This window comes from Vibrio sp. 811 (assembly GCF_033339195.1).
In genome coordinates this window covers 115343-230685 of record NZ_JAWOUB010000004.1, presented here as the reverse complement: position 1 = coordinate 230685, position 115343 = coordinate 115343, and the positions used below count along the sequence as shown (strand labels likewise).

Annotated in this window: 99 protein-coding genes, 1 tRNA gene and 1 other RNA gene (2 of these 101 running past the window's edge); 65 read left to right on the top strand and 36 right to left on the bottom strand. The window is 44.8% G+C overall.

Annotated features, from left to right (window positions below; genetic code table 11):
* The 3 genes from leuC to leuA all read right to left on the bottom strand — a co-directional run.
* On the bottom strand, positions 1–1396 hold the 5' portion of the coding sequence (leuC, locus tag R7Q46_RS09510; RefSeq protein WP_005379681.1) for a 3-isopropylmalate dehydratase large subunit. It extends 5 nt beyond the left edge of the window; 1396 of the gene's 1401 nt are visible here — the first part of the coding sequence; it begins with the start codon at positions 1394–1396; its stop codon lies off the left edge, out of view.
* Positions 1397–1590: 194 nt separating this feature from the next.
* Positions 1591–2682 carry a 3-isopropylmalate dehydrogenase gene (gene leuB, locus R7Q46_RS09505; RefSeq protein ID WP_017820268.1) on the bottom strand — a complete coding sequence of 364 codons (1092 nt, stop codon included), beginning with the start codon at positions 2680–2682 and terminating at the stop codon, positions 1591–1593.
* 82 nt (positions 2683–2764) lie between these two features.
* Entirely contained in the window at positions 2765–4312 is a 1548-nt protein-coding gene (leuA, locus tag R7Q46_RS09500; RefSeq protein ID WP_005379685.1) for a 2-isopropylmalate synthase, read from the bottom strand.
* Positions 4313–4831: 519 nt separating this feature from the next.
* On the opposite strand from leuA, the gene R7Q46_RS09495 reads away from it, so the two are divergent.
* The 8 genes from R7Q46_RS09495 (at position 4832) to R7Q46_RS09460 (ending at position 15658) form a co-directional block, all read left to right on the top strand.
* Complete coding sequence (locus R7Q46_RS09495) at positions 4832–5629, top strand: SH3 domain-containing protein (protein ID WP_137281685.1); 798 nt, start codon at positions 4832–4834, stop codon at positions 5627–5629.
* Positions 5630–5781: 152 nt separating this feature from the next.
* Positions 5782–6330 (top strand): phosphatase PAP2 family protein, encoded by a 549-nt coding sequence (locus tag R7Q46_RS09490; RefSeq protein ID WP_005379690.1) that lies wholly within the window; start codon positions 5782–5784, stop codon positions 6328–6330.
* Positions 6331–6333: 3 nt separating this feature from the next.
* Positions 6334–7380, top strand: a complete 1047-nt coding sequence (locus R7Q46_RS09485; RefSeq protein WP_005379691.1) for an MJ1255/VC2487 family glycosyltransferase — start codon at positions 6334–6336, stop codon at positions 7378–7380.
* A 555-nt stretch (positions 7381–7935) separates the two neighbouring features.
* Complete coding sequence (gene calR / locus R7Q46_RS09480; protein WP_005379693.1) at positions 7936–8895, top strand: LysR family transcriptional regulator CalR; 960 nt, start codon at positions 7936–7938, stop codon at positions 8893–8895.
* 293 nt (positions 8896–9188) lie between these two features.
* Positions 9189–10997 carry an AMP-dependent synthetase/ligase gene (locus tag R7Q46_RS09475; protein WP_238958929.1) on the top strand — a complete coding sequence of 603 codons (1809 nt, stop codon included), beginning with the start codon at positions 9189–9191 and terminating at the stop codon, positions 10995–10997.
* A 449-nt stretch (positions 10998–11446) separates the two neighbouring features.
* Positions 11447–13171, top strand: coding sequence for an acetolactate synthase 3 large subunit (locus R7Q46_RS09470; protein WP_005379695.1), 1725 nt, complete (start codon positions 11447–11449; stop codon positions 13169–13171).
* Between the two features lies 1 nt (position 13172).
* Positions 13173–13667 (top strand): acetolactate synthase small subunit, encoded by a 495-nt coding sequence (ilvN, locus tag R7Q46_RS09465; RefSeq protein ID WP_005379697.1) that lies wholly within the window; start codon positions 13173–13175, stop codon positions 13665–13667.
* A 110-nt stretch (positions 13668–13777) separates the two neighbouring features.
* Entirely contained in the window at positions 13778–15658 is a 1881-nt protein-coding gene (locus tag R7Q46_RS09460) for a GGDEF domain-containing protein (protein WP_206953635.1), read from the top strand.
* A gap of 54 nt (positions 15659–15712) precedes the next feature.
* Here R7Q46_RS09460 and R7Q46_RS09455 read toward each other — a convergent pair whose 3' ends face one another.
* Both R7Q46_RS09455 and pykF read right to left on the bottom strand, forming a co-directional pair.
* The gene (locus R7Q46_RS09455) at positions 15713–16399 is read right to left on the bottom strand and encodes a GntR family transcriptional regulator (protein WP_080659233.1); all 687 of its coding nucleotides are present in this window, start codon (positions 16397–16399) and stop codon (positions 15713–15715) included.
* A 157-nt stretch (positions 16400–16556) separates the two neighbouring features.
* On the bottom strand, positions 16557–17969 hold the full coding sequence (pykF, locus tag R7Q46_RS09450; RefSeq protein WP_005392243.1) for a pyruvate kinase PykF: 1413 nt from the start codon (positions 17967–17969) through the stop codon (positions 16557–16559).
* Positions 17970–18402: 433 nt separating this feature from the next.
* On the opposite strand from pykF, the gene R7Q46_RS09445 reads away from it, so the two are divergent.
* Together R7Q46_RS09445 and glmS are read left to right on the top strand one after the other, a co-directional pair.
* Positions 18403–19164: a DeoR/GlpR family DNA-binding transcription regulator gene (locus R7Q46_RS09445; protein ID WP_005379701.1), complete on the top strand. Its 762-nt coding sequence runs from the start codon at positions 18403–18405 to the stop codon at positions 19162–19164.
* A gap of 110 nt (positions 19165–19274) precedes the next feature.
* Positions 19275–21107, top strand: a complete 1833-nt coding sequence (glmS, locus tag R7Q46_RS09440) for a glutamine--fructose-6-phosphate transaminase (isomerizing) (RefSeq protein WP_033906046.1) — start codon at positions 19275–19277, stop codon at positions 21105–21107.
* A 90-nt stretch (positions 21108–21197) separates the two neighbouring features.
* Here glmS and R7Q46_RS09435 read toward each other — a convergent pair whose 3' ends face one another.
* Positions 21198–22280, bottom strand: a complete 1083-nt coding sequence (locus R7Q46_RS09435; protein WP_005379703.1) for a glycerol dehydrogenase — start codon at positions 22278–22280, stop codon at positions 21198–21200.
* A gap of 353 nt (positions 22281–22633) precedes the next feature.
* On the opposite strand from R7Q46_RS09435, the gene dhaK reads away from it, so the two are divergent.
* The 3 genes from dhaK to ptsP are packed head-to-tail and all read left to right on the top strand — an operon-like array spanning position 22634 to position 26744.
* Positions 22634–23692, top strand: a complete 1059-nt coding sequence (gene dhaK, locus R7Q46_RS09430) for a dihydroxyacetone kinase subunit DhaK (protein WP_020904270.1) — start codon at positions 22634–22636, stop codon at positions 23690–23692.
* 15 nt (positions 23693–23707) lie between these two features.
* On the top strand, positions 23708–24343 hold the full coding sequence (gene dhaL / locus R7Q46_RS09425) for a dihydroxyacetone kinase subunit DhaL (protein ID WP_318077465.1): 636 nt from the start codon (positions 23708–23710) through the stop codon (positions 24341–24343).
* 1 nt (position 24344) lies between these two features.
* On the top strand, positions 24345–26744 hold the full coding sequence (ptsP, locus tag R7Q46_RS09420) for a phosphoenolpyruvate--protein phosphotransferase (protein WP_318077464.1): 2400 nt from the start codon (positions 24345–24347) through the stop codon (positions 26742–26744).
* A gap of 77 nt (positions 26745–26821) precedes the next feature.
* Here ptsP and dhaR read toward each other — a convergent pair whose 3' ends face one another.
* The 5 genes from dhaR to R7Q46_RS09395 form a co-directional block, all read right to left on the bottom strand.
* The gene (gene dhaR / locus R7Q46_RS09415) at positions 26822–28747 is read right to left on the bottom strand and encodes a dihydroxyacetone kinase operon transcriptional regulator DhaR (RefSeq protein ID WP_318077463.1); all 1926 of its coding nucleotides are present in this window, start codon (positions 28745–28747) and stop codon (positions 26822–26824) included.
* Positions 28748–28892: 145 nt separating this feature from the next.
* Complete coding sequence (locus tag R7Q46_RS09410; protein WP_005379708.1) at positions 28893–29423, bottom strand: MltR family transcriptional regulator; 531 nt, start codon at positions 29421–29423, stop codon at positions 28893–28895.
* 86 nt (positions 29424–29509) lie between these two features.
* Complete coding sequence (locus tag R7Q46_RS09405; RefSeq protein WP_318077462.1) at positions 29510–30658, bottom strand: mannitol-1-phosphate 5-dehydrogenase; 1149 nt, start codon at positions 30656–30658, stop codon at positions 29510–29512.
* Between the two features lie 111 nt (positions 30659–30769).
* On the bottom strand, positions 30770–32722 hold the full coding sequence (locus R7Q46_RS09400) for a PTS mannitol transporter subunit IICBA (RefSeq protein ID WP_005379710.1): 1953 nt from the start codon (positions 32720–32722) through the stop codon (positions 30770–30772).
* A 595-nt stretch (positions 32723–33317) separates the two neighbouring features.
* Positions 33318–35081, bottom strand: coding sequence for a lysophospholipid acyltransferase family protein (locus R7Q46_RS09395; RefSeq protein ID WP_318077461.1), 1764 nt, complete (start codon positions 35079–35081; stop codon positions 33318–33320).
* A 233-nt stretch (positions 35082–35314) separates the two neighbouring features.
* Between R7Q46_RS09395 and R7Q46_RS09390 the strand changes: the two genes are divergently transcribed.
* Positions 35315–36034, top strand: coding sequence for an SIMPL domain-containing protein (locus R7Q46_RS09390; RefSeq protein ID WP_005379714.1), 720 nt, complete (start codon positions 35315–35317; stop codon positions 36032–36034).
* 223 nt (positions 36035–36257) lie between these two features.
* On the top strand, positions 36258–36533 hold the full coding sequence (locus R7Q46_RS09385; RefSeq protein WP_005379716.1) for a hypothetical protein: 276 nt from the start codon (positions 36258–36260) through the stop codon (positions 36531–36533).
* 95 nt (positions 36534–36628) lie between these two features.
* Here the strand turns inward: R7Q46_RS09385 and R7Q46_RS09380 are convergent, their stop codons facing one another.
* The 4 genes from R7Q46_RS09380 to R7Q46_RS09370 all read right to left on the bottom strand — a co-directional run bounded on the left by R7Q46_RS09380 (position 36629) and on the right by R7Q46_RS09370 (position 39200).
* On the bottom strand, positions 36629–37432 hold the full coding sequence (locus R7Q46_RS09380; protein WP_017633488.1) for a MetQ/NlpA family ABC transporter substrate-binding protein: 804 nt from the start codon (positions 37430–37432) through the stop codon (positions 36629–36631).
* A gap of 325 nt (positions 37433–37757) precedes the next feature.
* Positions 37758–38348: a hypothetical protein gene (locus R7Q46_RS09375; protein ID WP_064377420.1), complete on the bottom strand. Its 591-nt coding sequence runs from the start codon at positions 38346–38348 to the stop codon at positions 37758–37760.
* On the bottom strand, positions 38345–38647 hold the full coding sequence (locus R7Q46_RS30795; RefSeq protein WP_404764861.1) for an AHH domain-containing protein: 303 nt from the start codon (positions 38645–38647) through the stop codon (positions 38345–38347). Before R7Q46_RS30795 ends, R7Q46_RS09375 begins: the two co-directional genes overlap by 4 nt.
* 244 nt (positions 38648–38891) lie before the next feature.
* Positions 38892–39200, bottom strand: a complete 309-nt coding sequence (locus R7Q46_RS09370; RefSeq protein WP_236716964.1) for a hypothetical protein — start codon at positions 39198–39200, stop codon at positions 38892–38894.
* A gap of 330 nt (positions 39201–39530) precedes the next feature.
* Between R7Q46_RS09370 and R7Q46_RS09365 the strand changes: the two genes are divergently transcribed.
* Complete coding sequence (locus tag R7Q46_RS09365; RefSeq protein ID WP_318077460.1) at positions 39531–40823, top strand: tyrosine-type recombinase/integrase; 1293 nt, start codon at positions 39531–39533, stop codon at positions 40821–40823.
* A 297-nt stretch (positions 40824–41120) separates the two neighbouring features.
* On the opposite strand, the gene R7Q46_RS09360 is transcribed toward R7Q46_RS09365, so the two are convergent.
* Positions 41121–42395: a methyl-accepting chemotaxis protein gene (locus R7Q46_RS09360; protein ID WP_318077459.1), complete on the bottom strand. Its 1275-nt coding sequence runs from the start codon at positions 42393–42395 to the stop codon at positions 41121–41123.
* Between the two features lie 377 nt (positions 42396–42772).
* On the opposite strand from R7Q46_RS09360, the gene R7Q46_RS09355 reads away from it, so the two are divergent.
* The 5 genes from R7Q46_RS09355 to R7Q46_RS09335 all read left to right on the top strand — a co-directional run bounded on the left by R7Q46_RS09355 (position 42773) and on the right by R7Q46_RS09335 (position 47328).
* Complete coding sequence (locus tag R7Q46_RS09355; RefSeq protein ID WP_318077458.1) at positions 42773–44329, top strand: EAL domain-containing protein; 1557 nt, start codon at positions 42773–42775, stop codon at positions 44327–44329.
* A gap of 197 nt (positions 44330–44526) precedes the next feature.
* A complete protein-coding gene (locus tag R7Q46_RS09350; RefSeq protein WP_318077457.1) occupies positions 44527–44727 on the top strand; it encodes a helix-turn-helix transcriptional regulator in 201 nt (66 codons plus the stop codon).
* Positions 44711–45964, top strand: coding sequence for a VapE domain-containing protein (locus R7Q46_RS09345; RefSeq protein WP_318077456.1), 1254 nt, complete (start codon positions 44711–44713; stop codon positions 45962–45964). The genes R7Q46_RS09350 and R7Q46_RS09345 overlap by 17 nt, the downstream gene beginning before the upstream one ends.
* A 221-nt stretch (positions 45965–46185) precedes the next feature.
* A complete protein-coding gene (locus R7Q46_RS09340; protein ID WP_017634405.1) occupies positions 46186–46380 on the top strand; it encodes a helix-turn-helix transcriptional regulator in 195 nt (64 codons plus the stop codon).
* A gap of 177 nt (positions 46381–46557) precedes the next feature.
* Positions 46558–47328, top strand: a complete 771-nt coding sequence (locus tag R7Q46_RS09335) for a hypothetical protein (RefSeq protein ID WP_318077455.1) — start codon at positions 46558–46560, stop codon at positions 47326–47328.
* A 60-nt stretch (positions 47329–47388) separates the two neighbouring features.
* On the opposite strand, the gene R7Q46_RS09330 is transcribed toward R7Q46_RS09335, so the two are convergent.
* Complete coding sequence (locus R7Q46_RS09330) at positions 47389–47643, bottom strand: hypothetical protein (RefSeq protein WP_029839156.1); 255 nt, start codon at positions 47641–47643, stop codon at positions 47389–47391.
* A gap of 149 nt (positions 47644–47792) precedes the next feature.
* Here R7Q46_RS09330 and R7Q46_RS09325 point away from each other — a divergent pair, with 149 nt between their 5' ends.
* The 3 genes from R7Q46_RS09325 to R7Q46_RS09315 all read left to right on the top strand — a co-directional run bounded on the left by R7Q46_RS09325 (position 47793) and on the right by R7Q46_RS09315 (position 49638).
* Entirely contained in the window at positions 47793–48080 is a 288-nt protein-coding gene (locus tag R7Q46_RS09325; RefSeq protein ID WP_318077454.1) for a hypothetical protein, read from the top strand.
* Between the two features lie 483 nt (positions 48081–48563).
* A complete protein-coding gene (locus tag R7Q46_RS09320; RefSeq protein WP_029839152.1) occupies positions 48564–49439 on the top strand; it encodes a phage integrase N-terminal domain-containing protein in 876 nt (291 codons plus the stop codon).
* 67 nt (positions 49440–49506) lie between these two features.
* Positions 49507–49638, top strand: a complete 132-nt coding sequence (locus tag R7Q46_RS09315; RefSeq protein WP_318077453.1) for a hypothetical protein — start codon at positions 49507–49509, stop codon at positions 49636–49638.
* A gap of 225 nt (positions 49639–49863) precedes the next feature.
* Here the strand turns inward: R7Q46_RS09315 and R7Q46_RS09310 are convergent.
* The 5 genes from R7Q46_RS09310 to rpsU all read right to left on the bottom strand — a co-directional run bounded on the left by R7Q46_RS09310 (position 49864) and on the right by rpsU (position 54659).
* Positions 49864–49939 (bottom strand) — tRNA-Ile (locus R7Q46_RS09310).
* A gap of 155 nt (positions 49940–50094) precedes the next feature.
* The gene (gene rpoD, locus R7Q46_RS09305; protein WP_005395986.1) at positions 50095–51957 is read right to left on the bottom strand and encodes an RNA polymerase sigma factor RpoD; all 1863 of its coding nucleotides are present in this window, start codon (positions 51955–51957) and stop codon (positions 50095–50097) included.
* Between the two features lie 99 nt (positions 51958–52056).
* Positions 52057–53823 (bottom strand): DNA primase, encoded by a 1767-nt coding sequence (gene dnaG, locus R7Q46_RS09300; protein WP_005379719.1) that lies wholly within the window; start codon positions 53821–53823, stop codon positions 52057–52059.
* Positions 53824–53972: 149 nt separating this feature from the next.
* The gene (locus R7Q46_RS09295; protein WP_005379720.1) at positions 53973–54416 is read right to left on the bottom strand and encodes a GatB/YqeY domain-containing protein; all 444 of its coding nucleotides are present in this window, start codon (positions 54414–54416) and stop codon (positions 53973–53975) included.
* A gap of 27 nt (positions 54417–54443) precedes the next feature.
* On the bottom strand, positions 54444–54659 hold the full coding sequence (rpsU, locus tag R7Q46_RS09290) for a 30S ribosomal protein S21 (RefSeq protein WP_001145625.1): 216 nt from the start codon (positions 54657–54659) through the stop codon (positions 54444–54446).
* A 230-nt stretch (positions 54660–54889) separates the two neighbouring features.
* Between rpsU and tsaD the strand changes: the two genes are divergently transcribed.
* Positions 54890–55906: a tRNA (adenosine(37)-N6)-threonylcarbamoyltransferase complex transferase subunit TsaD gene (gene tsaD / locus R7Q46_RS09285; protein WP_005379854.1), complete on the top strand. Its 1017-nt coding sequence runs from the start codon at positions 54890–54892 to the stop codon at positions 55904–55906.
* 176 nt (positions 55907–56082) lie between these two features.
* Complete coding sequence (locus tag R7Q46_RS09280) at positions 56083–56898, top strand: alpha/beta fold hydrolase (protein ID WP_203346674.1); 816 nt, start codon at positions 56083–56085, stop codon at positions 56896–56898.
* A 34-nt stretch (positions 56899–56932) separates the two neighbouring features.
* Here R7Q46_RS09280 and plsY read toward each other — a convergent pair whose 3' ends face one another.
* Positions 56933–57544, bottom strand: coding sequence for a glycerol-3-phosphate 1-O-acyltransferase PlsY (plsY, locus tag R7Q46_RS09275; RefSeq protein ID WP_005379857.1), 612 nt, complete (start codon positions 57542–57544; stop codon positions 56933–56935).
* 250 nt (positions 57545–57794) lie between these two features.
* Between plsY and folB the strand changes: the two genes are divergently transcribed.
* Genes folB through R7Q46_RS09260 form a run of 3 tightly spaced genes read left to right on the top strand, consistent with a single transcriptional unit; the run spans position 57795 to position 59451 of the window.
* Entirely contained in the window at positions 57795–58154 is a 360-nt protein-coding gene (folB, locus tag R7Q46_RS09270) for a bifunctional dihydroneopterin aldolase/7,8-dihydroneopterin epimerase (protein WP_086046518.1), read from the top strand.
* On the top strand, positions 58151–58633 hold the full coding sequence (gene folK / locus R7Q46_RS09265; RefSeq protein WP_005387457.1) for a 2-amino-4-hydroxy-6-hydroxymethyldihydropteridine diphosphokinase: 483 nt from the start codon (positions 58151–58153) through the stop codon (positions 58631–58633). Before folB ends, folK begins: the two co-directional genes overlap by 4 nt.
* Before the next feature lie 14 nt (positions 58634–58647).
* Positions 58648–59451 (top strand): undecaprenyl-diphosphate phosphatase, encoded by an 804-nt coding sequence (locus R7Q46_RS09260; RefSeq protein WP_137281697.1) that lies wholly within the window; start codon positions 58648–58650, stop codon positions 59449–59451.
* Between the two features lie 52 nt (positions 59452–59503).
* Here R7Q46_RS09260 and R7Q46_RS09255 read toward each other — a convergent pair whose 3' ends face one another.
* Entirely contained in the window at positions 59504–60724 is a 1221-nt protein-coding gene (locus R7Q46_RS09255; RefSeq protein WP_154204852.1) for a multifunctional CCA addition/repair protein, read from the bottom strand.
* Between the two features lie 138 nt (positions 60725–60862).
* Between R7Q46_RS09255 and R7Q46_RS09250 the strand changes: the two genes are divergently transcribed.
* The 3 genes from R7Q46_RS09250 (at position 60863) to ggt (ending at position 65169) form a co-directional block, all read left to right on the top strand.
* Positions 60863–62479 (top strand): ExeA family protein, encoded by a 1617-nt coding sequence (locus R7Q46_RS09250; RefSeq protein ID WP_318077452.1) that lies wholly within the window; start codon positions 60863–60865, stop codon positions 62477–62479.
* The gene (locus R7Q46_RS09245) at positions 62479–63165 is read left to right on the top strand and encodes a general secretion pathway protein GspB (RefSeq protein WP_017820253.1); all 687 of its coding nucleotides are present in this window, start codon (positions 62479–62481) and stop codon (positions 63163–63165) included. The genes R7Q46_RS09250 and R7Q46_RS09245 overlap by 1 nt, the downstream gene beginning before the upstream one ends.
* 273 nt (positions 63166–63438) lie before the next feature.
* Positions 63439–65169, top strand: a complete 1731-nt coding sequence (gene ggt, locus R7Q46_RS09240; RefSeq protein ID WP_167415009.1) for a gamma-glutamyltransferase — start codon at positions 63439–63441, stop codon at positions 65167–65169.
* 88 nt (positions 65170–65257) lie between these two features.
* Here the strand turns inward: ggt and R7Q46_RS09235 are convergent, their stop codons facing one another.
* The 3 genes from R7Q46_RS09235 to R7Q46_RS09225 all read right to left on the bottom strand — a co-directional run bounded on the left by R7Q46_RS09235 (position 65258) and on the right by R7Q46_RS09225 (position 68119).
* Entirely contained in the window at positions 65258–65869 is a 612-nt protein-coding gene (locus R7Q46_RS09235) for a TIGR04211 family SH3 domain-containing protein (protein ID WP_154204849.1), read from the bottom strand.
* A gap of 178 nt (positions 65870–66047) precedes the next feature.
* Positions 66048–67307 carry an inorganic phosphate transporter gene (locus tag R7Q46_RS09230; RefSeq protein ID WP_005379898.1) on the bottom strand — a complete coding sequence of 420 codons (1260 nt, stop codon included), beginning with the start codon at positions 67305–67307 and terminating at the stop codon, positions 66048–66050.
* A 131-nt stretch (positions 67308–67438) separates the two neighbouring features.
* Entirely contained in the window at positions 67439–68119 is a 681-nt protein-coding gene (locus R7Q46_RS09225) for a TIGR00153 family protein (protein ID WP_005379896.1), read from the bottom strand.
* A gap of 212 nt (positions 68120–68331) precedes the next feature.
* Between R7Q46_RS09225 and R7Q46_RS09220 the strand changes: the two genes are divergently transcribed.
* A complete protein-coding gene (locus R7Q46_RS09220) occupies positions 68332–69864 on the top strand; it encodes an inorganic triphosphatase (RefSeq protein WP_005379894.1) in 1533 nt (510 codons plus the stop codon).
* Positions 69865–69905: 41 nt separating this feature from the next.
* Here R7Q46_RS09220 and R7Q46_RS09215 read toward each other — a convergent pair whose 3' ends face one another.
* Positions 69906–70679, bottom strand: coding sequence for a potassium channel family protein (locus tag R7Q46_RS09215; RefSeq protein WP_025768395.1), 774 nt, complete (start codon positions 70677–70679; stop codon positions 69906–69908).
* 105 nt (positions 70680–70784) lie between these two features.
* Between R7Q46_RS09215 and R7Q46_RS09210 the strand changes: the two genes are divergently transcribed.
* The 3 genes from R7Q46_RS09210 to hldE all read left to right on the top strand — a co-directional run bounded on the left by R7Q46_RS09210 (position 70785) and on the right by hldE (position 76496).
* A complete protein-coding gene (locus tag R7Q46_RS09210; RefSeq protein WP_005379890.1) occupies positions 70785–72041 on the top strand; it encodes a methyl-accepting chemotaxis protein in 1257 nt (418 codons plus the stop codon).
* 113 nt (positions 72042–72154) lie between these two features.
* The gene (gene glnE, locus R7Q46_RS09205) at positions 72155–74998 is read left to right on the top strand and encodes a bifunctional [glutamate--ammonia ligase]-adenylyl-L-tyrosine phosphorylase/[glutamate--ammonia-ligase] adenylyltransferase (protein WP_213960829.1); all 2844 of its coding nucleotides are present in this window, start codon (positions 72155–72157) and stop codon (positions 74996–74998) included.
* A 67-nt stretch (positions 74999–75065) separates the two neighbouring features.
* Positions 75066–76496 (top strand): bifunctional D-glycero-beta-D-manno-heptose-7-phosphate kinase/D-glycero-beta-D-manno-heptose 1-phosphate adenylyltransferase HldE, encoded by a 1431-nt coding sequence (hldE, locus tag R7Q46_RS09200; protein WP_017633601.1) that lies wholly within the window; start codon positions 75066–75068, stop codon positions 76494–76496.
* Between the two features lie 177 nt (positions 76497–76673).
* Here the strand turns inward: hldE and tolC are convergent, their stop codons facing one another.
* Positions 76674–78002, bottom strand: coding sequence for an outer membrane channel protein TolC (tolC, locus tag R7Q46_RS09195; protein WP_005379884.1), 1329 nt, complete (start codon positions 78000–78002; stop codon positions 76674–76676).
* A 229-nt stretch (positions 78003–78231) separates the two neighbouring features.
* On the opposite strand from tolC, the gene nudF reads away from it, so the two are divergent.
* The 6 genes from nudF to parC all read left to right on the top strand — a co-directional run bounded on the left by nudF (position 78232) and on the right by parC (position 85244).
* A complete protein-coding gene (gene nudF, locus R7Q46_RS09190; protein WP_171344382.1) occupies positions 78232–78882 on the top strand; it encodes an ADP-ribose diphosphatase in 651 nt (216 codons plus the stop codon).
* Positions 78882–79325 (top strand): DUF1249 family protein, encoded by a 444-nt coding sequence (locus R7Q46_RS09185; RefSeq protein ID WP_017633603.1) that lies wholly within the window; start codon positions 78882–78884, stop codon positions 79323–79325. Before nudF ends, R7Q46_RS09185 begins: the two co-directional genes overlap by 1 nt.
* Positions 79326–79386: 61 nt before the next feature.
* Complete coding sequence (cpdA, locus tag R7Q46_RS09180) at positions 79387–80193, top strand: 3',5'-cyclic-AMP phosphodiesterase (protein ID WP_005387419.1); 807 nt, start codon at positions 79387–79389, stop codon at positions 80191–80193.
* 47 nt (positions 80194–80240) lie between these two features.
* Positions 80241–80825, top strand: coding sequence for an esterase YqiA (yqiA, locus tag R7Q46_RS09175; RefSeq protein ID WP_017820245.1), 585 nt, complete (start codon positions 80241–80243; stop codon positions 80823–80825).
* Positions 80826–81074: 249 nt separating this feature from the next.
* Complete coding sequence (parE, locus tag R7Q46_RS09170) at positions 81075–82955, top strand: DNA topoisomerase IV subunit B (protein WP_005387417.1); 1881 nt, start codon at positions 81075–81077, stop codon at positions 82953–82955.
* Between the two features lie 3 nt (positions 82956–82958).
* Positions 82959–85244 (top strand): DNA topoisomerase IV subunit A, encoded by a 2286-nt coding sequence (gene parC, locus R7Q46_RS09165; protein WP_206959305.1) that lies wholly within the window; start codon positions 82959–82961, stop codon positions 85242–85244.
* Between the two features lie 37 nt (positions 85245–85281).
* Here the strand turns inward: parC and degS are convergent, their stop codons facing one another.
* From degS to zapG, 3 genes are all read right to left on the bottom strand, one after another.
* Positions 85282–86346, bottom strand: a complete 1065-nt coding sequence (degS, locus tag R7Q46_RS09160; protein WP_017633606.1) for an outer membrane-stress sensor serine endopeptidase DegS — start codon at positions 86344–86346, stop codon at positions 85282–85284.
* 190 nt (positions 86347–86536) lie between these two features.
* Complete coding sequence (locus R7Q46_RS09155) at positions 86537–87904, bottom strand: Do family serine endopeptidase (protein WP_033906086.1); 1368 nt, start codon at positions 87902–87904, stop codon at positions 86537–86539.
* A gap of 200 nt (positions 87905–88104) precedes the next feature.
* Positions 88105–88548: a Z-ring associated protein ZapG gene (gene zapG / locus R7Q46_RS09150; protein ID WP_005379861.1), complete on the bottom strand. Its 444-nt coding sequence runs from the start codon at positions 88546–88548 to the stop codon at positions 88105–88107.
* A 195-nt stretch (positions 88549–88743) separates the two neighbouring features.
* Between zapG and zapE the strand changes: the two genes are divergently transcribed.
* The 8 genes from zapE to sspB all read left to right on the top strand — a co-directional run bounded on the left by zapE (position 88744) and on the right by sspB (position 95454).
* Complete coding sequence (gene zapE, locus R7Q46_RS09145) at positions 88744–89847, top strand: cell division protein ZapE (RefSeq protein WP_054578498.1); 1104 nt, start codon at positions 88744–88746, stop codon at positions 89845–89847.
* A 251-nt stretch (positions 89848–90098) separates the two neighbouring features.
* Positions 90099–90527 (top strand): 50S ribosomal protein L13, encoded by a 429-nt coding sequence (rplM, locus tag R7Q46_RS09140; RefSeq protein WP_005372872.1) that lies wholly within the window; start codon positions 90099–90101, stop codon positions 90525–90527.
* 15 nt (positions 90528–90542) lie between these two features.
* Positions 90543–90935: a 30S ribosomal protein S9 gene (gene rpsI, locus R7Q46_RS09135; protein ID WP_005372876.1), complete on the top strand. Its 393-nt coding sequence runs from the start codon at positions 90543–90545 to the stop codon at positions 90933–90935.
* Positions 90936–91629: 694 nt separating this feature from the next.
* Positions 91630–92220 (top strand): ubiquinol-cytochrome c reductase iron-sulfur subunit, encoded by a 591-nt coding sequence (gene petA, locus R7Q46_RS09130; protein WP_005372877.1) that lies wholly within the window; start codon positions 91630–91632, stop codon positions 92218–92220.
* On the top strand, positions 92220–93485 hold the full coding sequence (locus R7Q46_RS09125; RefSeq protein ID WP_318077451.1) for a cytochrome bc complex cytochrome b subunit: 1266 nt from the start codon (positions 92220–92222) through the stop codon (positions 93483–93485). The genes petA and R7Q46_RS09125 overlap by 1 nt, the downstream gene beginning before the upstream one ends.
* Positions 93482–94219 carry a cytochrome c1 gene (locus R7Q46_RS09120; RefSeq protein ID WP_005372881.1) on the top strand — a complete coding sequence of 246 codons (738 nt, stop codon included), beginning with the start codon at positions 93482–93484 and terminating at the stop codon, positions 94217–94219. The genes R7Q46_RS09125 and R7Q46_RS09120 overlap by 4 nt, the downstream gene beginning before the upstream one ends.
* Before the next feature lie 96 nt (positions 94220–94315).
* The gene (gene sspA, locus R7Q46_RS09115; protein WP_005372897.1) at positions 94316–94951 is read left to right on the top strand and encodes a stringent starvation protein SspA; all 636 of its coding nucleotides are present in this window, start codon (positions 94316–94318) and stop codon (positions 94949–94951) included.
* 17 nt (positions 94952–94968) lie between these two features.
* Positions 94969–95454, top strand: a complete 486-nt coding sequence (gene sspB, locus R7Q46_RS09110) for a ClpXP protease specificity-enhancing factor (RefSeq protein WP_005387408.1) — start codon at positions 94969–94971, stop codon at positions 95452–95454.
* Positions 95455–95527: 73 nt separating this feature from the next.
* Here sspB and R7Q46_RS09105 read toward each other — a convergent pair whose 3' ends face one another.
* From R7Q46_RS09105 to R7Q46_RS09090, 4 genes are read right to left on the bottom strand one after another with little or no spacing between them, the layout of a single operon-like run.
* Positions 95528–96196, bottom strand: coding sequence for a BON domain-containing protein (locus R7Q46_RS09105; protein WP_025768401.1), 669 nt, complete (start codon positions 96194–96196; stop codon positions 95528–95530).
* Positions 96197–96217: 21 nt separating this feature from the next.
* Complete coding sequence (locus R7Q46_RS09100; RefSeq protein WP_005372901.1) at positions 96218–96808, bottom strand: phosphoheptose isomerase; 591 nt, start codon at positions 96806–96808, stop codon at positions 96218–96220.
* 3 nt (positions 96809–96811) lie between these two features.
* Positions 96812–97180 carry a YraN family protein gene (locus R7Q46_RS09095; RefSeq protein ID WP_005372903.1) on the bottom strand — a complete coding sequence of 123 codons (369 nt, stop codon included), beginning with the start codon at positions 97178–97180 and terminating at the stop codon, positions 96812–96814.
* Positions 97167–98978 carry a penicillin-binding protein activator gene (locus R7Q46_RS09090; protein ID WP_005372905.1) on the bottom strand — a complete coding sequence of 604 codons (1812 nt, stop codon included), beginning with the start codon at positions 98976–98978 and terminating at the stop codon, positions 97167–97169. Before R7Q46_RS09090 ends, R7Q46_RS09095 begins: the two co-directional genes overlap by 14 nt.
* Positions 98979–99046: 68 nt before the next feature.
* On the opposite strand from R7Q46_RS09090, the gene rsmI reads away from it, so the two are divergent.
* The 15 genes from rsmI to ftsZ form a co-directional block, all read left to right on the top strand.
* The gene (rsmI, locus tag R7Q46_RS09085; protein ID WP_005372907.1) at positions 99047–99910 is read left to right on the top strand and encodes a 16S rRNA (cytidine(1402)-2'-O)-methyltransferase; all 864 of its coding nucleotides are present in this window, start codon (positions 99047–99049) and stop codon (positions 99908–99910) included.
* Positions 99911–100077: 167 nt separating this feature from the next.
* Positions 100078–100508, top strand: an RNA gene (rnpB, locus tag R7Q46_RS09080) — RNase P RNA component class A.
* A gap of 175 nt (positions 100509–100683) precedes the next feature.
* Positions 100684–101634 (top strand): 16S rRNA (cytosine(1402)-N(4))-methyltransferase RsmH, encoded by a 951-nt coding sequence (gene rsmH, locus R7Q46_RS09075; RefSeq protein ID WP_005372918.1) that lies wholly within the window; start codon positions 100684–100686, stop codon positions 101632–101634.
* Between the two features lie 5 nt (positions 101635–101639).
* Positions 101640–101957 carry a cell division protein FtsL gene (gene ftsL / locus R7Q46_RS09070; RefSeq protein WP_005372920.1) on the top strand — a complete coding sequence of 106 codons (318 nt, stop codon included), beginning with the start codon at positions 101640–101642 and terminating at the stop codon, positions 101955–101957.
* Positions 101954–103747 (top strand): penicillin-binding transpeptidase domain-containing protein, encoded by a 1794-nt coding sequence (locus tag R7Q46_RS09065; RefSeq protein WP_086046525.1) that lies wholly within the window; start codon positions 101954–101956, stop codon positions 103745–103747. The genes ftsL and R7Q46_RS09065 overlap by 4 nt, the downstream gene beginning before the upstream one ends.
* Positions 103748–103809: 62 nt before the next feature.
* Positions 103810–105291, top strand: coding sequence for a UDP-N-acetylmuramoyl-L-alanyl-D-glutamate--2,6-diaminopimelate ligase (gene murE, locus R7Q46_RS09060; protein WP_054578500.1), 1482 nt, complete (start codon positions 103810–103812; stop codon positions 105289–105291).
* Positions 105288–106652: a UDP-N-acetylmuramoyl-tripeptide--D-alanyl-D-alanine ligase gene (locus R7Q46_RS09055; protein ID WP_054574276.1), complete on the top strand. Its 1365-nt coding sequence runs from the start codon at positions 105288–105290 to the stop codon at positions 106650–106652. Before murE ends, R7Q46_RS09055 begins: the two co-directional genes overlap by 4 nt.
* A complete protein-coding gene (gene mraY, locus R7Q46_RS09050) occupies positions 106652–107734 on the top strand; it encodes a phospho-N-acetylmuramoyl-pentapeptide-transferase (protein WP_005372931.1) in 1083 nt (360 codons plus the stop codon). Before R7Q46_RS09055 ends, mraY begins: the two co-directional genes overlap by 1 nt.
* Positions 107735–107773: 39 nt before the next feature.
* Entirely contained in the window at positions 107774–109087 is a 1314-nt protein-coding gene (murD, locus tag R7Q46_RS09045; RefSeq protein ID WP_053306876.1) for a UDP-N-acetylmuramoyl-L-alanine--D-glutamate ligase, read from the top strand.
* 18 nt (positions 109088–109105) lie between these two features.
* Positions 109106–110302 (top strand): cell division protein FtsW, encoded by a 1197-nt coding sequence (gene ftsW / locus R7Q46_RS09040; protein ID WP_005372933.1) that lies wholly within the window; start codon positions 109106–109108, stop codon positions 110300–110302.
* Complete coding sequence (gene murG, locus R7Q46_RS09035; protein ID WP_262639827.1) at positions 110289–111356, top strand: undecaprenyldiphospho-muramoylpentapeptide beta-N-acetylglucosaminyltransferase; 1068 nt, start codon at positions 110289–110291, stop codon at positions 111354–111356. The genes ftsW and murG overlap by 14 nt, the downstream gene beginning before the upstream one ends.
* Positions 111357–111379: 23 nt before the next feature.
* Positions 111380–112837, top strand: a complete 1458-nt coding sequence (gene murC / locus R7Q46_RS09030) for a UDP-N-acetylmuramate--L-alanine ligase (RefSeq protein ID WP_005387395.1) — start codon at positions 111380–111382, stop codon at positions 112835–112837.
* A gap of 192 nt (positions 112838–113029) precedes the next feature.
* Complete coding sequence (locus R7Q46_RS09025; RefSeq protein WP_005387393.1) at positions 113030–113812, top strand: cell division protein FtsQ/DivIB; 783 nt, start codon at positions 113030–113032, stop codon at positions 113810–113812.
* A complete protein-coding gene (gene ftsA, locus R7Q46_RS09020) occupies positions 113805–115067 on the top strand; it encodes a cell division protein FtsA (RefSeq protein WP_005372946.1) in 1263 nt (420 codons plus the stop codon). The genes R7Q46_RS09025 and ftsA overlap by 8 nt, the downstream gene beginning before the upstream one ends.
* Positions 115068–115097: 30 nt before the next feature.
* Positions 115098–115343, top strand: partial view of a cell division protein FtsZ gene (gene ftsZ, locus R7Q46_RS09015; protein WP_017633617.1) — the 5' portion only. It continues 993 nt past the right edge of the window; 246 of the gene's 1239 nt are visible here — the first part of the coding sequence; its start codon is at positions 115098–115100; its stop codon lies off the right edge, out of view.

Here is a 115343-nt window from a genome sequence, read left to right as displayed (position 1 = left end):
CTAGTTCACGAATATCTACAAAGTGACCAGCAATTGCTGCTGCCGCTGCCATCGCAGGGCTCACTAGGTGGGTACGGCCATCACGACCTTGGCGGCCTTCAAAGTTACGGTTTGAAGTAGACGCACAACGTTCATGTGGGCCCAAACGGTCATTGTTCATTGCTAGACACATCGAGCAACCTGGTAGGCGCCACTCAAAGCCCGCTTCTTTAAAGATAACGTCCAAGCCTTCCGCTTCTGCTTGCGCTTTTACTTGCTCAGAGCCAGGAACGATCAGCGCTTGAACGTGAGGCGCGACTTTGCGACCTTTCGCTACTTCAGCGGCTGCGCGCATGTCTTCGATACGTGAGTTAGTACAAGAACCAACGAAGACTTTATCGACGTTGTAATCAGACAATGACTTGCCTGCCTCTAGGCCCATGTAAGCCAATGCTTTTTCTGCCGATGCCTTTTCTACTGGGTCGGCAAAGCTTTCTGGTGCTGGGATAGGTTGATCTACCGCGATCACTTGGCCTGGGTTAGTACCCCAAGTGACTTGTGGTTTAATGTCTGCTGCGTTTAGCGTCACGACTGCATCAAACTGAGCATCATCGTCAGTTTTTAATGTCTTCCAGTATTCTACTGCTGCATCAAAGTCGGCACCTTGAGGTGAGAATTTACGGCCTTTGATGTATTCGAACGTGGTTTCATCTGGCGCAATCAAACCGGCTTTCGCACCTAGCTCTATCGCCATGTTACATACGGTCATGCGGCCTTCCATTGAAAGGTCAGTGATCGCTTCACCACAGAATTCAACCACGTAGCCTGTACCGCCAGCTGCTGTAGTTTCACCGATGATTGCTAGCACGATATCTTTCGCCGTGATACCCGGAGCCACTTTGCCTTTTACTTCGATCTTCATCGTTTTGGCGCGCGCTTGTTTTAGCGTTTGAGTTGCTAATACGTGCTCAACTTCTGATGTACCAATACCAAAAGCGAGAGAGCCGAATGCACCGTGTGTAGCCGTGTGCGAGTCACCACAAACAATGGTCATGCCCGGTAGGGTAATACCAAGCTCTGGGCCCATAACGTGCACAATACCTTGGTATTTATGGTTGATGTCGTAAAGCGTAACGCCAAACTCTTCACAGTTTTTCGATAGCGTTTCCATCTGGATACGAGCCATCTCACCCGATGCGTTGATGTCTTTGGTGGTTGTCGAAACGTTGTGGTCCATGGTGGCAAAAGTTTTGCTGACCTGACGCACTTTACGACCTTTTTCACGCAAGCCGTCAAATGCTTGCGGAGACGTCACTTCGTGTACCAAGTGACGGTCGATGTACAAGATTGGGTTTTCCCCTTCTGCTGCGACGGCAACGTGTGCGTCGTAGACTTTTTCGTATAATGTTTTGCCCATTGTTTGCTTCCTTTCCTCATCGCCGTTGCCGCAATAACTGCGTTAGCGACACCCGTTTATCCAGTTATTTAGCTTATTTAGCGAACTAAACGCCTTAATATAAATGGGCTTGCTGCCTTGCTATTGCACCAATGACTTAGAGGAAAGCCATTGGTTGACCGAGGATTTAGTATTTATTATGAATCTGTTTTGTATTAAGAGTTTAAGACGTACTCAGCGATCTTATCGCCCATCTCAGACGTCGAAAGTGCTGGGTTGTCACCAGCAAGGTCACCCGTTAGTTCCCCCGCTGATAGCGCTTTTGAAACTGCCGTTTCGATGTCTTGTGCCGCCGTTTCCTCACCTAGGCTATAACGTAGCATCAGTGCCGCAGACAGGATTTGTGCCACAGGGTTAGCGATGTTCTTACCTGCGATATCTGGTGCACTGCCACCTGCTGGCTCGTACAGACCGAATTTGCTTTCGTTTAGACTTGCTGATGGCAACATACCCATAGAGCCTGTGATCATCGCACATTCATCAGAAATGATGTCGCCGAAGATGTTTGAACACAGCATTACGTCGAACTGAGCAGGGTCTTTGATAAGCTGCATAGTCGCGTTATCAATGTACATGTGTGACAACTCGACATCTGGGTAGTCTTTTGCGATTTCTTCGACTACTTCACGCCATAAGATAGAGCTTTGTAGAACGTTCGCTTTGTCGATAGAGCACACTTTCTTGCGACGTAGACGAGCAGAGTCAAAAGCGATTTTTGCAATACGTTCGATCTCAAAGCGGTGGTACACCTCAGTATCAAATGCTTTTTCTGTTGCGCCTTCACCTTCACGACCTTTCGGTTGGCCGAAGTAGATACCACCCGTCAGTTCACGGACTACCACGATGTCAAAGCCGCGACCCGAGATGTCTGCACGTAGCGGTGAGAAAGCTTCAAGACCTGAGTGAATTTGCGCTGGACGTAAGTTACAGAACAGTTGGAAGTGTTTGCGTAGTGGAAGTAGGGCACCGCGTTCAGGTTGGTCGTTTGGTGGTAAGTGCTCCCACTTAGGGCCGCCAACCGAGCCGAATAGGACTGCATCAGACTCTTCACATGCTTTTATTGTGCTCTCTGGAAGTGGGCAACCGTGATTGTCGATCGCGATACCACCTACATCATGCTCGTCACGCTCAAACGCAATACCATGTTTCTTTTCGATTGCATCCAATACTTTATGTGCCTGCGCCATTACTTCCGGGCCAATGCCGTCACCGGGTAGGACGGCAATTTTGTACGATTTGTCTGTCATGTTAATCCTTTAAGTTTTCTAATTTTGAGCTTAATTATTTCAACGAGCGTGTTCTTTCCTGAGCCGTGTAGCCCGGTTGTTATTACACAGTCGCAATCTTTTTCTGCTTCATTTCTTCGATTTTATCTGCACGATGAATGCTGTTAATAACGTGCAATAATGCTTGGCCGGAAGCCTCAACGATATCGGTAGAAACGCCCGTACCGTGGTATTTGCGACCTTTGTAGTTGGCAATGATGTCTGCTTGACCCAAACCATCTTCACCTTCACCTTTCGCGGTTAGGTCGAATTTATCCAGAACGATGTCGTAGCCTGTCACGCGGTAGATACATTGGTATAGCGCATCAACTGGGCCATTACCGACCGCTGCTTCACACATTTCTTCATCACCGCATTGCATTTTGATGCTGGTGGTAGCCATTACGCTGCCAGACTGCACGCTTAGGTAGCTCAATTTGTAGAAGTCATCTTCTTCACGTAAGTTCGAGAAGTGCATTAGGGCTTCTAGGTCGTAATCGAACACTTGGCCTTTGCGGTCAGCAAGTTTCAAGAAATCCGCATACAGCGCGTCTAGGTTGTACTCATCTTCGTTGTAACCCATGGTGTCCATATGGCTCTTCACGGCAGCGCGACCGCTGCGGCTGGTTAGGTTCAGAGCTTGGTTTTTTAGGCCAATAGACTCAGGGGTCATGATTTCGTAGGTATTCTTATTCTTCAACATGCCATCTTGGTGGATGCCTGAAGAGTGGCTAAACGCATTTGCACCCACAATTGCTTTGTTGCTTTGAATAGGCATATTGCATAGCTGGCTAACCAACTTACTGGTGCGGTGAATTTCATCATGCTTAATGCCAGTGTGAACGCCCAAAAACTCTTGACGCGTCTTGATGATCATTGCGATCTCTTCAAGTGAACAGTTACCCGCTCGCTCTCCAATGCCATTGATCGTGCCTTCTATCTGACGTGCGCCAGCTTGAACTGCGGCAATAGAGTTGGCAACTGACATCCCCAAATCGTCGTGACAGTGAACGGAGATGATCGCTTTATCAATGTTCGGAACGCGGTTAAATAGGGTTTCAATAATCCCACCAAACTCACTTGGTACGGTGTAGCCAACGGTATCTGGAATGTTGATTGTACTCGCACCTGCATTGATGGCGGCTTCTACCATGCGACATAGGTTGTCTATAGGAGTACGACCTGCATCTTCACAAGAAAACTCGACATCATCAGTGTAGTTACGCGCATGTTTAACGGCGTTGACTGCCATTTCTAGTACATCGTCGTAGCTGCGGCGTAGTTTGTCTTCTACGTGAATGGTGGAAGTGGCTAAAAACGTGTGGATACGGAATTGGTCGGCCACTTTTAAGGCTTCAGCGGCAGCATCAATGTCTTTCGCAACGGCACGCGAAAGGGCACAAACTCGACTGTTTTTTATGTTTTTTGCGATGGTTTGTACAGACTCGAAATCACCTGGTGAAGAGATTGGGAAGCCGGCTTCGATAACATCAACGCCGAGTCTTTCCAGCGCATAGGCAATCTGCAGTTTTTCTTTAACCGTCAAGCTTGCTGACAACGCTTGCTCGCCATCACGCAATGTGGTGTCGAATATAATGACCTGATCGTTCATGTTTGCTTCCTTCCTGATTTCTGCACTTTCGCGCAAGTGAATCGTTTACTTCCAGTATTTAGATATAAAAAAACCCGCATTCTCATGCGGGTTCTTAGAAATTGGTGTGGTTATTTTTCTTCCACAGCCTACCCGCGCGAACTGGTCACGATCAGGAGGAGGCTAAGCAGGATAGAAAAATGAGCTGACATAGTTGTTAAGCTTTCCACATAATTAAGTTAACAAATTAGTACCGCACTCCATGAAGCGCGTCAACCCTAAAGTCGATTTTTTATTCATATCGGATGAGTCTTTTCGTTTGCTTGAGAAAAATGATGCACTAAGTGAAACGACATGATGCGATAGAAACGTGCTAGAAGAAGTAAGTTCTCATCAAGTTTGCGACGTTTCATTACCAAAACAAGCATCGGGATTGCGACTTGTCACACAAAGGTCCGAATTGTTTGGCAAAAGTTTTGAATGACCATTTATAGTAGTGCAGTTGCACTAGGTAAAAGAAATATAAGGGTTAGGGAAAGAATGAGGTTAACAAAACAATTTGGACGTTCAGCCATAGTACTTACTCTGGTCAGCTTGTCGGGTTGTCAGCTGTTTCAATCGCAGACCTATGTGGAAGTGGCTTCCCCCGTTGTTATGAATGATCACTCACAGAGCGTCATGGTCATCAATGATCAAATGGATCGATTTTTGAGTTATGAAGGACGCGAATCGTTCTTGAATCAGATGCTTGTTGCCCTTGAGTCTGACAGCCGAAATAAGTTTAAAGGTAAAGATCCGGAAACGTATTCTTGGTGGAAGATCCGTGTCCAGCCTAGTGAGAAACAGCAAGCGGAAGTTTTCCGACCAACCACTGAAGGTGTCGATACCTCAAACCCAGTAGAGTTTATGGATGTCTCTTACCGCTCTAAGACCACATTAAACCTACGCTCCAAACCGAGTCTTGAAGGGGCAAAGCTTGGCGTGTTATCGAAAGGGGAAGTCTTTAATGTGCTAGCAAAAGTGGTTGATCAACCTTGGTTTCTCGTTGAACAGAAAGGAGTGATAAAAGGTTATGTCCATAAGGATTATGCGCGCAGCAATGTGATAAATCGTGACATTTTATCTACTCAGCCTAACCCTCTACTAGAGCCTAACTCGAGTAAAACGGAGCAAACGAGTATAGAGCATGAACTGTCGGGAAACTATACTTGCCGCTCACTGAGCTATGAGCTTACAAAAGATGGCGACATGACGACGGGCTCTTTGCGCGCCTGCCGCAAGAAGAGAAAAGTCTGGTATATAGACACCCCTCAACCGCAACCATCAAACCCTTCTTAATGTTCTATTTTTATGGTTATGCCCAATAGATAAATTGTTGGGCACACCTTAATTTGGCCTTTGTCATTAATTGTCCAAACTCCCGTCATGCTGTTGTCACCTAAACCTCCTACTTTTCACACAAAGGCGTTGTCAAAGTAAGGAAAGGTCACATGCGAACCATAGAGACAATTACACAGCCAATTGCAACCATTGCTAAGTTTGATTTAGCGCTCTCTAGTGTTTGTCTTAAGCACCGTTTTAATCAACAAGTCGCCAATATCAGCAAAGGAGTCTCCCACAGTGGTGACGGGCACCTTTACTTGGTGTTGGGTTTATTAGCTTGGTATTTAGATAAGGAGCAAGGAGTCTGGTTTTTACTGGCGGGTTTACTTGCTTTTGCTATCGAGCTACCAATTTATTGGACGCTGAAAAATAGTTTTAAGCGTCGTCGTCCTGAAGAGCTTAGTGCACTCCTTCCTGCTTTTATTACCCCCTCTGATCGCTATAGTCTTCCTTCAGGACACACTGCCGCTGCGTTTGTCATGGCGACGCTGATTGACCATTTCTATCCGAGCCTAGGCGTTGCTGCATTCTTTTGGGCAAGTTTAATCGGAACCGCGCGAATCTTATTGGGTGTGCACTTTTTTACCGATGTCATCATTGGTGCACTGCTTGGCAGTCTTTGTGGTGGATTAGCGATTGCGATGTTAGGAGGCTAATTGATGAAAATCTTGTACGGTGTTCAAGGGACAGGAAACGGACATATTGCACGCGCAAGGGCGATGAGTCATGCGTTTAAAGAGCACGATGTTGAGGTCGACTTTTTGTTTTCTGGGCGAGCGCCGGAAAAATACTTTTCAATGGAAGCATTTGGCGATTACCAGACTCGCCGAGGCTTCACCTTTATTACCGAAAAAGGCTCTGTAAACTACGCGAAAACAGCATTGAATAACAATTTGGTGCAGTTTTTCAAAGAAGTTAAGCAACTCGATCTATCGTCCTACGATCTTATCATTAATGATTTCGAACCTGTGACTGCGTGGGCAGCGAGACAACAAAATAAGCCTTCTATTGGTATCAGCCACCAAAATGCTTTCCGTTATCCGGTGCCACTAAAGGGAGCAAGTTGGTTAGATAAATCCGTCATTGAATACTTTGCGCCTTCTCAACACCACCTTGGTTTGCATTGGCATCATTTTGATCAACCTTTGTTACCACCGATAGTGCATACCGTCGATAGCCAAGCAGAAAACGACGACTTCGTGTTGGTGTATCTACCGTTCGAATCGATTGAAGATATCTCGGACTTATTGTTCCACTTTAATCAACAAGCGTTTATCTGTTATCACCCGGATGTGATCGAATGTGAGCAGGTAGAAAACATAGAACTGCGCCCTTTATGCCACAGCAACTTCCAGCATCATTTGCATCGCTGTAGTGGTGTCATTGCTAATGGTGGGTTTGAGCTTCCTTCAGAAGCCTTGTCTTTGGGGAAAAAATTGTTACTAAAGCCACTCGCGGGTCAATTCGAGCAGCAGAGCAATGTTGCGACCTTAGAAGATTTAGGGCTTGCGATGTCGATGGAGAGCTTAGACATTTCCGCAGTACGCCAGTGGCTAAAGGAGCAACAAGCCGAAAGTGTGAAATACCCAGATGTTGCTCAGGCTATTGTTCATTGGGTACTGCAAGGTGCATGGGATTCAAAAGCAGAGTTATCCAGACAACTGTGGGAGCAGGTTGATTTTCCAAGTTACGTGTCGAACATTTAAGTACGTTGTTCTAAGTACATTGTTCCTTCCATTTTTGACACGATTTTGTTGCAGCCTTTCTGTTTGGAAGGCTGCATTTTTATTCTTCCTCTCTCATTTCTATTCAGTGTGTATTTGCTGATAATTTGACTGATAAGTGCAAAATTCAATCAGAGATATAGCTGCTATATGTTGTTCTTATCTCAACCAATAACTGAGCTAAATGCATGCTTGTGTTAACCGCCTGTCCTATCAATTTGCTAAATACGTCCTCAAAGAATGCATTTTTACGTGTTTTATAGTTTTTTATATTTTTATCAAGTCTTTGTTATTTAACAAATAAATACCTAATTGGCTAAAATTTACTGATTAAATATCAATCTAGTTGCGAAACCGCAATCGATTAGTTGATAGTACAGTTCGAGCCGGAAGTATCCGGACGATAAATATAATAAAAAGTTAGGTTATCTATTCGTAAAATGATTCGAATCCAGCCGCCGTCTTTTGTGCGAGATGGGATTCTATTCGTTATGAATTTAATGAACAAAGTTGACGATTACAAAAGAGGCGCACTCAATGTTAGAGAAGAAAGACGCGATGAGCGCAATTGCTAGCTACCGTATGGAAAGCACTTTGCGTGGTGTAGATTTAAACCTACTGACTGTATTTGATGCTGTAATGCAAGAGCAAAATATTACTCGTGCAGCACATAACCTAGGCATGTCTCAGCCGGCGGTAAGTAACGCCGTGGCACGCTTAAAAGTGATGTTTAACGACGAGCTATTCATGCGCCAAGGCCGTGGTATTCAGCCTACGCAACGAGCACGTCAACTGTTTGGCCCTATTCGCCAAGCACTACAGCTGATTCGCAATGAACTTCCTAGCTCTGTATTCCAACCAGAATCTTCGACTCGCTTATTCAAGCTTGCGATTTGCAGCCCTTGCGACATGCGTTTTGCTCCGAAGATCATGGCAAAAGTGAATCAACAAGCACCAAACGTTCAGCTTCACCTAGATGCAGAATTTGACCGTTTGTTGTCTGAGCGTATGCGCTACCAAGAAATTGATTTCGTGATCGACTACGCTCGTTTTGATGAGCAAGGTTTCTCAAGTACTGAAATCTTCAAAGATGAATTAGTGGTTATCGCATCAAAAACACACCCACGCATTCAAGGTGGTGTGACGGCTGAGCAACTGCTTAACGAAAAGCATGCGAAGTTATCGAAAGTGCATGGCCAACGTAGTTTCTCAGAGCAAGCGTACCGTGAACTGGATTGCCAAGCGGCGTATGAAGGTTCTAGTTTAAGCAACCTACTATACGTGGTGGGTCAATCTGAGCTTGTGACTATTGCACCACGTTGGATGGCGGAAAATGCGGTAAACAGCGATCAACTGCAAATTCTTGATTTCCCATTTGCGAACAAAGAAATCAGCGGCTTCTTAAGCTGGCATGAATCAAGTGAAAAAGATAAAGGCCACATTTGGCTACGCGATCAACTGATGATCACTTGTGGTGAAGTCGTTGCCGCAAAATAAGATGACGTTTGGTCTTCTCGATTAGACCATATTGGTAATCATCAATTTTTACAATTCATTGGTCCCCGAGCGATTTTTGTCTCTCGGGGCTTTTTGTTTTCGTAATCAACAATCGAAACAGTAAGTTAAATAGAGTAATCATTCAGCAATTTGAGGTACGTTCGCGACGTATAAGTGATAGTTGTCTCTTATTAGTGATAAGTTTGATACTGGTCAGTTGCGTTTTAGCAAGCCGTGAGTACACTTGTTCGCTCAATTAGCTTACGCCTGTAAGCCAAAAGGTAAGTAAAAGAATGGCCAAGTTAGATTTTCATATCGTTAAACGTATTCGTGAACAAATTGCGAACGGTGGTACACGCGTTGCACTCAAGCATAAAGTGGGTGAGGAGTGGCAAGGTATTACGTGGACGCAATTTGGTCAGCAAGTTGATGCTTTATCACTTGCACTTTTGGCTCAGGGATTAGGAGTCCAAGATAAGATCGGCATTTTCTCGAACAACATGCCGCAATGGACGATCGCTGATATCGCAGCACTGCAATTACGCAGCGTGACAGTACCTATTTACCCAACCAATACTGCCGCCCAGTCGGCGTACATCATTAACAATGCAGACGTCAAAGTTCTGTTTGTTGGTGAACAGCCTCAATTTGATGCAGCAGTGAGCATTTTCGACCAGTGCGAACAGTTAGAGCTCATTGTTGCGATGTCTGATGATATAGAACTTGGCGATCATGATTTCGTTATCTCTTGGCAAGCATTTGTTGCCAAAGGCGACGCTACATATCAAGTTGAATTGGACGCGCGTTTAGATCAGGCAAAAGAAGATGATCTACTCACGCTGATCTACACCTCGGGTACAACAGGCCAGCCAAAAGGCGTTATGTTGGACTACGCAAACATTGCGGCGCAATTGGAAGGGCACGATCAGCGCTTGAGCCTTTCTCAAAGTGACGTGTCATTATGTTTCCTTCCGTTGTCACACGTATTTGAGCGCGCTTGGACCTTTTATGTATTGTACAAAGGGGCGACCAACTGCTATTTGCAAGACACCATGCAAGTACGTGATGCACTGAGCCAGGTGCGACCTACCGTGATGTGTGCCGTACCGCGTTTCTATGAGAAGATCTTCTCTGCGATTCATGAGAAAGTGTCTCGCGCGCCGATTCATCGTAAGATCATGTTTACTTGGGCAGTCAACATGGGCGCAAAAATGGCCGCTTGTCATCAAGAAAAACGTCAGCCATCGCTCTTGCTGCGTAAGTCATACGCTTTGGCGGATAAGTTGGTTCTGAGCAAACTGCGTGCGCTACTTGGCGGGCAAATCAACTTTATGCCTTGTGGTGGTGCAAAGCTGGATGAAACCATCGGTCGATTCTTCCATGCGATTGGTATCAACGTTAAGTTGGGCTACGGCATGACTGAAACCACGGCGACAGTATCGTGTTGGGATGATAAATGTTTTAACCCCGACTCTATTGGTATGTCGATGCCTGGCGCACAGGTTAAGATTGGCGAAAACAACGAGATTCTGGTTCGTGGTCCAATGGTGATGCGTGGCTATTACAAAATGCCAGAAGAGACGGAAAAGACCTTTGATGAGCACGGTTTCCTAAAAACGGGCGACGCTGGTTACATTGATGAAAATGGCAACTTGTTCATCACCGATCGTATCAAAGAGTTGATGAAAACTTCAGGTGGTAAATACATCGCTCCACAAATGATTGAAGGTGCGATTGGTAAAGACCACTTCATCGAGCAAATCGCAGTCATTGCGGATACTCGTAAGTTTGTTTCTGCGCTTATCGTGCCTTGTTATGACTCGCTAGAAGAGTACGCGAAAGAGCTGAATATCAAATATCACGATCGCGTTGAGTTGATTAAGCACCACCAGGTGGTCGAAATGATTGAGAAGCGGGTGAACGATCTTCAAAAAGAGTTGGCAAAGTTTGAACAAGTGAAGAAGTTTAAACTGTTACCAAGAGCTTTCTCTATGGATGATGGTGAGTTAACGCCAACTCAAAAACTTCGTCGTAAAGTCATCAATGACAAATACCAAGATGAAATTGAAGAAATGTATAAGGAAAAGTCGGATAAAAAGTAACTTAAGCTGACTTAGATTTTATATTGATGAAAAAATCCCCAGTGATGTGATCGCGCATTGCTGGGGATTTTTGTTTGCATTGATTTTTTCTGCTTTGCTCGTCAAATAACGCTATTTCGCACCCTATAGCTAAAACCTTATGAAATAATGTTCTTTTTTTGAGCGTTAATTTTTTAGGTTGTACTGTGAAATAGGAGATGTGTGGCTGCTATTCCTACTAACATTCTAATTACTAGTATCTTGTTTAAAAAGTAGACCAATCTCTCATTAGACCCTTTGATAATAAAACGTTACATTTGTTGGGTAACCTTGCGGGATGTTATGACGAACGCAAGACATAGCCGAAAACGTGGAAGTATTTCGATTAGGCTACGAATAAGACCTAGACTATGTAAAACCAGACCAATCCGTTGACCTTACGGTGAGGAAACTGGCTAAGGAGAGCAATTATGACAGCAATGTTGTCAGGCGCAGAGATGGTGGTTCAATCTCTGATAGAAGAGCACGTAGAGCAGATCTTTGGCTACCCAGGTGGCTCTGTTTTGGATATCTACGATGCACTGCATGCCAAAACCGATCAAATCAAACACGTACTTGTAAGGCATGAGCAAGCCGCCACTCATATGGCAGATGGTTACGCTCGAGCTACCGGTAAACCGGGTGTCGTACTTGTGTGCTCGGGGCCGGGCGCGACCAATACCATTACGGGTATTGCAACAGCGTATATGGACTCTATCCCAATGATCGTTATCTCGGGTAACGTACCGAATAGCCTAATTGGTAATGATGCTTTCCAAGAGTGTGACATCGTCGGTGTCTCCCGCCCAGTGGTCAAACACAGCTTTTTAGTAAAAAAAGCGGAAGATATTCCTGAAACAATCAAAAAAGCGTTTTATATCGCGACTACAGGTCGACCTGGTCCAGTTGTGATTGATTTGCCAAAAGATGTGATGAACCCGCAAATCAAACTGCCTTATCAATATCCAGAAACGCTTTCAATGCGTTCTTACAAGCCGACAACTTCAGGCCATAAAGGCCAGATTAAAAAAGCGCTTAAATCGCTATTAGAAGCGAAAAAACCAGTGCTTTATATCGGTGGTGGTGCGGTGATTTCTGGCGCTCATGAACATATTTTAGAGCTTTCCGACAAACTGAACCTACCCGTTGTGAGTACTTTGATGGGCTTGGGGGCATTCCCGGGTACACATAAAAACTCACTGGGCATGTTGGGTATGCACGGCACTTACGAAGCTAATATGGCAATGCATGAAGCGGATCTTATTTTTGGTATAGGTGTGCGTTTTGATGACCGTACAACCAACAACCTTGAAAAGTACTGCCCAAACGCAAAAGTGATGCATATTGATATCGATCCGTCATCGATCTCGAAAAACGTGAAAGTGGATTTGCCGATCGTAGGTTCTGCGGAAAAAGTGCTGACAACCATGCTCGGGCTGCTTGCAGAGCAAGGTAGTGGAAATGATCAAGATGCTATCACCGCATGGTGGGATGACATTCAAGTATGGCGTGACCGCAACTGCTTGTCTTATGAAACGTCTCCAGAACGAATCAAGCCACAGCAAGTAATTGAAACGCTGCACAAGCTAACTAATGGCGACGCATATGTGGCGTCTGATGTGGGCCAGCATCAGATGTTTGCGGCGCTGTACTACCCATTCAATAAGCCGCGCCGTTGGATAAACTCTGGTGGTCTTGGCACCATGGGATTTGGTCTTCCGGCTGGCATGGGCGTGAAGTTTGCCATGCCACAAGAAGAGGTCGTGGTTGTGACTGGTGACGGCAGTATTCAGATGAATATTCAAGAATTGTCGACAGCCATGCAATACGACATTCCAGTGAAGATCATCAACCTGAACAACCGATTCTTAGGCATGGTAAAACAGTGGCAAGACATTATTTATCAAGGCCGTCACTCTAATTCTTACATGAGTTCTGTTCCTGACTTTGCAGCGATTGCAGAAGCTTATGGTCACGTCGGTATTCGTATCGAAACGCCTGATCAGCTCGAAGAAGGGCTACAAAAAGCGTTGGATATGAAAGATCGTCTGGTGTTTGTGGACATCAACGTAGACGAAACCGAACACGTATACCCGATGCAAATCAAAGGTGAGGGTATGGATAAAATGTGGCTAAGCAAAACGGAGAGAACTTAATATGAGACACATTATTTCATTGCTATTGGAAAACCAACCGGGTGCGTTGTCTCGTGTTGTTGGTTTGTTCTCTCAACGTGGTTACAACATTGAATCTTTGACGGTATCACCGACTGATGATGAAACCTTGTCGCGAATGAACATTACCACGACATCTGATGAGATGCAGTTGGAACAAATTCAGAAGCAGTTACACAAATTGATCGATGTGCTGAAAGTGCAAGAAGTCACCGAGTATGAGCACATTGAGCGTGAACTGATGATGGTGAAAGTGAAAGCCAGTGGTTTTGCGCGAGCAGAAGTGAAGCGGACGGCAGACATCTTTCGTGGCCAGATCGTGGATGTCACGGCTTCCCAATACACCGTACAACTTGCGGGTACGAGTGAAAAGCTAGATGCCTTCATTCAAGCGATATCCGAAGTGACCGAAGTTGTCGAAGTTGCTCGTAGTGGTGTCGTTGGCATTGCGCGAGGAGAGCGAGCTCTCAAACCTTAACTCTCTGATTGCATATAGAAAAGCCACTTAATCTAAGTGGCTTTTTTGTTTAGAAAATAACAATTAATGATATAATTGTCGTTTTAGTAAGCATGATAGGCATTAGACGTGTGAAAGTACCTAAGCGAGTCGGCACCTTATTGGCGACAGCACTATTTTTTAGTGCACTCACTGCCGCTTACTACTATCAGAAATATCTGACGTTGTTAGAAAACAATGTTGAGAACACCGCTCAAGAAGCGTTACATCAATTGGCCTATACTGGCCGTGAATACAGCAATATTCAGGATCAAATCGAAACGATCAGTGACCTACTTGGTCACAGCCAAAGTCTGTATGAATATCTGCGCCAACCTAACCGGGTGAACCGTTCCATCTTAGAAGACATGTGGATCTCGGTCGCAATCAATCAAAAGTTGTATAAGCAAATTCGCTTTCTTGATGTTTCTGGTCGAGAAAAAGTGAGGATTAATTATGAGATTGAAACAGGCGCTGCGTTGCCCGCGATCAAATTGCAAAATAAGTCAGAGCGAGATTACTTTCAATTCGCTAAGAACTTAGACGATGGCGAAATCGCTTCGTGGGGGATAGGTTTAGAACGAGAGTATGGCGAGTTAGTCTATCCCTATAGCCCGTCACTGCGTATTTTGATGCCTATTTCGCTTAACGGAAAGCGCGAAGGGTATCTTGTGCTTAATGTTGATATTGACTATTTATCCTCTCGACTCAACTATTCGTCAGTGCTTGATTTCCATATTGAGCTGATTAAGAGTGACGGATTTTACATTGATAGCCCTAAATCAGCTCGTTTGTATGGCCATATAATTCCCGCTCGCTCTCAATTTAATTTTGGCCGGATGTACCCAAACATTTGGCGTAGTTTAAATTCAAAAGATTCGGGCTATGCTTACAATGGTTCGAATTTGGTCGCGTATCGCACCATCCAGTTTGTTTCTAGCGAACCTCTTCATCTGGTTATTGATCTTACCAATGAGCAGTTATTATCCCGAGCTCAGAGGGATATTGATGACTTAATCCAAGAAGCGTTTTTTGTTCTAAGTTTGGTGCTCGGCTTCACTTTGCCGACGGCAGCCCTTGCTCTGCATTATCGGCGTCATAGTATGGAATCGAAGTTGGCTCGAGCTGCTCTTGATGGTATGACTGCGGTGATGATCTCGGATGCTTCACATAGAATCATCATGGTTAATCAAGAGTTTGAAAACATGATGGGTTACTCAACCAAGCATGCCCAAGGTTGGAGTGCACATCATTTAATTTTTCTACCTGAAGATCTCGAAGCAAACCTGAGTATCTGGAAAACACTGAAGAGTGAACACGTATGGGAAGGGGAGATTCGTTGTCGAACTAAGTTTAATCAAGTCTTTACTGCAATAATGCGTATTCAGGCGAATTTAACCAAATCAGGTAAAGTGAGTTATTACATTACGTCGCTGGTGGATATCTCTGGGCAAAAAGAGTTAGAAGAAAAATTACGAAACCTAAGCGAAAAAGATGGCTTGACGGGGTTGTGGAACCGCCGAAAATTTGAAGAGCAATTGGCGCAATATGCGGGGATTATTGAACGCTATCCTGATAGCCCTCCTGCTTGTTTGGCGTTGTTTGATATTGACCACTTTAAACGTATTAATGACGAGCTTGGCCACGACGAAGGAGACAAGGTGATTTGTAGTGTCGCAGAAACCCTCCTAGAAGAAGTCCGCAGCACAGACTTTGTATCTCGTGTCGGTGGTGAGGAATTTGCAGTGATTATGCCGCATACAACACTAGAAGAGGCTGAAATTGTATTGAACAGGCTACGTGTCGCGGTTCAAATGCGTAGTGATAGAGGCATTACTGTAAGTGCTGGGTATAGTGATTTAACCTCTGATCGTACAAGAACGTATAAATGTGCTGATATTGCTTTGTATGAGTCAAAAAGTGCAGGGCGTAACTGCGTATCGCTATGTCATAGTTATGATGATATTGCTTAGTGCTTTTACAAAAACGAAAAAACGGGGATAGACCCCCGCTTTTTAGTCTCAGCGTTATTCGCTAGCCAGTATGCGACATTGGTTGTCGATGGCGGCTTCGATACACTGTATTGACTGTCTCAAATAACGCTCTAGATAACCTAAAGCATCCTGACTCTTTTTGTCTAGCGATGCCTTCATCAGTATTTCTTGCTCATCGAGATTACAGTGCCCAGGGTTCCCTGTGCCTAAAATCTGCATCGCGAAGTATTGGTAGCGTTTAATTTGCGTGAGTAGATCGCGGAAAAAACCAAACATATTGACAGAGCCAGCACCTTCAAACAGCGCAGTAAGAAACTGATTTTGGCGCTCTTCCCATTCCCTCCAACAAAAGCTTTCGCCAGGTTTTACTCGGGATAACTTGTGATAAGCAGTTAGTACATCCAGTTCCCATTTTTCATCGCCAATCATAATTGCCTTACTGAGTAAGCATGCGGAGACCATTTGCAGGCTTTCGTACAAGTCATGTAACTCATCTTTACATACAGGTGCAACCCAGCAGCCTTTTTGCGGCTCGAGTTTGACGTATTTGCTCCAAGATAATTGCACCAATGCTTCTCGAATGGGTGACGCTCCTACGTTGTACTTCTCTTTGAGTTCGGCAACCACGAGTTTTTGACCTGGTTTAAGCTCGCCATCGAGAATATCCTGACGGATCATTCTTAATACTTTGTCGGTAAGAGTGGGACTAGACACATACACCTCATAGAAACTTTAATCGTGACGATAAAATTAAACAGTACGAAATTCTGATAGAGGTAAATAATACAATTAGCCTATTATGAGAGCAAGAAAGCCATATAAAAAAGGAGGGCATAAGCCCTCCTTCTCAAGAAACTGAAGTGTTAAAAGTTCAGTCTTATAGCACGTGTACAGAAGCTGTGTTCGTAGTACCTGAAGCAACTAGAGCGCCAGAAACCATAACAACGATATCGCCTTTGTTACCTAGACCTGATTCTAGAGCAAGTTCTTTACCCGCTACGTAGAATGCGTCAGTGCTTTCGATTGAATCAACAACTACAGGAGTAACACCTTTAGTTAGAACTAGCTGTGCAGCAGTTTTCTTGTTAGTTGTTAGCGCTAGAATGTTTGCAGTTGGGAAGTACTTACGTACTGAACGTGCAGACTTACCGCCTTCAGTTGCAACAACGATAAGTGGAGCAGCTAGTTTCTCAGCTGTGTCTACAGCGCCTTTACATACTGCTTCAGTGATGCGAAGACGTGGGCTGTCTAGTCGAGAACCTAGTTCAGCTTTTAGCGCTGAGTCAGTACGGTTCGCGATTTGAGCCATGATAGTTACCGCTTCAACAGGGTATTTACCTTTCGCCGTTTCACCAGAAAGCATTACTGCGTCAGTACCGTCCATTACTGCGTTAGCAACGTCGCCTGCTTCCGCACGAGTAGGACGTGGGTTGTTGATCATAGAATCAAGCATTTGAGTTGCAGTGATAACCATCTTACGTGCACGGTTACACTTCTCGATCATCATTTTCTGAGCGAAGATTACTTCTTCAGCTGGGATTTCAACACCTAGGTCACCACGAGCAACCATGATGCCGTCAGAAAGCTCTAGGATCTCGTCGAAGTTATCAACACCTTCTTGGTTTTCGATCTTAGAGATGATGTGGATGTTCTCGCCGCCGTTTGCAGCAAGTACTTCACGGATTTCTTGAACGTCAGACGCTTTACGGATGAAAGAAGCTGCTACGAAGTCAACGCCTTGCTCACAACCAAACTTAAGGTCGTTCTTATCTTTTTCAGATAGTGCAGGTAGGTTTACGGAAACGCCAGGAAGGTTAACACCTTTGTTTTCGCCTAGTGCACCGTTGTTAAGAACTTTACATTTAACTTCAGTTTCAGTCTTAGAGATAACTTCCATCTCGATTAGACCGTCGTCTACTAGGATAGTGTTACCTACGTTTAGGTCTGCTGCGAAACCAGCGTAAGTTACTGCAACTTTATCTTTGTTACCTACAACTGAAGTGTCAGTTGTGAAAGTGAATTCTTGACCTGCTACTAGATCAACATCGTTACCGCCTTCTAGCTTGATAGTGCGGATTTCTGGACCTTTAGTATCTAGAAGAATTGCTAGTGGTTTGCCAGTAGCTTCCATTACTTTACGGAAGTTCGCGATACGAGTGCCGTGTTCTTCGTAGTCACCGTGAGAGAAGTTAAGGCGCATTACGTTCATGCCTGCGTTAACTAGTTCAGTTAGCTTCTCTACAGATTCTGTTTTAGGGCCAATCGTACATACGATTTTGGTCTTTTTCATGGAAGATACTCTCCGGTAAGTATAGTTACAATTTGAAAGTCGGTTATTTACTCTGAAGTCAGGACGTTTTTGATGACATTTAGTACCTGTCACCCACCGATTTTTCGTCTCATTATTAGAACTTCAGATTCTGAAAGTCTTTCACCAAGTTTAGTCATTTTATGACTAAAAGATCGGCGATTTTGGTTACCTTTTTGTGACTAATCCCACTTTATATGCAGAAAGTTGCAAAAAAATAGCCTTCAATTCTGTAATTTTTTTTCTTTTCGGTGGCGAATTCTACCACTGAATGAATCCAATATCACTGTTTAAGAATTGTCTTAGGACAAGGTTTTATCGAGAAATATTAATTTTTTGGATCGAAATAAATGGACTTAAAAGTTTCGGTTTGACTATAATAAGTTTCACATCGAAACTTAAAATCAAAACTTAAATGTCGAAACGAAATACTCAATTAAGAAGACACGCCATTTCTAACTTGGTTTCTGAACTAGGAGAAGTTAGCGTTGATGAACTTGCTCAGAAATTCGAAACCTCAGAGGTCACGATTAGAAAGGATTTAGCTTCTTTAGAGAAAAACGGCCAACTTCTACGCCGCTATGGCGGTGCGATTGCTATCCCAAAGGAAGTCATTCACGAAGAATTGGGCGCTAATGTTTCGACTCGAAAGTTAAGCTTAGCAAAAGCAGCAGCATCATTGATTCGCGATCATAATCGCATCGTGATCGACAGTGGCAGCACGACGGCTGCGCTGATTCAACAGTTGAATGACAAACGTGGCTTAGTGGTCATGACCAACTCGTTGCATGTTGCTAACGCCCTAAATGAATTAGAGAGCGAACCGACACTGCTGATGACTGGTGGTACTTGGGATACGCACTCAGAGTCCTTTCAAGGCAAAGTGGCCGAATCTGTATTACGAGCTTACGACTTTGACCAACTATTCATCGGTGCGGATGGCATCGATCTCGAGCGTGGAACCACGACATTTAATGAGTTGGTTGGCTTAAGTAAGGTAATGGCAGAAGCGTCACGTGAAGTGATCGTAATGATCGAGTCCGAAAAAATCGGCCGTAAGATCCCAAACTTAGAGCTCGCTTGGCATCAAGTTGATGTGTTGGTGACCGATGCAGATATCCAAGCAGAGCATAAAGTACAGATTGAACAACATGGCGTGAAAGTCATTTGCGCCTAATAATGTAATCAGTTTCATATTTTACTTCCCTCTGGATAAAGGCCTTTGCTTGCTGCCTCTATTTGAAATCATGGCTAGGGAAGAACAAAACTACAAACGGAGATAAACACATGTGTGGAATCGTAGGTGCAGTAGCACAACGAGATGTTGCAGAAATTTTGGTTGAAGGTCTACGCCGCTTAGAGTACCGCGGTTACGACTCTGCTGGCGTTGCGGTTGTTGATGGCGAATCAAACCTAACGCGCGTTCGTCGCTTGGGTAAAGTACAAGAATTGGCTGATGCAGTAGAAGAAGCAAAAGTGATCGGCGGAACTGGTATTGCGCACACTCGTTGGGCGACGCACGGTGAACCTTCTGAAATCAATGCTCACCCACACATGTCTGGTGATATCGCAGTGGTCCATAACGGCATCATCGAAAACCATGAAGAGCTGCGTGAGTTGCTTCAATCTCGTGGCTACGTGTTTGAATCGCAAACGGATACAGAAGTTATCGCACACATGGTTGAGTGGGAACTTCGTACTTCAGAAACGCTATTAGAAGCGGTACAAAAAACAGCAAAACAACTTGAAGGCGCATACGGCACGGTAGCGTTGGATCGCAAAGACCCATCTCGCATCGTAGTAGCACGTTCAGGCAGCCCGATCGTGATCGGTTTTGGTGTAGGTGAAAACTTCCTAGCGTCTGACCAACTTGCATTACTTAACGTTACGCGCCGTTTCATGTACTTAGAAGAAGGTGACGTAGCAGAAATTACTCGCCGTGAAGTCACTGTGTTTGATGCAACGGGTGAGCCAGTTGAGCGTGAAATAGTTGAATCTAATGCAGAGCATGATGCAGGTGATAAAGGTCAATACCGTCACTTCATGCAAAAAGAAATCTATGAGCAACCTAAAGCGTTGATCAACACAATGGAAGGTCGTATCACGGCAGACTCTGTTGTGACAGACGCGATCGGTGTGCACGCGGCAGACATTCTAAGCAAAGTAGAACACGTACAAATCGTGGCGTGTGGTACGTCTTACAACGCAGGTATGACGGCACGTTACTGGTTTGAAGACATTGCAGGCGTTAGCTGTGATGTAGAAATTGCGTCTGAATTCCGTTACCGCAAGTTTGTGACTCGTCCAAACAGCCTATTGATCACGTTGTCTCAGTCTGGTGAAACCGCTGATACGCTAGCAGCACTTCGCCTAGCAAAAGAGAAAGGTTACATGGCGGCGATGACCATCTGTAACGTAGCGGGTTCCTCTTTGGTTCGTGAATCAGATTTTGCATTCATGACTCGCGCTGGTGTTGAAATCGGTGTGGCTTCAACCAAAGCGTTCACGACTCAGCTTTCTGCACTACTTATGCTGGTAACGGCACTGGGTAAAGAGCAAGGTCGCATCAGCAAAGAGAAAGAAAAAGAGATTGTTGAAGCGCTACACGCACTTCCTAAGCAAATCAACGCGGCACTTTCTTTCGAGAAAGAAATTGAAGCACTAGCAACGGATTTTGCAGACAAGCACCACACATTGTTCCTAGGCCGTGGCGAGTTCTACCCAATCGCGATGGAAGCGTCTCTAAAACTGAAAGAGATCTCTTACATCCACGCAGAAGCGTACGCGGCGGGTGAACTAAAACACGGTCCTCTGGCTCTAATTGATGCTGACATGCCAGTTGTTGTGGTTGCACCAAGCAACGACCTACTTGAAAAGCTAAAATCAAACGTTGAAGAAGTGCGTGCGCGTGGCGGCCTTCTATACGTATTCGCAGATGCAGATGCAGGCTTCGAAGGCGATGAGACAATGAAGATCATCACGATGCCTCACGTTAGTGAAATCACGGCGGCGATCTACTACACCATCCCTATGCAGTTGCTGTCTTACTACGTAGCACTGATCAAAGGTACGGACGTAGACCAACCACGTAACCTAGCGAAAGCGGTGACGGTTGAGTAATTACGCTTAACAGCAAAAATCCTGAGCGGCACATGCGAGAGTATGTGCCGCTTTTTTATTTAAGCCCACTTTAAGGGGGGGGGGGGGGAGTTATTGACCCAACTGGTGAGCGGTTAGAATTGCAGAGTAGACATTTTCTGCCGTCACTGGGAATGGCATATTGTGGATGGTTTCTCCCTCGGCCGTTGAGGCTTCGGCGACCTCGCGCAACTTAGCGTGGTTAAGCTCTTTAACGCCCATATCAAATAAGTTGGTTGGTAGACCTACAGAGCGGCAGAATGCAAGAACCGTATTAATCTCTTCCATCGCTGCGTTTTCTAGTACCAGCTGAACAAGTGTGCCGAACGCGACTTTCTCACCATGATAGAGATGATGACACTCTTCAAGCTTAGTTAGGCCGTTATGAATAGCGTGAGCACCCGCTAGACCACTGCTTTCAAAACCGATACCGCTTAGGTATGTATTGGCTTCAATAATGTTTTCTACCGCTTTGGTGCTCACACCATTTTCTACCGCAGCTTTTGCTTTTACACCATCTTCAAGCAAGGTTTCATAGCAAAGTTTCGCAAGCGCTTGTGCTGAACGCGTCGCTAACCCACCAGCCATTGTTGCCTTACCAGAAGTCATATTGGCACGAGCTTCAAAGTAGGTGGAAAGCGCGTCGCCCATCCCCGATACAAGTAAGCGAACTGGGGCTTTGGCGATGACTGACGTATCCATGATGACCATGTCTGGGTTTTTAGGGATCATCAAATATTCTGCAAATTCACCTTCAGGTGTGTATATCACCGCAAGCGCTGAGGTTGGCGCATCAGTCGAGGCAATCGTAGGAACCACCACGACAGGAATTTTGGTGTAAAACGCAACAGCCTTTGCTGTATCTAACGTTTTACCGCCACCAATACCGACAATGACATCATGTTTTTGAGTCGCACAAATGTCCGTGATGCGTTCAATCTCAACGCGCGAACATTCGCCACCAAAAATGTTCATAGTGAGTGGAAGCTTCTCGTCAGCAAAGCTTTGTTTGACGTCATCACCAACCAGGTTAGTCACGAACTCATCAGCAATTACTAACGGACGTTCACCTAATGTTTTCACATAGTGAGCGATAGATGTAAGTACTTGTTCACCTTGGACGTATTTGCTTGGGCTGATAATAATTTTATCCATAATTCAAACCTTTAACCTTTTTTATGTGTGTTTTTGACTGCAATGAAAATCCATTGTAGCGATAAGGTTTATATTAGGTTTGGTGTGGTAAGTGGTTAAGGATATCTCTGATTTTGTTCCATGCTTTTATGACCTCTGTGTCAAACCGACTGTCAGAAGTAATAAGCATCAGCATGCTTTATGGCGACGATCACTATTCAGGAAAATTTGTCGTTTTTTGTTTCATATTGAAACGAGAATGTCGAAGATTTTGTTTCAATATGAAACAGATTGATTTTTGTTGAGTACGCTTTTTCTCTGTTTAAGATGAATTCATACCCTACATAAAAATATAAATGGAATGAGATAGAACGATGAAAAAGTTAATTAACCAAGTCGATGATGTTGTATTGCAGCAAATGGAAGGCCTGGCATTGTCCCGCCCTGAGCTAAAAGCTAACTACGAACCTCGTTACATGTGGCATGAGGAAACGCCGGGGCAAGTGGCATTGGTTTCTGGTGGTGGCTGTGGTCATGAACCTTTACACGCAGGTTTTATTGGTAAAGGCATGCTGACAGGTGCTTGCCCTGGAGAGGTATTTACTTCACCTACGCCAGATCAAATGTACGAATGTGGTAACCAAGTGAATACTGGTGAAGGCGTGCTGTTTATCATTAAAAACTACACCGGTGATGTGTTGAACTTTGAAACGGCCGTGGAGCTGCTTCATACCGATGGTATCAAAGTTGGGGCGGTGTTGGTGGATGACGATGTGGCGGTCAAAGACAGCCTGTACACCGCTGGTCGTCGTGGTGTTGCTGGAACGGTATTAGTTGAGAAGTTAGTTGGTGCTGCCGCGAACAAAGGTTATTCGCTGGAGCAATGTGAAGCACTGGCTCGTCGCGTTAATAATCACTGTCGTTCATTTGGCGTGGCGCTTAATGCTTGTGTTGTGCCAGCTGCGGGTAAACCATCTTTTGTTCTGGAAGATGATGAAGTGGAGTTTGGTGTTGGTATCCATGGTGAACCAGGTATCAAGCGAGTGAAATACACCGACGCCGATACGTTAGTGGATGAGATGTTTGCTGAAGTTGCTGAAAACACGCCTTATCAGCGCACATTGCGTATTTGGAATCGTGACGAAGGTGAATGGGATGAAGTGGAATCCAGCATTGAGCCTTTCGCCGCTGAACACGACTATATTGTGATGGTGAATGGTATGGGCGGAACGCCAATTTCTGAGCTTTACGGAGTGTACCGCCGTCTTGCCCATAACTGCGAGCAAGCGGGGTTCCGTATCGTGCGTAATATGGTCGGTAACTTTTGTACGTCACTTGATATGGAAGGCGTTTCAATTACGTTGCTGAAAGCAGATAAAGAGATGTTGGAGCTGTTTGATGCTCCTGTCGATACGGCTGCGATCAAGTGGTAACAGGGGGGAGCAAACATGCAAATTGAAAAACAACATATCGTTCACTGGTTAGAGTTATGTGCAAAAACGTATCAAGAGAATCAAGATTTTCTGACCGACCTTGATCGTGATATTGGTGACGCAGACCATGGTCTCAATATGAACCGAGGCTTTAAAAAAGTTGCTGAAAAACTGCCGCAATTTGCGGACCAAAATATCGGCAGCATTCTCAAGAATACGGGCATGACCTTGCTTTCTAGTGTCGGTGGGGCAAGTGGCCCGCTGTATGGCACGCTGTTTATTCGCACGGCTGCCGCTGTCGGAACTCGAGAGAAATTAACGTTTGAAGAGTTAGTGGATGCACTAAAAAGCGGTGTGGATGGCGTGGTGTCTCGTGGTAAAGCAGAGCTGGGTGATAAAACCATGTGTGATGTTTGGTTACCCGTCTTAGTTAGCGTGAAGGCGTCGTTAGAAAATGGCATGAGCGCCGATCACTTACTGAATGAAATGGTTGAGCTAGCAGAAACGAACGCGGTTGCCACGATTGAAATGTTGGCGAAAAAAGGGCGAGCAAGCTATCTGGGGGAACGTAGTATTGGTCACCAAGATCCCGGTGCAACCTCTTCTTTGTTAATGATTAAAGGACTCCAGCAGGCAATAGCAGGTAATTAAGATGGTGGGAATTGTAGTTGTATCTCATAGTCGTCGACTTGCAGAAGGGGTGGCAGAACTTGCCACCCAAATGACGCAAGGCAAAGCCAAGCTTGCGATTGCTGCTGGGATTGATGATCCAGAGAACCCGATCGGAACCGATGCCATTGCCGTGATGGAAGCGATTGAGCAGGTACAAGATCAACAAGGGGTTGTTGTGTTGATGGATCTTGGCAGCGCGTTGCTTAGCACGGAAATGGCTCTGGACCTGATTGATGATCATGTGAGGGAAAATGTCACCCTTATCTCGGCACCTATTGTTGAAGGAACCATGGCGGCGTCGGTGGCTGCTGCTGCCGGACTACCTTTATCGACGGTAGTCGAAGAGGCACAGAATGCGTTAAGCGTAAAACAAGAGCATCTTGGTGATCAGCCACTAACATCCGCTGAGATAGCGCCAGTATCAGAAAACTTTGAGCAAGAACGGACATTTGATTGGGTAGTGCAAAATCCGCATGGATTACATGCTCGTCCCGCTGCGGCCATTGTTGGTGCACTCGCGCCTTTCGACTGCCAATTATGGTTGAAAAAAGGCGAGCGCCGTGTGAACGCGAAAAGCTTGAACAGCATTGCGAAACTTGGCGTTCGTAGTCAAGAGACGATCACGCTGTGCGCACTTGGACCTCAATCCAGTGAAGCAATCAAGGCATTTGAAGCCTTAGCTAGTGAGCACTTCGGAGAAAAAGAGGCGGTTGAGCAAGGCATTATCGAATCTGAAGAGAGCACGGATACTTTGCTCGATGACATGGTCCCAAATCAGATTGAAGGTGCTGTTGTTGGTATTCGAGTCAATGACGGTATCGCTACTGCTCCAGTTGTCCTTTTTACTCATGAAATGCCAGCTGTGCCTGAACGTGATTTCCAAAGTGAACAAGATGAAATTGAACGGGTTAAGCATGCGATAGGCGTGGTTGTTCAACATTTGCAGGAGCAAGCGAAGCAGCCGAAAGGGGAAATATTTTCTGCTCATAGCATGATGCTCAGTGACCCAGAGTTATGGGCATCGGTTGAGGCGCGAATTCAAACGGGCATGATAGCCGAGCAAGCTTGGATAGAATCACTGCAAACGTTGGCCGAAGAGTTTCGCCAGGCAGAAAGTCAGTACATGCGGGAGCGTGAAGCAGATGTGCATGATATCGCACGCCAAGTTATGGTCGAAATGACAGGCGTAACGCCTAATGCCATCGACATTCAGGAACCGAGTATTTTGTTGGGCCGCGACCTGATGCCTTCTGATGTGGCCGGGCTTGATAAATCGAAAGTGCTTGGTATCTGTTTGAGTGAGGGAGGGAAAACCTCTCACAGTGCGATTCTTGCTCGTGCGATGGGGATTCCTGCCATCGTTAAAGCTCAGGGCTGCCTTGATGCTGTGCGTGCTGGTCAAGTGGTGACTATTGATGGCTTCCGAGGGCATTTATGGTTCTCTCCTTCAGATGCCGTACAGCAGGAATTAGAAGCTCAGCAAATTGAGTGGCAAAGCATCCGACAACGTGCATTAGCGAGTGCTCAGCAAGCCGCAGTCACCTGTGATGGTGTCCATATTCCAGTATTCGCCAATATTGGTGGACCGAAAGATATTGATGATGCACTAACATCGGGGGCTGAGGGCGTTGGTCTATTTCGGACTGAGTTTCTATTTCAAAACAGTGATGAGTTGCCGACTGAGGAAGCGCAATATCAAGTGTATCGTGATATTGCTGCCGCACTTGGTGATAAGCCACTTACGATTCGTAGTCTAGATGTTGGCGGTGACAAGCCTTTAGCCGCTTATCCTATGCCAGCAGAAGATAATCCATTTTTAGGTTTGAGAGGGGTGCGGTTGTGCCTTCAACATGAGTCATTGTTTACCGCTCAACTTCGAGCCATTCTGAGAGCCTTTCACGAGCAACCGAATATTCAATTGATGATACCGATGGTGGCTCAGGTTGAAGAAGTGAGAAAAGTAACAGCGCTGTTGGCGCATCAAGCAAACCAACTCGGCTTGGATGCGACTCATTTGCCCGTTGGTATTATGATTGAGGTGCCAGCCGCGGTATTAAATGCTGATGCGTTAGCCCAAGAAGTCGACTTTTTCTCTATCGGCACCAATGATTTGACTCAATATGTTATGGCCGCCGATCGAGGTAACGCCGCCGTTGCTGAATTGGTGAACTACTTTGAACCATCGGTACTAAAAGCCATTGAGCTCACGTGTGCAGCAGGCGATCGCGCGGGCATACCGGTTAGTATGTGTGGTGAGATGGCTGGCGATCCAAATGCCACAGAAACATTGCTTCGCTTGGGGTTGCGAAAATTCAGCGCCAGTTCAAGTATGCTCCCGGGACTAAAAGCGCAGATTCGTCAGTTGTCTGTCGATGTTTAGTCGATATCTTATCGTTAGTACATCTGTACCGGCGTGCTTACGCCGGTTTTACTTTCGTAGGAACGCCACTTCTTGGCTTAATACAGCTTCATTTGCTCCTGCAGCCCAAACTTATTAATTTTTCTCCATAAGGTCGTGCGGCCAATTTGCAATGCTTTCGCCATATCATGCATTTTGCCATCACACTGATTCCAAGCCTGAACGATAGCTCTTCTCTCGGCTTCTTCTAACGTGATTACTGGCGTATTTTCTGCGGTATGGCGAGAATTCAGTTTAATGTCTTCAGGAATATCGTTCAGCTTGATTAAGTTGGAACTGCGGTTAAGCAAAATTCGCTCAGTTCGATTTCTTAATTCAGAGTTGTTGCCTGACCAACGAAAATTCATCAACGCTTCCAGTGCGACTGGCTCTATCGAGATCGTCACATTGTGGCGGCGTTCATAATGGCTGATAAGTTGCTGGACGAGAAATTCAATGTCTTCTTTACGCTTTCGTAGTGGTGGAATATGCAGCTCGTTCGAGGAGATTTCATAATAAAGTTGCCGACCAAATGAGCGCTGAGTGACATACTCGCTGATCTCTGAAGAGGTGCTGGTAATAAGTTGAAAATCTACGGGGATCAATCGCAAACTGTCGCTGCGGCTGACGAGCCCAGTTTTTAACAACTTAAGTAGCACGGCTTGTAAATCGGGCGACAGATATTCCACCTTTTCTAAAAAGAGCGTACCGCCATGGGCGAGCTCAAACTTAGAAGGCATGCCTTGCCCTTCGTCGTAGCCTAGGGTTTCTTTGACCAGTTGCTCTGTATTGATGGAGCGACAGTTGAGCGTAATGAATGGCCCTTCTTTGTAGGTGCTTTCGTTATGAATCGCCATGGCGAGAGTGGCTTTTCCTACACCTTCTTCACCCGTAATTAGAATCGGTGATTTGGACTTTATGGCCCGTTTTGCCACGGTAATGACATGCTTCATTTTTCGTGAAATGACGGGCAAAGTGCTGAACGTATAGCGCGCACTGCCACCTATTTGTTGTTGAGCAAGTTCGCGAATTTTATCGATAGGGTGCAAGAACAATAAGTGTGTGCCGTCATTGAGTGGACGCAAGGTGATGATCGCCTCAACAAACTCGCCACGAACCTCTACCGTTGTGAGTTTTCGGTTGATGCTTGCACCCGACTCAATACTATTGAGGACATTTGGCGGGAAGCGTAAAACAGCAAAGACTTCTTTATCCAAGACCTGACTGGCTTCAATGTTTAACAAACGCTCGGACTGGTGATTTACCATGGTTATACGGCTTTCTTCATCCCAGGCCAGAAGGCCGTCATCCATGCATTCTAACGTTGCGTTGTGCGCACAAGTAAGGCGGTTCATGTTTTCTTGTTCCGACTGAATGTGGATTTGCAAGCTGACTTCTTTCGCGCTCGACGCGATGATGACTAAGTCTTCTTTCTTATAGCTTTCCGCTTTTCTGAAAAGGCATGTTGTACCGCGTAATTTGCCAAATTGGTCGAAAACAGGCGCCGCTACAGAGGCATAAGAGTGCAAGTGGCGATTGAAATGTTCGGCAGCAAAAACTTCACACGGGATATGAGTGTTGATACAGAGATTGACTGCATTTGTGCCTATCTTTCCTTCGGAGAGAAAACAGCCTTGTTTTATGCCGAGCGTTTGCATCTCTTGTCGCATAGAGTCGTGCCCGACGGTGGAGAGAATACAGCCGTTGCCATCGGTTACCATCAACACCAGGTCTTCGTCACCAAGCATATCGTACGTATCTTCAAGTACGGTCGTGGCGCATTCGATGAGATGCTCGTTGCGCTTCATTAGAGATGAGAAGGTAAATCCAGAAGCAATATGTGGTTTTGACCAGGTGTAAGGGCTGCATTGCTTTATGCAACGCTCCCACGACTCGAGGACGGGAGTGCGGGAAAATTCTGGAGATACCCAGTGGTGTTTCTGGAAAAACTCCCACTTAGTTTTAGTGTCTTCGATTGAAAGCATGCGATACCGTTTCAATACTAGCGATAGATTGGTCTGATGTTACAGAGACATCGGAATATGGACTGTGATGGCTTTCACGCACGTTGTATAGAAGAATGTGCAAAAAGAGGGGGGAGTTGAGGAGGCTTCCTTGCCAGTTTTTCGATTAAAAAGGGCTGTCTTTGCCGAGCTCATTGCAAATCTCGACAATGGCAAGTGAGAGCCCTGACTTAATGATTTGTTGTTGACGTTGCAGTTGTAGCTGATAAAACTCAAGGTCGATGTCGTCATCTGGTTCGCTGACTTCCAGTTGTACCATACCCATCTTCTTCACCAAGTGCAGTTTCTTAATTGGTTCTAGAATATTCGGGTCAGTGAATTCGTAATCTGAAGCGTCACTATTGAGTTGGTTTTTGAGTTTGATGATGTCTTCGATGTCGTGGTAAATGTCATCGGGGAGCACTCCCAAGCCAAACAATAACTTCAAACGAACAGACAGATCGCCCAGCGGTCCAGAGTCTTGTAACAGCGGACCGACAACCGATTGAACAGCGAAGTTATCTTTACGAAAGATTCTTTGCACCAACCCGTCGATCGAATCGTTAAAAACGTCGACTGCTGCAATGAAAAAGCCTCGTACCGATGGTGCGCTGTTTAATCGCTCAATGATCTCGGTTTCGTTGATGTTATCTGCCATATACTGAATACATTTCTAATTATTAGCTATCCCAACTCTTCAAGCAGAGAAGGACATAGAAGGGGAGCCGAGCTCCCCTAGGTAAATCAAAGTTGGTTGTAAAGTGTCTCGATTTGAGCCACTTCATCACTGTCTTCTGCAAGACCTGTGTATGTCGCTAGCGTCTTCTTCACACCCACTTCTTTTAATGAGGTTTGCAGTTCTACTGCTTGTGGGTCGGTGTCGTTAGTGTACTTCAACGCAGCGGCAATGCCTTTCAAAAGTGTTTTATTTTCAGTGTCATACTCAATTGTACCGAGTAAAGGCTTCACTAATCTATCGTTTGCACCCAATTTTCTAATTGGTTGACGACCTACGCGATCCACCTCATCCACTAAGTATGGGTTGGCAAAGCGTCCTAAAATCTTCTCGATGTAGGCGTTGTGCATGTCACGGTCGAAGCCGTAGCGTTTGATCAGCACTTCACCACTCTCTTGCATCGCCTGTTTTACTTCAGCGTGAATGCTTGGGTCTTCAATTGCTTCACGAATGGTGCGATGGCCTTTCAAGCAACCTAGGTAAGCGGTAATGCAGTGGCCTGTATTGAGAGTGAATAGCTTGCGTTCTACGAATGCCATTAGGTTGTTGGTTCTTTCCATGCCAGCTATGTCAGGGATTTCGCCCTTGAATTGCTGCTCATCCACAATCCATTCGCTAAAACTCTCTACAGTGACTTCTAGTGGGTCATCGTTCGCCGCTTCTGCTGGTGGTACGATGCGGTCCACTGCGGAGTCGACGAAGCCAACTAGCTCGTCTGCTTTCGCGTGTAATGATTCATCCAAATGTTTGTACACTTCACCTTTTAGGTGAGTCGTGCCACGAACCATGTTTTCGCACGCGATGATGTTCAATGGTTTATCGTTACCTGCTGCAAAGCGTTTAGCAATGCCGGTAGCGATGGTTTTTGCAATGATGTCCAGTACGTTAGGGCCAACCGCTGTTGTTACCAAGTCGGTTTTTACAATGCGGTCGATGACATCTTCACTGGCTGAGTTTACCGCGGTGACGTGAGTTACTGTGTCGATTTGGCACTCAGTACCGACCACTTTTACTTTGTATTCTTGCTTGTGACTCAGTTGGTCGACGAGTGGAGCGTCAACGTCTGCAAATGTGACCTCGACTTCTGCATCTGCTAAGAGTTTTCCGATGAAGCCACGACCAATGTTACCTGCGCCAAAATGAACTGCGTTTTTCATAATTCTTACCTACCAATGTCTAAAATGTTGACTTACGAAACTAGGGGGAGGCCAACCGCATAGGGGGTGACAGCTGACCTCATTTGCCTCAGGAGCAAATTAAAGGGGTAATTAAGCCGCTTGTTGACCGCCAAGGATGTTCAGAATCTCTTCCACATCGTTGGTGCTGGTTAGCTTCTCAATTGCCTCCGGCTCATCGAGCGCGTTCGTAATGGTGGTAATCACCTGGATGTGCTCATCGTTCTTAGCGGCAATGCCGATAACCAGTTTCGCTACATCATCGTCGTCTTCAGTAAATTGGATACCCGATGGGTATTGGCAGATTACAATGCCGGTTTTCTTCACGCGGTCTTTCGCTTCTACCGTGCCGTGAGGCACTGCGATAGATTCGCCTAGGTAAGTTGGAACCAATGCTTCACGCTCAAACATCGCGTCTACGTATTCTGGTTCTGCGTAGCCAAGTTCGACCAACTTGTTACCCGCGAAGCGAATCGCTTCTTCTTTGTTGGCAGCTTTCAAACCTAGGTGAATGTTTTCACGCTGGATTTGGAACACCGACGTTTGCTGTGGCTCGAAGTTGTCGTCGTTTGCTGCCACGAGCGAAACTTTTACCATTTGGTCGTCATTGGCTGCGGATTGGTTTTGCGCTGCTAGTAGTTTGGTGACTAGCTGGTTGTACATCTCGCTGTCTAGGAAGTTAGTCAATGAAATGTGGTGTGCGTTTGGAGCATGCTTACGTGCACGATCCGTTAAGTCTTTATGAGTAATCACGATATCTGCACTCTCTGGTAAGCTGTTAATGGCAAGGTTGGTTACGTGGATGTTCAGACCTGCGTCTTGAACCTTTTTGCGTAGCATGCTCGCGCCCATTGCACTCGAGCCCATGCCCGCATCACAAGCGACAATGATGCTTTGTACTGTCGCTAGGTCTACGTCACCTTTGCTTTGGCTGTTTACCACCGCATCGTTTTTAGATGCAGATTTCATGTCTTTCATTTGTGATGTTGCTTTCTCTAGTGCTGCTTCATCACCGTCTTCTTCTGTTGACGTTTGAGTCTTCATTAGCAGTGCTGCTACGGCGAATGACACGCCTGTTGCTGCTGCGATAGACGCTAGAACACCAACGATTGAGCCTTTCTGAGTCATCAACAAGATTGCAAAGATTGAACCTGGTGATGCTGGAGAAACGATACCTGCGTTAAAGATAGTTAGAACGAATACGCCAGTCATACCACCTGCGATAGCCGCAAGGATTAGGCGAGGGTTCATTAGGATGTATGGGAAGTAAATCTCGTGGATACCGCCGAAGAAGTGGATGATTGATGCACCACCTGCCGTTTGACGAGCCGTACCTTTACCAAACACCATGTAAGCTAGCAGGATACCTAGACCAGGACCTGGGTTTGCTTCGATTAGGAAGAAGATCGATTGACCTGTTTCAGACGCTTGTTGGATACCCAGTGGAGAGAAAATACCGTGGTTGATCGCATTGTTTAGGAACAGGATCTTCGCAGGTTCAACGAAGATTGAAGTCAGTGGTAGTAGGTGAGCAGAAACTAGGAAGTTAACGCCAGCCGCCAAGCCACCAGAAAGAATTTTTACGAATGGACCGATAAAGATGAAAGCAAGGATCGCACATAGCATGCCGATGATGCCCGCAGAGAAGTTGTTAACCAACATCTCGAAGCCACTTTTTACTTTACCATCGATGTAGTTATCGAATTTCTTGATAGCCCAGCCGCCCATTGGGCCGACCATCATTGCCCCCATAAACATTGGGATGTCTGTGCCGACAATCACACCCATTGTTGTGATTGCACCGACTACCGCACCACGATCGCCACCAACTAATTTACCACCGGTGTAACCGATAAGTAGTGGCAGCAAGTAGGTAATCATTGGGCCAACCATAGAGGCTAACGTTTCGTTTGGTAGCCATCCAGTTGGGATAAATAGAGCAGTGATAAAGCCCCACGCGATAAACGCGCCGATGTTTGGCATTACCATGTTTGACAGAAAACGACCAAAATTTTGTATCTTGATCTTGGCATCTGGTGATATCATAACAATTCCCCGTTCGATGTTCTGATGTATCTTGTTGTAGTAAACGGTTCGCCAAAACCGTTTGTTTGATTGCTTAGTACCCAATCAATTTACCACACATTTTCCAATTGGAACTGACAACGGGTTTTTTGTGATCTACGCCCGCATTTCTTAGGCTGAGAAACGGTTTTTAAGTGACCAAGTTCAACTTATTAACTTGTAACTTAATAACAAAAAGCAACTTTCAAACCTGTCAATAAAAATCTTAGTGATCAATCCGATCTTCTGACAAATTTAAAATAAAAATACTTTGTGACTTTGATCACTTTTGATTTTTTTTGAAATTCGAATTAAATGCTTGTGATGATCAATATCACGTTTTGTGTTGAGTTGTGGTGGATTTAAAGTGTGACTTGGATCTGTTTTTGTTTTTTGTGAAAGTTTGTGACGGAATTGGTGAGATAAATGCTATCTAGATCTTTCGATAGATTGTATCTATAAGAGTCTTTTCGGCGCACTTCACGGAGCACGCCTAATTAGTTGATGAAAGGGTAAATAAAGAGAGTCGCCACACGGTTCTTCTTGTGATTCCCAACTCTCTACTTAATCACTGTTCTTAATCATCGTTGCTATTAGTATGATAGACGAGGTAGTCATGAGCTTGCTCGCGTCCCATATACCTTGCCAACGTCTTTTCTTGAACATCGCGCAAATCCACCATAATCAATCCATCTAGAGCGTTATTGAATGCAGGGTCGACGTTGAAGCATACCAGCTTGCCATTGAGGCTTAAGTACTGACGCAGCAAAACGGGCACTCCTTTCCCTTCATCGATTCTGGCAATGACACGTGACAATAGCTGTAAATCACCCAGAGCAGTGAGCATGCTGGTGTTCCAGTCACGGTGGTGCTCAGGAAGTGGGTTAGAAGGTGTGACGTACTCTGCGCAATTGTTGTCGTAGTGGTGCAGTGTCATTGATTGAGCCAGTAATTGACGTGCAGTATCGCTATAATCGTTGCTAATGCTTACCGGACCAAATAGGTGAGTGTAATCTGGGTTTTGATGAACGAACGTTGCGATGCCTTTCCACAGTAGCAGTAGCGCGCTCATGCTCTTTTGATATTGCTGTGCAATCACAGAGCGCCCCATCTCAATGGATTTACCCATTTGGTCGATAAAGCGTTGGTCATAGTTAAACAACGTTCGTGAATACAGACCTGCTACGCCGCGCTTTTCAATCAGTTGATCAACCAGACCTAAACGATACGCGCCCACCAAGCATTGGTTCTCTCTGTCCCACACAAACAGATGCAGGTAATCATGATCGAAATGGTCAATGTCTATTGCTAGTCCAGTCCCTTCGCCAACTTGTCGGAAATTGAGCTCACGTAGGCGACCAATTTCATGCAGTAGGGAAGGGATACTCTGCGACTCCGTGCAGTAAACATCGAACTCACCACTTGTTAGCAGCTTGGACTCTTTTGGTAAGTTGTTCAGTTCTTCAAGCAATTCGCCTACGGGTAACCCTGCCGCTATTGGTGAGAGCCGTTCTGATGAGGAAGAGGGCTTCACCGATTGGATTTCACGATTGAGTAAGTAAGTGTTGAGCCGCAAATAGTTCACTACTTGATCATCGTTAAGCGTGTTGATCTCTTTAAATTTTATCGCTTGGCCAAAGGATAAGTTGATGGTTTGCGCCTGTTTGTTCAGCAGTTCTCGCCCAAGCAGTAGGGTGCGCAAAAGTGGATGGATTTTCCCTGCCATATAGAAGCGTTTCGAGTTCTGACCACTGATGAATACTGGAACTGTCGTTGCTTTGTTTTTGCGGATCAGGCTACTTACGCTTCGACTCCACGCTTTGTCTTCCAAGCGTTGCTGTTTGGCATCGACTAACTGGGAAACCTCACCGGCAGGAAAGACAAGCAATAAGCCGCCACTTGCGAGGTGTTTATTAGCCGCTCTGAGGGCCTTCATATTCGATTTGACGGCGTCTCTGCCTTCAAACACATCGACACCAATGAAGAGCTGATCTAACTCTGGTACGGTTTTCAGGTATTGATTGGCTAGAATTTGGATATCGTCTCGTACCATCAACAAGAGTTCGGCCAAGATGACGCCTTCCACACAACCAAGCGGGTGGTTCGCCACAATGACGGTAGCTCCTTGTTTAGGTACTGAGTCGAGTGAACCATGAGCAATGCGATAATCGATACCTAAGATATCCAGCGTGAAGCGGAGAAAAGTTTTGATATCGGCATTAACGGGGCGTTGGGCGTAGAACTTATCAAGTTGGTTTAAACCGGTTGCCCATTCAGCAACGTTTTCACCAATGCCAAACGGCGTTTTACGTGGGAGACGAAAAGGGGTCGAACTATCCATATTTACCTCAGCGTACAAGTTGCTGATTGGATAGTAGAAATTACAGATGACAATTCAGAGGCAAAAGCATGAGCCTTTGGTGACAAACCAATGAAGCTTTATTGACTAAAGAAAACGGTATATCACTGTGCTATGAATCAAAACTCGCGTTATGTCTCCCTCTTAAAACAAGAGATAGGCTATCTTATCTAGAACAAAGATTAAGCTAAGTTGATATTTATCAGGGGGAAATAATGGAACGAGTTTCCAATAAAGCAGCACTTTGGATTGGGCTAAGTTTGATACTTGGTCTTGGCATACTTGGCTATTTTATGCAGCAGACGGCGGTGAAATACCGAGCCTATGAAAGAGTCGTGACAGTAAAAGGTTTGTCGGAGCGTGAGTATCCTGCTGATACGGTGATTTGGCCGATTCAATTTACTCTAGCGAGTAATGATATGGGAGCCATGTTTGATGAAATTGACCAGCAAACTCGTTTGATTTTGGACTTTCTAAGTGCCAAAGGGCTTCCTGAAACCAGCGTTTCCCTTTCTTCCCCAGCGGTCATTGACAGAAAAGCACAGCAATATGGGAGCGAGCAAGACATTGAGTATCGTTATTTGGCCTCGCGAACCGTTACGGTTTATAGCCAGAGTGTTGATGTTGTTCGAGCGGCAATCAATGAAATAGGTGAGCTAGGAAAGCAAGGCGTTTTGCTTAACCAAGATCCTTATGCAAATCGTGTTGAGTACAGCTTTACTAAGCTGAATGATGTGAAGCCAGACATGATCGAAGAAGCGACTAAGAATGCGCGTGAAGTGGCTGAGAAATTTGCGAAAGACTCACAGAGTTCACTGGGTAAGATCAAACGTGCAACTCAAGGGCAGTTCTCGATTTATGACCGAGACAGCAACACGCCTTACATTAAGAAAGTACGAGTGGTATCGACGGTTCAATATTACTTATCTGATTAAAGTTGCGCTCATATAGTCAATAGTTGGTCGTTCCATCACCTTCTATTTGTAGAGGTATCTATGCTCTGTGATAGGGAAATCAGTCTTCGCTGACGCTATATACAAGTACTTTTTTATAAAACTAAGTTTTTAACAGTGATGAGGTGAGTTTGATAATAATCAAGCTCACTTGTTTCTTATGAGCGTAAGTTAGTATGACTTATTGCTAGAAGGAATTAGTATCATGGCATACAAGCACTTTGTTAGAGAACTACTGGGTTTAGCGATTGTTGTCTCTGTCGTCTTTGGCGTATTAGGCGTGATGTTAGAGCTCTTCGCACTGACGGCACTTTGGGAGCATCAGCAAACGATAGCCGATGTTTTTTTCCATGAATCTCTCTACTTCATCGTATTTTTAATCCCACCATACTTCCTCTGGAAGTTGATTAACCGCCCTGAATTGGTTTCTGCTGATCAAGCTTATTTGGCAATGAAGTTAGAGGCTGAAAGTCGACAATGAGTCGATTTAGTGAGTAATGAAAAGAAGAGGCTATGAGAAAACATTAGCCTCTTTTCTATCTGATTCGTGGGGCAAAGTATTCGCTGCTTTATTGATTAAAAAGCTGCTTCGATTGTGCCTTTGAACGTACGATCGAGATAATCACGAATCGCTTGAGATTGATAAATAGAAACGAACTTTTTATACGCTTCATTATTTTTGTCTGCGTCACGAGTGGCGATGACCATGACTGCTAATGGGGCGTCTTTTGCTTCAAGATAGATACTTTGTTTCTTCGGATCTAAACCAGAAGACATTACGTAGTTCATTGTAATCGCAGCCGCGTCCACATCATCTAATGTTCTTGGTAGCTGAGCGGCATCTACCTCGACAAATTCAAATGATTTTGCGTTTTTTGTGATATCAGTTAGGGCGGCTTTATGGCCAACACCCTGTTTCAGCTCAATTAAACCTGCATCGGCGAGTAGCAACAGACCACGACCACCGTTGGTAGGGTCATTTGGAAGCGCTATACGTGCATTGTTTGGAAGCTCTTGCAGTGAGCGATACTTATTGGAATAAAGCCCCATACGCATAAGAATGGACTGACCAATTGATACTAATTGGGCGTTATGGCTACTGTTGAAGTTGTCTAAAAATGGCTGGTGCTGATAGCTATTAATATCGATGCTACCATCGCTAAGAGCGGCATTAGGTGTCACGTAGTCAGAAAACTCAATGACTTCGACATTCAAACCTTGCTTCGCTGCCTCCTTCGCTACCGCCTCGACTACTTGTGCATGTGGTCCAACTGTCGCGCCCACTTTAATGACAGAGTCATCTTTTTCTCCACAAGCGCTTAAGCCGACTACTGCCGTGAGAATCAAAGCTAGTTTCTTTAAGTGACCAATACTTTTCATTGTAGCTCCATTTTTGATTTAGACGTCCATACGTTTATATGTCCATACTATCAGAAGTTGTCTGAGGGTCAATGGTTTAAATCACGAGCGGACATTTTGTTTCATTGCTACAAAAATTTGTATGATGTTTTGGGGCTTAATTTTTGATCAAGCTGAGTGGAAGGTCAAAAAGTGTTACTGACGGGAAGTGTAGAGCCTCGAGAAGCTGCATTAGGCGTAGATATCATTACTCATTCGATAGTTGCTGCAGAGCTGAGCTTTTCGAATGTCATATCACCAACGCAGAAGTTCTCCTTAACTTGCTTAAGTAACCCAACAAGTGAAATTACACCGCCTCATCAATGAAATCTAAACCTGTTAGATCTTCTGAGAAACCGATACCTGTCAACTTATGTTCGGTCACTAATTCTCGAAGTATATCTGTACAGAATAGGTTTACGGGGCCTTCCTCTACTGACTTGAAGATATATTTATCTTGAGTATCTTCTTCGTCGAAGACTAGTGTCTCCAATCCTATCAATTCACCGTATTCAACTTTGGGAATCGTTAACTGTTTGTTCTCTCTTGCGAATGTCAGTGCTGTATAGAAATACCAAGTTTCACTACCTACATTGATCGGCAAAAACTCTCCACATGTCGACAACTTGTTATGTAAGTAATTGAATGCTTTGGGTGAAAATATGAGGAATGTATTACACCAAATACTTATATCTGGAGTTTCCGAATCTTTCTTGAGAACATCTGCAAACTCCGAATTAACCTTACCCCATATCGGTTGGAGTGATGAATTGTGCGAAGGTTGATGCAGTATGTCTCTTACAAGCTCAAAGTCACCTAATTGTTCAGCTAGGTCACTAGGCAATAATGAAAGAGTTTTAAACTTAGCAGGATCTTCTGTGATTCTATAAACAGTCATGAGCCATTCCAACTTACATCTTTTTTCTGAGTAATCTTTGAAGGGTATTCTCCATCCTTCAAGCTCATTTTAATCCTATTTAATCGAGCTATTACCATCTGTTTTGTCATACCACCAGTCACAAATATTCTTGCGATCCAGTTCTCATAGTTAAATCGATGTATTGAACGGTGTGCCGGTGATTTTGGGTCAACCCAATTCAAGTCGTTGTTCTTTTTGAAGTTAATCATCCAGATCCCATTTCTTGGATCATTTATACCTATTTGGTGCATGTGCAGCTCAAGTCGAGCTGCCTGAATTGCTGTTTGTTTGAACCGACCTTTTCCTGGAATAATGTGGTGGGCTTACGAATATTCTGGACCGGGTTAATTGCCAGGCCGATCCCCCACTCTTTAATCGCAATGTTGTACAGGTGACTGAGCAGGGTCAGGTCAATGCGTACGGTGTTAGGTGAGCGTGGCTTAGGGGCCGGGTTACCTCTGGCGTCGCAACGATCCAGGCCAGCTAACCGGTCGTCTCGATACTTGGCAATGATTTCGGGCGTCAGGCGGCCAGGGAGTATTTTCCCAGGGCTTTGATGAGCGGTTTGGAATGTCTCGCGTCACAGGCAGCGGTCGCCGGTCGTTTGGTAGGTGAGATTTCTGCCAGGTAGCGTTTTAATGCTTCTTCAATGGTGAGGCGTTCAGACGAGGAACGTTTGATGTAGACGCCACGTACAATTTCATCTTCGGTACGTCTTGCCCAATCCTCTGCATCGCGTTTGAGACGAAAAGTTTTAGACGTCGTCGGCCAGCCAGTTTTTCGAATAACGGCTTTCCAGGTACCAGAAGAGGTTTTAACTAAAGTTGCCATGTGAGTACTCCCGAATGCGTACTGTACTGATTTTGTACCTCGGGACGGAATAAAAGGCAACATTCAAAGAAGGGTAAGCGAAGTGCTTGATTTGAATGGTGGCCCCTCGCAGACTTGAACTGCGGACCAATCGATTATGAGTCGTAAAATATCTCGTTTCATGGAATCTCGAATTATCTCACAACTTGTCAAAATCATTGAATTTTAAGCGGTTGATAGACTTGCCTTATCGCATGTTATCTCACAAACTGTCATTAAGCGACTTCCTAACTACACCCACAACTACACCCAATTTAGCACTGGGTGTAGTTGCGCAACAAAGGATATGCCATGGCAATTACGCAAAAAGAGATTGTGGGGCTCAAGCCGAAAAGTAGTGCTTACTATGTTTGGGATGATGACAGAACAAAAGGCTCTGGGCGTCTGGGAGTAAAGGTTTTCACCAGTGGCAATAAAGGTTTTGTCTTCCGTTACTACCGTCAGAGCAAGCGTCTCTTTATTCAGTTAGGTCGATTTCCGGCGCTGAGCCTTGTTGATGCACGGAAAGAGGCGCACAAACTGGGCTTAATGCTTAAGCAGGGACTCGATCCTAAATTTGAATTAGCCAACGCAGAGAAAAAGCGTGAAGCCACCCGACGTGAAGAAGAACGTAAGGGTAGCATAGAGCTATTGTTTCAAAGTTACGTGAACCAGATGAAAAAAGAGGGGAAAAGAACTTATCAAAATGTTTATCGCTCGCTGGAGAAGGAGGTTTATCCATTTATTTCTAGAGAAACGAAAGCTTGCGATGTAACTACTGCTGACATTGTTACGATTCTCGCTCACATGATACAACGTGGTGCTGCAACACAGAGCAATCGGGTCAGAAGCTACCTTCATGCCGCATTTAACTACGGCCTTTCACATGATAATGACCCTGCGAATTACTTGAGAGACGCTAAGTTTGGTCTCGCTTTTAACCCAGTATCCTCTATACCAAAACAAAAAGACGCAGAACGAGTGGGAGAGCGCTATCTAACGTTCACAGAACTACACCAGTTTATGCAAGACATTGAGTTTGACATTGAAGGGGTTCGAGCCTCAGAAATGATGCGATGTCTTATTCTTCTTTGTATTCATACTGGAGGGCAGAGGCCTTATGAGATTGCAGCATCAAAATGGACAGCAATCAACTGGGATGAACGAACCTTGCTTATCACACCAGATCTTTCGAAAAACAAGCGTAGCCACTTGGTTCCTCTAACTGACTCAGCTATGTCGCTCTTAAGGAGGTTAAGAGAAAGAGAGTCAACCAGTCCCTTTATCTTCCCTCATTATAAAGACGAAAATGACCACGTTCGCTTAGATTCATTGAGCCAAACCATTGCTCGTTATAGAGATGATCACCCTCACTTTGAGCATTTTATCCCTAGAGATTTACGCCGCACATGTAAAACCCTGATGGGAGAGCTTGGCATAAGTAAGGCATTGAGAGATAGGCTGCAAAACCATGCGCTCAATGATGTGAGCTCAAAACATTACGATAGATACGAATATTTGGCTGAGAAGCGGCATGCTTTGGGTTTGTGGGAAAGTAAATTATCTAGATTTGAAGAAACGGGTTCAAACGTGGTTAGTCTTTGATAAAGTGGGCTTGACGTTCGCACTGTGAATATCATATTCGTGATTTATGTTAATTTATATCCTGGTATTATTAACCATTGTTAATGGTCAGATCATTATTAATTAAGTTATTTATATCTATACAATGAGTAATAGTTTACGGTCAGATCAAGTGAATGATAAGGCTCTATAAATAATATTTAAATTTTATATTTATATTGAATTTAAAAGGGAATATATAATATTAATTATCATTCCCTTTTTAGTTGATACTATAGAAAATATTTTGATTTATATAACTATTCTTTATAGTAATTATTATGCAACTAAGTTCTCTAATTCTATAGATTTCTCGGTAAGCTTTTTAGATTGTATTTCTGTAGAGTTTGATGAATTATTCGTAATTTCTGCCATTAGCTTTGCTTCTTCGGTATTTCTACTGATCTCATCTATGACTAATGTTTGCTCTTCGCTGGCAGCTGCAATCTGAGCATTCATTTCATTTACAGATGCAAGACTTGAAAATAAATCCAATAACCTTGCACTCGTATTATTGATTGATTTAGTCAAGTCATTAACTACAGAGCTACTCATATTCATAGAATTAACAGACTCTTGAGCACTATCATGTAGATTTTCTATCATTAATGCTATTTCTTTTGTACTTGTTTGCGTTTTACTCGCCAGTTCTCTAACCTCATCGGCTACAACCGCAAAGCCACGGCCGTGTTCACCAGCTCTTGCTGCTTCTATCGCTGCATTAAGAGCGAGTAAGTTAGTTTGTTCTGCTATTCCTTGAATTGTTTGAACAATACTATTTATACTGTTTACTCTTTGACTTAATTCTATGACATTATTTTTGCTCGTGGAAGTTGTATCATCTAACTCTTGTAAGCGAGCGTTTATTTCTTGAATGAATAATGTTAAGTTTTGTCCTTCACTATTAACGTGTGATACATGGTTATGAGCGTTTTGAACATTCGATGCAATTTCCACAGCTGAGCTTTGAAGCTCTGTCATGGCAGTTGCAACATTATCCATAGTTGAAAGTAGTAGAATTGAGTTTTCTTTGTTATCACTAGCTGTTGAATTTAATTCCCTTGACATTGAGTCAAGTATAAAAGCTATATCTTTAATGCCAATTATAGTCTTTTCTGTTCTATCTAGCATAAGGTTTAAATCTTTTACCAGAGAGTTGAACTCCTTTGATTTGTCTTGAGCAATTCTATAAGAAATTGGAGTTTCTATGTTACTCATTATCTCTGCTTGCTCAACAATAAAGTTTATTCCTTTAATTGTCCTATTAACAAGAATCCAAGAGGAACCAACTAACAAGATAAGTAAAGCTAGCATCTCGATTATAGAATTAGTTATAACATCGTGTTGTACATTATCACCAATATTTTTTAGTTCTAAGAACAACTCTTTTTTAGAATAGTTTTTAAAGTCACCATTGGTTACAGATTCCGCTATTGTTAAACTTTCCCGTTCTCTTATTTCATTCATATCTCCTAGTGCGAATGTGAACATCACTAAGAATAGGATCACTCCTGGTAAAATTGATACAAGCGTAAGTTTTGTTTTTGTACTCATTTATTTCAATCACCTTCCATCAAAGCACGTTATTGAATTTTTTTTAATCTAAGCATGTCCATAATTGCATACTTATGCTGTAAAGTTGCAAGGAAATGTGATGTTATCATTTTTGACTTACACGTGTAAGCCAAAAAAATGATTTGTATTAGGTTTTTCTTATATTGGTGATGTGCTTCTCAATGATAGCTTTATATTGTTGACTAATAACCATAGTGACAATAATGTTATTAGTATTTTAGCAATATGATGTTAAGTCGACCTTTAAGCTTCCTTGTGGATTTGTAGTTGTTTTTCCATCTAACCAAAATTGGAAATATGCAATTGCTATCATATCTTTTGGATTTTAGGTTTTAACTCTTTTGTAGAGAGTGAAAATGAGTTCAATAAAGTTTAACTTCAAAGAAAGTGTTATTATGTTTTCCTTATCTTGTATAATAACATTTAATTTAGGTTTTTATATTAGTAATTTAGAAAGTGAAAAGGTTGTTAGCAGGGATATTGCTAATGCTTTAAGTTATAAAATTAATGAGTATTTTAGTCTTCTAGGTTATTTTTCTAGGAATTTTAAAGTTAATATTGAAAATTCAAAATTAAAAGAAAAAATAAGGAACGTTATATATGATGATAAAATTTTATTAGATTTAGTTACTATATCTAAAAATGGTGATGTAATTAATAACTTGTCTAAGTTTTATTCTATTTCTAGTTTTAATCTATTTGAAGATATTAATACTAAGAACTCTTTTTATCTCACATATCATGATAAAAATATTTTACTTGGGGATGCGTATTATAGTGAGAAATTTGGGGAGAAGGTAATTCCTATTAGAGCTCCTGTTTTTAATGATGATGAGGTTTTTTCATTTATTTCATTGGTATTGTCTTATGATGGATTATTTAAAAAATATGTACCAATAGATTATAAAAACAACATAATCCTAAAAAATATATCTAATAGTAATAAATATCCCTTTAATAGCAGTTGCAATTTATCTTGGTTTAACTGCTTTTTATTTAACTTGTTTTATTTTAATGAGTCATATCGGTATTTCACTGATTTTCCTCACGATTTTGTTATTTTCATTGTGGGGGATTTAAGTATAAGCTTAGTTGTTTTAGTAGGGGCTTTGTTTCTTTTTTTGGTTTGTTTTTTTTACTTTATTTATAGTAGGTATAGTTATTACTTTTATTTGAAGGGAGCTTTTCGTAATGAAGAGTTTTACTTAAGATATCAACCCCAATTTAGTGGAGAAGGAGTTGTTATCGGAATAGAAGCTCTTTCTAGATGGACATCCCCATATTTGGGAGATGTTAGACCAGATGTGTTTATTAAGAAACTTGAGCAGTATGGGCTAATGAAAAAATTTGGAGAAAATGTCCTGCATAATTCAATAAAAGAATCAAGAGACTTATGTGTAAAAAATAACATTTCTTTATCTATAAATGCTTCTATAGAAGATTTAAAAAATAATAATTATTCACTTTATTTGAAAAGATTAATTGATATCTATGATTTTCCTGTCAATCTTTTAAAAGTTGAAATTACAGAGAGTGCAGAGATTGATAGGCTTGATTTTATAAAAAACAATATATTTAACATTAAAAGAATGGGCGTTAGACTATCTATGGATGACTTTGGCTCTGGTTTTTCTTCTTTGTTTCTTTTAAATAAAATTAAGTTTGATGAGATTAAGGTAGATAAATCATTAATTGATGATATAGATTTTGACAAAAGAGCGAATACAACTTTAATAAATATAAATAGATTGTCAATGGAGTTAAATATTGATGTCGTTGTAGAAGGTGTTGAAAGGTATGATCAACTTAAGATTTTGAATAGTATTGGTTTTTGCCGATATCAAGGATTTTATTTCTCTAAACCAGTCAGTCTTGGTTGTTTAGAGTTGATTATAGAAGATGGAAAAATTTAGATTTGGTTTTAATTAACTTCTTCAACTCTTTACTTTATTTTTTACCTTGGATGGGATCTTATAATCTAAGTATTCATCCTTGGTTCTTACCTCTTGACCTTTTAAATTAATTAAAGCAATCGATTTCCTAAAATCGTTTCCTCCTTTTTTTTCAAAGATACTAACTCCTGCCCTCAAATGAGATAAGGAGACAGGTAATGACACGAAATCGAATAATCCCATTAAAAGAGGTATCAGAAGCCTTAGGGCGAACTCCCAAAACTATTTGGCGATGGTGGGCAAAAGAGAAAACATTTCCGAAACCCATTCTGATCAATGGACGCTGCCTTGGGTGGCGAGAGTCTGAGCTAGATAACTGGATGGAGAGTCAAGGGGGGAAAAGTGACAGCAGCAAGTGATAAAAGTCAGCCGAGCGAGTCTCAACTCGATTTTCCAGACAAGAAAAAAGAAGGGTTTAAGAAGCTTATTCTCAATACAGATGACAACCTGAGGGTACTGTTAGATCACAAAGGATACGTCCCTTACTTAAATGCGATGAACACTGAGATAGAAGTGCTCCATAACGGTAAGGTTATGGAATATGAGGTGTTAATGAGTAAGCTGATAAGCGACTGTGCAAGATTCGATGTACCAAAAGCAGCAATTGGTGATCATCTACATGTTTTGGCAAAGGAGCGTTCATATCACCCTATTGTTTTGCATCTGGCTGACTCTGAATGGGATGGCGTCGAACGAGTGAAGAAAGTTATTGGGTGCATCCGTTCTAAGAGACCTGAAGTTACGGAGCTAATTATGCGGAGGTGGCTTGTAGGTTGTATTGCGGCGCTATACGAGCCTCGGTTTAGCAGTAAGTTAGTTCCGGTGCTTCAGAGTAAGCAGTCTTTTAGAAAAACCGCTTTCTTATCAAGAATAGGTGACATCGTACAAGGGGCATTTCTTGGAGGTCGGGCATTAGATCCCCGCTGCAAAGATAGCGTGTTACCTATTATTAAGTCATGGATTGTTGAACTCGGTGAACTGGAGTCTTCAACAAAGCACAGTCAAGGTCAGCTGAAAGCATTTATATCCCAAGAGGCAGACACAATCAGGTTGCCCTATGCGCGTACCGACCTTAAAAAACCGAGGCAAACGCTTTTGATAGCGACGGTAAACGGCCAAGACTTCTTAAAGGACAGAACGGGTAATACTCGGTTTGGTGTGATTGAACTAAATGAACCCATTGATATGACTACTGTGAATCGGATTCTCGGGTGGCAATACAACGGAACTGGCAGCCTTCGCCAAGAAGAGCCCGAGTCATTGCGGCAGTTTTGGTTGGAGGTCAAGCACATGTATGAAGCTGGTGAGCCTTGGGTACTGTCAATGGACGAGCAGGCTCTAGTTGATACGGTATCTGATAAATATTTGGATAAAGGGCGTTGGTATAAAATGCTTCAGGAGCGAATATCAATGGAGGCTGATGATAATCGAAGCCAGACTGAATGGCTTGCACCAGGCCAAATTAGCCAGATCTTAGGTATACCATGTAACTATGCTGCTCATGTCGGTAGAGCTCTACAAAGGCTAGCTGATGAGGGAAAAATTGCAACACGTTACAAAGATGGCTACAAACTGTATTTGTTTCCCAACAGATAGCGTCCAAACTTCTGAAGCTGTATGTTCATAACTGTCCTTCACTTACCCCACTTGAAGTGGAGTAAGTGAAGTACATTGAGACAAACTACATTTACAACGTTCGCATTGCGAACGTTGTGTCTCCCCATCTAATCATTTCAACCAATCGACCTCTTAAAACCGTTATGCCTCTTTTTATCAAAGATACTGGTTCAGTCATCAAATGAGAAAGGAGGATGCTCATGGCAAGAGATCGAATTATGTCCCTTAAAGAAGTTTCAGATTCACTAGGTCGCAGTCCGAGGACGATCTGGCGTTGGTGGGCCAAAGACAAATGTTTTCCCAAACCAATTCAAATCAACGGACGTTGTTTGGGGTGGCGTGAGCGAGACTTTGTTGACTGGCTAGTAGAGCAAGAACAGACTTTTAAAGATTAAATTTATGTACGCGAGGCTATAGGCCTCGCTTTTGTTCGCACTGCGAATGTTAATTCCACTTGTTGGGATAAATGCAGTAATCGTTAGCTTAAAAAAAATTTTTAACTTTGTCGGCTTTAACATTCTTTCTGACATTGAGGAGCTGTTCGCTTCTCATTCATCAAGAAGGAAGGAAATATGAATAGTACTAAGCGTAATTGGAGCAAGCAGTTTGATTCTGCATCAGTTAAATATTGCAACCAAACAAGTATAGCTATGTCTTGTCATGTTGACATGAGAAACGTGTTGTTTGGTTATTATGAGGAGTACTTATCTCCCATGACTCCGCTAAATCATGATAATGCTCTCTGTTCTGTGATAGAAGACATTGATTGTGTAATAGTGGATTACGGTAAGGACACAAAGCAGTTTTTGAATCTTAGCACCGCTTTAGATTGGGCTAAGTCAGTTATGGGGGTTAAAGTATTTAGATATGTGGACCTTTCATTGTTTGGTGGGCCTGGATTCTATCTAGATGATTACATGGATGCCTTAAGAGATAATGCTGATAACTTAATCGATTTTTTTGTTGATAGCTTTAATCTCTATGGTTGGAGCATATCCCCATTTCAACTTGCCCATGATGTAGAGATTACGTCTGAATTTAGTAAACCGGAGCTCGTTGAGGCGGTATTTAACTTTGCTAGGAATATCCATTGCTTTAGCGCAGTAGGGCCAGAACGCTCACCTTGGTTTATGAGCCAACCTACAAATGAAGGCTCTTACTACGTTTGCAGATTTAATGGGAAAGTTGAGCTTGTTGACCTTAAACTGGTTCATAGTGTAGATGGAAGAAGCAGTAAATTGATGATCTTTGGCTTAAACCAAGAGCCTGTGCCTTTAGATGAAGCGGAAGCTGGCGATTGGTTATGGTCTTTCTCTTATCATCAAACAAATACATTTGACTGAAGCCTATAATTAGAATGAAGTGACTTAATGTACAGTAAACGTTGAGTCACTTTTTACCAGCTACCAATCTGAATTATCTCTATGGCGTTTTTCTGTAATCCTATTCCTCAACTTACCCTCTAAATCCCGCTCGAATTCACACCCGATGTCATCAAAGTAGGTGTTGTCTGAAATACCATCATCATAGCTAATATGTTCGCGGTCGATGTTTGAGCTTTTACTTGAAGCTTCCAAAACACAAACAATAACTTTAAGCAATGAAATGAAAATGCTCCCAAAGATTGAGATGAGCGTAGGGCTTTTTTTATATTCCATATTCAATCTGCCAGATTTATGCATTTGTCACGTAATAGGTTACGCTTTCTACTTAAGATTAGCAGAGGAGTGAAATGTTCGCAGTGCGAACAAAACAACGTAAAGGTGTATGTATGGTGCAGATGGACGAATTTATTTGGAAGCGCTACATGGAAGATATAGAAGGTATGTTTAGAGATGCTATTACAAGTTTGGATTTACAGCATCGCGCCGTCATGGCTAAAGCAATTACGGCCATGTTAATCCAAGAGCCACCATTTAAGCTTACAGATGAAAATATAATCAATTACTTGAAATCTCCAGATGACATCAAACGTCAGATATTCGTTCAGTATGGTTACTTTGATCCACGCCTTGAATCGTCTTTGCAAGAAGCTGTCCTATGTATTGATGGTATCAAAGAACCACTGCTAAACAGCATAAAGAACGCACATTGAAGCCCTCCTGTCACTAGCTGTGAAATAGGTAGTGACAGGAGGTATACCGCGAGCGCATCACCTTATTTTTTCTATATTCTCGTTATTTCTTTTAAGCGGGGTCACTTGGTGACAGCCAAGTGACGGCTTGGTAGCCTCATCACGTAAATAAAAAAGTAGCCGTCGCTATAAAGACTCTTCATAAATCATAAATGTTCAATAGGAGAAAGAAACGTAACCAGCATTGTGACGTCACAATGCTCTTCTCGTAGATGCTCACACTTCTTCAAGTAGATCATGTACGACATTCGTAACTATCGATACACAAACCATCACTCTTGCCCTAATCGCCTCTGAGGCATTCATCTTACTAACCATAAGTTTGAATTGGGCTTATCACTAACCATCAGGTTCACGTGGTTTGATTACGTTTTCTCCATCATTTTTTCAAGTAGATAGAGCCATATGAGCTATATGGCTCTTATTTATTTAGGAGTAAGAGTCATGAGCAAACCAAACTTACGACACGGCCTAGTTTTGTTAATGAAGCGCAACATTGATGGGAGTTATGCATCTCAAGCTGCACGTAAAAACATCCTCATCCAAATCGAAAAACAATTAAAGAGAGGAGGGTACAGGCACTTAACTCCACATACACTTAAGTTAAAGCACGTAAAATTTTTGGTTGAGCATTGGCAAAGTCAAGGCTTAAGCGTTGGAACTATAAAAAACCGAATGGCACATATTCGTTGGGTATTCGAAAAGACTGGACGTGAGCATTTGTTACCCAAGTCCAATGAAGAGTTGGGGATAGGAAAGAGAGTTTTCAGTGACAATAGTACCAACAAGGCGAAAGAGCTTGATGAAGTAAAGTTTAACGCAATCTCAGACCCATATATAAAAATAGCGTTAGAGCTACAATCTGCATTCGGTCTGAGGCGGGAAGAAGCTTTGAAGTTTAACCCCAGTATAGCGATTAAAGCAGATAGAATTCATTTAATGGGCTCTTGGACTAAAGGTGGCAAGGCGCGAGAGGTACCAATCAGAAACGAATATCAAAAGCAGGTGTTAGAACGAGCTATAGCTATTGCCCCAAGAGGCTCTCTGATTCCCGCAAGCAAAAAGTACATTCAACAGCTAAAGCACTACGAAAATACTTGTAGGAAGGTTGGGTTATGCAAGAACCATGGTCTACGCCATCAATATGCTCAACAGCGATACATAGAACTGACAGGAATGAATGCACCTAAAGCGGGTGGTTTAACTAGCAGAGAACTGAGTAGAGAACAAAAAAGTGCAGATAAAGAAGCTCGCCTTATTATTAGTAGAGAGTTAGGGCATGAGCGAGAAGAGATTACAGTTATCTATCTTGGCCGGTAAGCACATTATCAAGTTTTGTATTTTTAGGTTAAAATATAACCACAAGAACATTAGGGCGGGTTTCAATATGTTAGTACAAGTTTTGGATGTAACGGGTATGACTTTAGCTCAACTTTTATTTTTAGCTCTAGTTACCGTTGGTACAATCGGTTTGCCTTTGTTAGCTATTTGGTATGATCGTAAACACGGAATTGAGTAAAATAGGCAGATAATAAAAAAGCGCCCCCTTTTCACATAAGGGGGCGCTTTTTTATTATCTTATCGAATTTTCTGTTCTGCTCGTGATGGAAAAATGTTGGCAAGCTCAGCAAAGCGTCCAAAATTGTGAGCTAAGCAACTTCCTAACTACACCCACAACTACACCCAAAATCACTAGGTACAAAAAAAGCGTAGCAGATACTAACCTGCTACGCCTTCTAGAATATGGTGGCCCCTCGCAGACTTGAACTGCGGACCAATCGATTATGAGTCGACTGCTCTAACCACTGAGCTAAGGGGCCTTAATAGGACAACGATTATAGGGGAAGCGTTGCAAGGTGTCTAGATACCAACTAGGGCAATTGCGCTTAGTTTTTATCCACTTAGAACAGTAGATAATAAAAAAGGTGACCTAAAGTCACCTTTTTTGATTTCTAAAAGCTTGTATGCGCTGCGATTATTCGTCTAGGAAGCTGCGCAGAGTCTCTGAGCGGCTTGGGTGACGAAGTTTACGTAGTGCTTTTGCTTCGATCTGACGGATACGCTCACGAGTAACGTCGAACTGCTTACCAACTTCTTCTAGAGTATGGTCAGTGTTCATGTCGATACCAAAGCGCATACGAAGTACTTTCGCTTCACGTGGCGTTAGACCTGCAAGCACGTCTTTTGTTGCCACTTTAAGGCTAGTTGCTGTTGCAGAATCTAGCGGAAGTTCTAGCGTTGTATCTTCGATAAAATCACCTAGATGCGAATCTTCGTCGTCACCGATTGGTGTCTCCATTGAGATAGGCTCTTTAGCGATTTTTAGAACTTTACGAATCTTGTCTTCTGGCATTTGCATGCGCTCTGCCAGTTCTTCCGGTAGTGGCTCGCGACCCATCTCTTGCAACATTTGACGAGAAATACGGTTTAGCTTGTTGATCGTTTCGATCATGTGTACCGGGATACGAATCGTACGTGCTTGGTCCGCGATTGAACGAGTGATTGCCTGACGGATCCACCACGTTGCGTAAGTCGAGAACTTGTAACCACGACGATATTCGAACTTATCTACCGCTTTCATCAGACCGATGTTACCTTCCTGGATCAGATCCAAGAACTGTAGGCCACGGTTGGTGTATTTCTTCGCGATAGAAATTACAAGACGCAAGTTCGCTTCAACCATCTCTTTCTTCGCACGGCGAGCTTTTGCTTCACCGATAGACATACGACGGCTGATGTCTTTAATGTTCTGTACGTTTAGAGAAGTCTCTTCTTCAATCATTTTTAGCTTAGCGATTGAACGACGGATTTCTTCTTCGTTACGTTTGATCTTTTCAGCGTATGGCTTGTCTGAAGCAAGAACTTCATCCAGCCAAGCTTCACTTGATTCATTACCAGTGAACAGCGCGATGAATGATTTCTTCGGCATTTTGCCGTATTCAACCACTGACTTCATGATCAGACGCTCTTGTGTACGAACGCGATCCATAGCAGTACGCAGTTCATTCACTAGGTGATCAAACTGTTTAGGCGTTAGACGAAACTCGCGGAATACGTCTAGCATCATTTCATTAGCAACGGTTGCTTTCGGGCTGTTATAGCCGTATTCGTTGATTGCTAATTGAAGATTTTGATAGGTGCTGCGTAGTTGGTTGAATTTCTCTAGCGCTAATTCAGGATCGATACCTACATCTTCTTCAGAATCATCTGAATCGTCATCGCTATCTTCGTCGTCATCAACGTCTTCATCGTCTTCTTCTTCTAACTGAGATTCAGTCAGTTCAGAACCGATGTGTGTTGCCGTTGGTGCAGCGGTGTCGTCAGCATCTGGATCTACAAAACCTGAAATTAGGTCTGTAAGACGTAGTTCTTCAGCTTGAACTTTGTCAAATTGCTCAAGAATGTACGGAATTGTGCCTGGGTATTCAGCAACAGACGATTGAACTTGGTTAATACCTTCTTCAATACGTTTTGCGATGTCGATTTCGCCTTCGCGAGTTAGAAGTTCGACAGTACCCATCTCACGCATGTACATACGTACTGGGTCTGTTGTACGACCAATCTCACTCTCTACGCTAGAAAGTGCAGCGGCTGCAGCTTCGGCTGCATCTTCATCGGTAATATTTGTGTCATCGTTCAGTGCTAAATCATCAGCATCAGGAGCAGTTTCTACTACCTTAATGCCCATGTCGTTGATCATCTGAATGATGTCTTCTACCTGTTCTGAATCTACGATTTCAGCAGGTAGGTGGTCATTTACTTCGGCGTAGGTCAGATAGCCTTGTTCCTTGCCTTTAATAACAAGTGACTTTAGCTGTGACTGCGGATTGTGATCCATAGACGGTATCCAACTTCGTAATCTGGTGAAGGAATCAGTATGCGAAATGCAAACCACTTACTATAACAAATTAAATCGTTGCTGACTAATTAAACAGGGTTACGCTTTTAAATCTAGCATAAGTGCTAGCAGCTCCCTTTTCTCTTCGGCTGATAAACCGACACTTCTTGCTTTGGCCTGCAGGTTTTCAATTTGTTTTTCTACGCACTGGGCAATAATTTTATCCAGTGAGTCTAAAAAGATTTCTTCTTGGTTGTCCTCATCGAGTGGAATGTCCCAACTCGCGAGACGAGACAGAAGGGTCTCATTTTGGCTGTTTCGCCAATGCTCTAATAATTGGCCTGTGTTGATATGGGGATGCGCTTGGCATTTATCAAGTACATCAACAAATAAACTTAGACCAGGAATGGGCAAATCTCTAACGCTGGTTAGATCTGGCACCATACTTACGTATTGTGGGTTTTGAATCAGTAACGCGATCACTTCTCGCATCGGCGTTCGCTTGATTTCTTTATGAGGTTGAGGCCTTTTATCCTCTTTACCTTGTTTTGAAATTAGCTGCTGTAGTTGGCGTTCATCAACCAAACCCAAACGGCGGCCAAGCAATTCTCTCAAGTATAGTCTTAAAGTGCCGCCAGGGACTTTATCAATGAGAGGAACCGCAAGAGTACTCAGTTTTGCCATGCCTTCTTTCGTGCTCATATCGACCTGCTGAGTCAATGAGCTGAACATGAATTCAGACAAGGGCATCGCATTAGACACTTGCTGCTCAAATGCTTGTTTTCCGTTTTGTCGGATATAAGAGTCGGGATCTTCTCCATCCGGCAAAAACATGAATTTTAACTGGCGACCATCCGTTAGGTAAGGCAATGCATTTTCCATGGCACGCCACGCTGCTTCACGGCCTGCGCGGTCACCGTCATAACAACACACGACGGTGCTTGTTTGCCTGAATAACACTTGCAAGTGATCGCCCGTTGTCGAGGTTCCCAATGAGGCAACGGAATAATCTACGCCATATTGAGCAAGCGCGACAACATCCATATAGCCTTCAACCACTAAAATTTGTGGTGGCTCACGGTACGCTTGTAGTACTTCATAAAGGCCATACAACTCTTTACCTTTATGAAATATCGGGGTTTCGGGTGAGTTGAGATATTTTGGTGTCCCATCACCTAATACTCGACCACCAAAGCCTATTACTCGGCCGCGTCTGTCTCGAATAGGAAACATCACTCGACCACGGAATCGGTCGTAGCGGTTGCCTTTATCGTTTTCAATCAACATGCCGCCAGTGACGAGCATGTCTTGGTTTTCTTTATTCTGGCCAAAGTTCTTACGAACTAAATCCCATTCATCAGCCACATAGCCGATGCCAAACTTCTGGACGATTTCACCAGACAGGCCGCGATCTTTTAGATACTCAATCGCCACCTTACTTGCTGGCTGTTTGAGTTGGTTACGATAAAATTGAGCAATGCTGCCCATTAAGTCGTATAGGTTACGTTTTTCACTGCTGCTTGCTTGTGGGCCTGATTGAAACGAACCATTACCGCCGCTACGTTGTTCGCGAGGAACATCTAAACCCAAGTATGAAGCGAGTTCTTCAATGGCTTCGACGAATTCTAGTCGGTCGAACTCCATCAAAAAATCGATGGCATTTCCATGCGCGCCACAACCAAAACAATGGTAGAACTGCTTTTCTTGACTGACACTGAATGAGGGTGTCTTTTCGTTGTGGAAAGGGCAGCATGCGCCGTAGTTTTTGCCTTTTTTCTTAAGTTTCACACGTGCGTCGATGATATCGACAATATCAAGTCGAGCTAGAAGGTCATCGATAAAACTGCGAGGGATGTGTCCAGCCATAAAACCTAACAAAAAAAGAAGATGATGAGTGGAGTGAATGCCTTAAAAGAATGAGCGTATTGCCCATTGATTTCATTCCATCCATCCAGATACAAACAAGCCGTGCGCTCCAAAGGATAGCACGGCTTGCTGCAATTGGGTGGGGTACCTTAAGCCAATTTAGCGCGAACTAAACCGCTTACTTTACCCATATCTGCACGCCCTTGAATTTGCGGTTTCAGAACGCCCATTACTTTGCCCATGTCTTGCATGCCAGCTGCGCCAGATTCAGCAATCGCGTTCTCGATGAGAGCCGCTACTTCTTCGTCTGTCAGTGGTTGAGGCATAAAGTCCTCAAGAACGGTAATTTCTGCTTGTTCCGCATCAGCAAGATCTTGACGACCCGCTGCTTCAAACTGCGCTACAGAGTCGCGACGTTGTTTAACCATCTTGGTCAATACTGCAAGAATGTCGTCATCGTTCAGAGTAATCTGTTCGTCAACTTCACGTTGCTTGATTGCTGATAGGGCTAAACGAATAGTACCAAGGCGCAATTTGTCCTTGGCTTTCATCGCTAATTTTTGCTCTTCTTTGAGTTGATCAATCAGAGCCATAACTAAATTCCTTTTGGAGCTCAGTTATTAGTACAGGCGAACGCGACGAGCGTTTTCGCGAGCTAGCTTCTTAGCGTGACGCTTTTGAGCTGCTGCTTTAGCGCGTTTGCGAACTGTAGTTGGTTTTTCGTAGTGCTCACGACGACGCACTTCAGAAAGGATACCTGCTTTTTCGCAAGAGCGCTTAAAACGACGTAGAGCAACGTCGAACGGTTCGTTTTCACGTACTTTAACTACTGGCATATGCCTTTCACCTCAGGGGTTATTCGTTAACGCTGGTATTCAACAGACCAAATCACAATTGTTAGGTCTCTTACCAGCTTGATCAAAAATGGTGCGGAATTTTAATCCGATCACAACTACTTTGTAAAGCCTTTTGTCGATTATTGTCTGTACAAAATTTGTTTGCAGCACCAAGGCGAGGTAATATGACGCCCAAATTTCCTCTATACAGAAAGCATACTGAGAAAACCATGCGCATTATTGGTATTGAAACCTCTTGTGACGAGACTGGCATCGCAATTTATGACGATGAAAACGGTCTCTTGTCACACAAGCTATACAGCCAAGTAAAACTGCACGCAGATTACGGCGGTGTGGTGCCTGAGTTGGCTTCACGTGACCACGTAAAGAAAACCATTCCTCTTATTAAAGAGGCACTAAAAGAAGCGAACTTAACTTCAAAAGACATCGATGGTGTCGCGTATACCGCGGGGCCTGGTCTTGTTGGGGCGCTATTAGTGGGTGCGACTATCGGTCGCAGTATTGCTTATGCTTGGGGAGTGCCAGCGGTACCTGTTCATCATATGGAAGGTCACCTATTGGCCCCAATGTTGGAAGATAACCCTCCACCGTTCCCGTTTGTGGCGGTATTAGTATCGGGCGGTCACTCTATGATGGTGGAGGTGAGAGGCATCGGTGAGTACAAAATTCTAGGTGAGTCGATTGATGATGCGGCGGGCGAAGCGTTTGATAAAACAGCGAAGCTAATGGGTTTGGATTACCCAGGCGGTCCACTATTATCTAAACTGGCGGAAAAAGGTACACCGGGCCGCTTTAAGTTCCCGCGTCCAATGACGAATGTGCCAGGTTTGGACATGAGTTTCTCTGGTCTAAAAACCTTTACGGCTAACACGATTGCTGCAAACGGTGATGACGAGCAAACTCGCGCGGACATCGCATTGGCATTTGAAGAGGCTGTGTGTGCTACGTTGGCTATTAAATGTAAGCGCGCGCTTGAGCAAACAGGCATGAAACGCATTGTTATTGCTGGTGGTGTGAGTGCTAACCGTCGTTTGCGAGCTGAGTTAGAGAAGTTAGCGAAGAAAGTTGGCGGCGAAGTTTACTACCCACGTACTGAGTTCTGTACAGATAACGGTGCGATGATCGCTTACGCAGGCATGCAGCGCTTGAAGAATGGCGAAGTGGCTGATATGTCAGTAGAGGCTCGTCCACGTTGGCCAATTGATCAACTAACACCTGTCGCTTAATCAAATTTATGCGGTAGGTTTGAAACCGGTTCTGTGTAATAAAGGTCTCTGCTCCTCAGAGGCCTTTATTTTTAATTATTCAATGAACCGCCTCGTTTTACATTCTGACTGATGCGATCAGTTCGCTATTGTTTCAGTGCTAGGATGACGTGGAAGAATAAGAAATGGATATAACAATGAATAAGTTTGAAATTGAAGGTCAGCAACTTGCTTATCTAGATAAAGGTAAGGGCCCTGTGCTTTTATTTGGTCATAGTTACCTTTGGGATAGCCAAATGTGGGCGCCGCAAGTTGAGGTTTTAAGCCAGTCATTCCGTTGTATTGTGCCAGATCTTTGGGCACATGGTGAATCGGACGCTGCACCTGCATCGACACAGTCATTGGCCGACTATGCACAACATATGTTGGCATTGATGGATCATTTAGATATCGAAGAGTTCTCGATAGTGGGCTTATCTGTTGGCGGCATGTGGGGAGCAGAGCTAACGGCTCAAGCGCCGCAACGTGTTAAGTCACTGGTATTGATGGATACCTTCATTGGCTGGGAGCCAGAAGTTACGTATAAGAAGTATTTTGCAATGCTTGATACCATCAGCCAAGTCCAAGCAGTGCCTGCGCCAATTATTGAAGCCGTTGTGCCGCTGTTCTTTGCCAACAACGTCAATCAGGATAACCCTAAACTTGTCGCTTCATTCAAACGCAGTTTAGAAGACCTGAATGGTGAGCGTGCGGTGGAAGTAGCTCGCATAGGGCGCATGGTGTTTGGTCGCCGGGATGTGATTGAGGATTCGGAAAAATTTGCTCTGCCGACGTTAATTGCAGTGGGCTGTGAAGATAAACCCCGTCCAGTTTTTGAATCTTATTTAATGAAAGACTGTATCACAGGCAGTGAGTTGGTGGAGATTCCTCAAGCGGGACACATCAGTTGTTTAGAGCAACCTGAGTTTGTCAACCAGATGTTGTTGAGCTTCCTGAATCGAGTTCATGCGTAACCAATACATCCTTCTTTAAACGAAAAACTCGGCATTAAGCCGAGTTTTTTTGTGTCAGTTTTTTCTCGCCGATTTTTGGCTCGTCGCCAGACAAAAGCCGACGAATATTTTGATGATGCTTAAATACGATTAAGCAGCACAGCATAGCAACAGGTAACGTGTATTGCGGTTTAAACATCCAAGTATAAAACGGAGTGACCAAAACCGTGACGAGAGCCGCTAAGGATGAATAGCGGAATAGCGCGGCTACTGACAGCCAAGTTAACATTACCAATCCTGTTAAGTCCAAACCAATCGGAGCGATAGCGCCAAGCGCGGTTGCGACACCTTTTCCGCCTTTAAAGTGGAAAAAGATGGGGTACATGTGGCCAAGACAGGCAGCAATGGCGATGACGCCAAGAATGATAGGGTCGATACCAAGAAAGTATCCGCCCCACACGGGGATAGTGCCTTTGAGCATATCGCACAACAAGACTGAAACAGCGGCTCCTCGTCCGCCAATACGCAATACGTTCGTTGCTCCAGGATTGTTAGATCCCACACTGCGTGGGTCTGGCAGTTTTAAGAGTCGACAGATCAAAACCGCACTGGAAACCGAACCTAATAAATAGGCGGCCATTGTCATTATCAGTGCCAGTGCGTCCATAGAAGTCCTTGATGGATTGGAATTTAATGCTCGGTTCCCGCGTAGTTGCTATCATACCCCGAATTTACATAATGCAGAAATCCTCACTGTGATAGAGCTTGCATTATGTGATTTCTTGTATATAAAGATGCTTTCGCAGTTTATACCTAAGTAACATTGTGATGACCAAAGTAAATGTTACTTAGGTATAGAATACTACGATCAAATTACCCCTCACGGGTATCCGACCTCTGTAATAGAAGGACATAAGATGGCTCTGGATAAAGTTTTTATTGAACAGTTAGAAGTAATCACCACCATTGGCGTGTACGACTGGGAACAACAAATCAAACAAAAGTTGGTTCTAGATATTGAAATGGCACACGATAATAAACCTGCGGGCAAAAGTGATGATGTGCAAGATGCACTGGATTATTCGCAGGTGAGTGAGGCGGTACTTAACCACATTGAAAATGGTCGTTTCTTACTGGTCGAGCGCGTGGCTGAAGAAGTAGCAGAGCTTATCATGCAGCGTTTCTCTGTGCCTTGGGTGAAAATCCGCCTAGCGAAGCCTGGCGCCGTGCCGCAAACACGTGCTGTTGGTGTGGTGATTGAGCGAGGCCGAGCATGATCACCACTTATATCGGTGTTGGGACGAACGTAGAAAGAGAGCAACATGTGCTTGCTGCGTATCAGGAGCTGCAACGGCTTGGAGAAAATCTCCTCGTATCACCGATATATGAATGCGAACCTATTGGTTTTAGCAGCAAGAATTTCTACAACTTTGTCGTTGCAATGCGTACCGAGTTGTCATTAGAAGAGTTGAGCCATCAACTACGCGAGATTGAATTTAAGTGGGGACGCGAAGAAAACGCGCAAAAGTATCAGGATCGAACACTGGATCTCGATATAGTGTTGTTCGGTGAGCGCGTCTCCAAGAAAAAACCTGAGCTACCTCGCAGTGATATCTACAAATATCCTTTTGTCACAAAGCCACTGTATGATCTCGAACCGCAATTAGTTATCCCAGGCGATGGACGCACAGTCGCAGACATTTGGCATGCTATGCAGCCAGTCGATTCGCTCAAACCCGTTTCCTTTCATTTTTAATTTGAGTTGTTTACATGAGTTATTTTGAAGCCTTTATTTTGGCTCTGATTCAGGGGCTGACAGAGTTTTTGCCTATCTCAAGCTCTGCCCATTTGATCCTGCCTTCCGCTATTTTAGGATGGGAAGACCAAGGTCTGGCCTTTGATGTTGCTGTTCACGTCGGTACATTAATGGCTGTCGTGATCTATTTTCGTCATGAAGTAATCACTTTGTTTCAAGCGTTATTTGCTTCGATCTTTAAAGGAGATCGCAGTAAAGAAGCTAAATTGGCTTGGATGATCGTGATTGCGACGATTCCAGCTTGTGTGTTCGGCCTATTGATGAAAGACATCATTGAAGTGTATCTACGTAGCGCTTACGTCATCGCGACTACCACGATCGTATTTGGCTTGTTGCTATGGTGGGTAGACAAAAACGCTGAACTCGTTGCCGATGAATACCAAACGGGTTGGAAGAAAGCTGTATTTATCGGTATTGCCCAAGCCTTAGCGATGATTCCTGGAACTTCACGTTCAGGGGCGACCATTACAGCAGCGCTTTACCTTGGCTTTACTCGAGAAGCGGCTGCCCGCTTTTCATTTTTAATGTCGATCCCAATCATTACATTAGCTGGTAGCTACTTAGGCATGAAGTTAGTGACCAGTGGTGAACCTGTCCATGTTGGTTTCTTACTTACTGGCATTATCACATCGTTTATTAGTGCGTACATCTGTATCCACTTCTTCTTGAAGATGATTTCACGCATGGGCATGACACCGTTTGTGATTTACCGTCTGATTTTGGGCGTCGGTTTGTTCGCTTTTCTATTAAGTGCATAATTGATGCTAACGAAAAACGCCCGCGAAATCCGCGGGCGTTTTTGTTTGTTCGTTACTTCTTAAGTGCTGCTTTCACTGCTTCAATACGTCGTTTTTCTTGCTCGTCACGAATCGCAGGGCCTTTAAAGCCCTCTTTGATTATGATTTGAACGTCAACTGCCGCTGCTGCTTGGTAGGCTTGCCTAAAAATATCCGCCTGTGGATATGGTTGCGTTTCCAGTCCTTTACGACCAGCATGATCCGCTTGACAGCAAAGCAAGATATCTTGCAGACGTTCGGACTTACGCCACACATCAAGCTTATTGAGTATTTTAATTATGGTTTGTGGTTTAAGTTCAGCCGCGCGATGAATATTGGAATGCTGTTCGCACACCATCAAGGCTAAATCACGAAACTCATTTGGTACCCGGACACGTTCGCACAGCTTTTTGATCAGTTTTAATCCTGTATGGCAATGCATTTTGTGGCTTGGCCATTCGCTCTCTGGCGTCACGCCTTTACCCAAGTCATGCACTTGGGCGGCAAACCTGACGGGGAGTGAGTTACTCAATTTTGCGGCTTGCTCTGCCACCATCAAAGTATGGATGCCAGTATCGATTTCTGGATGCCACTTCTCAGGTTGAGGTACGCCAAATAGTGCATCAATTTCAGGTAACACCACGGTTAATGCACCACAGTCTCGTAGAACCGATAAGAAAATATCAGGGCGAGGAGTAGAGAGAGATTTATGCCATTCTTGCCAAACACGCTCGGGAGTCAGTGTGCTCAGCTCTCCGGACTCTGCCATGTGACGCATTAACCGCATAGTTTCGTCGGCAACCGTAAAGTTTAGATCAGCAAGCTTTGCAGCGAAGCGAGCGACACGTAAAACGCGTAGAGGGTCTTCAATAAAGGCGTCTGATACATGGCGTAGCAGTTTATCGTTGAGATCTTGCTGGCCACCATATGGGTCATGGATCGTGCCATCACTCTCCATTGCCATCGCGTTAATGGTTAAATCACGACGTATCAAATCTTCTTCTAAGGTGACGTTTTGATCGAAGAAACATTCAAAACCAGTGTAACCAGAACCTGACTTTCTCTCTGTTCGTGCAAGGGCATGTTCTTCTTTACTTTTGGGATGCAGAAATACAGGAAAGTCTTTACCAACGGCGGTGTACCCTTGGGACAACATCATCTCAGGCGTCGCGCCTACGACCACCCAATCATTGTCATAATTATCAATTCCGAGCAATTTATCTCGAACTGCGCCACCTACTAAATAAACTTGCACGAATTACCTCTTAATTTATGGATATGCCGTTGGACATTGTAGCAAGCAATGGTACTTTTCTTTACTCCCGAGAGTAGATGCGGCTATGTTTATATTATATCTGACTATTCTCAGGTGGTTTTTTAGCTGGAGAGCCTAATGTATAAGGACTTTTTTGGGTTTGTCGAACAACCATTTTCGATTGTTCCAAACTCACGTTATTTGTATTTAAGCCAACGTCACAAAGAGGCAATCACACATCTCCAAGCTGGGCTAGGCGATGGCGGTGGCTTTGCTATGCTTACTGGCGAAGTAGGTACAGGCAAAACGACCGTCGCAAAAGCGATGCTGGCGAATTTGGGTGATAACACCAAAGCGGGTCTTATTCTCAATCCCACGTTTTCGAGTAGAGACTTGCTCGAAGCCATTTGTGATGAGTTCAAAATCACCTATCCGCCAGACGCAAACCTCAAACAGCTAAACCAGGTTATCCATCAATATTTGCTGCGTAATTATCGTTCAGGCTGGCAGACATTGCTGGTCATTGATGAGGCTCAACACCTTGCTGCCGACGTTTTAGAGCAGTTGCGCTTGTTGACTAACTTGGAAACCGATACCAGAAAACTGCTCAAAGTGTTGTTGGTCGGGCAGCCTGAATTGCAGCGGTTATTACAAACAACACAACTACGCCAACTTGCCCAGCGTATTACCGGGCGTTATCACCTGTTGCCGTTGGATGAAAAAGAGACAGAAGATTACATCGCATTTCGACTACATACAGCAGGTGGCGACCAGCAACTGTTTAATCGTGCTTCTTGTAAACTTATAGCCAAATACAGTCACGGTATACCGCGGCTCATCAACCTTATCTGTGACAAATCCCTCAACATTAGTTATCACCAGGGTAATGTGGTGGTGGATAAGCAAACCGTTCAGCAGGCCTGTGAAGAGGTGATGCAGCTTCAGGCAGATATTTATCAGCAAGATAAAAAAGAGCGCCGGACTTTCCGTTGGCCTGCTTGGGGCTCTGTCACGGTAGGCCTTATTGCTGCATTAAGTACGGGGTGGGCGGTCGTGAATTATATGCCAGCTCAAGCGACGTCAGTGTTGACACAAGTGACGGAGCCAAGAGTAGAGCCAACACCAACCGTCGTCAGCCAACAGTTAACGGATGAGCAGCGTGCTTTATTGTTAACACAAAAACAGTCGAACCTCGCTGTAAATGATTTGTATCGTTTGTGGGGGTATCAAGCATCGGTTCGCGATAACCTTTGTTTGTCAGAACCGCAGTCGACTATGCGTTGTGAGCGTAAAATGGCGACTTGGCCGCTGTTGATGCAACAAAATCGCCCTGTGATCTTGGAGTTGAATTATCAAGGTGATGTTGGGTATGTCATTCTATATGCCGTCGGTAATGACCAAGCTGAAGTGCTCAATGGTAAGCAGCGTCTCCGTCTGCCAATTTCATGGTTAAAGCCGTTGTGGCAGGGCAATATTATCGAACTGTGGCATGCTCCGCTGAATGAAACATTACGTTTAGACATGGAAGGCCCTGCGATTGAAGTATTAGACCGATTATTAGCAGAAGCGGTGAGTGAGCCACTGCTTGAAACGTCTATTTTTGATGGTGCGATGAAAGAGCGAGTCGAGTTATTTCAACGCTGGCAAGGAATTGGTGTCGATGGTATTGCAGGTAAGCGAACGCTAGACCGACTTCAGCAAAATGTTCAGCCAGATGCGCCTCAACTGGCGAGAATAGAGAAGGAGGACGCATAATGTCAGCTGTGAAACATATAGGTCTGTTCTTGCTGCCAATCACTGCTTCTGCTATTGGAGTCGCTTGGTACTTAGATCTCTTTGCACCGAGTGTTGAAGTAGATACAACGTCCCCGATAGAAAAGGTCGAAGTGGTATCACCTTTCAAAGTATTAGACTATCCAGAGAACACCCAGTTGGCCCAATTGCCAAGAGAGTGGCCAAGTGCAGAGCTATCGCGTGATTTTGGTACATTTACCACCCCCGATGAATACACGAGCCATACACCAAGCAGAGATGAAACACGCAACTCAGCATCAACCCAAACGACTTCTCCTGCTGAAGAGGACCTCGGGTTGTCTTTGGATGATCTGGATTTATCCTCATTATCTCCTGATTTAGCTAGGAAGGTCGAAAATGCCTTATCCCGAGATGATGACAACTCTTCATCACAAACGGCACGCGTGAACGATTTAGAGCGCAACGCTCACCAGTGGCAAGGGCGTCTACCTGCGCTTAATTTGCAAACCCATATGTACGCTAGTGATGAAAATCGCCGTTGGGTGAAAATTAACAATGTTGAGTATCATCAAGGGGATGTCGTTGATGATCAGGTCACTCTAAGAGAAATACAACCGCAAGCTGTGATTGTTGAGTTCCAAGGTGAGCAAATTCGTATACCAGCGTTGTATGAGTGGAAAGGCTAACTCTTGTAGAAACACATCAAGCCAGCGAAATCATATCGCTGGCTTTTTATTTTTCAGAGCATCTTTTGCATCTATTCTGGTGATGATTTTTAGATACTCAAACAAGCAAAATATAGCTTTTCTCAGTCGTTTAAATAGCACCAATATCATTCATCTATTGATAGCGCGATTCCAGTCAGCGTTGTGTAAAAAGACACCATCTTCACGAACTTCGGAGTAATGACTTGGTCCACGTTAGACCCCATCACATAATAGGAGTCTAAACAGAGACACATGCGTATTCTGATTTTTTCTTTAAGCATTGTTGCATCGACAAGCTATGCAGCAAAGCCAGACCCATTCCCAGTTACACCAGATAGTCGCGGGCAAGATTTCATGGTCAGTGCGACGAATCCTTACGTGAGCAGTACCGGTTACTCAATATTGAAAGAAGGCGGTAACGCTGTTGATGCTATGGTCGCGATGCAGATGGTGATGTCTGTCGTTGAGCCAGATATGACCGGAATTGGCGGCGGGACTTTCGCGCTGTTTTATCAACATGACGAGAAAAAATTTCTGGCCCTTGATGGTCGAGATGAAGCGCCCTCTAGCGCGAACCCTGAAATGTTTGTTGAGAATGGGGAAGTACTCAGTCGCAACGAAATATTAGGCCCTCGTTCTGTTGCGGTTCCAGGCACGTTGCGGTTGCTTTACACCACTCATGAACAATACGGCAAGTTGCCATGGGCAGAGCTGATTAAGCCGGCGATTACATTGGCGAGCAATGGGTACGCGATGAACAGCTACACCTACGACATCGTAGTAAGAGAGCAAAGCCGACTTGAGCAAGATCCGGAAGTGAAAGCCTTGTATTGGCAAGGGGACGATATTAAGCCGACGGGAACCTTGATGAAGAACCCTAAGATGGCTGAGACGCTGAGGAAGATCGCGCAACAAGGCGATAGTTACCTTTATGGTGGTGAGCTTGGTCAGCACATCGTAGAGACGGTTAATAGTCGTATTAACGACCAACACGAGAAGTTGTCTTTAGAAGATTTTAAACATTACCAAGTGAAGCAGCGTGACATTATTGAGAGCGACTACCGTGGGAATAAAATAGTCTCTTTTGGTTACCCAGCTTCGGGCGGTGTGATGGTCGCTCAGAGTCTTGAACTGCTTGCACCCTATGGCATTGCCCATATGGCGAAAACGGATGTGGAACCTTGGCGTCTCATGACTGAAGCGATGCGAATTGCAAAAGCCGATCGTATTGCGTATGCCGGAGATCCGGATTATGTGGAAGCGCCAGTTGAACAATTGTTATCTAAAACCTATTTGGACCAGAGACGTGATTTAATCCCTGATAATGGCACCTCAAAAGAGGATCCAAAAGCAGGACAGATAACGCAAACTCAGTATGCGCAATATCAAGGCTTCGAGAGCAAAGATACAGGGCACATTTCTATCGTCGATAGAGATGGAAATGCAATAGCGATGACTAGTACGGTAGGAACGGGTATGGGCTCGGGTGTGATGGTCGATGGCGTTATCTTGAACGCGCAGATGGCTAACTTCTCACCTCAGCCAACGCTTAACGGTAAACCTACGCAAAACTCAATTGAAGCGGGCAAGCGTCCACGTTCGGCTATTACGCCATTAATGGTGATGGACAGTGATGATAATTTGCGTTTGGTGGTTGGGTCACCAGGTAGTTCACAAATCCCGGGGTATGTACTCAAAACCGTGGTTGGGGTGCTGGATTGGAATTTATCAGCGCAAGAGGCTATTGACTTACCAAACATCCAGTATGGCACTAAGATAGACCGCACCAAGTCTTATGACCCGACTGGTTTGCTGGTGGAAAAGAAAACGTTCGCAGAAATGTTGGTGCCTGAGTTTATGGAGCTTGGCTACCCAGTGCACGTTATTCCAGTGGTAAGCGGTTTGAATGCAATTGAGCTAAAAGATGGCAAGCTTTATGGCGCAACGGATCGTCGTCGAGCCTCTAGTTCAATGGGGGAGTAGTACTCACTTCTGTCAAACGAAGCAAACTAAAAAGCCAGTCAATATCGACTGGCTTTTGCGTTCTTTTTAAAGATAAAAGCGTAAGGGTTTATGCCCAACCCGCAGGAGAGCGCTTTCTACGAGGCATGACATGCGGAAGAATCAAACCAAATAGTAAACCTAAACCTGCAACACCGCCGCCATAAGTGAAGTACTTAAGCAGCATGTCATCTTTTTGTGTATCCAGTTTTGCGCGTAGCTCGCGGTTTTCTGTTTCAACAGAAGTAAGCTGATCGCTGATCTCAGAGTATTTATTTTCTAGATCTGAAATTTGTTGGTTACGTGTTTTGAGAGAGGTAACAAGACCGGCTTTCTCTGCATCAGAAGTTTGACGAGCATTAGCAAGCTGCTCTTTTACTTCGGCTAGCTCTTTCTCAATGCGAGGAAGGCGAATTGCCATGCTCTCTTGGTTTGTCACAAACTTGCTTTGTACCCAACCAGTACGACCACGGTCATCACGAACTTGCGTATAGCCAGTATCTCGGTTGGTTTTAATCAGTTGTACTTTAGAACCGGCGTTAACACTACCGATAATACGGTAGGTGTTATTTGGACCTGAGTGCATAAAAGTGAAGAGGTCATCAGAAATATAACGGTCTGCTGCTAGGGCCGCTGGCGCTGCTAGCAAAGTAAACAAAACCGTGATGATTAGTTTTTTCACAGTAAATCCCTTAACGATTTTTCTTGGAGACAGCGTTGGCACCGAATGATTGGAGCCGGAAATAGACGAATAGTATGCAGTTTCAAACCTCGGTGCAACAAAGAAGGGAGGCAAAGCCTCCCTTTCTGTGCGTTTGAGTCAATAATGACAAAGCGCTTACATTCTATTGACGAGTGTCTTAAGCGAACATCGCTTGAAGTCCGTAGAAGAATACTACGGCCAATAACGCACCCGCTGGTAGTGTAACGATCCATGATGCCACGATGTTACGAACTACGCCTAGGTTCAGTGCTGCGATACCACGAGCAAAGCCAACACCGAGAACCGCACCAACCAATGTTTGAGTGGTTGAAATTGGCAGGCCTGTACCAGACGCTAGAACTACTGTACATGCTGTTGCTAGCTGTGCTGCAAAACCGCGGCTAGGCGTTAGCTCAGTGATGCCTGTACCAACGGTTGCCATTACTTTGTGACCCAGTGTTGCAAGACCGACCACGATACCAATACCACCAAGAGGTAGAATCCACCAAGCGATGGTGCTTTTCGTGCTGATTTCGCCCATGTGTTCAACAGTCGATACGACAGCAGACAGTGGACCAATGGCGTTTGCAACGTCGTTTGAACCGTGTGCAAATGCCATCGCACAAGCGGTGATAACCATCAGAACGCTGAAGATACCTTCCACGCCAGAAAAGCTGCGGTCTTCTTCGCGATTAGCGAATTTTTTCTGGATGTATACGTAGCCGCCAATCATCACAAGTGCTGAAACTGCTGCTGCCCACATCCAGGCTTCACCATTGGTCAGGTGAAGACCAACGTGTTTTAGACCTTTTTTGATGGTTACAAGTGCAATCACCATTGTTGTGATGAACATGTAAACAGGTACAAAACGTTTCGCATTAAACAGAGGGTTCTCTGTATCAAAAATCAGGCGTTGTGCGCTGACAAAGATAACGTAAGCAAAGAAACCTGAAATCACTGGCGTAATAATCCAGCTACCAACAATGCCTTGAACGCTGCCCCAGTCAACCGCTTCAGTACCTACTGATACGCATGCAAAACCAATGATTGCACCGATAATTGAGTGAGTCGTTGATACTGGCCAGCCCATGTAAGAGGCAAGAAGCAGCCATGTACCTGCTGCCAAAAGCGCAGACATCATGCCGTAGACAAGAACATCTGGTTGACTAGCAAATAAAGAAGTTTCGATTACACCTTTACGGATAGTGTCGGTTACTTCACCGCCTGCAAGGTAAGCACCTGCAAATTCGAAGATCATCGCAATGATGATAGCTTGTTTTACAGTTAGCGCTTTTGAACCTACAGATGTACCCATCGCATTAGCAACGTCGTTCGCGCCAATACCAATCGCCATCATGAAACCAAAAATCGCTGCAACAATAATCAGGACAGTGCCGTAGTTCGCAAGGATATCCATCGTAATACCTAGTTGTTTTATAACAAGCGGAACAAAATTTTACGCGCGCCAAACCATAAGACGATGAAAATAGTCATCGTCCCTATGACACGTGTTAATTATGCTCTTCGTTATGTCGTTAACTTTATGTTTTAAGATCGAGATAGCATGACTTCCAAACGAGCACCTACGCGCTGCGCTTGGTCGGCAATACCACCTACCCATTCAAGAATCTTGTATAGGAACATGACATCGATAGGGTTCATGTCAGCTTCAATCACCATCAACTGCTGGCGAAGTTCAATCTGCATGGCATCGGTATCATCTTCGATAACGTCTAATTGATGAATCATTTCAGCGACGAGCGTCACTTCACGGCCTTTGAAGCCGGTTTCTAGCAATTCATCAAGTTCATTGATTACCTTTTGCGCCTGATCGGCAGCATCAAGACAACGTTGAACGTAAGCGAGGAAGTTTGGTTGGAGAGCCTCAGGGATGACAAGTTGACGACCATATACACGGCCAGCAATGTCTTTTGCCAGGTTTGCAAGTTTGTCCTGTTGAGTCAAAAGCTCAAGCATGTCAGTACGGTCGACTGGCATGAACAAACCGCGAGGCAGTTTTAGACGGATTTCACGTTTCAGCACATCCGCTTCTTTCTCTAAGTGAGAAATTTGTGCACGGATTTCTGCTGCTTTTTCCCAATCACCCTTTGAAGATACTTCAAAGAATTTCACCAAGTGTGAACAACATTCGTTGACACACACAACGTGGCGTTGCAAAGGCTTAATTGGGGACTTTGCAAATAACCCCATAATTGTATTTACTGGCATGGTCATTCAACCTAATAACTATAACCTTAAAAAAACATACACCATTTCTGAGTGCTTGGCGAAATGTTGAACGATGGCTATAAAGGCGCGCATGGTAACGCATTAAATCGCTCATTAAAACTGTTTTAGATCATCATTCCGGCGATATTTCTCTCTTGCCGTGTGAGAAATTACGCAATATCCTGTTTCTATCTGCTTTGAAAGGTATAGCTATGGAAACCGAAATAGAACTGAAGTTTTTTGTTTCTCCTGAATTTTCAGAAACTTTAAAAGAAAAAATTTCTGAGACAAAAGTACTTCAGCATAGTTGTCGTGACTTGGGTAACACCTATTTTGATACTGCCGATAAATGGCTTAGAAAGCACGACATTGGTTTAAGAATTCGCCGTTTTGATGATGTATTCGTCCAAACCGTAAAGACAGCAGGACGCGTCGTCGCAGGCTTACATCAAAGACCAGAATACAATGCTGAGCACACTAGCGACGAGCCTAATCTGTCGCTTCATCCTCTAGATATTTGGCCTCCAGGTAAAGATGCAGAAACGCTGCAATCCGAGCTTATGCCATTATTCTCGACCAACTTCACACGTGAACAATGGCTGATTGGCATGCCCGATGGCAGTCAGATTGAAGTTGCCTTTGACCAAGGCTTAGTTGTAGCCAAAGGTGAAGACGAAGAAGAGAAGCAAGAGCCAATTTGCGAAGTTGAACTGGAACTTAAGTCTGGCCAAACCGAAGCTTTATTCACACTGGCACGCAGCTTTTGCGAGCAAGGCGGTATGCGCTTGGGTAACTTGAGCAAAGCGGCGAAAGGTTATCGACTTGCAAGCGGTTATGCGGGTGATGAAGTAAAATCATTGGCACTTGTGGACAGTAGTCCGACGGATACCGTTGAATTTTGCTTGATCAACTCTTTAGAGCACGCTTTGTCTCATTGGCATTATCACGAGCAAATTTATGCTGAGCGTGACAGCGTGGAAGCACTGCGTGAAATCAGTAATGCCATTCGTTTCATTCGTCAAACATTGACTATTTTTGGCGGGATTGTCCCTCGTCGCGCGAGTGCGATTCTGCGCCAAGAGCTTAAATGGTTGGAAGAAGAACTGAGTTGGTTGGATGAGCATGCACACCTTGAAGAGCTCTTAGATGACAAAGGCAATGTGCTGCGTAAGTTGGATGCGCGTAAGTTCTTAGTATCTGAGCTGACTCAGCAGTTACAAGAGTTGCCAAGCCGTGAAGAAGTGCTAGGGTTGCTCAATTCCGCGCGTTACACAGGGTTACTGCTGGATCTAAGCCGCTGGATCTTAGCACGCGGTTGGCAGCCATTTCTTGATGAAAAAGCACGTGAAAAGATGGCAAGTAACATCATGCCGTTTTCAGTTACTCAGCTCGATCGCACTTGGGCTGAGCTAATGGAAGCTTTCCCAGCAGAGCGCGATTTGACGGCGCAAGAGTACGTTGATCAGCGTTATCGCTTATTGCGTAACCTCTATACTGGTATTGGTTTCGCGAGTTTGTATAACTCGGATGAGCGTAACAGCTTCCGTTTACCATGGGCGGATCTGGTGCATGGTATCGATGATCTGCTAATGCTGAACCACTTGCTCCCGTTGGTTGATATGCTGGAAGACGCAGAAAAAGAGCAGTTAGAACGCTGGTTGCACCGTCAAGAGCGCTCAATTTTGCATGCAATGGATCAAACCCGAGCGATCAGTGTGGAAGTACAGCCTTATTGGCGTGAATGATCGTTCTGGTGGTAACGACAAAAAAATAGGACCGCATGGTCCTATTTTTTTGTCTCTGTTTTACGTTGTTGTAGCTCTTTTTCCATGAAATCGAGTCGTTCTAGTATTTGCGCTTGTTGGGTTAGGAGCTGCTCGAGCATACGTTCTTTATTGATTGAACTGTGCGTCTGTTGTTTCGTTGGGGCAGTAAGGATAGAGGTGATAAGACCCGAGATCATACCAAAGATACCCACCCCGCAAACAATGATGATGACAGCCAAAAACTTTCCTATGGAGGTCACAGGATAATGATCGCCGTAACCAACCGTTGAGATCGTTACAAATACCCACCACAAAGCATCGGCGCCAGTGCGAATATTCGCTTCTGGGTTTTTCGCTTCGATAAACAGCATTGCACTAGAACCGAGCGTTATGAGGATAACCATCAATAGCAGTATAGAGGCGACCGTAGTTTCGCGGCGGTTTTCTTTGAGCTGATGCAAAATGAACTTTGACGAACGCAGTACTAATACCACTCGCATAATATGAAAAATACGAGCAAAGCGCAGGGGCTCTATCAATGGGATGCTCGCCACGAAATCTATCCAATGACGTTTAAGGAATAACCAGCGATCTGTGGACCGGATCAAATCAATGGTGAGCTGTAGTAGAAAAATACTACAGATTATGAAATCCAGACCGATAAGAACTTGACGGGTTTCGTGATCGATCGGGAAAAACAACAAGCCAGAGATCACAAATAGTGCCATAAAAGACAATATTAGTGACAACAGGCCCATCGGTCGTGTGCTGTCTTTGATATCATTGTTTTTCATACGAAGCTCAAAATAAATCGCGTAACCACGCAAAGCGCGAACATAATTATAAGTAATATAAAGATTATAGATAAAGACTATATAAGACTCGGTGGAGAACTGACAATGGAAAAGCTGGCATTTAAGCCATGGGAAAGGGTCATATCCGACATTCGACTGGTGCCTAAAATGGTCATGTTGATGGTCTTCAGTACTGTCCTGATCGTGGCAAAACAACTGTGGGACGCAAACACTTTTTACGACTCACTTTTAGCGGCGACACAAAACGCGCAAGTTGCCCAACAGCATTATGAAGCATACTTAACGCAAGTTGCTTGGCAAACCGCCTTATTGATAGTGGTTTTTGTCGTGCTCTTATTAGCGGCGGCTAGAGTGATGTTGCGTCAAACACAGTATCTGAGCGACGCGATCAAACTGATGGCGAGCAAGAACCTCTCTGTTCCATTTGGTATGGATTGTAAAGATGAATACGGAGACGTGGCACGTGAATTAGAAAAGACACGTCGACAATTGCACGATGTGATTCAAATGCAAATTAATGCGTCTGATGAATTATCAACGCTCACCGAAGTCATGACTCTGAGCATGTCGGAAACGAAGGAATCGGCGCAAGAAGAGTTTAACGAAATTGATCAACTTGCTACGGCGATGAGTGAGATGTCGTCGACGGTCCAAACGGTTGCGGAACATGCCCAGACGGCATCTTCTCTAACAGAGCAAGCTTCCGCACAAGCAATTTCTGGTCAGCAGTTCTTGCAAAGTACAATGGCGAAAATGAGTGAACTTTCGTCGGATATCGCTTCATCGGCACAAGCGGTTAACCAAGTTGAAGAACGTGTTGAAGCCATTGGTAGCGTTGTGGGGACGATTCAAGGCATTTCTGAACAAACCAACCTGCTTGCACTGAATGCGGCGATTGAAGCGGCGCGAGCTGGCGAGGCTGGGCGGGGTTTTGCTGTGGTTGCAGATGAAGTTCGTAACCTTGCCCAACGCACACAACAAGCGACGGTAGAAATTCAAGAGATGATCGCACAGCTGCAAACCAGTGCTGAATCTGCGGTAGAACTCATGGAAAAAAGCGTTGTAGAAGCGGCAGATGGAAACGAGCTGGTTTCTAATGCTGGATCTGAGCTCGATGGTATTGTTGGGCAAGTGACGCAAATCAATGACATGAACTTCCAGATCGCGACGGCGTCTGGTCAACAAAGCAGTGTTGCAGAAGAGATGAGCCAAAACCTCACCAATGTACGTGAGTTGGTGGAAGCCTCAGTTGTTGTTGTTACCGAGCTGCTAGAAACCTCTGAAATGATGCAAAATAATGCAGGTGAGCTAGACAAGAAGATTAAATCTTTCCAAGTTTAATATTCGATCCCGAACTTTTGATAAAACGCCCACAAACCTTTTGTGGGCGTTTTTATTTGCTTTCAGTCTGGTATAAAGAATGAGTTACCGTGCTTTTCAAACAAGGAAGAAAAATGCAGCTGCCTTCGCCACTGATTTCTATCGCTGAATCTGCCGTACAAAACGCCCAAGACGCAGGTTATTTTCCCCTTTGGCCCGATGAGGTTGCGCAGCAATTTCGTTATGTGGCGGGCTTAAGCCAATTTATAACCGAAGCCATTCATCGCGATGAAGTCCTAGCCCGTGAGTTGCCAAGTATGTTAGCGCAGCCAAGTCGTCAGGAGTCTTACCGCTCACGCCTTGCTGAACTGTTGGAACAATGTCCTGATGAGATGTCTGGCCATCGCGTGTTGCGTCAGTTTCGCAACCGAGAAATGGTGTACATTGCGTGGAAGGATTTCACGCATGCATGGTCGCTAGAGACGTCTTTAAGCCACTTATCTGAGTTGGCAGAAGCGATGATTTTTGAAACCTATCAATGGCAATATCAAGTGTGTTGTCAGGAGTGGGGCACGCCAACAAGTGAGGACGGTGAAGTGCAGCCGATGTTAATTATCGGTATGGGGAAACTGGGTGGTGGCGAGCTAAACTTTTCTTCCGATATTGATTTAATTTTCACGTACCCAGAGAATGGCGAAACCCAAGGCGCACGCCGAAGCATTGCTAATGCCCAGTTCTTTACTCGTCTTGGTCAACGCATCATCAAAGCGCTCGACCAACAAACCTTCGATGGTTTTTGCTACCGCGTCGACATGCGACTTCGCCCATTTGGAGAAAGTGGCCCCTTGGTAATGAGCTATGCCGCACTTGAAGATTATTACCAAGAGCAGGGGCGAGATTGGGAACGTTACGCGATGATCAAAGCTCGGGTGATGGGATGTGAGATGTACCCGCAGTATCAAGAGCTACGCCAAATGCTGCGCCCTTTTGTTTTTCGTCGTTATATTGATTTCAGTGCGATTCAATCTTTGCGACGAATGAAGTCGATGATCAGTAGCGAGGTTCGCCGCCGAGGGTTGAATAACAACATTAAGCTAGGTGCGGGTGGCATCCGAGAAATTGAATTTATCGCTCAAGTTTTTCAATTGATTCGAGGTGGTCGAGAGCCTTCTTTGCGTAATCGAGGGCTGTTGGAAACGCTGCAAGGCATTGAAGAACTGGCATTGCTTACTCCAAAAGAAGTCAGCGATCTAGAAGCTGCATACAAGTACTTGCGTCAATTAGAAAACTTGTTGCAAGCAATGGCGGATAAGCAAACCCAGACGCTGCCTGATTGCGAAACCGAACGCTTAAAGCTCGCCACTGCGATGAAAATGAGCTGTTGGGAGCAATTAATTGAGCAAACCCAGCAGCATATGGCAAATGTTCACCAAGTTTTTGAATCACTAATTGGTGATGATGAAGAAGACGAGGGGACTACTGTTGCTCGTCATTTTCATGAGCTATGGGATATGGCCGACAAACAAGACGTTCTTGAGCATATCTTGCAGCAGGATATTCAGATTGAAGACTTTGCTTCATGCGCGAAAACCATCATCAACTTTAAAACCGATCTGGCCAAAAAAACGTTAGGCCCACGTGGACGCGAAGTGCTCAATCGTTTGATGCCGAAAGTGTTTGATGCGGTCTTTGCCCATCCTGATGCACAGTTTGGTTTATCTCGTGTACTTCACTTGCTACACAACATCTGCACTCGCACAACTTACTTGGAATTATTGGATGAGCATCCAGCGGCTCTGGTGCAGCTCGTACGTTTGTGTACCGCAAGCCCAATGATTTCAGAGCAGCTGTCTCGTTATCCTATCTTGCTTGATGAGTTAATCGACCCTGCGCAGCTGTACAATCCCATTCCATTAGACAGTTACCGTACAGAGCTACGTGATTATTTGGCACGTATTCCTGAAGATGATATGGAACAGCAAATGGAAGCGTTGCGTCAGTTTAAGCAAATTTGTATTTTGCGTATTGCAGCGGCAGATATTGCTGGCGCATTGCCAGTGATGAAAGTGAGTGACCATTTAACTTATTTAGCGGAAGCTATCGTGGATGCGGTGATCAGTCAGGCTTGGTTTCAAGTATCTGAAAAGTATGGCGAGCCAACGCATGTGAAAGATCGTGAAGGCAAAGGCTTTGCTGTAATTGGTTATGGTAAAGTCGGAGGGTGGGAGCTCGGCTATAACTCCGACTTGGATATTGTCTTCATGCATGACTGCCCAGTCAATGTCTACACTGACGGCAAAAAAGAGATTGATGGTCGTCAGTTCTACCTTCGTTTAGCACAGCGTATCATTCATATTTTCTCCACTCGCACCGCTTCCGGTATTTTATACGAGGTCGATACCCGATTGCGTCCGTCCGGTGCATCGGGTTTGTTGGTTAGCCCAACGGACGCGTTCGACGACTATCAACATCAAGACGCGTGGACATGGGAGCATCAAGCACTTGTCCGCGCGCGCATGATTTATGGTGATGAACCACTGGCGATCGCATTTCACAATACGCGGCATGATGTGTTGTGCAAAGCACGCGATCAAGCTGAACTGAAAAAAGACGTTGTCGAAATGAGAGAAAAAATGCGCGGTCATCTTGGGGGGAAAAAGCCAGGCCGCTTTATGCTCAAGCAAGATGTAGGTGGGATTACCGATATCGAATTTCTCGCTCAGTACCTAGTGCTCAACTATAGTCACGATAAGCCGAAATTGACGCGTTGGTGTGATAATGTGCGCATCTTTGAAACGCTCATTGCGCAAAATGTCATGGACGAAGACCAAGCAATGCAGTTGATACGTGCTTACACGACAATGCGCAACGAAATACACCGCCGAAATCTACTCAATTTAGACGCTGATGTGGTGGAAGATAAGTTTGTTGCCGAAAGGGAGTGGGTAAAACAGGCTTGGAATCAGTGGTTCAGTTAAGACCATATATTTAGCCTCGATAAGGGCTGTGATAAACTCACTTCGATTTAATTTTTGGAGACCAACAATGAAACCAATTCTACCTGATTACAACAGCGCTGGTGTGCTCATCATCGGTGATGTCATGCTAGATCGTTACTGGTATGGCCCAACCGGGCGCATTTCTCCTGAAGCGCCGGTTCCTGTTGTAAAAGTAGAAAACAATGAAGAGCGTCCTGGTGGTGCTGCGAACGTTGCGATGAACATCGCATCACTAGGTGGCCATGCTCACATTGTTGGTCTAACTGGGGAAGATGAGCCTGCAAAAGTGCTGACGGAGACGCTGAGCTCACTCAATGTGAAGTGCGATTTCGTTGCACTGCCTGATTACCCAACGATTACGAAGCTTCGTGTAATGAGCCGTGGACAACAGCTTATTCGTCTCGACTTCGAAGACAAGTTTGAAAACACAGATTCTGCGCCAGTGTTATCTCGAATGGATGCCGCACTGCCAAACGTTAAAGCCGTGATTATGTCTGACTATGCAAAAGGCTCGTTAGAGCATGTTCAGGCATACATTCAAAAAGCGCGCGCAGCAAATATTCCGGTTTTCATTGACCCGAAAGGTGCGGATTTTGAACGCTACCGTGGCGCAACACTTCTTACGCCAAACATGAAAGAGTTCGAAGACGTTGTAGGTAAAGTGAAATCTGACCAAGAGCTAGTAGAGAAAGCACTGGCTTTGGTTGAAGAGTTTGAATTTGAAGCGCTTTTAGTGACACGCAGCGAAAACGGAATGACCTTGATTCGTCGTGGTCAGGAACCGTTCCACCTTCCAACTCAAGCGAAAGAAGTGTACGACGTGACAGGTGCGGGCGACACGGTTATCTCTGTATTGGCAGCGTCTGTTGCCGCAGGCAAATCATTTGAAGAAGCGTGTGCACTAGCAAACGCAGCGGCAGGTGTTGTAGTTGGTAAACTAGGCACGTCAACGCTTTCTGAGATTGAATTAGCAGAAGCGGTACATGGCAGCCAAGACACGGATTACGGTGTGATTTCAGAAAAAGCACTGATCGAAGCGGTGAAAAAAGCACGAGCTCGTGGCGAGAAAGTCGTTATGACAAATGGCTGCTTTGATATTCTACACGCAGGGCATGTGTCTTACTTAAACCATGCTGCTGAACTGGGCGATCGCCTAATCGTTGCGGTAAATACCGATGAGTCAGTAAAACGCCTTAAAGGCCCTGGTCGTCCGGTAAACCCAACCGATCGCCGCATGGCGGTGTTGGCAGGTTTGGGCGCTGTGGATTGGGTTGTACCATTTAGTGAAGATACGCCGCAGCGTTTGATCTCAGAAGTTCTACCAAGCCTGCTAGTAAAAGGCGGTGACTACAAACCAGAAGAGATTGCTGGTGGTAAAGAAGTCATTGCGGCGGGTGGTGAAGTTCGTGTATTGAACTTTGAAGATGGCTGCTCGACCAGTGAAATCATTAATGCAATCAAAGGCGGTAAGGGCTAAGCCTGCTGTTTGTTAGCATTGAAATGCTATTTGCTCATAAAGGTCGCTAAGTGCGGCCTTTTTGATACTTTTAGTTCAGAGGCACTTTTAGGCTCTGAACTACAAGTAATAAAAAACGCCAGCTGATAACTCAACTGGCGTTTTTATTTATTAAGACCTGAAGTATTCAATTCGCGGTTATTTTGCCGCTTTCAAACCTGCATCAACGTCTAAGATGTCTTGTTCGCTTAGCGTACCAACTGCTTGGCGTAGCTGAAGAACACTTAAAATGTAGTCGTAACGAGCGTTCGATAGGTTTTTGTTCGCATCGTATAGACGACGAGTCGCGTCCAGTACATCAACGATAGTACGAGTACCTACATCAAAGCCAGCTTCTGTTGCTTCTAGTGCAGAGCGTGCAGAAATAACCGCTTGCTCATACGCACGTAATGCGCCGATAGAGGCGTTAATGTTGTTGTTTTGTGCGCGAACATCTTTTACTACGCTACGGTATTGCGCTTCAAGATCTTCGCTTGCAGCCACGTACGCGTATTCAGCTTGTTTGGTTTGAGAGGTTACGTTACCACCTGTGTATAGCGGTACAGCAAGGTTCACACCAATATTGAAGTTGTCTGTCGTGTTGTCACGAGAGCTATGAGAAGTATCACCGTAGTTGTAACCACCGTCTAGAGAGAGCGTTGGTAGGTGGCCAGAGCTTGCTAGTGAAATATTGTCACGCGCGATGTCTTGAAGAATACGTGATGATAGCAAGGTCAGGTTTTTGGTTTTTGCTTCATCAATGAGCGATTCAGCTGGTACGGTCGATGGGCTAGCAGTGAAGCGGCCAGTGTCCAAAATGTTGAGATCTTTGTGCTCTTGGCCTGTAATTTCACGCAGTGACTCGTAGCTATTAGTTAGCGCGTTTTCTGCCAACACTTCGTCCGCTAGCACTTGGTCGTACTGAGCTTGTGCGTCATGCACGTCAGTGATTGCAGACAAACCTACTTCAAAACGCTGTTTAGTTTGCTCAAGTTGACGGCCAACCGCGGCTTTTTCTGCACGTACGAAAACAAGATTATCTTGTGCGCGTAGAACTTCAAAATACGCTTGTGACACGCGAAGAATCAGTGCCTGTTGCGTCGCTGCGTAAGTTGCGTCTGCTTGGCGAGCACTTTTCTCAGCAGTATCTAGAGAGATCCAAGATGCGCGGTTGTAAAGTGCTTGTGAAAAGCTAACGCCAGCGGTTAGTGCGTTGCCATCGTTTGATACGTCGCTAATTAGATTTGAATCGTATTCAGTATCACCACGAGTTAAATTGTAACCCGCAGTAAGGTTAATTTGTGGTAATAGAGCACTACGGCTTGAGGTGATTGCTTCGAAAGCTTGGTCACGTTGTGCTGCTACACTGAGCAATTGTGGATCATTTTGTTTTGCCAAGTCGTAGATTTCAGCCAAAGAGTCTGCGAACGCAGACGTACTCATGCTACCTAGCGCTGCACTGATAAATAGTGGAAGCAATTTTTTCATTTTCTATTCCCGCGGTCCATAGATTGGTTAATTCTCAGTAGTTTAACTCAATTTGCACGATATTTACTCTAAAGTTTGCACTTTTTTACACGTAATTATCCACTTGTGCAATAAATTTTTAGCGAAGACTTAAATTAATTTGTAACTATTATACAAAAAGTTGAGCCAAGTCCTTTGAGCAAGCGAATAACAATGAGTAAACTACAGGATTCACTCAGAGAGGTGTTGAATGCAACAGCGTGACAAACAACAACAAGATTTTACTTCGCGAGATGTAAAAGTCATCTCGAAAGAAACCTTATTTGAAGGTTTTTTCAAAATGGTGAAATACCGCTTTCAGCATAGGCTATTTGCTGGTGGTTGGAGTGGAGTTGTCGAACGAGAAATGTTCGAGCGTGGTCACGCAGCAGCGATGCTTCCTTATGATCCCAATACGGACCAGGTCGTAATCATTGAACAGATTCGTATTGGCGCGTTGGAACATGAGCACCCTTGGCAGCTAGAAATTGTCGCCGGTATGATTGACCGCGATGAATCTGCTGAAGCCGTAATTCGTCGAGAGGCTGTCGAAGAAGCGGGGATTCAGGTGGGGCGCGTTATACCTGTCACTTCTTATTATCCTTCGGCTGGTGGTTGCTCGGAAAAGCTAGACGTCTTTGTTGGTGAAGTGGATGCGTCTAAAGCGCACGGCATTCATGGTTTAGACTATGAGAATGAAGACATCCAAGTTCATGTCATGAGTCGTGAAACGGCGTATCAATGGGTGAAGGACGGAAAATTTGAAAATGGTGCGTCGATTATTGCGTTGCAATGGCTGCAATTACACCATCAAGAGTTAAAGTCAGAATGGGGACAATCCCAAACGGTGGAGAGTGAGTAATGGCACAATTGGCTGAAAAACAACAATATCATGTTGATTTAGCTGGTCTTATGAGAACGTATGAGACCAACTACGCTAAGTTGAACGCCTTATTGCCTGCTTCTGCCGAAGTTGGGGATGTACGTTGCTACCAAGCGGCGAACATGGTTTACCAATTGACCGTGAATGAAATCACAAAATACACCACAGTTGTTGAGATATGTCAGAGTGATGAAACGCCAGTGTTTCCTTTACCGACGATGTCTGTCAGGCTTTATCATGATGCGAGAGTAGCCGAAGTATGCTCAAGCGGAGAGTTCTCTCGCATAAAAGCTAAGTATGATTATCCCAATGACCAACTGATGCAGAAAGATGAAAAGCATCAATTAAACACATTCCTCGGTGAATGGCTGACGTTTTGTTTACGAAGTGGTATCAGTAGAACACCACTTGCCTTCAATTGATCGTCACGTCACTAAAGGAAAATAACAAATAACGATATAGTGGACGAATCAGGTTTTCATTTTGCAATCATCTAGTGACAGCATCAAACTTTTACAAATTACGGATACTCATCTGTTTGCTGCCGATGAGGGAAGTTTGCTAAGCGTAAAAACAGTCGATAGCTTTAATGCTGTTGTTGCTGATGTTTTACGCCGCAACGTGGCGTTTGATTACATTTTGGCGACGGGCGATATTTCCCAAGACCATAGTGCAGAATCTTATCAGCGCTTTGCCAACGGCATTGAACCGCTAGAGAAAGACTGCTTTTGGCTACCTGGTAATCATGATTACAAGCCTAATATGGGCAGTGTTTTGCCTTCGCCACAAATCAAAGCCGCAGAGCATGTGTTGCTTGGCGAGCATTGGCAGTTAATTCTTTTAGACTCGCAAGTTGTTGGCGTTCCTCATGGGCGCTTGAGTGATCAGCAATTAACGCTACTCGAAGAAAAGCTAGCCGAACACCCAGAAAGACACACACTTGTTTTGTTGCATCATCACCCGTTACTGGTCGGAAGCGCGTGGCTTGATCAACATACTTTAAAAGATGCCGAAGCGTTTTGGCAGGTTGTCGAGCGTTTTGATAACGTGAAAGGCATTCTCTGTGGTCATGTTCATCAAGATATGAATGTGCTTCACAAGGGCATTCGAGTGATGGCAACACCCTCAACTTGTGTTCAGTTTAAGCCTAACTCGGATGATTTTGCCCTTGATACCACTTCGCCTGGTTGGCGGGAGCTGCAACTACACGCTTGTGGCGATATTACGACCCAAGTAGGTCGGCTTCCTGATGGCCAGTTCCAACCAGACTTCTCTTCTAACGGCTACTAACGCGCCCGAGCTCTCTGTTCGGGCTCGCTTTTTTGTGCGAGATATCTATGAGTAAACCTTCACTTCTTCTCTATATCCATGGCTTTAATAGCTCTCCACTCTCCATGAAAGCGAATGTGATGAGAGCCTACTGCGAGCAACATAGGCCTGATATTAAGGTGATTGTTCCCCAGTTACCTTGTTATCCTCAGCAAGCGGCGAAAATGTTGTTGGATATTATCGAGCAATATAAAGACGACTATAAAATTGGTCTAGTGGGCAGCTCATTAGGCGGTTTTATGTCAACGTGGCTAAATGACAAGTTTGGGTTTAAAGCGGTAGTGGTCAACCCCGCAGTCAAGCCTTATGAGTTGCTAGTAGATTATTTGGGTAAGCAAACTAACCCATATACGCATGAAACCTATACACTTGAAGCTTGTCATATTGACGAGTTAAAAGCTCTTGATGTACAAAGCATCGCGTCGCCACATTCTTTTTGGTTATTGCAACAAACAGAAGATGAGGTTTTAGACTATCGACAAGCGGTAGATAAGTTTGCAGACGCTAAGCAAACAGTAGAACAAGGCGGTGATCACAGTTTTGTAGGCTTTGAGCGTTATCCTGCACAGATTATCGAATTTCTAGAACTGTAATTCGAAAGCGATTGGAAAAGGCTCATAGTTTTTATTGATATATCCAACCGTTTCTTGACATGGGCGGTATGCTTTCCGACTATGTTTTGCCAAAAGATCTTAAGGGTCGAGGACCCTGGCTACTTTGTTATGCATCATGTTTACAAACTCTTAGTGATGTGAACAGGGTGGCTTTTTCGTTTCCTGAGTATGGGTACGCCCATTGGTGATACTCAGGCAACAAGTAAACTTTGAGAATAATTCCGTATTATGACTGAACAATATAATGCTGGTGCCATTGAAGTACTGAATGGCTTAGAGCCAGTACGTCGCCGACCAGGGATGTATACGGATACAGCGCGCCCAAACCATTTGGGCCAAGAAGTTATCGACAACAGTGTCGATGAAGCGCTAGCCGGACATGCCTCAAAAGTACAAGTCATCCTACATGCTGACCAATCACTCGAAGTGATCGATGATGGTCGAGGCATGCCTGTTGATATCCACCCAGAAGAGAAAGTATCAGGCGTAGAGCTAATTCTATGTAAGCTACATGCGGGTGGTAAGTTCTCTAACAAAAACTACCAATTCTCTGGTGGTTTGCACGGGGTAGGTATATCTGTAGTAAACGCGTTGTCAAAACGCGTTGAAGTAACAGTTCGTCGTGATGGTCAAGTGTATGAAATTGCATTTGAACACGGCGAGAAAGTGTCTGATCTGACCGTAACTGGCACATGTGGTCGTCGCAATCGCGGTACCAGCGTACATTTCTGGCCTGATGCGAAGTACTTCGATTCGGCTAACTTCTCTGTGACGCGCTTAGTCAACAACCTGCGCGCAAAAGCGGTTTTGTGTCCGGGCTTAGAAATCACATTAACCGACAAAGTTAATGGCAAAGACTATAAGTGGTACTACGAAGATGGTTTGAAAGACTATCTTGCGGAAGGTGTAAAAGGCTATCCAGTTATTCCTGAAGAACCATTTACTGGTGAGTTCTTGGCGGATACTGAAGCGGCAAACTGGGCGGTAATTTGGCAGCCAGAAGGCGGTGAGATGATCACCGAAAGCTACGTTAACCTGATCCCAACCGCTCAAGGTGGTACGCACGTTAATGGTTTACGCCAAGGCTTGTTGGAAGCGATGCGCGAATTCTGTGAGTTCCGTAATCTATTACCTCGTGGTGTGAAGCTAACGGGTGATGACGTTTTCGACCGCTGTTCTTACGTGCTGTCGGTTAAAATTCAAGATCCACAATTTGCAGGCCAGACCAAGGAACGTCTCTCTTCTCGTCAAACCGCGGCATTTGTCTCTGGCGTTGTAAAAGATGCGTTCAGTCTTTGGTTGAACGAAAAGCCTCAGCTCGCAGAGCAATTGGCAGAAGTCTGTATCGCTAACGCGCACCGTCGTATGCGAGCGGCGAAAAAAGTCGTACGTAAGAAAGTGGCGTCCGGTCCGGCACTGCCAGGCAAGTTGACCGACTGTTCAGCACAGGACTTAAGTCGCACTGAAATCTTCTTTGTGGAGGGTGACTCTGCGGGTGGCTCGGCAAAACAGGCACGTGACCGTGAATTCCAAGCTGTGATGCCACTGCGTGGTAAGATCTTGAACACGTGGGAAGTCTCTGCCGATCAAGTTCTTGCGTCTCAAGAAGTACACGATATCTCTGTTGCTTTGGGTATTGACCCAGATAGCGACAACCTCGAGAGTCTTCGTTACGGTAAGATCTGTATCCTTGCCGATGCGGACTCGGATGGTCTTCACATCGCAACGCTGCTTTGTGCTCTATTTACTCGTCACTTCCGCGCACTAGTGGAAGCGGGTCATATCTATGTGGCAATGCCGCCTCTGTATCGAATCGACTGCGGGAAAGAAGTGTTCTACGCCCTCGATGACGATGAAAAAGATGGCATTTTAGAGCGCTTGTCGAAGAAGAAAGCCAAAATCAACGTGCAACGATTCAAAGGTCTGGGTGAGATGAACCCACTTCAGTTGCGTGAAACCACCATGGATCCGAACACGCGTCGCTTAGTGCAGTTAACCATTGACGACTCTACGGCGACCATGGAAATGATGGACATGCTGCTAGGTAAAAAGCGTGCAGATGACCGTCGTTCTTGGCTACAAAACAACGGCGACTTGGCAGAGGTGTAACGGATGTCTACAGAAATTACCTACGATGGCGTCGAACAATTGCCAATGCGCAAGTTCACTGAAGACGCTTATTTGAACTACTCGATGTACGTAATCATGGACCGCGCCTTGCCATACATTGGTGATGGCTTAAAGCCGGTTCAACGACGCATCATTTATGCGATGTCAGAGCTTGGTCTCTCTGCATCAGCAAAATACAAAAAATCTGCACGTACCGTTGGTGACGTGCTAGGTAAATATCATCCGCACGGTGATTTAGCGTGTTACGAAGCGATGGTATTGATGGCTCAGCCATTCTCTTACCGCTATCCATTAGTGGATGGTCAAGGTAACTGGGGTGCGCCAGATGATCCGAAATCATTTGCGGCAATGCGTTATACCGAAGCAAAACTGTCTAAGTTTGCTGAAGTATTGCTTGGCGAACTTGGCCAGGGCACGGTTGAATGGCAACCTAACTTTGATGGCACAATGAAAGAGCCACAAATGTTGCCAGCACGTCTGCCTCACATCCTGCTTAACGGTGTAACCGGCATTGCCGTTGGTATGGCAACAGACATCCCACCGCACAACGTTCGTGAAATCGCAGATGCGACTATTCATTTGATCGACAACCCGAAAGCAGAACTGCCGGACGTGATGCAGTATGTCAAAGGTCCGGATTACCCAACAGAAGCAGAAATTATCTCGCCGCAAGCGGATATCGAGAAGATTTACCGCAACGGTCGTGGTAGCATCAAAATGCGCGCGGTTTGGCATAAAGAAGGTTCTGATATTGTTATCACTTCTTTGCCTCACCAAGTATCGGGTGCCAAACTGCTTGAGCAAATCGCTAACCAGATGCGTGCGAAGAAGCTGCCAATGGTTGACGATCTTCGTGACGAATCGGATCACGAGAACCCAACGCGTATTGTTGTCGTGCCTAAGTCAAACCGCGTCGATTGTGACTTGTTGATGAACCATTTGTTCGCATCAACGGATCTTGAGCGCAGTTACCGCGTTAACTTGAACATGATTGGTTTGGATAACCGTCCTCAAGTTAAAGGTCTGGTGCAAATTCTGTCTGAGTGGATCGAGTTCCGTCGTACGACTGTGCGTCGTCGTCTACAACATCGCCTAGACAAAGTAATGGCTCGTCTACACATCTTGGAAGGTTTGTTGGTTGCTTACCTCAACCTAGATGAAGTGATTGAGATCATCCGTACTGAAGACGATCCAAAAGCGGTGCTGATGGAACGCTTTGGTATTACCGATATCCAAGCGGATGCAATTTTAGATACCAAACTTCGTCATCTAGCAAAACTAGAAGAGATGAAGATCCGTGGTGAGCAAGACGAGCTAGAGAAAGAGCGTGAGAAGCTAGAACAGCTACTCGGTTCTGAGCGTCGTCTGAACACACTACTGAAAAAAGAAATCAAAGCAGACGCAGAGAAATACGGTGATGATCGTCGCTCTCCAATGGTTGAGCGTGCAGAAGCAAAAGCGCTGACTGAACGTGACCTCGTACCAAGTGAGCCAATCACGGTTGTGCTTTCTGAGAAAGGTTGGATTCGTCACGCGAAAGGCCATGACGTGGATGCCGAAGGCTTAAACTATAAGTCGGGTGATAAGTATTTAGCGCATGCTCGAGGTAAGAGTAATCAGCCTGCGGTATTCCTAGGTAGTGACGGTCGAAGTTACTCTCTGGAATCGCACTCACTGCCTTCTGCTCGTAGTCAAGGTGAGCCGATTACCGGTCGCTTGAATATTACGGCTGGTAGCAGTATTCGCCAAGTCATCATGAGTGAAGAAGATCAGCTGTGGCTGGTGGGTTCAGATGCAGGTTACGGCTTTGTATGTAAAGGCGCGGACTTGCTGTCTAAAAACCGCAGTGGTAAAGCGCTCGTCACTTTACCTGCCAACTCTGAGATCATGACGCCAAAAGAGATTGAAGATTTAGACTCTGATGAAATCTTAGCAATCACTAACCAAGGTCGCATGCTGCTGTTCCCAATCAAAGACTTGCCACAACTGGCGAAAGGTAAAGGGAATAAGATCATCAACATTCCTGCTGCTAAAGCAAAAGAGCGAGAAGAAGTACTATCTCACTTAATGTCTTTACCAAAAGGTGCATCGTTAACGCTGTACGCGGGTAAGCGAAAGTTGGGTCTTAAACCGTCTGACCTTGATAACTTCCGTGGCGAACGTGGTCGCCGAGGTGGGTTATTACCGAGAGGTTTGCAGCGAGTCACTCGCATTGAAGTTGAGCTGGATGATTCCGATACGACGGAAACACCGAGCGATAGCGAGTAACGCACAAATAAAAATCCCAGCCAATGGCTGGGATTTTTTATGCTTCTTGCTTGTCTTCAGCAATGGTGACTTTCAAGGTCATCTCTTTTCCTTTGCGAATGATACCGACGTCCACGGTGGTGCCAGGACGTAAATCGGTGACGATATCCATAACGCTCTGACGCCCCTGAACCTTATTGCCATCAATACTGATAATGATATCTTGTTTTTGAAAGCCAGCCGCATTGGCTGGGCCATTTGGATCAATACCAAGTACGACAATACCACCTATGTGTTCATTTCCAAGTAGGCGAGCAGTGACCGCATTAATGTCTTGGCCGTCGATTCCAATATAACCACGAATCACGCGGCCATCAGCGATGATTTTCTGCATGATCTTACTGGCTAGCGGCGCAGGGATCGCAAAAGAAATACCGTAAGTTTCTAAGTCTGTCGCTTGCTGAAAAGAGGCGGTGTTAATGCCGACGAGCTCGCCTTGTGTGTTCACTAGGGCTCCACCAGAGTTACCTTCATTGATGGCGGCATCGGTTTGAATGAATGCTTGACGACCATCGCTAATAGATGAACGACCTGTGGCAGAAATAATGCCGAACGTTGTGGTTTGTCCAAGGTTGTATGGGTTACCGATGGCTAGTACTACATCGCCCACTTGTGGTTTGTAATTAGAGTTCAGAGGGATTACGGGCAAATTCGAACCTTCGACACGCAGCACGGCTATATCAGTACGTTTATCTGTCCCTACGAGCTGAGCCGCTGCGGCTCTGCCGTCTTGTAATGCCACAACAATTTGATCAGCTTGAGCAACCACATGATAGTTAGTAATGATGTAGCCTTTCTCACTAACAATGACACCTGACCCCAGGCCTTGAGTCGAGAGTTTACTGCGATCATTCTCAACATACTTACGACTGTAGATGTTTACCACTGCAGGCGCTGCTCTTCGGACCGCTTGATTAAACGTCAACTCGACTGATGCGATATTAACAGGTTGAGGATCAAGCGCGGCAGGAATTACGTTGTTGCGCAAAGATGGAACCGCCAGTAATACCACTGCGGCAGTAGCCAAGCCTAAAAAGACAGAACGTAATAAAAAGCTGAGCATATCCTCTCCATGCGTGAGCGCCAAAATGGCATCGAAGATGAAGAATAGCATTACATTGAAAAATAACAAAAGGGCAGCACGTCATCGCGCTGCCCTTTTCATTAGTTATTGAGCGATAAGGAAAAGTGATCGAGCCTTATCACTCAGCATTATGCATCGAAAACCTTATTTTCTATCACTTTGAAAGTGGTTAACGAATGACAAGATAAATAGTACGTTCACCACGTTGAATATTAAGAGCCAGTACACCTTTGTGTTTCTCTACGATTGTACGAAGCTCGGCAAGGTTTTTCACTCGTTGACGGTTCACACCGATAATAATGTCACCTTGTTGTAATTGATATTGAGCTGCTGGAGAGTTATCTGCAACGTTCGATACTTTAACACCTTGAATTACATCACTTGGTGTTGTATTGCTTAACTCCGCACCTTTGAGTCCCTCATGTAATGTCTCCGCTTTAGCTTTCATATTCGTAGATTCGCCAAGCGTTACATCAAAGGTTTTATTCTTACCATCTCGAACCACACCTAATGTGATTTCTTTACCTGCGCCCAGTGTTGCCACTTTTGCGCGGAGCTCTGAGAAAGTATTAATCGCTTTGCCGTTCACCGATACAATTACGTCACCGGCTTTTAACCCTGCTTTATCGGCTGCGCTGTCCGGTACGACTTGACCAATAAAGGCCCCTTTACTCGACTCGTAACCCAATGCATCAGCTAGCTCAGAGGTTACTTCGCCACCTTGCACACCCAACATGCCGCGTTTGACTTCACCAAACTCTAGAATTTGATCAGTGAGGTTTTTCATCATGTTTGATGGAATCGCAAAGCCAATACCCACATTACCGCCGTTAGGGCCTAAAATCGCAGTATTAATACCGATCAGCTCACCATTAAGGTTGACCAATGCACCACCAGAGTTACCGCTGTTAATTGCGGCATCGGTTTGGATGAAGTTTTCGAAGTTTTCAACGTTTAAGCCACTGCGGCCAAGGGCTGAAACAATACCCGAAGTTACGGTTTGACCGAGCCCAAATGGGTTACCAATCGCAACCGTAAAGTCACCGACACGCAGTTTGTCGGAATCCGCGACTTTAATCTGCGTTAAGTTTTTCGCTTTCTCTAATTTAAGTAACGCAACATCGGCCATTTCATCACCGCCAACGAGCGTAGCGTCATACTCGCGCCCGTCAAAGAGGCGAACTCGAATCTCATCTGCGCCCTTGATCACATGGTAGTTAGTGACAATATGGCCTTTCTTCGCATCAATAATGACACCAGACCCTAAACCTCTGAACGGGCGCTCTCGCCTTTGTTCCATAGGAAAATCTGGGCCAAAGAAAAATTGAAATTGCTCGGGAATGCGGCTGGTTTGTACTTGTTTACCTTCTACAGCAATACTCACAACAGCTGGGGTCACCTTCTCAAGCATTGGTGCCAAGCTAGGTAACTGTTGGCCATCCACATTCAAAGGTAATGCGGCAGTGGCTTGAACTGGGGCAATAATCGAACCCAAACTCAGAGATAGAACGGTGAGCGCAAGCAGTGGTTTTTTCATCCAATAACTCCTCTTGAAACATGTCTGCCAAAAAGAAATATCCGAACGGTTAGTTCACTTTGTTAATAACTAATATAGGGTCTAGTTCGGACAATCAAAAGGGGAGGCAGTGCACACCCAAGTTAGAGCGAAGGTGAGGGGAAAAAGTTCAAAAAAGGGCCGATACAAATGTATCGGCCCTAGATAGAAGTAAGAGAGGATTATGATGCTTTTGCGGTTACCGCTTCGGGAGCATTAATGATTTCTTTCTCTTGATCCTTCAAAAGACCGGTGGCGCCATTAGCGTAGTCTTTTGGTTGTTCGTTAAACTCTGGTTGATCTTCTGCAATGGTTTCAGACGACATTGCCGTTTTCTTATCAAACGGGTTGTCTTGTTCTGGTAAGTTTGGCAAAAGCTCAGAAGAGGTCTTGGCCATATGTTGGTATAGCTTGGTGTAATCTTTACCTAGGGTGTCCAACATTTCTGCGGTTTGTGCAAAGTGATCGACGAGCTCTTGACGTTGTTGCTCTAATTCAAACTTGGCCGCTTCAAGTTCTTTCTGCACAGACTTTTGTTTCTTGTATTCAGGGGTGGTTAGTCTACTAATGACTACGCCTACGATTGTACCGACCAGCAAACCCACAATGGCATAAATCCAAGGCATAACTGCTCCTTATAGTTGTTTTAACAAGTCTTTTACTACTTAGTTACACGCGGTGCTCGTCCATGTTACTATGGCTTGAACAGCCGATAAAGAAAAATAGCAGTATGTCTTCGGGGACTGATAACTACTTCTCTCTATTCTCAAAGTTGACCCCGAGGTAACCCTTTTCTCTATACCTCTATACGACTTAATACGATGACACCACTACAACAATATCAAAAAGACATAGCAGAACACGGGTTTCAGCGTGATGAAGCTCAGTATCAAGCGGTCGTTGCATTAGACAAGCTTTACCATGCTATCGTTGAATTTCAGTCAGCGCCTGTTCCTCAGCTTTCCAAATGGCAAAAGCTAATGGGGAAAAAAATCGACAAGCCTGAACCACCAAAAGGTCTTTACTTTTGGGGTGGGGTAGGTCGCGGTAAAACCTACCTTATGGATGCATTTTTTGATGCTTTACCGACCCAAAGAAAAATGCGCGTCCACTTCCATCGATTTATGTATCGAGTACATGATGAGTTGAAGCTGTTAGGTGATGTCGAAAATCCGCTATCAAAAGTGGCGGATAAATTTAAAGAAGAAGCCGATGTGGTTTGCTTTGATGAATTTTTTGTTTCCGACATTACTGATGCGATGATCCTTGCAACGCTACTTCAAGAAATGTTCAAGCGGCAGATGATCCTAGTCGCGACTTCAAACATTGAGCCGCAGAACTTATATCGTAACGGTTTGCAAAGAGCGCGCTTTTTGCCCGCGATCGATATGATTTTGGCACGTTGTGAAGTGTTGAATGTCGATAGTGGCGTTGATTATCGCTTAAGAACGTTAGAACAGGCTGAAATATACCATTACCCGCTTGATGAGCAGGCTAGCATAAACCTTAACAAATATTATCAGCAGCTGACTGGAGAGCGTCAGTTTGTTGCTCATCAAATCGAAGTTAACCACCGTCAACTAGCGGTGATTGAAGCAAGCGACGGGGTGCTGCATGCGTCGTTTGCTCAGTTGTGTCAAACTGCTCGCAGTCAAAATGACTACATTGAATTGTCTCGTATTTACCACACTGTATTACTGGCAGATGTTCAACAAATGAACCGAAAAATAGATGATGCGGCGAGACGCTTTATCGCGCTAGTCGATGAGTTTTACGAGCGCAATGTTAAGTTGATTATTTCTGCTGAAGTGCCAATGTCCGACTTATATACTGATGGGCAGTTAGAGTTCGAATTTAAGCGCTGTTTGTCTCGGCTTACTGAGATGCAAAGTCATGAGTATCTCGCGCGTGAACATTTGGCCTAGATCCAAAGGATTCTTAAAAAAGTGAAGAAAAAATTAGTGATTTGGCGCAAAAAAAGGTGATTTTTTCTTCGCTCTTCTCTATAATCCTGCGACCCACCGTTACTGCAGACCTGATTATCGAAGTTATTTCGAAATTGAAGGTCGAGAGTACCAACGACTCGAAGGGGTGATGACTGGGCTCTTAGACAGTGTGGGAGCACTATTGGGTGTTCCTTTAAAGTTTAAAATTTAATTAACGGGTTATTGTTAGCATGAAAACTTTCGTTGCTAAACCAGAAACTGTAAAACGCGACTGGTACGTTGTAGACGCTGAAGGTAAAACTCTTGGCCGTCTAGCAAGTGAAATTGCATCTCGCCTACGTGGCAAACATAAAGCTGAATACACTCCTCACGTTGACACTGGTGATTACATCATCGTTATCAACGCTGAGAAAGTTGCTGTAACTGGTAACAAAGCTAAGAACAAAGTGTACTACCGTCACTCTGAATTCCCAGGTGGTCTAAAATCTATCACTTTTGAAAAGTTGATCGATCGTAAACCTGAGATGGCTCTTGAGCTTGCAGTTAAAGGCATGCTTCCACGTGGTCCTCTAGGCCGTGCTATGTACCGTAAGCTAAAAGTTTACGCGGGCGCTGAGCACAACCATGTTGCTCAACAACCACAAGTACTAGACATCTAATTGGGGATTTCGAAAATGGCAGAGAATCAATACTACGGCACTGGCCGTCGCAAAAGCTCAGCTGCACGTGTTTTCATTAAACCAGGCAGCGGTAACATTGTAGTAAACAAGCGTAACCTTGACGAATACTTCGGTCGTCCAACAGCACGTATGGTTGTACAACAACCTCTAGAGCTAGTTGAACTAACTGAAAAGCTAGACCTTTACGTAACAGTTAAAGGCGGCGGTATTTCTGGTCAAGCTGGTGCTATCCGTCACGGTATCACTCGCGCGCTTATGGAATACGATGAGTCTCTACGTCCTGCTCTACGTGCAGCTGGCTACGTTACTCGTGACGCTCGTTGCGTTGAACGTAAGAAAGTTGGTCTACGTAAAGCACGTCGTCGTCCACAGTTCTCTAAGCGTTAATTTCCTCTTATCGGGAATTATGCTTTTCAGAGTTACTCTGGAAACTGTGTACCAAAAGCTCGGCTCTATGCCGGGCTTTTTTGTATTTAAAGACATCATACTTGTCTTCAAGCAACGAACAGTCTTCATTTATCATCACATTCCGAGTAGGCCTTCTTATTCGTCCTCTTCGTCGAAAGGTTGCCAGTGCCGTTTTATATGTGTGCCTTATTTAATCGCGACTCACCACGCTTTCTCTTGCGATGCAGCATAGATGTATTCATCAGCAAGAATGTCTTTGTATCTTATTCTCCCTGTAACATGTTTTAAAATGACTTACGCTCCTTTTTGAGTATTCTGCGTGCTACAAAATTGAAAATATAAACACAGCAAGCTGAACGCGTAATACGAAATATTTCTCTGTGTAATTAACTGAAAACTACCAAGATAAAAGGTTTTATCCGCTTTCAGCGGGGCTTCTATGTGGTGCTTTCTTGTTACAAATCACATCAATTTTTTATAATTCTGCCGCTTTTGTGACGACGCGAGCGATTTGCCTCACAAATGTTACAAAAAGGTAGCTTTATCTTGTCAAAAAGTAGGGTTTTCTTTATCATTTCCCTCCAATAAATAGAACTAAATTCATTATTTGTTAGCCATGCTCTTATAAGCGGAATAATAACGATCCAAAGGGAGCAAATGGGAGAATGTTTGGATGAGCAACGCGCCTTTAAATAACGGTCGCAGGCGTTTTCTAACCGCTACAACGGCAGTTGTTGGTGGGTTAGGGGCAGTCGCCGTCGCCGTGCCTTTTATCAAATCATGGAATCCGAGTGCTAAAGCCAAAGCGGCGGGCGCACCGGTGGAAGTGGATATAAGTAAAATTGAACCAGGTCAGCTGGTTCGTGTTGAGTGGCAGGGAAAACCTGTATGGATTGTTCGCCGCACTCAAAGCGTTCTGGATAACTTAAAATCGATCGGTGATAAGCTTCGCGATCCACAATCTGAAATGGAGCAGCAGCCTGAGTACGCTCAGAATGAGTTTCGTTCGATTAAGGAAGAGTTTTTCGTCGCAGTTGGTTTCTGTACCCACTTAGGTTGTTCACCAACCTATCTACCTGACTCTTTCTCAGAGCAGGTGCAGGGAGTAAGATCTGGCTTCTTCTGTCCTTGTCATGGTTCTAAGTTCGACATGGCTGGTCGAGTGTTCCAAGGAGTACCTGCTCCGTTGAACCTTGTCGTTCCTAAGCACATGTATTTGAGCGATACCAAGCTCATTGTGGGTGTTGATGAGGGAGATGCATAATGCAAGCAATGTTAGATTGGGTTGAAAAGCGTATTCCTGCAATGAATGCTTATAAAAAGCATTTGTCTGAATACCCAATGCCTAAGAACTTCAACTTTTGGTACCTTTTCGGTTCTCTGGCGATGCTGGTTCTTGTTAACCAAATCCTAACGGGTATTTGGCTAACGATGAACTATGTTCCTTCAGGTGACGGTGCATTTGCGTCTATCGAATACATTATGCGTGATGTAGAGTACGGTTGGCTTCTGCGTTACGTGCATTCCACTGGCGCGTCAGCGTTTTTCGTTGTTGTGTATCTTCACATGTTCCGTGGTTTGATCTACGGTTCATACCAAAAACCTCGTGAACTATTGTGGATCTTCGGTATGTTGATCTTCCTTGTTCTCATGGCTGAAGCGTTCATGGGTTACCTACTTCCATGGGGTCAGATGTCATACTGGGGTGCGCAGGTAATCATTTCCCTGTTTGGTGCTATTCCTGTTATCGGTGATGACCTAACGCTTTGGATTCGTGGTGACTACATCATCTCTGGTGCAACGCTAAACCGTTTCTTCGCACTACACGTTATTGCACTGCCTATCGTTTTGCTTCTTCTTGTTGTTCTGCACGTATTGGCGCTGCACGAAGTAGGCTCAAACAACCCGGATGGTATCGAAACTAAGCTGCCAAAAGGCTCAATGGGCGATGATTACAAAACGCAATTCAAGTTCCATGATTACTACACGAAGAAATATGACATCATTGATTCTATTCCTTTCCATCCGTACGGCACGGTTAAGGACTTGGTCGGTGTCGCTGGTTTCTTGTTCTTCTTCTGTTACGTGCTGTTCTTTAACCCAGAAATGGGTGGGTACTTCCTTGAGCCGCCTAACTTTGAAGCTGCAAACCCACTGAAGACACCAGAGCATATTGCTCCGGTATGGTACTTCACGCCGTTCTACGCAATCTTACGTGCGGTTCCAGACAAACTATTAGGTGTTATCCTAATGGGCGCGTCAATTGCAGTGCTGTTTGTTCTACCTTGGTTGGATCGTTGTAAAGTTCGTTCATACCGTTACCGTAGCAAACTTCATCTGTTGAATATTGTACAGTTCACTATCGCCTTTATCGCTCTAGGTATTTTAGGTGCGTTACCTGCTACACCAACGTACACACTACTATCTCAGATCTTTAGCTTGTGTTACTTCATGTTCTTTGTGTTGCTGTTCTTCTACAGCAAAAATGAAGCAACCAAACCATTACCAGAGAGGGTGACATTCAAATGAAGAAGTGGATTGTAATTCTATTTGCTATGTTGCCATCACTAGCGATGGCAGCTGGGGCCAATGTTCCGCTGGATAAAGCGAATGTTGACCTTACGGATAAAGCTTCGCTACAAAACGGCGCGAAGTTGTTCATGAACTACTGTTTTGCTTGTCACTCTACGCAATACCAGCGTTACGAGCGTGTAGCAACAGACTTGGAAATTCCAACAGACTTAATGAAAGAAAACCTGATTTTCAATCCTGAAGCGAAAATCGGTGATCTAATGGTCAATGCTATGCCACCGAAGCAAGCGGCAAACTGGTTTGGTGCTCCACCACCAGATCTTACGTTGGTTGCACGAGTTCGTGGTGCTGATTGGTTATACACTTACTTACGCTCTTTCTATGTTGATCCATCTCGTCCATTCGGCGTGAACAACATCGTCTTCCCGAGTGTTGGTATGCCGCATGTGCTTGAAGAGCTACAGGGCATCCCGACGCCTATTTACGATACGAAAATCGTAGATGGCGAAGAAGTACAAGTTGTTGTTGGTACTGAAACCGATGGCACGGGTGAGCTGAGTGAAGGCGAATATGACAAAGCGGTTGGCGATCTCGTTAACTTCTTAGTTTATTCAGGTGACCCAGTGCAGCTTGAGCGTCACGCTCTAGGCTGGTGGGTAATGGGCTTCTTAGTGCTTCTAACCATCGTTGTCGTGATGCTCAAGAAAGAGTATTGGCGCGATGTGCATTAATTGTGCTAAAATACCGTGCTAATTCCCAATTTTAATTGATGTACAATGGAGGCTTAGCCTCCATTGTTTTTATTTGTAAGTGTACTGGAGGGCTCCATGGCTGTAGCTGCCAATAAACGTTCTGTGATGACTCTTTTCTCAAGTGCATCAGATTTGTATAGCCATCAGGTTCGCATTGTACTAGCTGAAAAAGGCGTAAGTGTTGAAGTTGAGCTTGTTGACGAAGCAAACCTTCCTGCTGAGCTTGTTGAGCTAAACCCATATAAATCAGTGCCAACTCTTGTTGACCGTGAGCTAGCTCTTTACGATTCAAAAATCATCATGGAGTACTTGGACGAGCGCTTCCCTCATCCACCTCTAATGCCGGTTTACCCTGTTGCTCGTGGCAACAGCCGCTTGATGATGTACCGTATCGAACGCAACTGGTATTCACTCGCTGAAAAAGTGATGAAAGGTAATGCGGAAGAATCAGAAAAAGCACGCACAAAGCTGCGTAATGATCTTCTGACGTTAGCGCCAATTTTTGCTGAATATGAGTACTTCATGAGCGAAGAATTCAGCTTGATCGATTGTTACCTAGCTCCACTATTGTGGCGTTTGCCTCAACTTGGTATCGATCTTGTTGGCCCTGGTTCAAAAGAAATCAAGGTATACATGAACCGCGTATTTGAACGTGATTCGTTCCTTGCTTCTTTGACTGAAGCTGAACGTGAAATGCGCCTAGTTCGTTAAGCGATTTAAAACACGTTATGGATATTGCAAAAATGACTGCTCGCCGCCCGTATATGCTTCGCGCATTTTACGACTGGTTAGTAGACAATGACTTGACTCCTCACTTGGTTGTGGATGCAACAATGCCAGGGGTGCGTGTCCCGGTTGAATTTATTCAAGATGGTCAAATTATTTTGAATATTGCGCCACGTGCAGTGGGTAATCTTGAGTTAGGTAATGATGCGATTACCTTCCATGCTCGCTTTAGCGGTCGTCCGCACTCAGTGATTGTGCCTGTGTATGCTGTTCAAGCTATTTATGCACGTGAGAATGGTGCTGGTACTATGTTTGAACCAGAAGAAGCGTACACTCACATCGAAGAAGAAGCGATGACCGAGGAAGAATCATCCCCATCGTTCACAACGGTTAGCGATGAGCCTTCTGAGTTAGTTTCTGATTCAGATGCCGAAGAGGACGATGCTCCTCGACCAAAAGGCAAACCAAGCTTAAGAGTGATTAAATAATAAAAAAGCAGCGTAACGCTGCTTTTTTCTTTTTAACTTTTGTTGAAGGTGATTTCAAGCCAAGCTTTGGAAATTACTCACTAATCGTAAAGACTTCGACGTTCTCTTCATTTTCTGTGCTTGCCTCACTTTCTATTGTTTGTACACCGTCACTCGGTAAGTCCACTTCAACAGGCTCCATTTCGCCGTATTGGAACCCTTTAATGACTTGTTTTACGCCTGAGATATTACGTGCGATTTCTGTCGCTCGATCGCCTTGCTCTGGCGTGACATAACCAAACAGAAAAACGTCGCCATCTTCGGTGATCACTTTAACCTTAACACCATTAAGCTCAGAATCAGTAAGCAAAGCTGACTTTACTTTGGTTGTGATCCAGCTGTCATTGCTAATCTGGGTAACAGTGAGTGGCTCTTTTTGTTTGATTTGATTGTGTATGACTTTTACACCACTAACTTCTCGAGCCCTTCGCTCTAAAGCAAGGATAAGGTCTTGTGTCGGAGCTTGTCCCATAAGGACTACAGTCCCATTATATGAACTGGCAACGACACGAACTTCACCTTTAAACGGTGCTTTATTGCCGATCGCCGCAACTTCGAATTCGATGTTATTGTCCTGCCAGATTTGTTTTGTCGTGCGTGTGTCCGTGACAATATTCGCTGTGGTTGCTGCACCTGCGATAAACAAACCTGCGCAACCACTTAAACTCAATGCTGTTAATAAGATAACAAGGCTACGTATCATAATTCTGACTCTCAGTCTTGGTTACTCTTCGTGAGCAGGGAAAAGCACTTGGTCAATAAGATCACAAAGGCAATGGAGTGTTACCATATGTACTTCGTGAATACGTGCAGTGCGGTGTGATGGAATACGAATTTCGACGTCGTTCTCACCGAGCAGTCCTGCCATCTCTCCGCCATCTTTTCCTGTTAGCGCGATAATCGTCATGTCTCGAGTTACGGCTGCTTCCATCGCTTTGATAATATTTTTACTGTTACCGCTAGTCGACATGGCAAGCAAAATGTCGCCTGGTTGACCAAACGCTCGTACCTGTTTTGAGAAGATTTCCTGGTAGTGGTAATCGTTGGCCACTGCGGTTAGGGTGGTATTATCGGCGGTTAAGGCCATTGCTGGTAGGCTAGGGCGCTCAGTTTCAAAACGGTTTAAAAGACAAGAAACAAATTGTTGAGCGTTTGAAGCACTGCCGCCATTACCACAACATAAAATTTTATTGCCATTAAGCAGGCTCGACACCATCGCTTGAGCTGCATGAGTAATGGCATCAGGCAGCGCCTCTGCTGCTGCGATTTGAATTTGAATACTTTCTGTAAAGCTGTCTTTAATGCTGTCTAGCATCGCTTATCCTTCAGAGATTGCGTTTTCTATCCAGTTGATATCTCGCCCATTATCATGAATGGCGATGACATCAAATCGATAATCGATATTGTGTTTTAAGCGCTTTTGTTGGCTAAGCCAAACTTGTGCTGTTTTGACTAGCTTGCGCATTTTAGCGTGCGTCACCATTTCTGCTGCCGAGCCAAAGTGATTGTTCTTACGGTATTTGACTTCAACAAACACAATAGTTTCACCTTGTTGGAAGATTAAATCAATCTCACCGACCTTAGTCAGAAAATTTTGTTCAATAAAGTTTAAGCCCTGGCGTTGTAAATATTGCTTCGCCAGAGCTTCATATTGATTTCCGATTTGGCGCTTGCTAAAGAGCCCCACGCTCAGCCCAGCTTAGCTCACGCTGTACAACACAATTATTGTCGATACTTAAAATACCGGTTTGGCCGCCAACTGAGTAGCCCGGAACGACCTTCATTTGTGGCAGCTCCCCAATCAATTTATACGCATCCATACCCAGTGCTTTCAAACGTTTTTCCATGTTAGATTGCTCTGACCACAGCTCGTTCATTTCAGCGGTCACGCTAGGGTCTGGGTCAATCAGTAATGGAATATCGCTGTAGATGATGCCTGTTAGATCTTCGTAAGTCGCGCCGCCACTGTTGCTACGCGAGCTAGAGAAAATTTGTGGCGCTTTGGCGTCTGGGTTAATCGCTACCTCAATAAACGGCTTGATCAAAGTCAGTTCCGTGCTTCTAGCAACAATATAAACCGCATCGACATCACGACGGCTACGTGGCTGTGTTTCAAGCTTGATACGCATTAGTGATTGCATCTGAGCAATACGTTGTTTGCTTTCTTGCAGACCAAATACTTCATTGATGTCTTTTTGAAGTTGGCGCTTGTCGCCAAAATAACTTGCTGCGACTTTATTAGAGCTGTACTTGCGCCATTCTTTGTTGAACGCTTCAGTTACGCGCTCACCAAAGCTGCCCTTTGGTGCCAGAATCAGAGGGAAGTTATAGCCTTCGCTGAACAAGTGTTTCGCTGCCTGTGCGGCTTCTTGTTCTGGTGATAATGCCAAGTAGCAAATATTGCTATCTGGTTGCACATCTTCGGGAATATTTAGCGCAAGGGCTGGAATCGTAGGACCATTTTCTGAGCCATCCATGGTTGTGTGCAATAGCTCAACGTTTTCTTTTTCTAGGGGACCAACAACAAAGTCGATGTTTTCATTGATCAAACGTTGTTTAATTTGGTCGGCGTTATACGCATTAGTGTCGATTACCGTGAGGGTAGCGCTTGGATCACGGTTACGATCATTCATCATCGCAAACACAAAACCATCACGAATTAATTGCGCTTGTGGCGAGAACTTACCAGTAAGTGGCAGTAACAAAGCGGTGTTGTTTGGTTTAACGATGTCTAGAGAGAGAATGTTTTGAATCTCTTCTGGTGTGTAGATAGCGGCTGGGTGCGATGGGTTCTCGTTTAACCAGCGTTCTAGGGTATTTTTTAGTTGGGATAAGTTGCCCGACAGCGTTTTCGCATAAATAGCGAGTTGTAGCCAACCATCCAAAACATCTTCATTTGGCTCTGTTTCTAATGAGGTCAGTTCGTACTCGGAGTAGCTGCCAAAGTTCATCCAAATACGGCTAGAAATCTCTCTCTGCTCCGCGGACGATGCATATTGGCCAAATGCAACCAGTTGGCGGTTTGCCTCAAACGCTTGGTTAAGACCTTGATAAGCGTCGGCACGCATCAAGTAATAGTCTTTCCATTGCTCATTTGGCAACTTCCACCAAGGTTTAAAATTCAACAATTGCAGCAACTGAGAGTAATTCCCCTGTTTTTGCTGTATGGTCGCACGCGCTAGTTGCCACTCTGCTTGCTGAACTTCGGTTAACTGTTGACGAGCTAGGCGCTTGATCAACATTTCTGCTTGATCAAACTGGTTTGCTTGAATCGCGGCTTTGGTTGCCATGATCAACCAGTCATTTTGTAAACTGCCTTCCGTGCTATCAGCTTGGATCATATAGTTCTGAACAGACTGAGTAGGCTCAAGTGTTACATCAACGCCATCAGGCTGTCTTGGACCTGAAGAACAGGCGGCGAGCGTAATTGCTAGTGCAACAGGAGTAAGTATGCGTGGTACACTGAGTCTCTTATGGTTAATCATTGCCGTGAGTTCTCTATAATTTTGTACAAAATTTTCTCTATATTAATCGTTGAAGTGATGGTAAACAAATGACAGATAAAAATAAGTTGCCGAATGAGGGGCCAACTCTCTATATCGTACCGACTCCAATCGGAAATTTAGCGGATATCACCCAACGTGCTATCGAAATTCTGTCGACTGTGGACATCATTGCTGCTGAGGATACTCGACATACGGGCAAATTACTGTCTCACTTCAATATTCAAACCAAAACTTTTGCTCTACATGACCACAATGAGCAGCAAAAAGCACAAGTTTTGGTAGAAAAGCTGCTTTCCGGTCAGTCTATCGCATTAGTTTCTGACGCTGGTACGCCACTTATCAGCGACCCAGGATACCATTTGGTGACAAAATGTCGTCAAGCGGGCGTTAGAGTTGTGCCTCTTCCAGGTGCTTGTGCGGTCATTACGGCGTTAAGTGCCTCTGGCTTGCCATCGGATCGCTTTAGCTTCGAAGGTTTTTTACCACCGAAAAGCAAAGGTCGTAAGGATAAATTCCTAGAGATTGCTTCGGTAGAGCGTACGTGTATTTTTTACGAGTCACCGCACCGTATTTTAGACTCTCTACAAGACATGTTAGACGTTCTTGGCCCAGATAGAGAAGTTGTGTTGGCAAGAGAGCTAACAAAAACCTTTGAAACCATTCAAGGCATGCCGTTAGGTGAGCTGATTGAATGGGTGAAAAGTGACGATAACCAACAGCGTGGTGAAATGGTATTGTTGGTACATGGCCATCGTGAAACAACAGACGACTCACTACCTGAAGATGCTTTACGCACGTTAGGGATTTTGACCAAAGAGCTGCCTTTGAAAAAAGCAGCTGCTTTGGTGGCAGAAATACATAATTTGAAGAAGAATGCGCTATATAAATGGGGCTTAGAAAACTTAGACTAAGTGCCGCTAGCGAGATAAATGGTCAATGAGGGCTGATGTGTAGGCATCGGCCTTTTTATTATCTATTTTTGGCGCTTTGACTAAAAAGTCATCACTTGGTGCATTCATTTCATCATATCTGTGATCTAACTAGACTCTGAAGTGAGAACTCTATACAATCCGCCCTCGGAGCTGACTGGGTAGTCGCTGCTTTGTTGATGTCCTTCGGGAGACTGACGTCGAAGTCCCTTTGGGAGACTGACGTTGACGTCCTTCGGGAGACTGACAAAGGGGAGGAAAGTCCGGGCTTCATAGAGCAAGGTGCCAGGTAACGCCTGGGGGGCGCAAGCCTACGACAAGTGCAGCAGAGAGAAGACCGCCGATGGCCCGTAAGGGTACAGGTAAGGGTGAAAGGGTGCGGTAAGAGCGCACCGGACGACTAGCAATAGTTCGTAGCAGGGTAAACTCCACCTGAAGCAAGACCAAATAGGCCTCCACATTGCGTTGCTCGCGTAAGGAGGCGGGTAGGTTGCTCGAGCCAGTGAGTGATTGCTGGCCTAGACGAATGGCTACCGCCGCGCAAGCGGAACAGAACCCGGCTTATGTGTCGGCTCCACCTATTCGAGACCCATCTCTACTTCGGTAGTGATGGGTTTTTTGCATTTAATTGACGCAAACTATGTCATTACCAATAAACTTGGCGTAAATCACGTCTAACTTTAGACTTGTGGTGGCGATGATGTAGGAAATCAGTACACTAAAGAATCGCTTCAAGATCATTCAACGAGAAAGCTATGACCGAAACCTTCCAACATATTTCCGTGTTATTAAATGAATCCATTGATGGCTTAGCTATCAAACCAGACGGCGTCTATATTGATGGAACATTTGGCCGTGGCGGTCACAGCCGGACAATTCTATCTAAACTCGGTGAAAATGGCCGACTGTACAGTATCGACCGTGACCCTCAAGCGATCGCTGAGGCAGGCAAAATCAATGACCCTCGCTTCACCATTATTCATGGCCCATTTTCTGGTATTGCTGAGTATGCTGAAGAGTATGGGCTAGTTGGAAAAGTGGATGGTGTTCTGCTGGATTTAGGCGTTTCTTCTCCTCAGTTAGACGACGCAGAGCGTGGCTTTAGCTTTATGAAAGACGGTCCGCTAGATATGCGTATGGACCCGACATCAGGTGTTCCAGTATCTCAATGGTTGATGGAAGCAGACCTCGATGATATCACTTGGGTCATTCGCGAGTTTGGGGAAGATAAACATGCGCGCCGTATTGCAAAAGCGATTGTTGCCTACCGTGAAGACGAAGAAAATGAGCCAATGGTTCGCACTGGTCAGCTGGCAAAATTGATTTCAGATGCCGCACCGAAAAGTTTTAAAGAGAAAAAACACCCTGCGACTCGTGCTTTCCAGGCTTTTCGTATTTACATCAACAGTGAGTTAGAAGAAATTGATACGGCACTTAAAGGCGCGGCGAGCATTCTGGCTCCTGAAGGCCGTTTATCTGTGATTAGCTTCCACTCTCTGGAAGACCGTATGGTCAAACGTTTTATCCGTAAAGAGAGCAAAGGGCCTGAAGTGCCACACGGTATTCCAATGACGGAAGAGCAAATTCGTGCTCTTGGTAGTGCGAATATGAAAGCGGTGAGCAAAGCGATTAAGCCAAGCAAACAAGAAATTGAAATGAACCCTCGCTCGCGCAGCTCTGTGTTAAGAATTGCGGAAAAGCTTTAATTATTATGACGAAATCCACTCCTAATCTTGCTAAGTTGATTGCAACAGATCTCCTCACTGTTGGTCGCTGGCCATTACTGTTGTTGCTATTGATCGTGGCATCGGCAATGGGAGTGGTATTTGCTACCCACCATGCGCGTCAAGCGATTACCGAGAAAGACCATACGTTGGTTGAACGAGAACGATTAGATAGCGAATGGCGTAACTTAATGTTGGAAGAAACTGCCCTCGCGGAACACAGTCGTGTTCAAGACCTTGCCAAAAAAGAACTTGAAATGAAACGACCTGATGGCGATAAAGAAGTGGTTGTCACGCTCAAATGATTAGAAAAAAATCCAACACGAAACAAGCCAATAAGCGTAAACCTGTAGCAAAAGAGAAAGCGGCTACGGGGGATAAGAAAACCGATAACAAAGCAGTGAAAGTGGCGGTCGAAGAATCTTTCTTGATTCGTTGGCGCTTCCATCTATTACTGTTTTTTGTTTTTTGTGCATTTGCCCTTTTGGTGGCACGCGTAGCCTACATCCAAATCATTGAGCCAGATAACCTGATTAAACAAGGTGACCTACGTTCGGTTCGTGTTAAATCCATTCCTTCTGCTCGCGGTATTATTTCGGATCGAAATGGTGAGCCGCTTGCTGTCAGTGTACCGGTTGAGGCGGTTTGGGCAGATCCTGCCACGATATTTAAAGAAAACGCGTTAAGCCAGACCAAAAGTTGGCATGCATTAGCGGATGTTCTTGGTATTGACCGACAAGGGTTAATAGACAAAATCAAGCGCAATGAAAAACGCCGCTTTATCTACTTGCAGCGCCAGGTCAGTCCGGCCATGGCGAACTATATTCGTGAGCTAAAGCTGCCAGGTGTTGGCCTTAAGTCGGAATCTCGTCGTTATTATCCTGCAGGTGAGGTTAGTGCTCACTTAGTCGGTGTAACAGGCATTGACGGGCATGGCCTAGAAGGTGTGGAGCGTAGCTACGATGAGTGGCTCACTGGCGCGGCGGGTAAGAAAACTATTCGTAAAGACCGTTATGGTCGTGTTGTGGAAAACATTGCTTGGCAAGACAAGCAAGAAGGTAAATCACTTCAGTTAACCATCGATCAGCGCCTACAGGCGATTGCGTATCGTGCGATTAAGCAAGCCGTTGCGGACCACCGCGCCACTTCAGGTTCCGTTGTCATGTTGGATGTAAAAACGGGCGCCGTATTGGCCATGGTTAATGCTCCTTCTTACAACCCTAACAATCGTAGCGATTGGCAAAGCTATCAAATGCGTAACCGAGTGATCACGGACTCAATGGAGCCTGGTTCGACCATTAAGCCTTTCGTTATTTTAGCCGCCTTAGAAAATGGGATAGCCGATAAAGATACCATCGTAGATACCGGTAATGGTGTCCTACGTTTAGGTGGTAGTCGAGTCAGAGATGTCTCTCGCGTAGGCAAAGCGAGCTTGACCACGATCCTTAAAAAGTCGAGTAATATCGGTGTGACGAAGCTAGCAATGCAAATGCCGGTAGAGGCGCTTCTTGGGCTGTACAGTTCAGTGGGTTTTGGTGAGCTTTCTGGCCTAAACCTAGTTGGGGAAGTGACGGGTATTTTTCCTACACGAACTCGTTGGTCGCCAATTGAGCGCGCCACGATTGCGTTTGGTTATGGTCTATCAATTACACCAATCCAGCTAGCCCATGCTTATGCGACGCTTGGAAACCTTGGCAAATACGAGCCTATTCATATTATCGAAAGCAATGATCATGACATGTCACGTCAAGTGGTGAGTGCGAAGTATGCGCGTCAAGTATTAGACATGTTGGAAACCGTAACTCAAAAAGGGGGCTCGGCTCGCAGAGCGGCAGTTCCTGGTTATCGAGTAGGAGCGAAAACGGGTACATCACGTAAAGCTTCTGCCGGTGGGTACAGCGACGAGTACATCACCTACACGGCTGGGCTTGCTCCGGTTAGCGATCCGCGAATTGCTTTAGTAGTGATCGTAAACGAGCCTCAAGGCGATGACTACTATGGTGGCTCGGTAGCGTCTCCTGTCTTCTCTGAAATCATGAAAGGCGCGCTACAAATACTCAATGTTGCACCTGACGAAAACAAATTCCAACAGTAAGCCCTGTGGTTTACTGAGCAAACAAAATTAAGAAAACCTGAGCCAAAGCTCGGAGAACAAATATGACTAAAGCCATCAGTATGGACGTGCTGCTTTCCCCTTGGGTGGATTGCCCTAGCTTATCGTCCGTTCTTGTTTCTGAATTGGAGCTCGACAGCCGAAGAGTTCAACCTGGAACCACGTTTGTAGCAGTGATTGGCCATGTTGTGGATGGGCGTAAATTCATTGCCTCTGCAATTGAGCAAGGTGCAAATGCAGCCCTGGCGCAAGCCTGCGATGTCAAAACACATGGTACGGTGGAAATCATTGATGATGTTCCCGTCATTTACATTGATAGGTTGGACCAACGTTTATCCGCAATTGCTGGAAAGCTTTATGCTTACCCTGATATGGATTTGATTGGTGTCACCGGCACCAACGGCAAAACCACCATTACCCAGTTAATAGCGCAATGGCTAGAACTGCTTGACCATAAAGCGGCGGTAATGGGAACAACAGGAAATGGCTTCCTCAATAACTTGCAACAAGCTGCGAATACAACGGGGAATGCCGTTGAAATTCAGAAAACGCTCTCCTCTCTCGCAAATCAACAAGCCACATACACCGCGCTAGAAGTATCTTCCCATGGCCTGACGCAAGGTCGTGTCAAAGCATTATCATTTGCGGCGGGCGTGTTTACTAACTTAAGTCGTGACCATCTTGATTACCATGGCACGATGGAAGAGTATGCCAATGCAAAGCTTGGGTTGTTCACGCAACACCAATGTGAACGTGCCATTATCAATGTTGATGATGAAGTAGGTCATCAATGGGCGTCGCAGTTAAGTAATGCGGTCGCTGTTTCGCTCAAACCGAACACTGAATTTGAAAGCGCAATTTGGGCGACGGAAGTCAGTTACGCGGAGTCAGGGATTACTATTAAGTTCGATGGTAAATTTGGCTCAGGTGAATTGCACGCGCCATTGATTGGTGAGTTTAATGCAACCAACTTAATGCTCGCTTTTGCGACCTTATTAAGCTTAGGTAAAGAGAAACAAGCGTTACTCGAAACCGCAGGTCAACTGCAACCTGTACTCGGCCGAATGGAGTTATTCCAAACTGAGGATCGTGCCAAAGTCGTGGTTGATTATGCCCATACTCCTGATGCTTTAGAAAAAGCGCTGCAAGCTTTACGAGTTCATTGTGAAGGCCAGCTGTGGGCTATTTTTGGCTGCGGTGGCGATCGCGATGCAGGTAAGCGCCCAATGATGGCGGAAATTGCAGAGCGTCTAGGCGACAGAGTGGTGTTGACTGACGATAACCCACGCAGCGAAGACCCGGTTCAGATTGTGAAAGACATGTTAGCTGGGCTGTCAAAACCTGCTGAAGCGATTGTTCAGCATGACCGCTTCAAAGCACTGTCTTATGCCATTGAAAATGCTTCGCCAAACGACATTATCTTGTTAGCTGGGAAGGGTCATGAAGATTATCAGATTCGTAATGGCGAAACGATTCATTACTCCGACCGCGAGTCCGCAATGCAACTTTTAGGATTGACCTCATGATCAAAGTAACGTTATCTCAAATTGCAGACATCACACGTGGCGAGCGATTCGGCGACGATCTACTTATCGACGCGGTTTCTACTGATACACGAGCGATTGAGCGTGGGGCTCTATTTGTGGCGTTAGTAGGGGAGCGCTTTGATGCGCACAACTTTTGCCAACAAGCGGTAGATGCAGGTGCCGGTGCTTTACTCGTGGAAAAACGCTTAGATGTGAATGTGCCGCAAATTGTGGTGTCGGATACCAAACTTGCATTGGGTGAATTTGCTTCTTGGGTGCATCAAGCATGCCAAACACCTACCGTTGCGATCACCGGAAGTTGCGGTAAAACGACCGTAAAAGAAATGGTTGCGAGTATCCTGCAATTGAAAGGCAAAGTGCTATTCACGGCGGGTAACTTCAATAATGATATTGGTGTTCCGTTGACATTATTACGCTCACAGCAGGATGATGATTATGCCGTGATTGAGCTTGGTGCTAACCATATAGGTGAAATTGCTTACACGACTCAGTTAGTAAAACCAGATATCGCGTTAGTGAACAATGTAGCAGCCGCTCACCTTGAAGGCTTTGGTTCTATCGATGGCGTGAAACAAGCCAAAGGTGAAATCTACCAAGGCCTTTCAGCTGGTGGTATTGCGATTGTTAACCTAGACAGCAATGGTGAAGCCAAGTGGGATGAAGTGTTAGCAGATAAGAAAGTCATTACTTTTTCACAAAGTAATACTGATGCAGACTTCTTCGCTTCTAACATCGTATTGAACGCCGCAGGTGAAGCAAGCTTTGACTTACATATCGCAGCAAGCTCACAAGAAATTGAACTGTCTCTGGGTATTATAGGTCAACACAACGTTGCGAATGCCATCGCTGCTTCTATTATTGCGTTACAAATGGGCGCCACATTAGAAGAGGTTCGAGCTGGCCTTAAACATTTGAACAAAGTGAAAGGTCGCGTCGAGGTTGAAGCGCTGAGCGAAAAGATAAAATTGATTGACGACAGCTACAACGCGAGCGTGCCAGCCATGAAAGCGGCAGTTGATTTATTGGCCGCTTTCCCAGGTCAACGCTGGCTGATTTTAGGTAATATGGCGGAATTGGGCGAGGAAAGTCTTGCACTTCATCGTCAAGTCGGGGAACATGCTGCCCCACAAAAATTTGAACATGTTCTCACATATGGTGCAGACGCCAAGGTGATCAGTGATCTTTGCCAAGGCATTCATTTTGAGACGCACCAAGAGATGATTGAATACATCAAGCAGCATCTAGACCAAGCCGTTCCTGAAAACCATACGATATTGGTGAAAGGAGCGAACGGTGCACGTATGTTTGAAGTCGCTGCTGCTTTGAAGGAGTATTATTAATGATTATTTGGCTTGCCGAGCTGCTACAGCCATACCTGTCTTTTTTCCGATTGTTTGAATACTTGTCTTTTCGAGCAATCCTAAGCGTATTAACCGCTCTAGGTCTGTCATTATGGATGGGACCAATCATGATCAAGCGTTTGCAAATGCTGCAAATTGGTCAGGTAGTGCGTAACGAAGGTCCTGAATCTCACTTTAGTAAGCGTGGTACCCCAACAATGGGCGGTATCATGATCTTAGCGGCCATCTCAATCACGATTTTGCTATGGACAGACTTATCCAACCCTTACGTATGGGCGGTACTGACAGTCTTACTTGGCTACGGTGCGGTCGGATTTGTTGATGATTATCGTAAAGTGGTACGCAAAAATACCGATGGCTTGATCGCGCGTTGGAAGTACTTCTGGCAGTCGTTGATCGCGTTTGTCGTCGCTTTCGCATTGTATGCTTACGGTAAAGACACAGCAGCAACTCAGCTAGTGGTGCCATTCTTTAAAGACATCATGCCGCAGCTTGGTTTGATGTATATCATTCTGACTTACTTTGTCATTGTAGGTACAAGTAACGCGGTCAACCTGACTGATGGTCTAGACGGTTTGGCAATCATGCCAACGGTTCTTGTTGCAGCAGGCTTCGCGGTTATTGCATGGGCGACCGGTAACGTTAACTTCTCTGAATACCTTCATATACCATACTTACCACATGCTTCTGAGTTAGTTGTCGTATGTACAGCAATCGTCGGTGCAGGCCTTGGTTTCTTGTGGTTTAACACGTACCCAGCACAAGTGTTCATGGGCGATGTGGGCTCACTAGCGCTTGGCGGTGCATTGGGCACCATTGCTGTTCTAGTTCGTCAAGAGTTGGTGTTGGTGATCATGGGTGGCGTATTTGTAATGGAAACGCTATCAGTCATCCTGCAGGTAGGTTCTTACAAATTACGTGGTCAGCGCATTTTCCGTATGGCACCAATTCACCACCACTACGAATTGAAAGGTTGGCCAGAACCTCGCGTAATCGTGCGCTTCTGGATTATTTCTATGGTTCTTGTTCTGATTGGTCTTGCGACATTGAAAGTGCGTTAATCGCGCTTTCCAAGAACAAGATTTACAGTGTGATCAAATATGGAACGTTGGCAAAACATACATAGTGTTGTCGTCGTAGGGCTCGGTATTACCGGGCTCTCTGTCGTTAAACACCTAAGAAAAAATCAGCCACAACTTGTGGTCAAAGTCATTGATACTCGTGTAAACCCTCCAGGTGCAGAGCGCTTGCCGGAAAGTGTTCAACTGCATAGTGGTGGTTGGAATACAGACTGGCTTTCTGACGCGGATCTTATCGTGACCAACCCTGGTATTGCGCTAGCGACACCAGAGATCCAAGCCGTATTAGCAAAAGGTACGGCCGTAGTAGGTGATATCGAGTTATTCGCTTGGGCGGTGCAGAAACCGGTGATTGCGATTACGGGCTCAAACGGTAAGAGCACAGTAACCGACCTCACAGGTGTGATGGCTGAGGCTGCAGGTTTGGATGTTGGCGTTGGTGGTAACATCGGTGTGCCTGCACTGGATTTGTTAGAACAAGACGCAGACCTATATGTACTCGAACTCTCGAGCTTCCAGTTAGAAACGACGTCAAGCTTAAAGCTCAAAGCCGCTGCGTTTCTGAATCTTTCTGAAGATCATATGGATCGTTATCAAGGCATGTCTGACTATCGACAAGCTAAGTTGCGTATTTTTAACCATGCTGCTCTTGCAGTCGTGAACCGTGATGATCAAGAAACCTTCCCAGACGCAGAGATGCCATTGGTGACATTTGGCAGCGACAATCAGGACTTTGGTCTCGAGGTGGATGGCAACCGTACTTGGCTGCTCGATCACGGTCAACGAGTTGTCGCAAGTGATGAGCTTAAGTTGGTTGGTAAGCACAACTTATCTAACGCTCTGGTTGCTTTAGCGCTATTAAAAGCTGCGGACGTAAACTATCACAAAGCATTGAATGCACTTAAAAATTACACGGGACTGACACACCGATGCCAGGTGGTTGCGGATAATCAAGGCGTCAAATGGGTGAATGACTCTAAAGCAACTAATATTGCCAGCACTATGGCTGCGCTATCTGGTTTGGAATCGACAGGCAAGCTCTACTTACTCGTTGGTGGTGTTGGCAAAGGTGCTGACTTCTCGCCATTAAAACCGATCTTCGCGACGCTTAACTTGCAACTGTGTTGCTTTGGCGCTGATGGCGATGAATTTATGCCACTGCATGAATCTGCAATACGTTTCGACACTATGGAAGATGTGATTCAACAAGTATCTTCGCAGTTAAAACCAGGTGATATGGTGATGCTGTCTCCTGCATGTGCTAGCTTTGATCAATTCGACAACTTTATGGCAAGAGGTGATGCTTTCGCTGCTCTTGCTCAGAAATATGCATAATTAAAGGTTACACACTTCGTGGGTTTAGGTAACGTTAAACGCAGTATTGGCAATTGGCTCAAGCATCCAGCCCCAGAGGCGATGTTTGATCGTCAGTTAGTGTGGATTGCACTGGGTTTGATGTTGACTGGTTTGGTCATGGTAACCTCTGCATCATTTCCAATCAGCTCTCGATTAACGGAACAGCCGTTCCACTTTATGTTTCGTCATGCGACGTTTCTCGTGCTGGCGTTAGGGACCTCCGCTGTTATTTTGCAAGTGCCTTTGCAAGAGTGGTTTAAGAAGAGCCATTACTTACTTTGGGCTTCTTTCGCACTGTTGATCATCGTGCTCTTGGCGGGTAAGTCGGTTAATGGTGCGTCTCGTTGGATTCCCCTTGGGCTGTTTAACCTTCAGCCAGCGGAAGTCGCGAAGCTATCGCTGTTTATCTTCATGTCTGGTTACTTAGTTCGAAAGCAAGACGAAGTACGACAAACCTTCTTTGGTGGCTTTATGAAGCCAATCATGGTGTTTGCCTTCTTCGCAGTATTACTACTTGGTCAGCCAGACTTGGGGACGGTCGTCGTGATGCTGGTCACGCTGTTTGGCATGCTTTTTATCGCAGGTGCAAAACTAACCCAGTTTCTCGCCTTGATGGTGGCAGGTATCGGTGCTGTCGTTGGTTTGATTCTCGTCGAGCCATACCGTATGCGACGTGTAACCTCCTTCCTTGACCCGTGGGAAGACCCGTTTGGTAGTGGCTATCAGTTGACTCAGTCTTTGATGGCGTTTGGTCGTGGTGAATGGTTCGGACAAGGTCTCGGTAATTCAATTCAAAAACTGGAATATCTACCGGAAGCGCATACCGACTTTGTGTTTGCCGTACTTGCTGAAGAGCTTGGTTTCGTAGGCGTAGTGCTGGTCTTAATGCTGATTTTTAGCTTGGTGCTAAAAGCGGTTTACATCGGCAAGCGTGCATTTGAAGAAGGCGAAATGTTCGGAGGTTATCTGGCTTTCGGAATTGGTATTTGGTTTGCGTTTCAAACCTTGGTTAATGTTGGAGCTGCCGCCGGTATTGTTCCAACAAAAGGTTTAACACTTCCACTCATCAGTTATGGTGGTTCTAGTCTAATAATTATGTCCGTCGCAGTGTCCATATTACTGCGTATCGATTACGAATGCCGCTTGAAACGCGAGCAACAACAATCAGAACAACAAGCTAATGAAACAAAATAAACGTTTGATGGTGATGGCTGGTGGTACTGGCGGTCACGTATTCCCAGGTTTGGCGGTAGCAAAACAGCTTCAAGAGCAAGGTTGGGAGATCCGTTGGTTAGGTACGGCGGATCGAATGGAAGCGGATTTGGTGCCAAAACATGGCATTGAAATCGACTTTATCAAAGTGAAAGGGTTACGAGGTCAAGGCGTTAAACGTCTTCTTGCAGCACCATTTCAAATTATCAATGCCATCATGCAGGCTCGTGCTCACATGAAACGCTGGCAGCCAGACGCAGTGCTTGGTATGGGCGGTTATGTTAGCGGCCCGGGTGGTATTGCCGCTTGGATGAGTGGTATTCCTGTTGTTCTGCATGAACAAAATGCAGTAGCAGGTTTAACGAACCAATGGTTATCGAAAATCGCTAAGAAGGTTTTTCAGGCTTTCCCAGGCGCTTTTCCAAATGCCGAAGTGGTTGGGAACCCAGTTCGTGAAGACGTGACTCAATTAGCAGCGCCAACTGAGCGCATGCAAGAGCGCCAAGGTCCAATTCGCATTTTGGTGATGGGTGGCAGCCAAGGCGCACGTATTCTTAACCAAACTCTGCCAGAAGTGATGTCGAAATTGGGCGAAGATTACTGTATTCGTCATCAAGCGGGTAAAGGTGCCGCCGAAGAAGTGAATACAGCATACCAAGCTAATGGTGTGGTAAATGCAGAAGTAATGGAATTCATTGATGACGTTGCAGAAGCTTACGCATGGGCTGACCTTTTAGTTTGTCGCTCTGGAGCGTTAACCGTATCTGAAGTCTCGGCGGCAGGTGTAGGCGCTATTTTTGTTCCATTCATGCACAAAGACCGCCAGCAAGCACTTAATGCAGACCACTTGGTGGATTGCGGCGCGGCGAAAATGATTGAACAACCAGATTTAACCGTTGAGTCTCTGACTCTGCAGATCCAACAATTGGATCGCCAAGCTTTACTTACAATGGCTGAGCAAGCGCGTGGCGCTGCAAAATTGAATGCTGACCGAGTTGTCGCACAAGCCATTGTCGCTTTGACCGAAAAGCGTTAACCGAATTATTGAGAATAGAATTGATGACAATCCAACATACACAAGACTTAGCTCAGATTCGCGCAATGGTGCCAGAGATGCGCCGCGTGAAATCCATCCACTTCATCGGTATTGGTGGTGCGGGCATGAGCGGCATTGCAGAAGTGCTGTTGAACGAAGGCTACCAAATCACAGGTTCTGATCTATCAGAGAACGCTGTGACAGAGCGTTTGGTATCAAAAGGTGCGACGGTATTTATTGGTCATCAAGCCAGTAATGTAGAAAAAGCAAGTGTGGTTGTTGTGTCAACGGCGATCAACGAAGAAAACCCAGAAGTGATGGCGGCACGTGAATTACGCATCCCTATTGTACGCCGCGCAGAGATGTTGGCTGAATTGATGCGATTCCGTCACGGTATTGCCGTTGCGGGTACACACGGTAAAACCACGACGACCGCTCTTGTCACTCAAATCTATTCTGAAGCCGGTCTTGATCCAACGTTTGTGAATGGCGGTTTGGTGAAAAGCGCAGGTACAAATGCGCGTCTAGGCTCGAGTCGTATTCTAATTGCAGAGGCAGATGAAAGTGACGCGTCATTCCTGCACTTGCAACCAATGGTGAGCATTGTTACCAATATCGAAGCCGATCATATGGATACCTATGGTGGTGACTTTGAAACCTTAAAGCAAACCTTCATCGATTTCCTTCATAATCTACCGTTTTACGGCCAAGCAATTGTTTGCATTGATGATCCTGTGGTTCGAGAGTTAATCCCACGTATTAGTCGTCAAGTGATAACTTACGGTTTTTCTGAAGATGCCGACGTACGTATTGAAGATTATCGTCAAGAGGGGCAGCAAGGCAAATTTACGGTAGTACGTAAAGGGCGAGCTAACTTAGATATCACGCTGAATATTCCAGGTCGTCACAATGCATTGAATGCGTCTGCTGCGATTGCGGTTGCTACTGAAGATGACATTGAAGACGATGCGATCCTAAAGGCAATGGCTGGTACGCAAGGTACGGGAAGACGTTTTGATCACCTTGGCGAGTTTGATACTGGCAACGGCCATGCAATGCTTGTTGATGATTACGGCCATCATCCAACAGAAGTGGATGTAACCATTAATGCAGCACGCAGTGGTTGGCAAGACAAGCGTTTGGTGATGATTTTCCAACCGCACCGTTATAGCCGTACTCGTGATTTATACGATGATTTCGCGAATGTGCTTGAACAGGTGGATGTATTGATCATGCTGGATGTTTACGCAGCGGGTGAAAAGCCGATTGCAGGTGCTGATGGGCGCGCTTTATGTCGCACAATTCGCAGCCGAGGCAAGGTAGATCCGATTTTTGTTCCAGAAATCGAGCAATTACCTTCAGTTTTAGCTAACGTTATACAAGACGGCGACCTAATCTTAACGCAAGGTGCGGGTGATATTGGTAAAGTGGCGAAACAGCTGGCAGGTCTTAAATTGAATATAAACAAGATGCTTGGCTGACACATATTGTTGATGCGAAGGACAGATAAAGACTCAGATCTCGATTTTGCGTCAATATCATTGTGATTTATTGCTATCAGTGTTTGATAGTTTACAAGAGCTCAGTATAATCCCAAGGTTAAAGTCAAGACTTTTACCTCTGCGTAATTATATGGGTAAAAAGTACACGACAAAAGTCAGGAAACGAAGACGTTGTTGAATATTGCACTGAATGACGAGCGACCAAACACGGGTAACAACCGTGGTCGCCAAGAAAAAATCTTGGGTGCGTTATTTTTCGTTGTGGTTGTGACTTTAATTAGTTCTGTTTTGTACGCGGCGATCAGTTGGATGTGGGATGACCAAAGGTTACCTCTCTCCAAAATAGTACTTCAGGGGAAACTGGAGTATGTCCAAGCTGACGATGTGCAGGCTGCATTTAGTCGAATTGATCACATCGGTACATTTATGTCCCAGGATATTGATGTATTACAGCAAAGTGTCGAAGCTCTGCCATGGGTAGCGCATGCCGCAATCCGAAAGCAGTGGCCGGATACAGTAAAAGTTTTTTTGACGGAGCATCAACCAGAAGCCATTTGGAATGGCAACGAACTGTTAGATAAAAACGGGTTCGTTTTTGATGGAGATGTTGCTCTGTTGCAAGAAGAAAAAGTGAAGCTGTACGGACCCAAAGATAGCGGGCCGGAAGTCTTACAGACTTACCGTGATTTGAGTCCTAAGTTTCAGCAATTGGGTTTAGCGATATCGTCTCTGGTATTAAACGAGCGACGAGCTTGGCAAATCATCCTTGATAACGGTATTCGATTAGAGCTCGGTAAAGAGTCTCTTCTTGAGCGTATAGAGCGCTTTTTTAAGCTCTATAACAAGCTTGGCAGTGACACGCAAAGAATCAGTTATATCGATCTTAGGTACGATACAGGAGCCGCAGTTGGTTGGTTTCCTGAACAAGAGTTAGAAGAGAGTACAGATGACTAAGGCCGCTGATGACAACATTATTGTTGGTCTTGATATAGGCACTGCAACCGTATCGGCTCTAGTGGGTGAGGTTTTACCAGACGGTCAAATTAATATTATTGGCGCAGGTAGTAGCCCCTCACGCGGCATGGATAAAGGTGGCGTGAATGATTTGGAGTCGGTTGTAAAATCAGTACAACGTGCAATTGATCAAGCTGAATTAATGGCAGAGTGCCAGATCAGCCGAGTCTTCATTTCGTTGTCTGGTAAGCATATCGCAAGCCGAATTGAAAAAGGTATGGGCACGATTTCTGATGAAGAGGTGTCTCAAGAAGACATGGATCGCGCTATCCATACCGCAAAATCGATTAAAATCGGTGATGAACAGCGAATTCTTCATGTGATCCCGCAGGAGTTCACCATTGATTACCAAGAAGGAATCAAAAATCCGCTTGGTTTATCTGGGGTAAGAATGGAAGTGAGTGTCCACCTTATCTCATGCCATAATGACATGGCACGCAATATTATTAAGGCGGTAGAACGCTGCGGCCTTAAAGTAGAACAACTCGTATTTTCTGGGCTTGCTGCTAGTAATGCAGTAATCACCGAGGATGAAAGAGAGCTTGGAGTTTGTGTGGTTGATATTGGCGCCGGCACGATGGATGTGGCCATCTGGACTGGCGGTGCGTTACGTCACACAGAAGTATTTTCGTACGCAGGAAATGCTGTAACCAGTGATATTGCTTTTGCTTTTGGTACGCCAGTGAGCGATGCTGAAGAAATAAAAGTCAAATATGGCTGTGCTTTGAGTGAACTGGTCAGTAAGGATGACACGGTTAATGTACCAAGCGTAGGTGGACGACCATCACGTAGCCTGCAACGTCAAACGTTGTCAGAAGTGATTGAGCCACGCTACTCTGAGCTTATGGGACTGGTTAACCAAACTATCGACTCTGTACAAGCAAAATTGCGCGAAGAGGGTATCAAGCACCATCTGGCTGCGGGAGTTGTACTCACCGGCGGTGCTGCGCAAATGGACGGAGTGGTAGAATGTGCGGAACGCGTATTCCGCAATCAAGTAAGGGTCGGCAAACCGCTCGAAGTCAGCGGATTAACTGACTATGTAAAAGAGCCGTACCATTCTACGGCAGTTGGATTACTTCATTACGCAAGAGACATGCAGTCTAGCGACGATAGCGATTATAATGAACCTAAACGCTCATCTGTAACTGGCTTTTTCGATAAATTGCGTAACTGGATACAAAAAGAGTTTTAACCTGAGTTGCAGGATAAACGGAGACAACACATGTTTGAACCGATGATGGAAATGTCTGACGATGCAGTAATCAAGGTCGTTGGGGTTGGTGGCGGCGGTGGTAACGCCGTTGAACACATGGTGCGTGAATCCATCGAAGGTGTGGAATTCATCAGCGTCAACACTGATGCACAAGCACTTCGTAAGACAAGCGTTGGCAATGTTATTCAGATCGGTGGTGATATCACTAAAGGTCTGGGTGCAGGTGCTAATCCACAGGTTGGCCGTGACGCAGCT

Coding starts and splice junctions, on each gene's coding strand:
- R7Q46_RS09485 (WP_005379691.1), top strand. CDS start 6,334: ATGAAAATCTTGTACGGTGTTCAAGGGACAGGAAACGGACATATTGCA.
- dnaG (WP_005379719.1), bottom strand. CDS start 53,823: ATGGCTGGACACATCCCTCGCAGTTTTATCGATGACCTTCTAGCTCGA.
- degS (WP_017633606.1), bottom strand. CDS start 86,346: ATGCTCAGCTTTTTATTACGTTCTGTCTTTTTAGGCTTGGCTACTGCC.
- R7Q46_RS09215 (WP_025768395.1), bottom strand. CDS start 70,679: ATGAAAAACAATGATATCAAAGACAGCACACGACCGATGGGCCTGTTG.
- murG (WP_262639827.1), top strand. CDS start 110,289: ATGAAACAAAATAAACGTTTGATGGTGATGGCTGGTGGTACTGGCGGT.
- plsY (WP_005379857.1), bottom strand. CDS start 57,544: ATGGACGCACTGGCACTGATAATGACAATGGCCGCCTATTTATTAGGT.
- rpoD (WP_005395986.1), bottom strand. CDS start 51,957: ATGGATCACAATCCGCAGTCACAGCTAAAGTCACTTGTTATTAAAGGC.
- R7Q46_RS09295 (WP_005379720.1), bottom strand. CDS start 54,416: ATGGCTCTGATTGATCAACTCAAAGAAGAGCAAAAATTAGCGATGAAA.
- R7Q46_RS09410 (WP_005379708.1), bottom strand. CDS start 29,423: ATGGCAGATAACATCAACGAAACCGAGATCATTGAGCGATTAAACAGC.
- nudF (WP_171344382.1), top strand. CDS start 78,232: ATGCAACAGCGTGACAAACAACAACAAGATTTTACTTCGCGAGATGTA.
- R7Q46_RS09495 (WP_137281685.1), top strand. CDS start 4,832: ATGAGGTTAACAAAACAATTTGGACGTTCAGCCATAGTACTTACTCTG.
- R7Q46_RS09250 (WP_318077452.1), top strand. CDS start 60,863: ATGTATAAGGACTTTTTTGGGTTTGTCGAACAACCATTTTCGATTGTT.
- R7Q46_RS09105 (WP_025768401.1), bottom strand. CDS start 96,196: ATGATACGTAGCCTTGTTATCTTATTAACAGCATTGAGTTTAAGTGGT.
- R7Q46_RS09320 (WP_029839152.1), top strand. CDS start 48,564: ATGAGCAAACCAAACTTACGACACGGCCTAGTTTTGTTAATGAAGCGC.
- rsmI (WP_005372907.1), top strand. CDS start 99,047: ATGACAGATAAAAATAAGTTGCCGAATGAGGGGCCAACTCTCTATATC.
- dhaL (WP_318077465.1), top strand. CDS start 23,708: ATGCAAATTGAAAAACAACATATCGTTCACTGGTTAGAGTTATGTGCA.
- R7Q46_RS09325 (WP_318077454.1), top strand. CDS start 47,793: ATGGAAGATATAGAAGGTATGTTTAGAGATGCTATTACAAGTTTGGAT.
- R7Q46_RS09400 (WP_005379710.1), bottom strand. CDS start 32,722: ATGATATCACCAGATGCCAAGATCAAGATACAAAATTTTGGTCGTTTT.
- R7Q46_RS09065 (WP_086046525.1), top strand. CDS start 101,954: ATGATTAGAAAAAAATCCAACACGAAACAAGCCAATAAGCGTAAACCT.
- rsmH (WP_005372918.1), top strand. CDS start 100,684: ATGACCGAAACCTTCCAACATATTTCCGTGTTATTAAATGAATCCATT.
- glmS (WP_033906046.1), top strand. CDS start 19,275: ATGTGTGGAATCGTAGGTGCAGTAGCACAACGAGATGTTGCAGAAATT.
- R7Q46_RS09120 (WP_005372881.1), top strand. CDS start 93,482: ATGAAGAAGTGGATTGTAATTCTATTTGCTATGTTGCCATCACTAGCG.
- R7Q46_RS09125 (WP_318077451.1), top strand. CDS start 92,220: ATGCAAGCAATGTTAGATTGGGTTGAAAAGCGTATTCCTGCAATGAAT.
- R7Q46_RS09280 (WP_203346674.1), top strand. CDS start 56,083: ATGAATAAGTTTGAAATTGAAGGTCAGCAACTTGCTTATCTAGATAAA.
- murD (WP_053306876.1), top strand. CDS start 107,774: ATGGAACGTTGGCAAAACATACATAGTGTTGTCGTCGTAGGGCTCGGT.
- folK (WP_005387457.1), top strand. CDS start 58,151: ATGATCACCACTTATATCGGTGTTGGGACGAACGTAGAAAGAGAGCAA.
- R7Q46_RS09225 (WP_005379896.1), bottom strand. CDS start 68,119: ATGCCAGTAAATACAATTATGGGGTTATTTGCAAAGTCCCCAATTAAG.
- R7Q46_RS09470 (WP_005379695.1), top strand. CDS start 11,447: ATGACAGCAATGTTGTCAGGCGCAGAGATGGTGGTTCAATCTCTGATA.
- R7Q46_RS09210 (WP_005379890.1), top strand. CDS start 70,785: ATGGAAAAGCTGGCATTTAAGCCATGGGAAAGGGTCATATCCGACATT.
- R7Q46_RS09395 (WP_318077461.1), bottom strand. CDS start 35,081: ATGGATAGTTCGACCCCTTTTCGTCTCCCACGTAAAACGCCGTTTGGC.
- R7Q46_RS09445 (WP_005379701.1), top strand. CDS start 18,403: ATGTCGAAACGAAATACTCAATTAAGAAGACACGCCATTTCTAACTTG.
- R7Q46_RS09230 (WP_005379898.1), bottom strand. CDS start 67,307: ATGGATATCCTTGCGAACTACGGCACTGTCCTGATTATTGTTGCAGCG.
- leuB (WP_017820268.1), bottom strand. CDS start 2,682: ATGACAGACAAATCGTACAAAATTGCCGTCCTACCCGGTGACGGCATT.
- R7Q46_RS09475 (WP_238958929.1), top strand. CDS start 9,189: ATGGCCAAGTTAGATTTTCATATCGTTAAACGTATTCGTGAACAAATT.
- R7Q46_RS09330 (WP_029839156.1), bottom strand. CDS start 47,643: ATGGAATATAAAAAAAGCCCTACGCTCATCTCAATCTTTGGGAGCATT.
- R7Q46_RS09220 (WP_005379894.1), top strand. CDS start 68,332: ATGGAAACCGAAATAGAACTGAAGTTTTTTGTTTCTCCTGAATTTTCA.
- R7Q46_RS09090 (WP_005372905.1), bottom strand. CDS start 98,978: ATGATTAACCATAAGAGACTCAGTGTACCACGCATACTTACTCCTGTT.
- tolC (WP_005379884.1), bottom strand. CDS start 78,002: ATGAAAAAATTGCTTCCACTATTTATCAGTGCAGCGCTAGGTAGCATG.
- zapE (WP_054578498.1), top strand. CDS start 88,744: ATGACACCACTACAACAATATCAAAAAGACATAGCAGAACACGGGTTT.
- R7Q46_RS09435 (WP_005379703.1), bottom strand. CDS start 22,280: ATGGATAAAATTATTATCAGCCCAAGCAAATACGTCCAAGGTGAACAA.
- rpsI (WP_005372876.1), top strand. CDS start 90,543: ATGGCAGAGAATCAATACTACGGCACTGGCCGTCGCAAAAGCTCAGCT.
- R7Q46_RS09375 (WP_064377420.1), bottom strand. CDS start 38,348: ATGACTGTTTATAGAATCACAGAAGATCCTGCTAAGTTTAAAACTCTT.
- R7Q46_RS09385 (WP_005379716.1), top strand. CDS start 36,258: ATGGCATACAAGCACTTTGTTAGAGAACTACTGGGTTTAGCGATTGTT.
- yqiA (WP_017820245.1), top strand. CDS start 80,241: ATGAGTAAACCTTCACTTCTTCTCTATATCCATGGCTTTAATAGCTCT.
- leuA (WP_005379685.1), bottom strand. CDS start 4,312: ATGAACGATCAGGTCATTATATTCGACACCACATTGCGTGATGGCGAG.
- dhaK (WP_020904270.1), top strand. CDS start 22,634: ATGAAAAAGTTAATTAACCAAGTCGATGATGTTGTATTGCAGCAAATG.
- R7Q46_RS09340 (WP_017634405.1), top strand. CDS start 46,186: ATGGCAAGAGATCGAATTATGTCCCTTAAAGAAGTTTCAGATTCACTA.
- glnE (WP_213960829.1), top strand. CDS start 72,155: ATGCAGCTGCCTTCGCCACTGATTTCTATCGCTGAATCTGCCGTACAA.
- R7Q46_RS09315 (WP_318077453.1), top strand. CDS start 49,507: ATGTTAGTACAAGTTTTGGATGTAACGGGTATGACTTTAGCTCAACTT.
- R7Q46_RS09405 (WP_318077462.1), bottom strand. CDS start 30,658: ATGAAAAACGCAGTTCATTTTGGCGCAGGTAACATTGGTCGTGGCTTC.
- R7Q46_RS09370 (WP_236716964.1), bottom strand. CDS start 39,200: ATGGCAACTTTAGTTAAAACCTCTTCTGGTACCTGGAAAGCCGTTATT.
- R7Q46_RS09100 (WP_005372901.1), bottom strand. CDS start 96,808: ATGCTAGACAGCATTAAAGACAGCTTTACAGAAAGTATTCAAATTCAA.
- sspA (WP_005372897.1), top strand. CDS start 94,316: ATGGCTGTAGCTGCCAATAAACGTTCTGTGATGACTCTTTTCTCAAGT.
- R7Q46_RS09380 (WP_017633488.1), bottom strand. CDS start 37,432: ATGAAAAGTATTGGTCACTTAAAGAAACTAGCTTTGATTCTCACGGCA.
- zapG (WP_005379861.1), bottom strand. CDS start 88,548: ATGCCTTGGATTTATGCCATTGTGGGTTTGCTGGTCGGTACAATCGTA.
- calR (WP_005379693.1), top strand. CDS start 7,936: ATGTTAGAGAAGAAAGACGCGATGAGCGCAATTGCTAGCTACCGTATG.
- R7Q46_RS09245 (WP_017820253.1), top strand. CDS start 62,479: ATGTCAGCTGTGAAACATATAGGTCTGTTCTTGCTGCCAATCACTGCT.
- R7Q46_RS09360 (WP_318077459.1), bottom strand. CDS start 42,395: ATGAGTACAAAAACAAAACTTACGCTTGTATCAATTTTACCAGGAGTG.
- ftsL (WP_005372920.1), top strand. CDS start 101,640: ATGACGAAATCCACTCCTAATCTTGCTAAGTTGATTGCAACAGATCTC.
- ggt (WP_167415009.1), top strand. CDS start 63,439: ATGCGTATTCTGATTTTTTCTTTAAGCATTGTTGCATCGACAAGCTAT.
- ptsP (WP_318077464.1), top strand. CDS start 24,345: ATGGTGGGAATTGTAGTTGTATCTCATAGTCGTCGACTTGCAGAAGGG.
- rpsU (WP_001145625.1), bottom strand. CDS start 54,659: ATGCCAGTAGTTAAAGTACGTGAAAACGAACCGTTCGACGTTGCTCTA.
- R7Q46_RS09355 (WP_318077458.1), top strand. CDS start 42,773: ATGAGTTCAATAAAGTTTAACTTCAAAGAAAGTGTTATTATGTTTTCC.
- sspB (WP_005387408.1), top strand. CDS start 94,969: ATGGATATTGCAAAAATGACTGCTCGCCGCCCGTATATGCTTCGCGCA.
- R7Q46_RS09390 (WP_005379714.1), top strand. CDS start 35,315: ATGGAACGAGTTTCCAATAAAGCAGCACTTTGGATTGGGCTAAGTTTG.
- dhaR (WP_318077463.1), bottom strand. CDS start 28,747: ATGCTTTCAATCGAAGACACTAAAACTAAGTGGGAGTTTTTCCAGAAA.
- R7Q46_RS09185 (WP_017633603.1), top strand. CDS start 78,882: ATGGCACAATTGGCTGAAAAACAACAATATCATGTTGATTTAGCTGGT.
- rplM (WP_005372872.1), top strand. CDS start 90,099: ATGAAAACTTTCGTTGCTAAACCAGAAACTGTAAAACGCGACTGGTAC.
- pykF (WP_005392243.1), bottom strand. CDS start 17,969: ATGAAAAAGACCAAAATCGTATGTACGATTGGCCCTAAAACAGAATCT.
- parC (WP_206959305.1), top strand. CDS start 82,959: ATGTCTACAGAAATTACCTACGATGGCGTCGAACAATTGCCAATGCGC.
- R7Q46_RS09155 (WP_033906086.1), bottom strand. CDS start 87,904: ATGAAAAAACCACTGCTTGCGCTCACCGTTCTATCTCTGAGTTTGGGT.
- parE (WP_005387417.1), top strand. CDS start 81,075: ATGACTGAACAATATAATGCTGGTGCCATTGAAGTACTGAATGGCTTA.
- ftsA (WP_005372946.1), top strand. CDS start 113,805: ATGACTAAGGCCGCTGATGACAACATTATTGTTGGTCTTGATATAGGC.
- R7Q46_RS09490 (WP_005379690.1), top strand. CDS start 5,782: ATGCGAACCATAGAGACAATTACACAGCCAATTGCAACCATTGCTAAG.
- mraY (WP_005372931.1), top strand. CDS start 106,652: ATGATTATTTGGCTTGCCGAGCTGCTACAGCCATACCTGTCTTTTTTC.
- tsaD (WP_005379854.1), top strand. CDS start 54,890: ATGCGCATTATTGGTATTGAAACCTCTTGTGACGAGACTGGCATCGCA.
- folB (WP_086046518.1), top strand. CDS start 57,795: ATGGCTCTGGATAAAGTTTTTATTGAACAGTTAGAAGTAATCACCACC.
- petA (WP_005372877.1), top strand. CDS start 91,630: ATGAGCAACGCGCCTTTAAATAACGGTCGCAGGCGTTTTCTAACCGCT.
- R7Q46_RS09260 (WP_137281697.1), top strand. CDS start 58,648: ATGAGTTATTTTGAAGCCTTTATTTTGGCTCTGATTCAGGGGCTGACA.
- R7Q46_RS09055 (WP_054574276.1), top strand. CDS start 105,288: ATGATCAAAGTAACGTTATCTCAAATTGCAGACATCACACGTGGCGAG.
- R7Q46_RS09335 (WP_318077455.1), top strand. CDS start 46,558: ATGAATAGTACTAAGCGTAATTGGAGCAAGCAGTTTGATTCTGCATCA.
- murC (WP_005387395.1), top strand. CDS start 111,380: ATGACAATCCAACATACACAAGACTTAGCTCAGATTCGCGCAATGGTG.
- R7Q46_RS09350 (WP_318077457.1), top strand. CDS start 44,527: ATGACACGAAATCGAATAATCCCATTAAAAGAGGTATCAGAAGCCTTA.
- hldE (WP_017633601.1), top strand. CDS start 75,066: ATGAAACCAATTCTACCTGATTACAACAGCGCTGGTGTGCTCATCATC.
- murE (WP_054578500.1), top strand. CDS start 103,810: ATGACTAAAGCCATCAGTATGGACGTGCTGCTTTCCCCTTGGGTGGAT.
- ilvN (WP_005379697.1), top strand. CDS start 13,173: ATGAGACACATTATTTCATTGCTATTGGAAAACCAACCGGGTGCGTTG.
- R7Q46_RS09365 (WP_318077460.1), top strand. CDS start 39,531: ATGGCAATTACGCAAAAAGAGATTGTGGGGCTCAAGCCGAAAAGTAGT.